General features: G+C 64.0%; 99 protein-coding genes and 2 pseudogenes (1 of these 101 running past the window's edge). 73 read left to right on the top strand and 28 right to left on the bottom strand.

Annotated features, from left to right (window positions below; genetic code table 11):
* The 3 genes from dprA to LDO29_RS12690 form a co-directional block, all read left to right on the top strand.
* On the top strand, nt 1-451 hold the end of the coding sequence (gene dprA, locus LDO29_RS12700) for a DNA-processing protein DprA (protein WP_224080141.1). 689 nt of this gene lie to the left of the window's left edge; only the last 451 of its 1,140 coding nucleotides appear in the window; its start codon lies beyond the left edge, outside the window; the stop codon is at nt 449-451.
* A 79-nt stretch (nt 452-530) separates the two neighbouring features.
* A complete protein-coding gene (locus LDO29_RS12695; RefSeq protein ID WP_224080140.1) occupies nt 531-935 on the top strand; it encodes a thioredoxin family protein in 405 nt (134 codons plus the stop codon).
* Between the two features lie 147 nt (nt 936-1,082).
* Entirely contained in the window at nt 1,083-3,770 is a 2,688-nt protein-coding gene (locus LDO29_RS12690) for a DNA topoisomerase III (protein ID WP_224080139.1), read from the top strand.
* 76 nt (nt 3,771-3,846) lie between these two features.
* On the opposite strand, the gene LDO29_RS12685 is transcribed toward LDO29_RS12690, so the two are convergent.
* Complete coding sequence (locus LDO29_RS12685; protein ID WP_224080138.1) at nt 3,847-4,749, bottom strand: LysR family transcriptional regulator; 903 nt, start codon at nt 4,747-4,749, stop codon at nt 3,847-3,849.
* A gap of 191 nt (nt 4,750-4,940) precedes the next feature.
* Between LDO29_RS12685 and LDO29_RS12680 the strand changes: the two genes are divergently transcribed.
* The gene (locus LDO29_RS12680; RefSeq protein ID WP_224080137.1) at nt 4,941-5,195 is read left to right on the top strand and encodes a hypothetical protein; all 255 of its coding nucleotides are present in this window, start codon (nt 4,941-4,943) and stop codon (nt 5,193-5,195) included.
* A 260-nt stretch (nt 5,196-5,455) separates the two neighbouring features.
* Here LDO29_RS12680 and LDO29_RS12675 read toward each other — a convergent pair whose 3' ends face one another.
* The 3 genes from LDO29_RS12675 to LDO29_RS12665 all read right to left on the bottom strand — a co-directional run bounded on the left by LDO29_RS12675 (nt 5,456) and on the right by LDO29_RS12665 (nt 8,546).
* Nucleotides 5,456-5,896, bottom strand: coding sequence for a hypothetical protein (locus LDO29_RS12675; protein WP_224080136.1), 441 nt, complete (start codon nt 5,894-5,896; stop codon nt 5,456-5,458).
* 356 nt (nt 5,897-6,252) lie between these two features.
* On the bottom strand, nt 6,253-6,447 hold the full coding sequence (locus LDO29_RS12670) for a YbdD/YjiX family protein (protein ID WP_008642754.1): 195 nt from the start codon (nt 6,445-6,447) through the stop codon (nt 6,253-6,255).
* A 26-nt stretch (nt 6,448-6,473) separates the two neighbouring features.
* A complete protein-coding gene (locus LDO29_RS12665) occupies nt 6,474-8,546 on the bottom strand; it encodes a carbon starvation CstA family protein (protein WP_224080135.1) in 2,073 nt (690 codons plus the stop codon).
* Nucleotides 8,547-8,939: 393 nt separating this feature from the next.
* Here LDO29_RS12665 and LDO29_RS12660 point away from each other — a divergent pair, with 393 nt between their 5' ends.
* Together LDO29_RS12660 and LDO29_RS12655 are read left to right on the top strand one after the other, a co-directional pair.
* Complete coding sequence (locus LDO29_RS12660; protein WP_224080134.1) at nt 8,940-10,346, top strand: cache domain-containing protein; 1,407 nt, start codon at nt 8,940-8,942, stop codon at nt 10,344-10,346.
* A complete protein-coding gene (locus LDO29_RS12655) occupies nt 10,343-11,047 on the top strand; it encodes a response regulator (RefSeq protein WP_224080133.1) in 705 nt (234 codons plus the stop codon). The genes LDO29_RS12660 and LDO29_RS12655 overlap by 4 nt, the downstream gene beginning before the upstream one ends.
* 113 nt (nt 11,048-11,160) lie before the next feature.
* On the opposite strand, the gene LDO29_RS12650 is transcribed toward LDO29_RS12655, so the two are convergent.
* A complete protein-coding gene (locus LDO29_RS12650; RefSeq protein WP_224080132.1) occupies nt 11,161-13,017 on the bottom strand; it encodes a phosphoenolpyruvate carboxykinase (GTP) in 1,857 nt (618 codons plus the stop codon).
* Between the two features lie 489 nt (nt 13,018-13,506).
* Between LDO29_RS12650 and LDO29_RS12645 the strand changes: the two genes are divergently transcribed.
* The 17 genes and pseudogenes from LDO29_RS12645 (at nt 13,507) to LDO29_RS12565 (ending at nt 36,582) form a co-directional block, all read left to right on the top strand.
* Entirely contained in the window at nt 13,507-14,532 is a 1,026-nt protein-coding gene (locus LDO29_RS12645; protein ID WP_224080131.1) for a D-2-hydroxyacid dehydrogenase family protein, read from the top strand.
* Nucleotides 14,533-14,760: 228 nt separating this feature from the next.
* Nucleotides 14,761-15,933: an MFS transporter gene (locus tag LDO29_RS12640; RefSeq protein ID WP_224080130.1), complete on the top strand. Its 1,173-nt coding sequence runs from the start codon at nt 14,761-14,763 to the stop codon at nt 15,931-15,933.
* Between the two features lie 140 nt (nt 15,934-16,073).
* The gene (locus LDO29_RS12635; protein WP_224080129.1) at nt 16,074-16,712 is read left to right on the top strand and encodes an MOSC domain-containing protein; all 639 of its coding nucleotides are present in this window, start codon (nt 16,074-16,076) and stop codon (nt 16,710-16,712) included.
* A 271-nt stretch (nt 16,713-16,983) separates the two neighbouring features.
* Complete coding sequence (locus LDO29_RS12630) at nt 16,984-18,225, top strand: efflux RND transporter periplasmic adaptor subunit (protein WP_224080128.1); 1,242 nt, start codon at nt 16,984-16,986, stop codon at nt 18,223-18,225.
* 3 nt (nt 18,226-18,228) lie between these two features.
* Complete coding sequence (locus LDO29_RS12625) at nt 18,229-21,426, top strand: efflux RND transporter permease subunit (protein ID WP_224080127.1); 3,198 nt, start codon at nt 18,229-18,231, stop codon at nt 21,424-21,426.
* Nucleotides 21,427-21,718: 292 nt separating this feature from the next.
* Nucleotides 21,719-23,986 (top strand): TonB-dependent hemoglobin/transferrin/lactoferrin family receptor, encoded by a 2,268-nt coding sequence (locus LDO29_RS12620; protein WP_224080126.1) that lies wholly within the window; start codon nt 21,719-21,721, stop codon nt 23,984-23,986.
* A gap of 34 nt (nt 23,987-24,020) precedes the next feature.
* Nucleotides 24,021-28,049 (top strand): cobaltochelatase subunit CobN, encoded by a 4,029-nt coding sequence (gene cobN / locus LDO29_RS12615; RefSeq protein ID WP_224080125.1) that lies wholly within the window; start codon nt 24,021-24,023, stop codon nt 28,047-28,049.
* A gap of 60 nt (nt 28,050-28,109) precedes the next feature.
* On the top strand, nt 28,110-28,619 hold the full coding sequence (locus LDO29_RS12610) for a MotA/TolQ/ExbB proton channel family protein (protein ID WP_224080124.1): 510 nt from the start codon (nt 28,110-28,112) through the stop codon (nt 28,617-28,619).
* Nucleotides 28,616-28,972 (top strand): DUF2149 domain-containing protein, encoded by a 357-nt coding sequence (locus LDO29_RS12605; protein ID WP_224080123.1) that lies wholly within the window; start codon nt 28,616-28,618, stop codon nt 28,970-28,972. Before LDO29_RS12610 ends, LDO29_RS12605 begins: the two co-directional genes overlap by 4 nt.
* Before the next feature lie 23 nt (nt 28,973-28,995).
* On the top strand, nt 28,996-29,877 hold the full coding sequence (locus LDO29_RS12600; protein WP_224080337.1) for a ChaN family lipoprotein: 882 nt from the start codon (nt 28,996-28,998) through the stop codon (nt 29,875-29,877).
* A gap of 267 nt (nt 29,878-30,144) precedes the next feature.
* Nucleotides 30,145-31,113, top strand: coding sequence for a tripartite tricarboxylate transporter substrate binding protein (locus tag LDO29_RS12595; protein WP_224080122.1), 969 nt, complete (start codon nt 30,145-30,147; stop codon nt 31,111-31,113).
* A 281-nt stretch (nt 31,114-31,394) separates the two neighbouring features.
* Nucleotides 31,395-31,868 (top strand): tripartite tricarboxylate transporter TctB family protein, encoded by a 474-nt coding sequence (locus tag LDO29_RS12590; protein ID WP_224080121.1) that lies wholly within the window; start codon nt 31,395-31,397, stop codon nt 31,866-31,868.
* A gap of 28 nt (nt 31,869-31,896) precedes the next feature.
* Nucleotides 31,897-33,411, top strand: a complete 1,515-nt coding sequence (locus tag LDO29_RS12585; protein ID WP_224080120.1) for a tripartite tricarboxylate transporter permease — start codon at nt 31,897-31,899, stop codon at nt 33,409-33,411.
* Nucleotides 33,412-33,501: 90 nt separating this feature from the next.
* A pseudogene (locus LDO29_RS28280) lies at nt 33,502-33,621 on the top strand (AbrB family transcriptional regulator); the annotation flags it as partial.
* A 66-nt stretch (nt 33,622-33,687) separates the two neighbouring features.
* A complete protein-coding gene (locus LDO29_RS12575) occupies nt 33,688-34,113 on the top strand; it encodes a PaaI family thioesterase (protein ID WP_224080119.1) in 426 nt (141 codons plus the stop codon).
* Nucleotides 34,114-34,151: 38 nt separating this feature from the next.
* A complete protein-coding gene (locus tag LDO29_RS12570) occupies nt 34,152-35,048 on the top strand; it encodes a patatin-like phospholipase family protein (RefSeq protein ID WP_224080118.1) in 897 nt (298 codons plus the stop codon).
* A 64-nt stretch (nt 35,049-35,112) separates the two neighbouring features.
* Nucleotides 35,113-36,582: a dihydrolipoyl dehydrogenase family protein gene (locus LDO29_RS12565; RefSeq protein ID WP_224080117.1), complete on the top strand. Its 1,470-nt coding sequence runs from the start codon at nt 35,113-35,115 to the stop codon at nt 36,580-36,582.
* 27 nt (nt 36,583-36,609) lie between these two features.
* Here LDO29_RS12565 and LDO29_RS12560 read toward each other — a convergent pair whose 3' ends face one another.
* Both LDO29_RS12560 and LDO29_RS12555 read right to left on the bottom strand, forming a co-directional pair.
* On the bottom strand, nt 36,610-38,103 hold the full coding sequence (locus LDO29_RS12560; RefSeq protein ID WP_224080116.1) for a sensor histidine kinase: 1,494 nt from the start codon (nt 38,101-38,103) through the stop codon (nt 36,610-36,612).
* 1 nt (nt 38,104) lies between these two features.
* The gene (locus LDO29_RS12555; protein ID WP_224080115.1) at nt 38,105-38,782 is read right to left on the bottom strand and encodes a response regulator; all 678 of its coding nucleotides are present in this window, start codon (nt 38,780-38,782) and stop codon (nt 38,105-38,107) included.
* A 223-nt stretch (nt 38,783-39,005) separates the two neighbouring features.
* On the opposite strand from LDO29_RS12555, the gene LDO29_RS12550 reads away from it, so the two are divergent.
* A complete protein-coding gene (locus tag LDO29_RS12550) occupies nt 39,006-40,103 on the top strand; it encodes an ABC transporter substrate-binding protein (protein WP_396022663.1) in 1,098 nt (365 codons plus the stop codon).
* A gap of 14 nt (nt 40,104-40,117) precedes the next feature.
* On the opposite strand, the gene LDO29_RS12545 is transcribed toward LDO29_RS12550, so the two are convergent.
* Nucleotides 40,118-40,837, bottom strand: a complete 720-nt coding sequence (locus tag LDO29_RS12545; RefSeq protein ID WP_224080114.1) for a TetR family transcriptional regulator — start codon at nt 40,835-40,837, stop codon at nt 40,118-40,120.
* 572 nt (nt 40,838-41,409) lie between these two features.
* Here LDO29_RS12545 and LDO29_RS12540 point away from each other — a divergent pair.
* From LDO29_RS12540 to LDO29_RS12530, 3 genes are read left to right on the top strand one after another with little or no spacing between them, the layout of a single operon-like run.
* A complete protein-coding gene (locus LDO29_RS12540) occupies nt 41,410-42,660 on the top strand; it encodes an efflux RND transporter periplasmic adaptor subunit (RefSeq protein ID WP_224080113.1) in 1,251 nt (416 codons plus the stop codon).
* A 32-nt stretch (nt 42,661-42,692) separates the two neighbouring features.
* Entirely contained in the window at nt 42,693-45,848 is a 3,156-nt protein-coding gene (locus LDO29_RS12535) for an efflux RND transporter permease subunit (RefSeq protein ID WP_224080112.1), read from the top strand.
* Nucleotide 45,849: 1 nt separating this feature from the next.
* Nucleotides 45,850-47,340: an efflux transporter outer membrane subunit gene (locus tag LDO29_RS12530; RefSeq protein ID WP_224080111.1), complete on the top strand. Its 1,491-nt coding sequence runs from the start codon at nt 45,850-45,852 to the stop codon at nt 47,338-47,340.
* A gap of 60 nt (nt 47,341-47,400) precedes the next feature.
* Here the strand turns inward: LDO29_RS12530 and LDO29_RS12525 are convergent, their stop codons facing one another.
* The 3 genes from LDO29_RS12525 to LDO29_RS12515 form a co-directional block, all read right to left on the bottom strand.
* On the bottom strand, nt 47,401-47,979 hold the full coding sequence (locus LDO29_RS12525; RefSeq protein WP_224080110.1) for an Sbal_3080 family lipoprotein: 579 nt from the start codon (nt 47,977-47,979) through the stop codon (nt 47,401-47,403).
* A gap of 157 nt (nt 47,980-48,136) precedes the next feature.
* Nucleotides 48,137-48,337 carry a hypothetical protein gene (locus tag LDO29_RS12520; protein ID WP_224080109.1) on the bottom strand — a complete coding sequence of 67 codons (201 nt, stop codon included), beginning with the start codon at nt 48,335-48,337 and terminating at the stop codon, nt 48,137-48,139.
* A gap of 9 nt (nt 48,338-48,346) precedes the next feature.
* A complete protein-coding gene (locus tag LDO29_RS12515) occupies nt 48,347-48,910 on the bottom strand; it encodes an OB-fold putative lipoprotein (RefSeq protein WP_224080108.1) in 564 nt (187 codons plus the stop codon).
* 155 nt (nt 48,911-49,065) lie between these two features.
* On the opposite strand from LDO29_RS12515, the gene LDO29_RS12510 reads away from it, so the two are divergent.
* The gene (locus LDO29_RS12510) at nt 49,066-49,680 is read left to right on the top strand and encodes an HAD family hydrolase (protein ID WP_224080107.1); all 615 of its coding nucleotides are present in this window, start codon (nt 49,066-49,068) and stop codon (nt 49,678-49,680) included.
* Nucleotides 49,681-49,859: 179 nt separating this feature from the next.
* Here the strand turns inward: LDO29_RS12510 and LDO29_RS12505 are convergent, their stop codons facing one another.
* The gene (locus LDO29_RS12505; protein WP_224080106.1) at nt 49,860-50,336 is read right to left on the bottom strand and encodes a hypothetical protein; all 477 of its coding nucleotides are present in this window, start codon (nt 50,334-50,336) and stop codon (nt 49,860-49,862) included.
* A gap of 5 nt (nt 50,337-50,341) precedes the next feature.
* The gene (locus LDO29_RS12500; RefSeq protein WP_224080105.1) at nt 50,342-50,812 is read right to left on the bottom strand and encodes an ImmA/IrrE family metallo-endopeptidase; all 471 of its coding nucleotides are present in this window, start codon (nt 50,810-50,812) and stop codon (nt 50,342-50,344) included.
* Between the two features lie 378 nt (nt 50,813-51,190).
* Between LDO29_RS12500 and LDO29_RS12495 the strand changes: the two genes are divergently transcribed.
* Nucleotides 51,191-51,898: a hypothetical protein gene (locus LDO29_RS12495; protein ID WP_224080104.1), complete on the top strand. Its 708-nt coding sequence runs from the start codon at nt 51,191-51,193 to the stop codon at nt 51,896-51,898.
* Between the two features lie 192 nt (nt 51,899-52,090).
* On the opposite strand, the gene mnmE is transcribed toward LDO29_RS12495, so the two are convergent.
* Nucleotides 52,091-53,518 (bottom strand): tRNA uridine-5-carboxymethylaminomethyl(34) synthesis GTPase MnmE, encoded by a 1,428-nt coding sequence (gene mnmE / locus LDO29_RS12490; protein ID WP_224080103.1) that lies wholly within the window; start codon nt 53,516-53,518, stop codon nt 52,091-52,093.
* An 88-nt stretch (nt 53,519-53,606) separates the two neighbouring features.
* Nucleotides 53,607-54,404, bottom strand: coding sequence for a CHAD domain-containing protein (locus LDO29_RS12485; RefSeq protein ID WP_224080102.1), 798 nt, complete (start codon nt 54,402-54,404; stop codon nt 53,607-53,609).
* A 168-nt stretch (nt 54,405-54,572) separates the two neighbouring features.
* Here LDO29_RS12485 and LDO29_RS12480 point away from each other — a divergent pair, with 168 nt between their 5' ends.
* The 8 genes from LDO29_RS12480 to LDO29_RS12445 all read left to right on the top strand — a co-directional run bounded on the left by LDO29_RS12480 (nt 54,573) and on the right by LDO29_RS12445 (nt 66,133).
* Nucleotides 54,573-55,010, top strand: a complete 438-nt coding sequence (locus LDO29_RS12480; protein WP_224080101.1) for a PaaI family thioesterase — start codon at nt 54,573-54,575, stop codon at nt 55,008-55,010.
* 36 nt (nt 55,011-55,046) lie between these two features.
* The gene (locus LDO29_RS12475; protein WP_224080100.1) at nt 55,047-55,433 is read left to right on the top strand and encodes a VOC family protein; all 387 of its coding nucleotides are present in this window, start codon (nt 55,047-55,049) and stop codon (nt 55,431-55,433) included.
* A gap of 261 nt (nt 55,434-55,694) precedes the next feature.
* Nucleotides 55,695-57,998 carry a type VI secretion system Vgr family protein gene (locus LDO29_RS12470; RefSeq protein WP_224080099.1) on the top strand — a complete coding sequence of 768 codons (2,304 nt, stop codon included), beginning with the start codon at nt 55,695-55,697 and terminating at the stop codon, nt 57,996-57,998.
* 3 nt (nt 57,999-58,001) lie between these two features.
* A complete protein-coding gene (locus tag LDO29_RS12465; RefSeq protein ID WP_224080098.1) occupies nt 58,002-60,359 on the top strand; it encodes a hypothetical protein in 2,358 nt (785 codons plus the stop codon).
* Between the two features lie 19 nt (nt 60,360-60,378).
* Nucleotides 60,379-61,056, top strand: a complete 678-nt coding sequence (locus LDO29_RS12460; RefSeq protein ID WP_224080097.1) for a hypothetical protein — start codon at nt 60,379-60,381, stop codon at nt 61,054-61,056.
* A gap of 12 nt (nt 61,057-61,068) precedes the next feature.
* Nucleotides 61,069-61,329 carry a PAAR domain-containing protein gene (locus LDO29_RS12455; protein ID WP_224080096.1) on the top strand — a complete coding sequence of 87 codons (261 nt, stop codon included), beginning with the start codon at nt 61,069-61,071 and terminating at the stop codon, nt 61,327-61,329.
* A gap of 2 nt (nt 61,330-61,331) precedes the next feature.
* Nucleotides 61,332-62,615: a hypothetical protein gene (locus LDO29_RS12450; protein ID WP_224080095.1), complete on the top strand. Its 1,284-nt coding sequence runs from the start codon at nt 61,332-61,334 to the stop codon at nt 62,613-62,615.
* A 71-nt stretch (nt 62,616-62,686) separates the two neighbouring features.
* Nucleotides 62,687-66,133, top strand: coding sequence for an ImcF-related family protein (locus tag LDO29_RS12445; protein WP_224080094.1), 3,447 nt, complete (start codon nt 62,687-62,689; stop codon nt 66,131-66,133).
* A gap of 30 nt (nt 66,134-66,163) precedes the next feature.
* Here LDO29_RS12445 and tam read toward each other — a convergent pair whose 3' ends face one another.
* From tam to rpmH, 5 genes are all read right to left on the bottom strand, one after another.
* Nucleotides 66,164-66,934, bottom strand: coding sequence for a trans-aconitate 2-methyltransferase (tam, locus tag LDO29_RS12440; protein WP_224080093.1), 771 nt, complete (start codon nt 66,932-66,934; stop codon nt 66,164-66,166).
* A gap of 97 nt (nt 66,935-67,031) precedes the next feature.
* Nucleotides 67,032-68,711, bottom strand: coding sequence for a membrane protein insertase YidC (yidC, locus tag LDO29_RS12435; RefSeq protein WP_224080092.1), 1,680 nt, complete (start codon nt 68,709-68,711; stop codon nt 67,032-67,034).
* A 21-nt stretch (nt 68,712-68,732) separates the two neighbouring features.
* Nucleotides 68,733-69,038, bottom strand: coding sequence for a membrane protein insertion efficiency factor YidD (yidD, locus tag LDO29_RS12430; RefSeq protein ID WP_224080091.1), 306 nt, complete (start codon nt 69,036-69,038; stop codon nt 68,733-68,735).
* Nucleotides 69,039-69,050: 12 nt separating this feature from the next.
* Nucleotides 69,051-69,479, bottom strand: a complete 429-nt coding sequence (gene rnpA / locus LDO29_RS12425) for a ribonuclease P protein component (RefSeq protein WP_224080335.1) — start codon at nt 69,477-69,479, stop codon at nt 69,051-69,053.
* Nucleotides 69,480-69,591: 112 nt separating this feature from the next.
* Complete coding sequence (gene rpmH / locus LDO29_RS12420) at nt 69,592-69,726, bottom strand: 50S ribosomal protein L34 (RefSeq protein ID WP_008650850.1); 135 nt, start codon at nt 69,724-69,726, stop codon at nt 69,592-69,594.
* Nucleotides 69,727-70,521: 795 nt separating this feature from the next.
* Between rpmH and dnaA the strand changes: the two genes are divergently transcribed.
* The 9 genes from dnaA to LDO29_RS12375 all read left to right on the top strand — a co-directional run bounded on the left by dnaA (nt 70,522) and on the right by LDO29_RS12375 (nt 81,970).
* A complete protein-coding gene (gene dnaA, locus LDO29_RS12415; protein WP_224080090.1) occupies nt 70,522-72,270 on the top strand; it encodes a chromosomal replication initiator protein DnaA in 1,749 nt (582 codons plus the stop codon).
* A 475-nt stretch (nt 72,271-72,745) separates the two neighbouring features.
* Nucleotides 72,746-73,861: a DNA polymerase III subunit beta gene (dnaN, locus tag LDO29_RS12410; RefSeq protein WP_224080089.1), complete on the top strand. Its 1,116-nt coding sequence runs from the start codon at nt 72,746-72,748 to the stop codon at nt 73,859-73,861.
* 215 nt (nt 73,862-74,076) lie between these two features.
* The gene (gene gyrB, locus LDO29_RS12405; RefSeq protein ID WP_224080088.1) at nt 74,077-76,602 is read left to right on the top strand and encodes a DNA topoisomerase (ATP-hydrolyzing) subunit B; all 2,526 of its coding nucleotides are present in this window, start codon (nt 74,077-74,079) and stop codon (nt 76,600-76,602) included.
* A gap of 586 nt (nt 76,603-77,188) precedes the next feature.
* The gene (locus LDO29_RS12400) at nt 77,189-78,394 is read left to right on the top strand and encodes an IS110 family RNA-guided transposase (protein WP_224080087.1); all 1,206 of its coding nucleotides are present in this window, start codon (nt 77,189-77,191) and stop codon (nt 78,392-78,394) included.
* Between the two features lie 54 nt (nt 78,395-78,448).
* On the top strand, nt 78,449-79,540 hold the full coding sequence (locus LDO29_RS12395) for a DNA cytosine methyltransferase (protein WP_224080086.1): 1,092 nt from the start codon (nt 78,449-78,451) through the stop codon (nt 79,538-79,540).
* Nucleotides 79,541-79,562: 22 nt separating this feature from the next.
* Complete coding sequence (locus tag LDO29_RS12390; protein ID WP_224080085.1) at nt 79,563-79,973, top strand: very short patch repair endonuclease; 411 nt, start codon at nt 79,563-79,565, stop codon at nt 79,971-79,973.
* Nucleotides 79,974-80,150: 177 nt separating this feature from the next.
* Nucleotides 80,151-80,228, top strand: coding sequence for a hypothetical protein (locus LDO29_RS28345; RefSeq protein WP_253074123.1), 78 nt, complete (start codon nt 80,151-80,153; stop codon nt 80,226-80,228).
* Between the two features lie 274 nt (nt 80,229-80,502).
* Nucleotides 80,503-81,213, top strand: coding sequence for an HNH endonuclease signature motif containing protein (locus LDO29_RS12380; RefSeq protein ID WP_224080084.1), 711 nt, complete (start codon nt 80,503-80,505; stop codon nt 81,211-81,213).
* 430 nt (nt 81,214-81,643) lie between these two features.
* On the top strand, nt 81,644-81,970 hold the full coding sequence (locus LDO29_RS12375) for a DUF1484 family protein (RefSeq protein WP_224080083.1): 327 nt from the start codon (nt 81,644-81,646) through the stop codon (nt 81,968-81,970).
* 393 nt (nt 81,971-82,363) lie between these two features.
* On the opposite strand, the gene LDO29_RS12370 is transcribed toward LDO29_RS12375, so the two are convergent.
* Nucleotides 82,364-82,987, bottom strand: a complete 624-nt coding sequence (locus LDO29_RS12370) for a hypothetical protein (protein ID WP_224080082.1) — start codon at nt 82,985-82,987, stop codon at nt 82,364-82,366.
* A gap of 344 nt (nt 82,988-83,331) precedes the next feature.
* On the opposite strand from LDO29_RS12370, the gene LDO29_RS12365 reads away from it, so the two are divergent.
* The gene (locus tag LDO29_RS12365; protein ID WP_224080081.1) at nt 83,332-83,451 is read left to right on the top strand and encodes a DUF1484 family protein; all 120 of its coding nucleotides are present in this window, start codon (nt 83,332-83,334) and stop codon (nt 83,449-83,451) included.
* Between the two features lie 149 nt (nt 83,452-83,600).
* Here the strand turns inward: LDO29_RS12365 and LDO29_RS12360 are convergent, their stop codons facing one another.
* The 3 genes from LDO29_RS12360 to LDO29_RS12350 form a co-directional block, all read right to left on the bottom strand.
* A complete protein-coding gene (locus tag LDO29_RS12360) occupies nt 83,601-84,503 on the bottom strand; it encodes an aldo/keto reductase family oxidoreductase (protein ID WP_224080080.1) in 903 nt (300 codons plus the stop codon).
* 200 nt (nt 84,504-84,703) lie between these two features.
* Nucleotides 84,704-85,081, bottom strand: a complete 378-nt coding sequence (locus LDO29_RS12355; RefSeq protein WP_224080079.1) for a type II toxin-antitoxin system VapC family toxin — start codon at nt 85,079-85,081, stop codon at nt 84,704-84,706.
* The gene (locus tag LDO29_RS12350) at nt 85,081-85,317 is read right to left on the bottom strand and encodes a type II toxin-antitoxin system Phd/YefM family antitoxin (protein WP_224080078.1); all 237 of its coding nucleotides are present in this window, start codon (nt 85,315-85,317) and stop codon (nt 85,081-85,083) included. Before LDO29_RS12350 ends, LDO29_RS12355 begins: the two co-directional genes overlap by 1 nt.
* Before the next feature lie 235 nt (nt 85,318-85,552).
* Here LDO29_RS12350 and LDO29_RS12345 point away from each other — a divergent pair, with 235 nt between their 5' ends.
* The 4 genes and pseudogenes from LDO29_RS12345 to LDO29_RS12330 all read left to right on the top strand — a co-directional run bounded on the left by LDO29_RS12345 (nt 85,553) and on the right by LDO29_RS12330 (nt 87,702).
* A complete protein-coding gene (locus LDO29_RS12345; protein ID WP_224080077.1) occupies nt 85,553-86,455 on the top strand; it encodes a LysR family transcriptional regulator in 903 nt (300 codons plus the stop codon).
* A gap of 287 nt (nt 86,456-86,742) precedes the next feature.
* Nucleotides 86,743-86,942: pseudogene (locus tag LDO29_RS12340) on the top strand (IS30 family transposase); the annotation flags it as partial.
* A gap of 38 nt (nt 86,943-86,980) precedes the next feature.
* A complete protein-coding gene (locus LDO29_RS12335; RefSeq protein ID WP_224080076.1) occupies nt 86,981-87,214 on the top strand; it encodes a hypothetical protein in 234 nt (77 codons plus the stop codon).
* Nucleotides 87,215-87,264: 50 nt separating this feature from the next.
* Nucleotides 87,265-87,702 carry a DUF29 domain-containing protein gene (locus LDO29_RS12330; protein ID WP_224080075.1) on the top strand — a complete coding sequence of 146 codons (438 nt, stop codon included), beginning with the start codon at nt 87,265-87,267 and terminating at the stop codon, nt 87,700-87,702.
* 57 nt (nt 87,703-87,759) lie between these two features.
* On the opposite strand, the gene LDO29_RS12325 is transcribed toward LDO29_RS12330, so the two are convergent.
* Nucleotides 87,760-89,535, bottom strand: a complete 1,776-nt coding sequence (locus LDO29_RS12325) for an SWIM zinc finger family protein (protein ID WP_224080074.1) — start codon at nt 89,533-89,535, stop codon at nt 87,760-87,762.
* Nucleotides 89,536-90,528: 993 nt separating this feature from the next.
* On the opposite strand from LDO29_RS12325, the gene LDO29_RS12320 reads away from it, so the two are divergent.
* The 5 genes from LDO29_RS12320 to LDO29_RS12300 are packed head-to-tail and all read left to right on the top strand — an operon-like array spanning nt 90,529 to nt 92,929.
* Nucleotides 90,529-90,759, top strand: coding sequence for a hypothetical protein (locus LDO29_RS12320; RefSeq protein ID WP_224080073.1), 231 nt, complete (start codon nt 90,529-90,531; stop codon nt 90,757-90,759).
* Nucleotides 90,759-91,310, top strand: a complete 552-nt coding sequence (locus LDO29_RS12315) for a PAAR domain-containing protein (RefSeq protein ID WP_224080072.1) — start codon at nt 90,759-90,761, stop codon at nt 91,308-91,310. Before LDO29_RS12320 ends, LDO29_RS12315 begins: the two co-directional genes overlap by 1 nt.
* A 3-nt stretch (nt 91,311-91,313) precedes the next feature.
* Complete coding sequence (locus LDO29_RS12310; protein ID WP_224080071.1) at nt 91,314-92,009, top strand: thioesterase domain-containing protein; 696 nt, start codon at nt 91,314-91,316, stop codon at nt 92,007-92,009.
* Nucleotides 92,006-92,329, top strand: coding sequence for a hypothetical protein (locus LDO29_RS12305; protein WP_224080070.1), 324 nt, complete (start codon nt 92,006-92,008; stop codon nt 92,327-92,329). The genes LDO29_RS12310 and LDO29_RS12305 overlap by 4 nt, the downstream gene beginning before the upstream one ends.
* Nucleotides 92,330-92,383: 54 nt before the next feature.
* The gene (locus tag LDO29_RS12300; protein ID WP_224080069.1) at nt 92,384-92,929 is read left to right on the top strand and encodes a hypothetical protein; all 546 of its coding nucleotides are present in this window, start codon (nt 92,384-92,386) and stop codon (nt 92,927-92,929) included.
* A gap of 22 nt (nt 92,930-92,951) precedes the next feature.
* On the opposite strand, the gene LDO29_RS12295 is transcribed toward LDO29_RS12300, so the two are convergent.
* From LDO29_RS12295 to LDO29_RS12285, 3 genes are all read right to left on the bottom strand, one after another.
* Nucleotides 92,952-95,447 carry an EAL domain-containing protein gene (locus LDO29_RS12295; protein WP_224080068.1) on the bottom strand — a complete coding sequence of 832 codons (2,496 nt, stop codon included), beginning with the start codon at nt 95,445-95,447 and terminating at the stop codon, nt 92,952-92,954.
* 233 nt (nt 95,448-95,680) lie between these two features.
* The gene (locus LDO29_RS12290; RefSeq protein WP_224080067.1) at nt 95,681-96,745 is read right to left on the bottom strand and encodes a BKACE family enzyme; all 1,065 of its coding nucleotides are present in this window, start codon (nt 96,743-96,745) and stop codon (nt 95,681-95,683) included.
* Between the two features lie 24 nt (nt 96,746-96,769).
* Complete coding sequence (locus LDO29_RS12285; protein ID WP_224080333.1) at nt 96,770-97,672, bottom strand: TauD/TfdA dioxygenase family protein; 903 nt, start codon at nt 97,670-97,672, stop codon at nt 96,770-96,772.
* 299 nt (nt 97,673-97,971) lie between these two features.
* Between LDO29_RS12285 and LDO29_RS12280 the strand changes: the two genes are divergently transcribed.
* The 17 genes from LDO29_RS12280 to LDO29_RS12200 all read left to right on the top strand — a co-directional run bounded on the left by LDO29_RS12280 (nt 97,972) and on the right by LDO29_RS12200 (nt 115,230).
* On the top strand, nt 97,972-99,021 hold the full coding sequence (locus tag LDO29_RS12280; RefSeq protein WP_224080066.1) for an AraC family transcriptional regulator: 1,050 nt from the start codon (nt 97,972-97,974) through the stop codon (nt 99,019-99,021).
* Nucleotides 99,022-99,160: 139 nt separating this feature from the next.
* Nucleotides 99,161-99,433, top strand: a complete 273-nt coding sequence (locus tag LDO29_RS12275) for a hypothetical protein (protein WP_224080065.1) — start codon at nt 99,161-99,163, stop codon at nt 99,431-99,433.
* Between the two features lie 1,475 nt (nt 99,434-100,908).
* The gene (locus LDO29_RS12270; protein ID WP_224080064.1) at nt 100,909-101,058 is read left to right on the top strand and encodes a hypothetical protein; all 150 of its coding nucleotides are present in this window, start codon (nt 100,909-100,911) and stop codon (nt 101,056-101,058) included.
* Nucleotides 101,059-101,066: 8 nt separating this feature from the next.
* Nucleotides 101,067-101,927 (top strand): ABC transporter permease, encoded by an 861-nt coding sequence (locus tag LDO29_RS12265; RefSeq protein ID WP_224080063.1) that lies wholly within the window; start codon nt 101,067-101,069, stop codon nt 101,925-101,927.
* Nucleotides 101,928-101,936: 9 nt separating this feature from the next.
* Nucleotides 101,937-102,974, top strand: a complete 1,038-nt coding sequence (locus LDO29_RS12260) for an LLM class flavin-dependent oxidoreductase (RefSeq protein WP_224080062.1) — start codon at nt 101,937-101,939, stop codon at nt 102,972-102,974.
* A 42-nt stretch (nt 102,975-103,016) separates the two neighbouring features.
* A complete protein-coding gene (locus LDO29_RS12255; protein ID WP_224080061.1) occupies nt 103,017-103,493 on the top strand; it encodes an ester cyclase in 477 nt (158 codons plus the stop codon).
* Between the two features lie 47 nt (nt 103,494-103,540).
* Entirely contained in the window at nt 103,541-104,581 is a 1,041-nt protein-coding gene (locus LDO29_RS12250; RefSeq protein WP_224080060.1) for an ABC transporter substrate-binding protein, read from the top strand.
* Between the two features lie 2 nt (nt 104,582-104,583).
* On the top strand, nt 104,584-105,372 hold the full coding sequence (locus LDO29_RS12245) for an alpha/beta fold hydrolase (protein ID WP_224080059.1): 789 nt from the start codon (nt 104,584-104,586) through the stop codon (nt 105,370-105,372).
* Between the two features lie 34 nt (nt 105,373-105,406).
* Nucleotides 105,407-107,833, top strand: coding sequence for a 5-amino-6-(D-ribitylamino)uracil--L-tyrosine 4-hydroxyphenyl transferase CofH (gene cofH, locus LDO29_RS12240; RefSeq protein ID WP_224080058.1), 2,427 nt, complete (start codon nt 105,407-105,409; stop codon nt 107,831-107,833).
* A gap of 158 nt (nt 107,834-107,991) precedes the next feature.
* Entirely contained in the window at nt 107,992-108,759 is a 768-nt protein-coding gene (gene cofE / locus LDO29_RS12235) for a coenzyme F420-0:L-glutamate ligase (protein WP_224080057.1), read from the top strand.
* Between the two features lie 54 nt (nt 108,760-108,813).
* Nucleotides 108,814-109,746, top strand: coding sequence for a 2-phospho-L-lactate transferase (cofD, locus tag LDO29_RS12230; protein ID WP_224080056.1), 933 nt, complete (start codon nt 108,814-108,816; stop codon nt 109,744-109,746).
* Entirely contained in the window at nt 109,743-110,432 is a 690-nt protein-coding gene (gene cofC, locus LDO29_RS12225) for a 2-phospho-L-lactate guanylyltransferase (protein WP_224080055.1), read from the top strand. The genes cofD and cofC overlap by 4 nt, the downstream gene beginning before the upstream one ends.
* 96 nt (nt 110,433-110,528) lie before the next feature.
* Entirely contained in the window at nt 110,529-111,329 is an 801-nt protein-coding gene (locus LDO29_RS12220) for an IclR family transcriptional regulator (protein ID WP_224080054.1), read from the top strand.
* Nucleotides 111,330-111,548: 219 nt separating this feature from the next.
* Nucleotides 111,549-112,715 (top strand): alpha/beta hydrolase family protein, encoded by a 1,167-nt coding sequence (locus LDO29_RS12215; protein WP_224080053.1) that lies wholly within the window; start codon nt 111,549-111,551, stop codon nt 112,713-112,715.
* Between the two features lie 45 nt (nt 112,716-112,760).
* Complete coding sequence (locus LDO29_RS12210; protein ID WP_224080052.1) at nt 112,761-113,567, top strand: ABC transporter ATP-binding protein; 807 nt, start codon at nt 112,761-112,763, stop codon at nt 113,565-113,567.
* 127 nt (nt 113,568-113,694) lie between these two features.
* A complete protein-coding gene (gene npdG, locus LDO29_RS12205) occupies nt 113,695-114,396 on the top strand; it encodes an NADPH-dependent F420 reductase (protein ID WP_224080051.1) in 702 nt (233 codons plus the stop codon).
* Between the two features lie 108 nt (nt 114,397-114,504).
* On the top strand, nt 114,505-115,230 hold the full coding sequence (locus LDO29_RS12200; RefSeq protein WP_224080050.1) for a transporter substrate-binding domain-containing protein: 726 nt from the start codon (nt 114,505-114,507) through the stop codon (nt 115,228-115,230).
* Nucleotides 115,231-115,343: the final 113 nt, after the last annotated feature.

Below are 115,343 nucleotides of genomic sequence, written 5' to 3'. Positions count from 1 at the left end.
CCCGCGGCGCAACCGTCTGATCGCGGCGCTGGCGCGCGGCGTGCTGGTGGTGGAGGCGGCAGCCAGGTCGGGCTCGCTGATTACCGCCCGGCTCGCCGCGGACCTCGGCCGGGAGGTATTTGCCATTCCGGGCTCCATCCACGCGCCGCTCTCGCGGGGCTGCCATCTGCTGATCCGCCAGGGTGCCAAGCTGGTCGAATCGCCAGAGGACGTGATGGAAGAGTTCGGCCTGCCGCTCCAGCCAGGAAAGGTGGCGAAGCCCGCACCGCCAGTGCCCAAGGCCTCGGATGATCCGCTGCTGGCCGTACTGACGCATGACCCTGTCACACTTGACGCGCTGTGCGAGCGCAGCGGCCTGGCTCCGGAAACGCTGGCCACGCGGCTGCTCGAACTGGAACTGGAGGGACGCGCGGAACGTCTACCGGGAAACCTCTTCCGCAGCCTGTCCTAGACTTCGCCAGTGGACCGGAGCCTATTGCCGATACAATCGGCGGTCCCTGGTGCCCGAAGAGGCTCATGTTTGAACCGCCATGACCGTTTACTTTCCCGAACGTGACCTTGCCGCCATCGGCGCAGCGCTGTCCGCCCGCCCGCAGGGCCGGCTGGTCGCCTGCCTGTGCGCGCAATGGTGCGGGACATGCCGGGACTACCTGCAGGCGTTCTCTGCGCTGGCCGCGCGCCATCCGGAGGACTGCTATGTGTGGATCGACATCGAGACGCACGCGGATCGGCTTGGTGACATCGATATCGAGAATTTTCCCACGCTGCTGGTCCAGCCGGTGGCGGGGGGGCCGACGCAGTTCTATGGCACCCTATTGCCGCATATCGAGGTATTGGAACGCATGCTCGCGCGGGGCATGGCCATGCCGGCTGCGCAGGAGGATGTTCCCGAAGTGCTGGAATGGTTGCTTTCCGGGGGGCGGCGCGCGGCGTAACGGCGGATTTGGCGCCGCTGCTGCCGGCTTGCACCGCCGTCGAAACCGCGCTTATGATTGGCGCCTCAAAGCCCCCCGGGGGCAATGTCTACTTATATTGCAGTGCAAATCGCGCGTTGCCGGAAGCAGCCCGCAAGGACCCATTCAATGTCAAAAGCCCTCATCATCGCGGAAAAGCCATCGGTCGCGGCCGATATCGCCCGTGCCCTCGGGGGCTTTACCAAGCACGACGAGTATTTTGAAAGTGACGACTTCGTGCTGTCGTCCGCCGTGGGTCACCTGGTGGAGATCGCCGCCCCTGACGAATACGAGGTCAAGCGCGGCAAGTGGAGCTTCGCCAACCTGCCGGTGATCCCGCCGCATTTCGACCTGCGCCCGATCGCCAAGACCGAGTCGCGGCTGAAGGTGCTCAACCGCCTGATCAAGCGCAAGGACGTCACCGGCCTGATCAATGCCTGTGACGCGGGGCGCGAGGGGGAGCTGATTTTCCGGCTGATCGCCCAGCAGGCCAAGGCGAAGCAGCCAATCCGCCGCCTGTGGCTGCAGTCGATGACGCCGCAGGCGATCCGCGATGGCTTCGCCAGCCTGCGCGCCGACGAAGACATGCTGCCGCTGGCCGATGCCGCGCGCTGCCGCTCCGAGGCCGACTGGCTGGTGGGCATCAACGGCACGCGCGCCATGACCGCCTTCAACAGCAAGGGCGGCGGCTTCTTCCTGACCACCGTAGGCCGCGTGCAGACGCCGACGCTGTCGATCGTGGTCGAGCGAGAAGAGAAGATCAAGCACTTCGTGCCGCGCGACTACTGGGAGGTGCACGCCGAGTTCATCGCCGCCGCCGGCCTGTACGAAGGCCGCTGGTTCGACCCGAAGTTCAAGAAGAGCGAGTTCGATCCCGAGGCGCGCGAGTCACGCCTGTGGAGCGAGGCCGAGGCCAAGAGTATCGTTGCCGCCTGCCGCGACAAGCCGGGCACCGTCACCGAGGAATCGAAGCCGTCGACGCAGCAGTCGCCGGCGCTGTTCGACCTGACCACGCTGCAGCGCGAGGCCAACTCGCGCTTCGGCTTCTCGGCCAAGAACACGCTGGGCCTGGCGCAGGCGCTGTATGAGAAGCACAAGGTCCTGACCTACCCGCGTACCGACGCACGCGCGCTGCCCGAGGACTACATGGAAACGGTCAAGCAGACCATGACCATGCTGGCCGACAGCTCGCCCAACTATCTGCTGCACGCCAAGAAGATCCTCTCGCAGGGCTGGGTCAAGCCGAACAAGAAGATCTTCGACAACAGCAAGATCAGCGACCACTTCGCCATCATCCCGACGCTGCAGGCGCCCAAGAACCTGTCGGAGCCGGAGCAGAAGCTGTATGACCTGGTGGTGCGCCGCTTCCTGGCGGTGTTCTTCCCGGCGGCGGAGTTCCAGGTCACGACGCGCATCACCGAAGTTGCCGGCCACCACTTCAAGACCGAAGGCAAGGTGCTGGTCAATCCCGGCTGGCTGGTGATCTACGGCCGCGAGGCACAGGGTGACAAGGACGCCGCCAACCTGGTGCCGGTGTCCAGGGACGAGAAGGTCAAGACCGACAAGGTCGAGAGCGTGGGCCTGACGACCAAGCCGCCCGCGCGCTACAACGAAGCCACGCTGCTGTCCGCCATGGAAGGCGCCGGCAAGCTCGTGGACGACGACGCGCTGCGCGAAGCCATGGCCGGCAAGGGCTTGGGCACGCCGGCCACGCGCGCGGCCATCATCGAAGGCCTGCTCACGGAAAAGTACCTGGTGCGCGAAGGCCGCGAGCTGATCCCGACCGCCAAGGCGTTCCAGCTGATGACGCTGCTGCGCGGACTGGGCGTGCAGGAACTGACGCAGGCCGAGCTGACCGGCGAGTGGGAACACAAGCTCTCGCAGATCGAGCGCGGGCGCCTGAAACGCGACGAGTTCATGCTCGAGATCGCGCAGATGACGCAGCAGATCGTCAAGCGTGCCAAGGAATACGACAGCGACACGATTCCCGGCGACTACGCCACGCTGGACACGCCCTGCCCGCAGTGCGGCGGCCAGGTGAAGGAGAACTACCGCCGCTTTGCCTGCACGGCATGCGAATTCTCCATCAGCAAGATCCCGGGCGGCCGCCAGTTCGAGATCGAAGAGGTCGAAGAACTGCTGCTGAAGAAGGAAATCGGCCCGCTGCAGGGCTTCCGCAGCAAGATGGGCAGGCCGTTTGCCGCCATCCTCAAGATCGCCAAGGACGACGAAGGCCATTACAAGATGGAATTCGACTTCGGCCAGAACGACGATGAAGGCGACGGCGAGCCGGTCGACTTCAGTGGCCAGGAGCCGGTCGGCATTTGCCCGAAGTGCGGTGGCGCGGTGTTCGAGCACGGCATGAAGTACGTGTGCGAGAACAGCGTGGCCAGCCCGAAGCGTTGCGACTTCACCACCGGCAAGATCATCCTGCAGCAGGAGATCAGCCGCGAGCAGGTGGGCAAGCTGCTGAACGAAGGCCGCACCGACCTGCTGACGGGATTCAAGTCGTCACGCACGGGCCGTAACTTCAAGGCCTTCCTGGTCAGGCAGGCGGACGGCAAGATCGGCTTCGAGTTCGAGGCGCGGGAACCCAAGGCTGGCGCCAAGGCACCTGCCAAGACCGCGTCGCGCGCGGCCGCCAAGGCTGACGAGACCGAGGTCGCTCCGGCCAAGGCCCCGGCGAAGAAGGCCGCGGCAACGAAAACCACCAAGACGGCAGCTGCCAAGACTGCGGCCAAGAAGGCGCCCGCCAAGACCGTCGCGGCCAAGAAGACCCGCGCCGCGGGCAAGGCGACGGTCGAAGCCGAGGAGTAAGCGGGCAGCAAGCGGGCAAACAGTAGGAGGCCGCGGTGCGTACCCCGTGGCCTCCTGGCTTATCTGTCTGCGAGATCTAATGATCCTTGCCGCGAACCTGGCCTTCTTCCAGCAGGAAATCAATAAACGCCCGGACCTTGGTCGGCAGGAACTTGCGGCTCGGGTAGACCACGCTGACATCGCGCCGCGGCAGCTGGTACTGCGGCAGGACGTGCACGAGATGGCCAGCCTCGATATTGGGCCTGGCCAGGTACGACGAAAGCATCGCCACGCCCATATTGGCCAGTGCCGCCTGGTGCGCGAGTTCGGCATTGCTGCACAGCAGCCCAGGGCGGATCGGCACCGTCACTTCGCCTTCGGGCCCCAGCAGCGTCCACTCGTGCTCCACGTTCGGCAGCCGCATCGCAATGCAGCGGTGATTGGTCAGCTCATGCGCATGGCGCAGCGGCGGGTGCATGCGGACATATTCGGGGGACGCGCACAGCACGATCTCGGCCGAGATCAGCGGACGGGCCACCAGGTGCGAGCCAAGGCCCAGGTCCGACAGCATCACCGCAACGTCGCGGCCCTCTTCCACGATGTCCACGTTGCGGTCGGACAGCAGCACATCGAACACCACATCGGGATATAGCTGCTGGAACCGGGCCATCAGGTTCGGGAGCAGGTGCAGTCCGAACATCACGGGTGTCACCAGGCGCAGCGTTCCTGACAGCGACTGGCTGCGCGCCGTCACCACGCCTTCGGCTTCCTCCACGTCCTCCAGGATCTGCTGGCAACGCTGCAGGTACGTTTCCCCCGCATCGGTCAGGGACAGGCTGCGGGTCGTCCGGTTCAGCAGCCGCGTCCCCAGGTGACTTTCCAGGTCTGCGACGTAACGCGTGACGACCGCATTGGACATCTCCAACTGCTGCGCTGCACGAGCAAAGCTTCCGAGCTCCACCACTTTGGCAAACACGCGCATCGATTGCAGGCGATCCATGACATAGTCTCCCGTCGTTTCCCTGAATTTTTCCTCGTTCAGGCGACTTTATTGTTGGAATCAGAACTAATCATTGTTGCAAGCAGTATTTATTGATATCAGGGAAACGCCTAATATCTAGCCATTGGATGCCGCAATGCAGCAAGTCAGACTGTCGAGAGAGGCATCCCAGCTTGAAGAAATACTGAGCCATGAAAACTACCCGCCACACCCTGATCGCTATCGCCACCCTCGCCGCTGCCCTGTCCGCCGCGCCGGCGTTTGCCAAGTCCGGCAAGTTCGACCCGTATGCAGACGGCGCCAAGGCCAGCAAGTACGACGTCTACACCGATGGTGCCAAGGCCAGTAAGTTCGACGTCTATAGCGATGGCGCCAAGGCCGGCAAGTACGACGTGTACAGCGACGGCGCCAAGTACGATCTGTCGTCCGACCGCGCGCCCCTGTAAGCAGGGTCTGCAAGCCGCGGTCCGGGGCCGTCTCTCCCCTATGCGGCCCCTCCGTTTCAACCTGGTCTCCACAGGTCGCTTGGAGAGTGTCTGACAGACCTCTCCGTATTTATTGGAGAAGAAGCCCGCACTGGTTGCGGGCTTCTTTGTTTCTGTACCCGATCACGATGGCACTTGCTGACTGGCATTATGCCAGACCACGCAAAGAAAAACGGGCCGAAGCGGCCCGTTCCTGCATCCCTGCCCGGCTGAGCGTCGGCTCAGTCGTCGTAGTGGTGATGGTGCTTGTGCTTCTTGCGCTTGTAGTAGCCGCGGCGATCGTTGTCATAAGAATTGCTGCGCGAGACATTGCCGCCCAGCGCCGCGCCCGCGCCGCCACCGACGGCTGCGCCAACCAGGCCGCCCGTGCGGCCGCCCATGGCGTTGCCCGCTGCCGTGCCTGCACCACCGCCAAGTGCGCCGCCGATGATGGCGCCCGTGCGCTCGCGGCGGTTGGAAGTCACCGCGCCACCCGCGCCGCCGCCGACGGCGCCGCCGATCACGGCACCGGTGCTGCCGCCGAGCGCGCCACCGACGGCCGCCCCTGCCACGCCGCCGAGTGCGCCGCCAAGGGCATTGTTCATGTCGCTCGCGAATGCCGGCAGCGCGGACGCCGCCAGGGCGATAGCCAGGGTCATATTGCGAACGGGATGGCGAGACATATCGTTTCCTTTCTTTGCCATGATGTGCCGCAAGTGTAGAGAACGAGTCCCCGCCTTGCTGTAACCACGTGTAAAGCCATGTAACCCCCTGCTGAAACGTCTGATTTGAGCGACAACCTGCTGCATGCCGTTCTGGTTAACCACCGTCTAAGCACCGTCGTCCCCGCGCAGGCGGGGACCCAGTGACTTTCGAAGACGCTGGATTCCCGCCTGCGCGGGAATGACGGGAGGGGTTGATATCTTAACGAAACGGCATTTGCGGCATGGGAGGTGAGGTTTTCGCCGCTTCCAATGAAAGGACGGGCAACCCGAAGGTTGCCCGTCCTTTCAGTTCCGGCCCGTATGGGTCAGCCGGCTCAGCAGCACTTGCCCTGCCCGCCCCCGTAGCGCGCTTCCTGGCGCTCGCGGAAGAATTCCTCGTAGGTCATTGGCTCGCGGTCCGGGTGGGTGCTTTCCATGTGGGCCACATAGGTCTGGTAGTCGGGCAGACCGACCATCAGCCGCAGCGACTGCCCGAGGTAGCGTCCCATCGTTCCCAGTTGTTCCAGCATGGCGGGCTCCTTCTGCTTCGGCGATATCAGGATTGTGCCGAGGTTGCCGCCGGCAGCGGTTCGAACGGCGTTTCCTTGTCGGTCGGTCGGTTCACCGCGCGGGCCTGCATCGCGGTCTTGAAGCCGTAGAACACGATCGACAGCACCACCACCATGAACAGCGCGCACAGGCCGGCGTCCAGGTAGTCGTTGAAGACGATACGGTGCATCTGCTCCATGCTCTTGGCCGGGGCCAGCACCTTGCCTTCGGCGATGGCGGCGCTGAACTTGCCGGCGTGGGTCAGGAAGCTGACCTTCGGATCTGCGTCGAACAGCTTCTGCCAGCCGGCGGCCAGCGTGCAGATCAGCAGCCAGACGGTCGGCAGCAGCGTCACCCAGGCGTACTGGCCGCGCTTCATCTTGACCAGCACGCACGTGCCGAGCACCAGCGCCACGGCGGCGAGCATCTGGTTGGAGATGCCGAACAGCGGCCACAGCGTGTTGATGCCGCCCAGCGGGTCGACCACGCCCTGGTACAGGAAGTAGCCCCAGGCCGCCACGGTCAGCGCGGTGGCGATCAGGTTGGCCGGCAGCGAGTCGGTGCGGCGCATGGTCGGCACGAAGCTGCCCAGTAGGTCCTGCAGCATGAAGCGGCCGGCGCGGGTGCCCGCGTCGACGGCGGTCAGGATGAACAGCGCCTCGAACAGGATGGCGAAGTGGTACCAGAACGCCATCATGGCCTGGCCGCCCACCACCTGGTGCAGGATGTGGGCGATGCCCACGGCCAGCGTCGGCGCGCCGCCGGCACGCGAGATGATGGTGTTCTCGCCGACGTCCTTGGCGGTCTGGATCAGCACGTCAGGCGTGATGACGAAGCCCCACGTCGACACGGCCTGCGCCACGGCATCCGGCGTGGTGCCGATCACGGCGGCCGGGCTGTTCATGGCGAAGTACACGCCTGGCTCGATTACCGAGGCGGCCACCAGCGCCATGATGGCGACGAAGGACTCGGCCAGCATCGCGCCGTAGCCGATGAAGCGCGCGTGCGATTCATTTTCCAGCAGCTTGGGCGTCGTGCCCGACGAGATCAGCGCGTGGAAGCCCGACACCGCGCCGCAGGCGATGGTGATGAAGAGGAACGGGAACAGGTTGCCCGACCACACCGGGCCGCCGCCCTGGGCGAACTGCGTGAAGGCCGGCATCTTCAGTTCCGGCGCGACGATCAGGATGCCGACCGCCAGCGCGATGATGGTGCCGATCTTCAGGAAGGTCGACAGGTAGTCGCGCGGCGCCAGCAGCAGCCATACGGGCAGCACGGCGGCGATGAAGCCGTAGATGATCAGCATCCAGGTCAGCGCCTTGCCGTCGTACGTGAACAGCGGCGCCAGCACGGCGCTGTCATGCACATACTGGCCGCCGATGATGGCGAACATCAGCAGCACGAAGCCGATCACCGACACCTCGCCGATGCGGCCCGGGCGGATGTAGCGCGTGTAGATACCCATGAACAGCGCGATGGGGATGGTCACCGCCACGGTGAACGTGCCCCACGGCGAGCCGGCCAACGCCTTCACCACGATCAGTGCCAGCACCGCCAGGATGATGATCATGATCATGAAGCAGCCGAACAGCGCGATCATGCCCGGCACCGTGCCCATCTCGGACTTGACCAGGTCGCCCAGCGAGCGGCCGTCGCGGCGCGTGGAGATGAACAGGATCATGAAGTCCTGCACCGCGCCGGCGAACACCACGCCCGCCAGGATCCACAGCATGCCCGGCATATAGCCCATCTGCGCGGCCAGCACGGGGCCGACCAGCGGGCCGGCGCCGGCAATGGCGGCAAAGTGGTGGCCGAACAGCACCGCCTTGTTGGTCGGCACGTAGTCCAGACCGTCGTTGTGGCGCCAGGCCGGGGTCATGCGTTTCGGGTCGAGCTGCATCACCTTGTCGGCGATGAAGCGGCTGTAGTAGCGGTAGGCGATCAGGTAGATGCAGAGCGCGGCAACCACGATCCACAGCGCGCTGACGGCCTCGCCGCGCGCGAGCGCGACCGTGCCGAAGGCAAACGCGCCAAGGATGGCGACGGCCAGCCACACCAGGTGTTCTCCGATGCGATTCATAGTGAAGGTCTCCTCAGACCGGGGTATGGAAAGCCTGCGGCGGCGAAGGACTGGTAACTGGCAGGGTCGGCGGCGCGGCCATGGGTGGGCGCCTCGGGCGGGCAGCGGCGGAAATCCGGCGGTGATCGGGTCTCCTGGATCTGGCTGCTGCGCGCCCGGTTCGTGTCGTTTCCGGATCTCGTCTTGCAGGCAGGCGATGCACCAACCGGGCCGGCAGTGCACCAACTGCGTGGACGCTTGCCGCATGTTGGGGCGGCTTGCGCGTCCGGCGTGTAGTATTGACACCCGCCATACCCCGCACAAGCGCGGAACTACGCAGCATGTCTGCGTAGTACTACGCAGATCGACGGTGACATGCCGCCTGCGCGGCATCGGTGTTTACCCCCGGTCCAGATGAAACTCCGCCAGAAGATCCTGTTGCTCGCCGTCGCGCCGCTCGCGGTGGCCATGCTCGGCATTGCCCTTGCCGTGCGTTTCCAGGCGACGCAACTGGCGCAGCACGAGCGCGCGCTGGTGGAAGCGGCCTATCTCCAGAGCAAGGAAGCCGAACTGCGCCACTACGTAGAACTGGCGCAAAGCGCCATCGCGCCGATGGTGCGTTCGGGCCGCACCGACGCCACTACCCGGCAGGCCGCCATGGAGGCCCTGGCGCAACTCGACTACGGGCCCGACGGCTACTTCTTCCTGTACGACATGCAGGGCCGCAACCTGATGCACCCGCGCCAGCCCGAGCTGGTGGGGCAGGACTTGTGGACGCTGCGCGACCCGCAGGGCGCTCTCACCATCCAGAAGCTGATCGCGGCGGCCCGGGCCGGCGGCGGTTCGGTCCGCTACCAGTGGAAAAAGCCTTCGTCCCAGCAACTGGCGCCAAAGCTTGGCTATGTGGTGGCCGTGCCCGAATGGGGCTGGATGCTCGGTACCGGCATCTACCTGGATGACGTGGAAAGCACATTGCGCCAGCTCGACGCGCGCGCGGAGACCGATATCCGCGAGACCATGGCGTGGATCGGCGTGATTGCCGCGGTCAGCATCCTGCTGGTGGCGGCCAGCGGCCTGGCCCTCAATATCAGCGAGCACCGCGAGGCCGATGCCAAGCTGCGGCAGCTCGCCCAACGCGTGGTGCAGTCCCAGGAAGAGGAGCGCGCACGGCTGTCGCGCGAGCTGCATGACGGCATCAGCCAGTTGCTGGTGTCGGTCAAGCTGGTGCTGGAAGCCGCCGCCAACCGGCTGCGCCTGGCGCCGGCCGAAGGCGCGGCCGTGGCGCCGGTGCTCGGCATGGCGCTGAACCGGCTCGACACGGTGTTCAACGAGGTACGGCGCGTGGCCCGCAACCTGCGCCCCGCCCTGCTCGACGACCTTGGCCTCTTTGCCGCCTTGCAGCACCTGGCGCGCGAGATGCAAGGCGGCAGCCAACTGCAGATCAGCGTGGCCCAGGCCGGCACGCCGCGCGAACTCCCCGACGAACAGGCCACCGCGCTGTACCGGATCGCGCAGGAAGCGCTGACCAATGTCGAGCGCCACGCCCGCGCGCGCAGGGTGACCGTGGCGCTGGCTTTCGATCCGGATGCGACGCGCCTGACGGTGCGCGACGATGGCAGCGGGTTTGACGTGGCCCGCATGCAGGTGGATCCCCGGCGCGGCATCGGGCTGCGCAACCTGCGCGAGCGTATCGCGGCGCTGGGCGGGCAGTTTGACATCGTTTCGGGCATCGGCGGCACCGAGCTGGTGGCGACCCTGCCGCTCGCGAACATGCCGGCCCGGCCCGCCGCTCTCCTACCCGCAGAACCTTCGCAGTCATGACCCAGATCCCTGACCCGGCCGAAACGGGGGGCCATCCCGGCCACCCTGTCGATGCGCCCGCGCGCGTGCTGCTCATCGACGACCATGCGCTGGTTCGCGACGGCATGCGCATGCACCTCGCGCTGCAGCCCGGCCTATGCGTGGTGGGCGAGGCCGATGACGGCGAGGCGGCACTGGCCTGGCTTGACCGTGCCGGCGTGCGGGAGCGCCCGGACCTCGTCATTACCGACATCGGCATGCGCGGCATGGGCGGCATTGCGCTGACCGCCGCGCTGCATGAGCAGTACCCCGAGATCGCCGTGCTGGTGGTCAGCATGCATGACAACCTGGAATACGCGCGCCAGGCGGTGCGTGCCGGTGCACGCGGCTATGTATTGAAGGATGCGCCCGCGGACGAACTGATGGCCGCCATCCAGGCGGTGCTGGCGGGGCGCGTGTTTTACAGCGCCCGCATTGCGCGCGGCATGGCCGAACAGACGCCCGCGGCCGGTCCGCTGGACGCGCTGACACGGCGCGAACGCGACATCCTCGGCTGTATCGGCCGGGGCATGGCGAACAAGGAAATTGCGGCGCAGTTGGGGGTATCCGTGCGCACGGTGGAGACGCACCGGCTCAACCTCAAGCGCAAGCTGGGGATCGAGGGCCGGGCGGGGTTCGTGAAGTTTGCGGTGGAGCAGTTGGGGGATGGCGAGGGAGGATAGAAGAACGCCCGTCTCTGAATGATACGGGCGTTGTCTTGCCGAAAGCTCTCCGTATCCCGACTGCCTTCTCCCCTCGCCCTTTGGGAGAGGGGAGCAAACCAGCCGCTGCGGCTTTACCCCTCCAGCCGCTTGCCCAGCGCCGAACGCGCTTCGGCCAGCGCCTGCGGCAGACCGTGCTTCAGTTGCGTGAACAGCTCGTCGTGCAGCGCCAGCTCCTGCTTCCAGGCGTCGATGTCGATCGACGTGACCTGGGCGAACTGCGCCGGCGAGAAGTCCACGCCATTCCAGTTCAGGTCTTCATAGCGCGGGCTGGTGCCGAACACGTGCTCGCCGCCCTGGCCCCTGCCTTCCACGCGGTCGATCATCCACGACAGCACGCGCATGTTATCGCCGAAGCCCGGCCACACGAAGTTGCCATCGGCGTCCTTGCGGAACCAGTTGACGCAGTAGATCTTCGGCAGCTTTGCCCCAGCGGCTTCCAGCTTGTTGCCCAGCTTCAGCCAGTGGCCGAAGTAGTCGCTCATGTTGTAGCCGCAGAACGGCAGCATCGCGAACGGGTCGCGGCGCACCACGCCTTGCCGGCCGGCGGCCGCGGCGGTGGTTTCCGAACCCATGGTCGCGGCCATGTAGACGCCTTCAGTCCAGTTGCGGGCCTCGGTCACCAGCGGCACGGTGGTCGAGCGGCGGCCGCCGAAGATGAACGCATCAATGGGTACGCCGGCCGGGTTGTCCCAGTTCTCGTCGATCGACGGGCACTGCGACGCCGGCGCGGTGAAGCGCGAGTTCGGGTGGGCGGCCTTGGCGCCGGTCGCCCTGGCGATTTCCGGGGTCCAGTCCTTGCCCTGCCAGTCGATCAGGTGCGCCGGCGCTTCCTTGGTCATGCCTTCCCACCACACGTCGCCGTCGTCGGTCAGCGCCACGTTGGTGAAGATGACGTTCTCCTTCAGCGTCGCCATCGCGTTGTAGTTGGTCTTCTCGCTGGTGCCCGGGGCCACGCCAAAGAAGCCCGCTTCCGGGTTGATCGCGTACAGGCGGCCGTCCTTGCCCGGCTTGATCCAGGCGATGTCGTCGCCGATGGTGGTGATCTTCCAGCCCTCGAAGCCCTTGGGCGGGATCAGCATGGCAAAGTTGGTCTTGCCGCAGGCCGACGGGAACGCGGCGGCCACGTGGTACCGCTTGCCTTCGGGCGAGGTCACGCCAAGGATCAGCATGTGCTCGGCGAGCCAGCCCTGGTCGCGGCCCATGCTCGAGGCGATGCGCAGGGCGAAGCACTTCTTGCCGAGCAGCGCGTTGCCGCCGTAGCCCGAGCCGAACGACCAGATCTCGCGCAATTCGGGGAAATGGACGATGTACTTGGTCGGGTTGCACGGCCACGGCACGTCCTTTTCGCCAGCGGCGAGCGGCTTGCCGACAGTGTGCACGCAGGGGACGAAGTCGCCGTCGGTGCCGAGCACGTCATATACGGCCTTGCCCATGCGGGTCATGATGCGCATGTTGGCCACCACGTACGGCGAGTCGGACAACTCCACGCCGATGTGGGCGATTGGCGAGCCCAGTGGGCCCATCGAGAACGGCACCACGTACAGCGTGCGGCCGCGCATGCAGCCGTCGAAGAGGCCGTTGAGCGTCTGGCGCATCTCGTCCGGGGCGACCCAGTTGTTGGTGGGGCCGGCCTGTTCCTTCTTCTCCGAGCAGATGAAGGTGCGGTCTTCGACACGCGCCACGTCGGACGGGTCGGACAGGGCTAGGAAGGAGTTCTTGCGCTTGGCCGGGTTCAGGCGTTTGAGCGTGCCGGCAGCGACCATCTGCTCGCACAGGCGGTCATATTCTTCCTGCGAACCGTCGCACCAGTGAACGCGCTCCGGCTTGGTCAGCGCAGCGATTTCGGCAACCCAGGCCACCAGCTTCTGGTTCCTGACCCAGGCCGGGACGTTCAACGCCGCCGTGCCTTGCATCGAGGGGTGGTTCATACAGCAACTCCAAAGTGTGTAAGGGAAGGAAGGGGGGAATTCTTTTCAAAGCCCAACCTGAGACCAGCCAGGCCGGTGCGTGCCGCGGCTCACATCAGTGGCTCGCATCAGCGACTCACACCGGTCGTCACATCCCGTTACAACTCCACTGCGGCCCAGGTAACGCAAAGGGTCGCAGCAGTCCCTGCGCCTGCGCTAAAGTTGCGCTTCGCCCGCGCGGGGGCTAGCTGCACAGGGCCAGGGCGGGCTTTGTCCGATGGCGCCTGGTGTCGGGAGCGAGGCTCGACCGACCATTCCTGGCGGCACCGGAGCGGGCAAGGATACCACTGCAGCACCCCGCTGTTTTTTGCTGTGCAGCATTGCCGGCCGTGGATTCACGCATGGATTGTGCCGGCTCGGGATACCCGACAATAGCGTCGGCGGTGCACGGTTTCCGTTGCCGCGCGCACTAACCCGGGTCACCAGGCCAGCCGACAAAAAGAGTTACCGATGAAGATTGCTGTACTCGACGATTATCAGGACGCCGTGCGCAAGCTGCCCTGCTTCAGCCTGCTGGAAGGGCACGACGTCAAGGTGTTCAACAACACCGTCAAGGGCGTGGGCCAGCTGGCCGCGCGCCTCTCGGATGTGGAGGCGGTCGTGCTGATCCGCGAACGCACGCGCATCACGCGGCAGCTGCTGGAAAAACTGCCCAAGCTGAAGATCATCAGCCAGACCGGCCGGGTCGGCACCGCGCCGAACACGCATATCGATGTCGAAGCGTGCACGGACCGGGGCGTGGCGGTGCTCGAAGGCGTGGGCTCGCCGGTCGCGCCCGCCGAGCTGACCTGGGCGCTGATCATGGCGGCCCAGCGCCGCATTCCGCAGTACGTGGCGAGCCTCAAGCACGGCGCCTGGCAGCAGTCGGGCCTGAAGTCGACCACCATGCCGCCCAACTTCGGCCTGGGGCAGGTGCTGCGCGGCCAGACCCTGGGCATCTGGGGCTACGGCAAGATCGGCCGGCTGCTGGCCGGCTATGGCCGGGCCTTCGGCATGAATGTGCTGGTGTGGGGGCGCGAGGCGTCGCAGGAAGCTGCGCGCGCCGACGGCATTGCGGTGGCGGAGTCCAAGGACCAGTTCTTCGCCGACAGCGACGTGCTGTCGCTGCACCTGCGCCTGAACGACGACACGCGCGGCATCGTCAAGCTGACCGACCTGACCCGCATGAAGCCGACGGCGCTGTTCGTCAACACCAGCCGCGCCGAACTGCTGGAAGAGAACGCGCTGGTCGCGGCGCTGAACCGCGGCCGCCCGGGCATGGCGGCGGTGGATGTGTTCGAGTCCGAGCCCATCCTGCAGGGGCATGCGCTGCTGCGGATGGAAAACTGCATCTGCACGCCGCATCTGGGCTATGTGGAGCGCGACAGCTATGAGCTGTACTTCCGGACCGCGTTCCAGAACATCCTGGATGTGCTGGCGGGCAAGCACGACAGCATCGTCAATCCCAAGGCCCTGACGCCGGCGCTGTCGCGCTGACGAATCCTCACACCCGCGGTTTACTCCCCTCTCCCACTCCCGGCGGGAGAGAGGAGCCAGGTTCATCCGGTGTCGGTAACACCCGGCACGCCACGACTTCGGCCTCCGCGGACGCGAATTTCGCGAAACCGCTACACTCGGGGCTTTCCTGACCGCTGGCCGCAACGGCCGGCGGCGCACCCCGACAACAACAAGGCGCCAGCGCGCCACCCTTCCACCAAGGCCGGCATGGACCCCAGGCTCGTGACGCTCTGCGTCGGCAATTTCATCATTGGCACCGGCGCGATGATCGTGACCGGCATGTTGAACGATATTGCCGGCGATTTCGGGCTGGGCGTGGCCAGTGCGGGCCAGCTGATCTCGGTGTTCGCGCTGGCCACCTGCGTGGGGGCGCCGGTCTTCGCCACGCTGGGTTCGCGCATCGACCGCCGCCTGCTGCTGGCGGGTTCGCTGCTGGTCTACGCGGTGATGCACCTGGCCGCGGCACTGGCGCCGAACTTCGCCGCGCTGATGGCGATCCGCTTCCTGACCGCGATCGGCGCGGCCATCTACACGCCGCAGACCGCCGCCACCCTGCCGCTGCTGGTCAACGCGCAGACGCGCGGACGGGCGATCAGCTTCGTGTTCCTGGGCTGGAGCATCGCCAGCGTGGTCGGCATGCCGCTGGGCACCTGGATTGCCAGCACGCTCGGCTGGCGCGTCAGCATGGCGGTGGTGGGCGTGCTGGCGCTGCTGGTGTCGGCGGCGGTCTGGCGCGCCTTGCCGCGCGGGCTCTACGTGCCGGCCGTGGGCCGCGAGGCTTGGGGCGCGGTGCTGCGCCACCGGCCGATCATGCTCGTAGTGGCCGCGACCATGATCCAGTCGGCCGGCATGTTCACGATGTTCACCTACATTGCGCCGCTGATGCGCGATGTCCACGGCATCACCGGCGCCGCGCTGAGCCTGATGTTCCTGGCCTATGGCGCCTGCGGGGTGCTCGGCAATGCGATGGCGGCCTCGCGCATGGACCGGATCACGCCGAGCCGGATTGTCCAGTTCACCTTGCTGACCTCGATTGCCGCCATGGTGCTGTGGCCGCTGGCCGGGCTGGGCGGCGTGGCGCTGGTGCTGCTGTTCATGCTGTGGGGCGTGGGCGGGTTTGCCACCAACAGCGCGCAACAGGCGCGGCTGGTGATGATCGCGCCGGACCGCGCCTCGGTGTCGATCTCGCTCAATTCGTCGTCGATCTACCTCGGCCAGGCGCTGGGCGCCATGGCCGGCGCGGCCATCTATACGGTGGCCGGCACCGGTTCGCTGCACTGGGGCGCCGCGGCGCTGATGCTGGCGGCGCTGGTTATCTCGCAACGCGCGCGCGCACTGGGCTGCCAGTGGCCGCGGCAGCAGGCTCCGCAACAGGCCTGAGCAGGTTCCGGCCGTTCCTGGAGCCCGCTTGAGCCGGGTTCCCCTCCACAGGTTTTCCACAGTGTTGTCCAACGCACTGTCCACCCTCTGTTCCACGCGTTATCCACGGAGTTATCCACAACTCCTGCAGCGGGGGCATCGTGAGCGAACCGAATGGAGCCCTGGCCGGTGCGCGCGTGCTGGCGGTCAGTATCGGCAAGGCCATTCCGCTGGTGGTGGCCCGTGCCGGCACCGAGGCGGTGGTGATGTCCGGCATCCGCAAGCACCCAGTCAGCACGCTGGTTCACCCGCTCCGGGTGCAGGTGCGCCCGCTGGGCGTGGCCGGCGACGAGCAGGCGGACCTGACGGTGCACGGCGGCCTGGACAAGGCCGTCTATGCCTATCCGGCCGAGCACTATGCCTGGTGGGACGCGCGCCGCCGCGCTGCCGCGCAGCCCGAGGCACACCGCGGCCTGGCGTTCGGCGCCATGGGGGAAAACCTGACCATCGAGGGCCTGGACGAGACCGACCTGTGGGTCGGCGACGTGCTGCGCATCGGTACGGCGGTGCTGCGGGTGGCGTCGCCGCGTCAGCCGTCGTGCAAGTTCAACGCCGTGCTGGGCTATCGCCACGCCGTACGCGACATGGTCGAAAGCGGCTACTCCGGCGTCTACCTGAGCGTGGTGCAGAGTGGCGAAGTTCGTGCCGGCGACGCCATTTGTGTGCAGCGTGGGCCACGCAAATTGTCGATCGACAGCATCAACCGCTGGCGCCGCGATGGCCGGCGGCATCTTTTCTGATAATGTTTGTCTATCGATACAAGCAATCGCGCCCACGTACGCCACGTTAGCCCGCTGCCCGCCAGGCCAGGTCCGGAGCGCGCCGTTACGGCTTCTGTAACGCGTTGTAATACTGCGCGCTGGCTCCGCGGGGCGAACCGCGGTACTAGTAGAGGTTTCGCGCGACACGTACCCGCCCGGCCCCCGGGCTGCCCGTACTGGGCAGCCACGGCAGGAACAGAGGCGGGGCGTCACCGGGGAGGCGCGCTGCAGCTAAGAGGGTCCACACAAAATGAAGACAGACAGGATCGACCAGCCCAAGGGGTTCGTCGACAGCAACTGGAGCGCGTCCGCGGGAACCGGCCGGGGCCGGGTATCGCCGTGGGCCGTGGTGGTCACGGTGGCGGTGCTCGCCGGAGCGGGATGGTTTGCATGGCATACCTGGCTGGCCCCCCGGCCCGTCGCCAAAGGGCCCGCGCCGGTGGTGGTCGCCACCGCGCTGGTGCAGCAGGGCGACGTGCCGCTGCAGTTCACGGCCAACGGCAACGTGACGGCGTTATCCACAGTCGAAGTGCGCCCGCAGGTCTCGAGCACCGTGCGTGCCGTCCATATCAAGGAAGGCCAGACCGTCAAGCCAGGTGACCTGCTGTTCTCGCTCGACACGCGCATGGACGAGGCCAACCTCGCCAAGGCCCAGGCGCAGCTGCTGCGCGACCAGGCCGACCTGGCCGACGCGCGCCGCAACCTGGCACGCAGCAAGGAACTGCTGGAGCGCAATTTCATCTCCAAGAGCGCGGTGGACACGGCCCAAGCCAAGGTGGACGGCTTCGAAGCCACCATCCGTGCCGACCAGGCCGCCATCGAGGCCAGCCGCGTCGCGGTCAGCTACGGCGCGATCCGCGCCAGCATCGGCGGGCGCACCGGCGTGATCAACGTCTTCCCCGGGTCGATGGTGCTGCCCAACAGCACGGGGCCGATGGTCATCATTGCCCAGGTCCAGCCGATCGCGGTGACCTTCAGCCTGCCGGAGCGCCAGCTCGCCGCGCTGCGCGAGGCGCTGCGTACGGGCCCCGTGCAGGTCACGGCCCAGCCCAACGACGGCAGCAAGACGCCAGTGACGGGCAAGATCACCTTCATCGACAACACGGTCGATCCGCAGTACGGCACCATCCGCGTCAAGGCGCAGTTCGACAATGACGAGCAGCGCCTGTGGCCGGGCACCTACGCCAACGTCAGCGCGGTGGTGCAGACCCTGAAGAATGCGCTGTCGGTGCCGCCCCAGGCCGTGGTGACCGGTCCGGAAGGGCGCTTCGTCTACGCCGTGCAGCCGGACAGCAAGGTCGCCCGCGTGCCCGTGAAGCTGGTGACCACCACCGCCACGTCGGCGGTGATCGAAGGCGTGCCGCCCGGCACGCGCGTGGTCGTGGAAGGCACGCAGAACCTGCGCCCGGGCACCGTGGTCCGCGAGGCCGCGCCGGCGCCCGCCGCTTCGGCCAGGCCGGCGAGCGCGCCTGCCATCGCTCAGGGGCACTGAGCCATGACGCTGTCCGAGCTCTGTATCCGCCGTCCGGTGATGACGGTGCTGCTGTGCATTGCCGTCATCGTCACTGGCATCGTGCTGTACCCGACTATTCCGATCGCCGCGCTGCCCAGCTTCAACTCGCCGGTGATCCAGGTCACGGCCACACTGCCCGGGGCGAGCCCCGAAACCATGGCCGCGTCGGTGGCCACCCAGCTCGAAAAGCAGTTCGCGACGATTCCGGGCGTGAAGGTGATCAGTTCATCGAACACGCTTGGCAACTCGAGCATCACCATCGAATTCGACAGCGACCGCGACATCGATGCTGCCGCCGTGGACGTGCAGGCAGCGCTGTTCCGCGCGCAGCGTTCGCTGCCGATCGAGATGACGGTGCCGCCGTCGTACCGCAAGGTCAACCCGGCCGATGCGCCGGTGCTGCTGCTGGCGATCAACTCGCCGGCCATGAGCCTGGCTGACCTCAATGCCTTCGGCGACAACCTGATCTCGCCGACTCTGGCCACGCTGCCCGGCGTGGCGCAGGTGCAGGTGTTCGGCCAGAAGCGCTTTGCCGTGCGCGTGCGCGCCCACCCGGACGCGCTTGCCGCGCGCGGCCTGACGCTCGACGAGCTGGCCACCGCGCTGAACCGCGCCAACGCCAACACACCGGTGGGCACGCTCGACAGCGCACGCCAGACGCTGACCATCCAGGCCAACCGGCAGCTGGCCAATGCCGACGCGTTCCGCAACATCATCGTCGCCAGCCAGCCCAACGGCGCGCTGGTGCGCCTGGCCGACGTGGCCGAGGTCGAGGACAGCGTCGAAACCATCAAGACCGGCAGCTGGCTCAATAACGAGCGCTCCATCGTGCTGGCCGTGCTGCGCCAGCCGGACGCCAACACCGTGGCGGTGGTGGATGCGATCCGCCAGGCGCTGCCGCGGCTGATCCAGCAGATGCCGGGCTCGGTCAGCGTCAGCGTGGTCAATGACCGCTCGCGCTCGATCCGCGAGTCCATCCACGACGTGCAGTTCACGCTGGCGCTGACCGTGGCGCTGGTGGTGATGGTGATCTTCCTGTTCCTGCGCCGCGCCGCCGCTACGCTGATCCCCACCGTGTCGCTGCCGATCTCGCTGATCGGCACGGTCGCGCTGATGAAGGCCTTCGGCTACAGCCTCGACAACGTGTCGCTGCTGGCCATCACGCTGGCGGTGGGCCTGGTGGTGGACGACGCCATCGTGATGCTCGAGAACATCGTGCGCCATATCGAGGAAGGCGTGCCGCCGCTCAAGGCCGCGCTGGTCGGCTCGCGCGAGATGGGCTTCACGATTCTGTCGATCTCCATTTCGCTGGTGGCGGTGTTCATCCCGATCTTCTTCATGCCGGGTGTGATCGGCCTGCTGTTCCATGAATTCGCCGCGGTGGTGTCGCTGTCGATCCTGGTGTCGGCGCTGGTGTCGCTCACGCTGATCCCGATGCTGTGCGCGCGCTTCCTGTCGGCCGAGAACGTGCCGGTGGACGAATCGCAGCACGCCTACGGCGACCATGCCGGCCAGTCGCCGGCCATCGTGCAGAAGCAGACCCTGGGCCTGCGCGCGACGCAGTGGTTCGAAGACCTGTTCGAATGGACGCTGCACAAGTACGCGCACGGGCTGGACTGGTGCATCGCGCACCGGCGCACGGTGCTCGTGATTGCGGGCCTGACCTTCGTGCTGACCGCGGTGCTGTTCATCAAGATTCCCAAGGGCTTCTTCCCCGAGGAGGATATCGGCCAGATCCAGGTCAACGCCGAAGGCCCGCAGGACATCTCGTTCGACGCCATGTCCGAGCGCCTGCGCGATGCGGCGGAACGCATCCGCGCCAATCCCGCGGTCAAGAGCGTGGTGGCGTCGATCGGCGGCGGCAGCTCGCCGGCCATCAACACCGGCCGCATGTTCGTCGAGCTCAAGCCGCTCGGCGAGCGGCCGAAGATGCAGCAGGTGGTGGAATCGCTGCGCCAGGACGTGTCGGCCGTGCCGGGCCTGGCCGTGTATTTCTCGCCGGTGCAGAACCTGCGCCTGGGCGGGCGCCAGAGCAAGAGCCGCTACCAGTACACGCTGCAGAGCGTGAAGGCGGGCCAGCTCCAGGAGTTCAGCGACAAGCTGATGGCGAAGATGCGCGCGGACACGCTGTTCCGCGACGTCACCAGCGACTCGCAGCAGTCGGGCCTGGAGGCACAGCTTTCCATCGACCGCGACAAGGCCAATGCGCTCGGCGTGCAGATGCAGGACGTGCGCACCGCGTTGTACTCGGCGTTCGGTGAGCGCCAGGTGTCGACCATCTACACGCCGATCGACAACTACTACGTGATCCTGCAGGCGGCCGACCTGGACCGCCAGGACGAAAGCGCCTTCTCCAAGCTCTACGTGCGCAGCAAGACCGGCCAGATGGTGCCGATCTCCGCGTTCGCCACCACCGAGCGCCGCGTCGGGCCGATTGCCGTCAACCACCAGGGCCAGCTGCCTTCGGTCACGGTGTCGTTCAATCTGGCGCCGGGCGCCGCGCTGGGCGAGGCTTCGGCAAAGATCGACCGCTACCGGCAGGAAATCGCCATGCCGACCGCCATCTTCACGAGCTGGGGCGGTGACGCGGCGGTGTTCCAGTCGTCGCAGGCCACGCAGATCGTGCTGCTGGTGGCGGCCATTGCGGTCATCTACACGCTGCTGGGCGTGCTGTACGAGAGCTACATCCACCCGCTGACGATCCTGGCGGGGCTGCCGTCGGCGGCCATCGGCGCACTGCTGACGCTGTTCCTGTTCAATGTGGAGCTGTCGCTGATCGCGACCATTGGCGTGCTGATGCTGATCGGCATCGTCAAGAAGAACGCCATCATGATGATCGACTTCGCGCTGGCCGCGCAGCGCGAACAGGGCATGACGCCGGCGCGGGCCATCCGCCAGGCGTGCCTGCTGCGCTTCCGGCCGATCATGATGACCACCTTTGCCGCCATCATGGGCGCGCTGCCGCTGGCGCTGGGTCTCGGCGCGGGCGCTGAACTGCGCCAGCCGCTCGGCCTGGCCGTCGTGGGCGGCCTGCTGTTCTCGCAGGTCATCACCCTGTTCATCACGCCGGTGATCTACCTGGCGCTCGACCGGTTCTCGGGCACCGGCCCGCTGCAGATCGATGCGGAGGGCAACCGCCTGCCACAGTCCGTTCCGGCTGAAGTGGCGCCGCAGCGCTGAAGCCCCGCCCGCGTCCTAGTGCGCGGGCGGCCCCGCTTTCTCCATCCCCTTCCCGACTTTCCTCCCAGACCACCAGCGGCCACGGGACGGCTCTATGCATTCTGTTGCATAGCGGCAACATGATGTGCACGCCACTTGATCTGATAGCTTTACTGAACGGCAGTAAATGATAATAATTCTCGTTAACAATTATTACTGACAGCGTGCCGCTACGGCGGCCGCGCCCGACACGCAAGCCAGCCTGCCCCCGGTTTCCGCCAGCCAGCGTCCGATTTCTTCTCAGGGAAAATCCATGAAACGCCGCTGCCTGGCGCGCCTGCGCGCCACCGTCCGAGTCACGCCCATTGCCGCCGCCTGCGTCACGCTGGGGGCCCCGGTCTTTGCCGCCGAAGGCGACAAGGCCGTCGCCTCGCTCAGCGAGGTCGTGGTCACAGCCACCCGCACCGAGGAGCGCGCCGACGCCGTTGCCTCCACCATCACCACGCACGACGCGCGCCAGATCGAACGCGCCCAGCCCGTGGACGAAGCGGGTCTCTTCGCCGACGAGCCCGATATCGACGTGCCGCGCGACCGCCGCCGTTTTGGCGCGGGCAGCATCAACATCCGCGGCATCGAGGACAACCGCGTCCTGCAGATGGTGGACGGGGTGCGCCTGCCGGACTTCTTCAACGGCGGCGGTCCCTCGAACATCTCCACCTCCACGCGCGATGCGCCGGAGTTCTCCTTCCTCAAGCGCGTGGAAGTGCTGCGCGGCCCGGCATCGAGCCTCTATGGCTCGGACGCGATCGGTGGCGTGGTGGCGTATGCGACCAAGGATCCTGTCGACCTGACGCAGGGCCGCGCCGTCGGCGGCGAGCTGGGCCTGAACTGGAACGGCATCGACAACGGTTTCGGCCAGACCGCCGGCGTGGCGGGCGGCAACGGCACCATCCAGGGCCTCTTCATGTACGCGAACCGCAACGCGCACGAGATGAAGAACATGGGCAGCGACGACTCCAACTCGGTCAGCCGCACCAAGCCGAACCCGCAGGACGTGCGCACGCAGGCGTGGCTTGGCAAGGTCCTGCTCAACGCCAGCCCCGAGCACAAGTTCAAGCTGGCCTACGAGCACCACGACGGCAATACCGACACCGACCTCCTGCGCCTGTCGGCCTCGCTGCCGCGCGTAACGTCGGCCAACGGCAACGAAGACCTGAACCGCGACCGCGTCAGCCTGGACTACGCCTGGACGCCGGCCAACGGCGTGCTCGACCAGCTCACCGCCCAGGTCTACTACCAGGAAGGCAAGACCGGCACCGTGACTAACCAGGTGCGCAGCAACACCAGCACGGGCTGCTCGGCCACCACGCGCGGCACCAGCCTGTGCAACGTCGAACTCGACTTCAATTTCCGCCAGCAGCAGACCGGCTTCAACGTGCAGGCCGACAAGTCGTTCAAGACCGGCAGCGTGGGCCATCGCCTGATCGGCGGCATCGACTTCATGCGCGTGCAGTCGGCCGAATCGCGCGACGGCGTGGTGCGCAACCTGACCACGGGCACGACATCGAAGTCGCTCGCCGGCGAGAACTTCCCGATGCACGACTTCCCGGACGGCGAAACGCGCCAGACCGGCCTGTTCGTGCAGGACGAGCTGCGCTTCTTCGACGGCCGCTTCACGCTCACGCCGGGCCTGCGCTATGACCACTACGCGCTGTCGCCGGACGACGACATGGTCTACAACAACGCCGCCGGCCGGCCCGCCGTCAGCAAGAGCGATTCCAACGTATCGCCCAAGCTGTCCGCGCTGTGGCTGGCGACAGACCGCGTCAACGTCTGGGCCCAGTACGTGTTCGGCTACCGCGCGCCCAACTACCAGGAAGTCAACGGCAGTTTCCGCAACCTGGTGCAGGGCTACGGCGCCGCGCCCAACCCGGACCTGAAGGCGGAGAAGAGCCGCTCGTTCGAGATCGGCGCGCGCTATACCGGCGACAACGTGCAGACCAGCGTGGCAGTGTTCGACAACCGCTATCACGACTTCATCGAGCAGGTGCAGCTCAGCTGCCCGTCCGACCCGTCCTGCCTGCCGGGCTTGCGCGCCACTTACCAGTACCGCAACCAGACCAGCGTGCGCATCTACGGTGCGGAGTGGCGCGGCGTATGGCGCTTCCCGCCGCAGTGGCGCCTTGACGGCGCGGTGGCCTACGCGCATGGCAACAACGAGCAGACCGGCCAGCCGCTCAACAGCGTTTCGCCGCTGCGTGCCAGCGCCGGCCTGAGCTGGGAACGCACGCCGGGCCAGGGCGCCGGCGTGCGCTGGCGCGGCGCGCGCCCGGTGACGCGCACGGATGACACCAGCTTCACGTACTTCAAGCCCGCCGGCTATGGCGTGGTGGACCTGCAGGCGTGGTGGCGCTTCAACAAGTACGCGAGCCTGGCGCTGTCGGTGAACAACCTGTTCGACAAGAAGTACTGGCTGTGGGGCGATGTGCGCCAGACCGGGGTGTCGGCCACCGAACCCGGTGTCGATTTCTACACGCAACCCGGACGCACCTTCGCCGCCAGCCTGAAGCTGTCGTTCTGAATGCGTGACGGATTGCAGTAACCGGAGTACCGCGATGTCCCCACATTTGACAACCACACGCCGGCGCCCGCAGGCGCTGGCACTGCAGTGGCTGCTGGCCGCGGCGCTGCTTGCCATGCTGTTCGCAACCCAGGCCCATGCCGCGGCGCCGCGCATTGCCGTCCTGACGAGTTCGCCCGTGCCGGCCGGCAAGTTCGGCCCGCTGCGCGAGATGGCCGAGGCACAGGGCATGGCGTTCGAGGCACGCTACCTCGAGCGCATGCCCGCGCAGGACGTGGCGCCGTTCATTGCCGGCGCGGACCTGCTGATCGTCGACGCACCACGCGACCACATCGTCACGGCCATGCTGCAGACGCTCGGGCCGCTGTGGACGCAGTCCGCCACGCCGCGCGTGTTGATTGCCACCGACCGCTACGAGTCCCACGGCGTCGATGACAAGCTCGCGGCGCGCCTGCATGCGTACTACGTCAACGGCGGCCGCGGCAACTTCGCGGCGATGATGCGTACGCTGGCGTCGCAGCAGTTCCGCCTGCGCGATGACAGCACCATTCCGGCGCCGGTGGAGTTTCCGAAGGCGGCCTACTACCATCCACGCCTCTCCGGCCTCATCACCACGTCGCCCGACGAAGCGCTGGTTGCTTCGGGCACTGAAGGCCCGGTGATCGGCATCGCGATCCACCAGGCCTATGTGTCCGGTCTCGACAGCGCCTTCATCGACGACCTGATCCGCCGCATCGAGGCACGCCATGCGCGCGCGCTGGTGTTCTACGGCCCGGTGATGGATGCCGACGGCATCTTGCGCATGGCCATGCCCGGCGGCAAGCGCATCGTCGATGTGCTGGTCAACGGCCAGATCATGCTCAACCCGCAGGGCCGCAAGGCCGAGTTCGAGACGCTCGACGTGCCGGTGATGCAGGTCATGCCCTACCGCAAGGGCGATGCGCAGGCATGGGCCAGCGACCCGCACGGCATCAGCCTGACCGACACCCCGTTCTACCTGGTGCAGCCCGAGCTGGCCGGCGTGATCGACCCGATGCTGGCGGCGGCCACGTCGAAGGCGGACGGCAGCATTGTGAGCCTGCCAGCGCAGCTCGACGCGGTGGCCGACAAGGCGCTGAATCTGGCACGCCTGCGCCACCTGCCGAATGCCGACAAGCGCGTGGCCATCCTCTACTACAACTACCCGGCCGGCGAGAAGAACCTGTCGGCGTCCTTCCTCAACCTGCCGAAGAGCCTGGCGAGCACGCTCGCCGCGCTGCGCGCCGCCGGCTACACCACCGAAGCCGCAGACGAGGCACGCCTGCAGCGCGACCTCGGCGCGCTGCAGGCGCCGTTCTATCGCAGCAGCAGGCTCGAGCCGCTGCTCGACGCCGGCATGGCGGTGTGGATGCCGATGCCCGCGTACCGGCGCTGGTATGACGCGCAGCCGGCCGACTTCCGCGCTGCAGTGGAAAAGCGCTGGGGCGCGCCGGAACAATCGACCATGGCCACCACGCGCAATGACGAAACCGGCTTCGTTATCCCGCGCCTGCAGCTCGGCAATATCGCGCTGATGCCGGTGCCGCCGCGCGGCGAGCGCAGCGAATCGGACGAGAAGGCGCTTTACCATTCGACCAGCACGCCGCTCAACCACTTCTACATGGCGGCTTACCTGTGGGCGCGCCAGGACCGCGAGGCGCTGGTGCACTACGGCACCCACGGCACGCAGGAATGGACGCCCGGCAAGGAGCGCGGCCTGTCCGTCACTGACCAGCCCTACCTGGTGCTGGGCAGCGTGCCGGTGGTCTATCCGTACATCGTCGACGACGTAGGCGAGGCCATCCAGGCCAAGCGCCGCGGCCGCGCGGTCATCGTCAGCCACCAGACGCCGCCGTTCCGCCCCGCCGGGCTGCACACCGAGCTGACTGCGCTGCACGACCAGCTGCACAAGTACCTGCAGCAGGACGAAGGCGCGGTGAAGGACACCCTGCGCAACGACATCCTCGCGCGCAGTGCCGCCCTGCATGTGTTCGAGGACATGGGCTGGACCGATGCGCGCGCCCGCACCGCCTTCACCGTCTATCTCGATGCCCTGCACACGCACCTGCATGAGCTCGGTGCCGCGCTGCAGCCCTATGGCCTGCATACCTTCGGGCAATCACAGGAGGACGGCCTGCGTCTGTACACGGTCATGGCGATGCTCGGCAAGGACTGGCTCAGGCGCGTGTTTCCCGACGAACCCGAGGAGCTGTTCGCGGTCGATTATGCGCAACTGGCGCACACCGCCCCGTATGCCATGCTGTGGCGCTACGTGATCGACGGCGCGCCGCTCGACGAACTGGCGGACAAGGCTCAGCGCGAGGACATGCAGCGGGCGCGCCAGCTCTACGCGAGCCTGGACGCCGCGCCGGAGAACGCCGGATTGCTGACTGCGCTTGCCGGGCGGCATCTTGTCTCCGGCACCGGCGGCGATCCGGTGCGCAATGTGGACACGCTGCCCACCGGCCGCAACCTGTATGGCTTCGACCCGTCCAAGGTGCCCAGCCGCGAAGCGTGGAAGGCCGGCCAGGCCGCCGCCGAGGCGATGATCGCCGACTGGCGCGCGCGCCACGGCAGGTATCCGGCCAAGCTCGCGTTCTCGCTGTGGAGCGTGGAGACCATGCGCCACCAGGGCATGCTGGAGGCGCAGGCCTTGGCCGCACTAGGCGTCCGTCCGAAATGGGATGAAGGTGGCCGCGTGGTCGGCGTGGAAGCGATTCCCGCGAGCGAACTGCGCCGTCCGCGCGTGGATGTGGTGCTGTCCGCCACCGGGCTCTATCGCGACCACTTCCCCAACCTGATGAAGTGGCTGGCCGAAGCGGTCAAGGTCGCCGCCGCGCAACCCGAGCCGGACAACGCCGTGGCGGCTGGCACGCGCGCCCTGCGCGAGCGCCTGGTCAAGCTCAATGTACCGGCCGATCGCATTGAGTCGCTGGCGGTGACGCGCATCTTCGCGAGCGAATCCGGCAATTACGGCACCGGCCTCAACGACGCCACGCTCGCCACGGACACCTTCGGCAGCGGCCGTGAAGCCGACGCCAAGCTCGCCAACCTGTACCTGTCGCGCATGCAGTACGCCTACGGTCCCGACGAGAAGCACTGGGGCGAGGCGCTGCCGCAGGCCAACCTGTATGCCGAGAACCTGAAAGGCGTGGAAGGCGCACTGCTGGCGCGCAGCTCCAACCTGTACGGCATGCTGACCACCGACGACCCGTTCCAGTACCTCGGCGGCATCGGCCTGGCGGTGCGGCACCTGACCGGCAAGTCGCCGGAGCTGCTGATCTCGAACCTGCGCGATGCGAACCATGCGCGCACCGAGACCGCTGCCGGCTTCCTGGCGAACGAGCTGCGCACGCGCTATTTCCACCCCGGCTGGATCGAGGGGATGAAGGCCGAGGGCTACAGCGGTGCGCTCAATATCCTCGACACCGTCAACAACTTCTGGGGCTGGACCGCGGTGTCGCCCGAGATCGTGCGCGACGACCAGTGGACCGAGTTCGCCGAGGTCTATGTCAACGACAAGCACAAGCTCGGCCTGAACGAGTGGTTCGAGCAGAACGCGCCGCAGGCCCAGGCGCAGGTCATCGAGCGCATGCTGGAAGCCGCGCGCAAGGGCTACTGGAAAGCGGACCCGAAGCTGCTGAAGACGCTGGCGCAGCGCTATGAAGACCTGGCCCGCCGCCACGACATCGCCAGCAACAACCGCAGCTTCAATGCCTACAGGAAGCAGCAGGCCCAGGCGGCGCCGGACGGCTTCGGCCTGCAGGCGCGCGCCGCAGCACCGCGCCCGCCTGCACCTGCCGCACCGGCTAAGTCCGCCGCGCCGGACGCACCGGCCGAGCCGCCGAAGCCGGCACCGCCGACGCAGCCGGTGCAGGGCATGCAGCTCGTCGAACGCAAGCCACCGGCTGCGGCCATCGTGCCGATCCTGTCGTGGCTGGCTGGCGGCATCGCACTCGCCGCGGCGGTGATTGGCGGCGCGCTCAGCGCCCGGCGCCGCTACGGCGTTGCGGGCGGCAACGGCTGGATACCGCCGCGCCGCTGACTGAGACACGCTGCGACACGAACACCCCTCTCCATGGATTTTGATTACTGCTGAAGCATCATGACACCCACACTGCTTGAAACCCTGATGTACGACGTCGGCCAGCTTTTCCTGTACCCGACGCTGGCGCTGATCACGCTGCTGTTCCTCTATGCGTTCTGGGCGCTTGGCGAGTTTGCGATGCAAGCCTGGCTGCGCGCGCGCCACCCCATCGGCAGCGGCCGCGGCTACGTGCTGGTGGCCTGGGCGCGGCGCCACAAGGTGACCGACGCCGATGCGCTCGACGTGACCGCGCACCGCCTGCTGGAGCGCCCGCGCATCGCCACGCGCGTGGCGCCGATGCTGGGGCTGGTGGCCACCATGATCCCCATGGGCCCGGCGCTCAAGGGCCTGTCCGGTGGCAACCTGGCCAATGTGGGCGAGAATCTCACCATCGCGTTCTCTGCGGTGATCCTGGCGCTGATCGCGGCCAGCATCACGTTCTGGGTGGTCAATGTGCGCCGCCGCTGGCTGGCCGAGGAACTGCTGTGGCTTGGCCAGGCGCGCCCGCAATGGGAGGTCGACGAATGAAATTTCTCGAAGAAAGCGAAGCCGACGACCCGATCCTGTCGGTCGTCAACCTGATCGACGTGTTCCTGGTGGTGATCGCCGCGCTGCTGGTGGCGATCGCGCAGAATCCGGCCAACCCTTTCACGCATGACGACGTGACGGTCATCACCAACCCGGGCAAGCCCAATATGGAAATCGTCTCGCGCCAGGGCGAAAAGGTCGTGCGCTACCAGGCCAGCGGCCAGGTCGGCAGTGGCGACGGCATCAAGGCCGGGGTCGCCTACCGGATGAAGGATGGCTCGATGGTCTACGTGCCCGAAACCGCCAATACTGCCAGTACTGCGGCAGCGACCCAGCCCGCCGCGCAGCCATGAACCTGAAAGGAAGCTTCAACGCCATGCCATTCCTCTCCTCCCGGCTCCGTTGCGCCGTCGCCATCGCTGCTGTCCTTGCCGCAGGGTGTGCCGCCACGCCGCCCTCGCCCGGACCCGATGCGGTCAGCGCCGCCTTTGCCGGCAAGTCCTACGTGCTGCTCGGCGAAGTTCATGACAACGCCGCCGGCCAGCAGCAGCGGCTGGCGGCCCTGACGCGTGCCGTCGAGCAGGGCTGGCGCCCTGCCATCGCCATGGAGCAGTTCGACCGCGAGCGCCAGGCCGATATCGACCGCGCCCGCCGCGAGCGCCCGGCCGATGCCGACTACCTGATCGCGCAGGCCGGCGGCAGCGGATGGCAATGGCCGCAGTACCGCCCGGTGGTGGCGCTGGCGCTGCGGTACGACCTGCCGCTGCTGGCCGCCAACCTGTCGCGTGCCGACGCGGCGAAGATCGTGCGTGGCGGGCTCGACGGCCTGTTCACGCCGCAGGAGCGCAGGCAGCTCGGCCTGGACGGCGCGCTGCCTCCCGACCTGGTGTCGGCCCAGACCGCGGTGCTCGATGAAGGCCATTGCGGCAACTTCCCGAAGGCCATGCTGCCGGGCATGCTGAACGCGCAGGCCGCGCGCGATGCCGTGATGGCCGCCACGCTGCGTCCTTACGCGGCGCGCGGCGCGGTGCTGATCGCCGGGAACGGCCACGTGCGCAACGATATCGGCGTGCCGCGCTGGCTCGGTACCGGCGAGAGCAAGGCCGTCAGCGTGGGCTACCTGGAACGCGGCCAGGGCAACCCGGCCGGCTTCGACCGCGTCGTGACCGTGGCGCCGGTCGAGCGCGGCGATCCGTGCCGAGGCGCCGTCGTGGGCAAGGCCATGCCGGCCGCCGCATCCGTCCCCGCCGCCCGCTGAACAGCCCGCCTATCCACGTAAACCCCGATGCCAAAGCTGTCAATCTGACAGCCTTTTGACAGTTTCCACCGCCTAGAATCCGGCACATGATCCGTCAACGGGTCACGCAGAAGTCCAACAACAATGCCGGCATGCAACGCGTGCAGCAGCCAGGAGACAGCAACCTGACGGTGCCTTCGGGACCGCAGGCACCCGCGTCTCCCGGGCGCCTGATGCAATGCGATGACGGCCAGCCGAAGATACGGCAACCCTATCAAGGAGACTGTTATGCGTCGCTCGATTCACCGTTTTGCCCACGTCGTCATGGCCTCGGCCGCCGTTGCGGCCACCGTCGCCGCTGCACCGGCCTTTGCGATGGATACCGTCAAGTTCATGATCGGCGCCAACCCGGGCGGCGGCTACGACCAGACCGGCCGCGGCTTGGGCGCGGCGATGATTGCCTCGGGCGTCAGCAAGACGGCCACCTATGACAACAAGGGCGGTGCCGGCGGCACCATCGGCCTGACCCAGTTCGTCAATACCGACAAGGGCAACCCCAACGCGCTGATGGTCGTCGGCGCGGTGATGGTGGGCGCCATCGAGACCAACCATCCGCCGGTCACGCTCAAGAACGCCACGCCGATCGCGCGCCTGTACGCCGACACCATGGTCATCACCGTGCCGGCCAGCTCGCCGCTGAAGTCGATCAGGGACCTGACCACGCAGCTCAAGGCCAACCCGGGCAGCGTGAGCTGGGGCGGCGGCTCGAAGGGTTCGATCGACCACATCCTGGCAGGCCTGATCGCCAAGGACATCGGCGTGGACCCGAAGAAGATCAACTACGTGCCGTTCCAGGGCGGCGGCGAGGCCTCGGCCTCGATCCTCGGCGGCCACGTGACCGTGGGCATTGCCGGCGTGTCGGAATTCCTGCCCTTCATCAAGAGCGGCAAGATGCGCGCGCTGGCGGTGACCTCCAAGGACCGCACCGCCGACATCCCGACGCTCAAGGAGCAGGGCGTGAACGTGGAGATCTACAACTGGCGCGGCGTCTACGGCGCACCGGGCACGACGCCCGAGCAGCGCAAGGCCATGATCGACGCCGTGGTGAAGGCCACCGAGAGCAAGGCCTGGAAGGAAACGCTGCAGAAGAATGACTGGACCCCGTTCCTGCTGACCGGCGACGAGTTCGGCAAGTTCGTCGACAGCGAATCGGCCCGCCTGGGCGGCACGCTGCGTGAACTGGGCGTGGCCAAGTAAATAGCAGAACGGCGCAGCGGAACAGCGCGCAAGCGCCTTGCAGTACGGGTCCGCGGCCTCGCGGATCCGAGCAGTGCCAGTGCTGAAGCGTTACCTGTCGTGCCTGCCGACGCCACTGCTGTAGACGGTGGCCGGGAAAACGGCGCGGGGCCCGGTGTCTGCCACCTGCGATACCCAAACCAAAACTACATGTCGCCGGGCCCTGCGACCGCGCAGGATGTATCAGCCAGCGTCGCGGACGCCAGCCACCCCCGGCTGGCGACAAAGGCCAAGGAGTCTCCATGAAACCCTCCCATCTCGCCATCGGCATTGCCGTGCTGGCGATCTCGCTGTTCTTCTTCCTCGGCCTGTCGGGCATCTCGGGCGAAGAAGGCTATGCCGGCCTGTCGCCGCGTTTCGCACCCACGCTGGTGGCGATCGGCCTGGCCGTGTGCGGCGCGCTGCTGACCTGGCAGGGCGTGCGCGGCGGCTTCCGCAACATGCCGGAAGAAGATGCCGAACTGCCCAGCGCCCCGCACAACTTCAAGGGCTTCCTGTGGGTGTCGGCGGGCCTGGTGCTGAACATGGCGCTGATCGGCACGCTCGGCTTCGTGCTGTCGTCCACGCTGCTGATGGTGTGCGTGGCGCGCGGCTACGGCAGCCGCCGCATCGTGCGCGACGCGATCATCGGCCTGTGCATCACGGTGCCGATGTGGGCGCTGTTCGAGTTCCTGCTCGGCATCAACCTGCCGCTGCTTCCTATCGCCGGCTTCTGAGCCCGCCCCGTCCAGCAAGGAGTCACGCATGGATACCCTGAACCAGCTGATGCACGGCTTTGCCGTGGCCATCACGCCAATCAACCTGATGTGGGCCCTGGTGGGCTGCTTCCTCGGCACCGCCATCGGCGTGCTGCCCGGCATCGGCCCCGCGCTGACGGTGGCCATGCTGCTGCCGCTGACTGCCAAGGTCGAACCCACTGCTGCGCTGATCATGTTCGCCGGCATCTACTACGGCGCGATGTACGGCGGCTCGACCACCTCGATCCTGATGAACACGCCGGGCGAGTCGTCCACCATGGTCACGGCCATGGAAGGCAACCTGATGGCCAAGAACGGCCGTGCGGGCCCGGCACTGGCAACGGCTGCGATCGGCTCCTTCGTGGCCGGCACCATTGCCACCGTGCTGCTGTCGATGTTCGCGCCGGTGGCGGCGGATGTCGCGCTGGAGTTCGGCCCCGGCGAGTACTTCACCATCATGCTGCTCGCCTTCACCACGGTGTCGGCGGTGCTGGGCTCGTCGCTGCTGCGCGGCATGACGGCGCTGTTCCTGGGCCTGGGCATCGGCCTGATCGGCATGGATTCGCTGTCGGGCCAGACCCGCTACTCGATGAACGTGCAGGAGCTGTATGACGGCGTGGACATCGTGGTGGTGGCCGTGGGCCTGTTTGCCGTGGGCGAGGCGCTGTTCAATGCATTCTTCCCGCAGCCGGAAGGCACGTTCAACAAGCTGAGCTCGGTCCACATGAACAAGTCGGACTGGAAGCGTTCGGTCCCGGCGTGGATCCGCGGCACGCTCATCGGCTTCCCGTTCGGCCTGATTCCGGCCGGCGGTGCCGAGATCCCAACGTTCCTGTCCTATGCGACCGAGAAGAAGCTGTCGAACCACAAGGACGAATTCGGCAAGGTTGGCGCCATCGAGGGTGTGGCGGGGCCGGAGGCGGCTAACAATGCTTCGGTCACGGCAACGCTCGCCCCGCTGCTGACGCTGGGCATCCCCACCTCGAACACCACCGCGATCCTGCTTGCGGCGTTCCAGAACTACAACCTGCAGCCGGGCCCGATGCTGTTCCAGACCTCGGGCGACCTGGTGTGGGGCCTGCTGGCTTCGCTGTATATCGGGAACGTGATGCTGCTGGTGCTGAACCTGCCGGCCATCGGCCTGTGGGTGCGCATGCTGCGCGTGCCGACGCCGCTGCTGTACGGCGGCATCCTGATTTTCGCGGGCCTGGGTGCTTACGGCATCCGCCAGTCGTGGTTCGACCTGCTGCTGCTGTTCGTGATCGGCCTGCTCGGCATGGTGATGCGCCGCTTCGACTTCCCGACAGCACCGGTGATCGTCGGTCTGATCCTCGGGCCGATGGCGGAGAAACAGCTGCGCAATGCGCTGTCGATCGGCCAGGGCGACTGGAGCATCTTCGTGAAGCAGCCGATCTCGGCGACCATCCTGGCTATGACCGTGGCCGTGGTGGTGATCCCGCGCCTGCTGCGCTGGCATGCCAACCGCCCGTCGGCGCATGAGCAGGCGGACAATGCGGCGTGAGGCGTTGTTCTGTGCCATGAGGTGATCCGAAGCCCGGCGCAGCGCGCCGGGCTTCGTGCTTTCTGCATCCACAACGACAGTGGGGTGCGGGGACCCGGCGTACCGCTGGTGACCGCCTTCCATGTGACCCGGATGGCCTTCGTGGTGCTGGCCACCGGCCCCCTGTATCATTGGCCCAAACATCGCGTCGCGCCGGAGGAGACGGAGTAGCGGCCAGCCCCCTTGCCGGGCGGCCACCGGGCGACATCCCCGCGGGACAACAAGACCAGGATCGCCATGTCCGAATCCGCCGAACGCCGCCTGACCCTTGCCGATATCGATGCCACGCTGGAACGCGTGCTTGCCCCCTGGGTGCGCCAGCTCGGGCTGCGCGCCGAAGCCGTCGATGACGCCGGCATCACGCTGCGGCTGCCGTTCCAGGAAATATTCCGCCATGCGGGCGGCGTCGTGTGCGGCCAGGTGCTGATGTCGGCCGCCGACACGGCGATGATCGTCGCCGTGGCCAGCGCGCTGGGCGGCTTCCGCCCGATGACCACGGTCACCCTGAACACCAACTTCATGCGTCCCGTGATCGACGGTGACGTACTGGTGCGCGCCAATGTGCTGCGCCTCGGCAAGACCGTGGTGTTCGGCGAGATCGAGCTGACCGGCACAGACGGCAAGCTGGCCGTGCAGGCCACCACGACCTACGCCCTGCTCTGATCTCCGCAGGACTCACGCGACGATTTCCAGAGTGCAGCATGGCCGCAGGCACCATCCATCCGTTCGACCAGATCGTATTCGCCGGCGGCGGCAACCGCTGCTGGTGGCAGGCGGGCTGGTGGGACACCGTGGCGCCGGCACTGCACTTGCGGCCGCGCGTGATCGCGGGGATCTCCGCGGGCGCGGCCACGGCCTGCATGATCTATGCGCACGACTCGCAACAGACCATGGCGTACTACCGCCAGGTGCTGTCGAACAACAAGCGCAACGCCTACTGGGGCAACCTGCTGCGCAACGAGCGCGTGTTCCCGCACTACGGCATCTACCGCACGGCGCTGCTGTCGATCTTCGGCGACGGGCGGCTGGCGCACCTGCAGCAGGCGCCGGAGATCCGCATCGGCGTCGCGCATATTCCGCGCTGGAGCAGCCCGCATCTGGCCGTGGCGGCCGGCCTGCTCGCGTACAACATCGACAAGCACGTGCTCAAGACGCTGCATCCGCGGCTCGGGCGCAAGCTTGGCTTCCGGCCGGAGTTCGTGCGCGCACAGGACTGCAGATCGCCGGAGCAACTGGCCGACCTGCTGCTGCAATCCGCCTCCACGCCCCCGTTCACGCCGGTGCTGCGCCGCGAGGGGCGCGCGGTGCTCGATGGCGGCCTGGTGGACAACGTACCGGTGGACGCGCTCGACGCCACGCCGGGGAATGTGCTGGTGCTGGTGACGCGGCTGTATCCGCGCCCGCGCCGTTTCGTGGTGCAAAGCGGCGGCCAGCGCCGCCTGTACCTGCAGCCTTCGCAACGCGTGCCGATCTCGAGCTGGGACTACACCCGGCCCGACGCCATGACGCACGCGTATGACCTGGGCCGCCGCGACGGGGAAACTTTCCTGCGCGAGTGGCCGTCGATCCTGAATACGGAACTGAAGCCCGGCGCCTAGCCTGAGGCATGGCGCTGGTCCGATCGTTTGTCGATGCGGCCGCGTGCCGCGACAGGAGGCATGGATGACCAAGCGCCAGACAACAACCGCCACGCCCGGCAACGAGCCAAGGCGGGCCCGTCAAGTCAGTGCCGAGCCGGCGATGGAGCGCGTGCCGCGTGCGCGCGGCAAGGGCGGCCGGCCCGGGCGTTCGCGCAAGGCGGACTTCGTCGTGATCGGCGGCGGCTCGGCCGGCGTGGCTTGCGCCCGGCGCGCGGCTTCGCACGGGGCCAGCGTCGTGCTGATCGAGCGCGACGAGATCGGCGGCACCTGCGTCAACCGCGGCTGCGTGCCCAAGAAGATGCTGTCGTACGGCGCGACCTGGGCTGCCATCCTGTCTGGCTGCCTGTCGCACACGGGCGGGCATGAGGACTGGCGTGACGCCATCGTGCGCGTCAACGCGGAAGTGGCGCGGCTGAATGTGGCCTACGCGCAGCGCCTGCTCGAAGCCGGTGTCGACATCATCCGCGGCGATGCCACCGTCACGGCGCCCGATGAAGTGCGCGTGGGCGACGAAGTCATCCGCGCCAAGCGCATCCTGATCGCCACGGGCGCGCGTCCGAAAACGCTCGACATTCCCGGCGGTGAACTCGCCAGCAATTCCGACGATGTGTTCACCTGGCAGACCGTGCCGGGATCGATCGCCGTGATCGGTGGCGGCTATATCGGCGTAGAGCAGGCATCGATCCTGTCGCGCTACGGGGTCAAGGTGGACCTGCTCGTCGCAGGCGACAGGCTGCTGCCGCATTTCGATGCGGAAATCGCCGAGGCGCTCGCGGGCGCGCTCGAAGCCAAGGGTGTGCGGCTGCACCTGAACGCCACCGTCAACCTGATCAGCCAGGCCAACGGTGCGCTGGAGGTCTGCTATCGCCCCGGTAACAAGCCGGAGCAGACCGAATCGCTGCGCGCGCAGGCAGCGCTGGTGGCGGTCGGGCGCGTTTCCAACGTGGACGGGCTTGGTCTGGATGCACTCGGCGTGAAGCTCGGCGACAAGGGCGGCATCAAGGTGGACCGCCAGTTCCGCAGCTCGGTGCGTTCGATCCACGCGATCGGCGACGCCATCGAAGGCCTGCACCTGACGCCGGTCGCGACGTCGCAGGGCCGCTGGCTGGCGGACCGGCTGTTCGGCCGCCGCGGCGAACGCGCGGATTTCGATTTCGTGCCGACCGCCGTATTCTGCGAACCGGCCATCGGCGCGGTCGGGCTGACCGAGGCCCAGGCTATCGAAGCGGCCGGCAAGCCCGAACGCATCCGCACCGTGGTCAAGCGTTTTGTCTCGCTCGAGAACCGCTTTGGCGGCAACGGGCTGCAGTCGGTGTTCAAGCTCGTGCTGAATGCCCGCACCGGACGCGTGCTCGGCGTGCACCTGATGGACAATGCGGCACCGGAGATCGTGCAGGCGATGGCCGTGGCGCTGCGGCTCGGGGTGCGGGAATCGCACCTGGAGACGACGGTGCAATTGCATCCCACCGTGGCGGAAGAGCTGTTTGGCTGAGGGGGAATGCGAGCGGACAGGGGCTCGTCACAAGCCCTGTTCACTGACCGGCAGCTTCAGCAGCGCCCTGACCCCCTGCCCTTGCGATCCCTCGGTCAGCTCCACGGTCCCGCCGAAACGCGCGGCCATCTCGCGCGAGATGGCCAGCCCCAGGCCAGAGCCAGGTTCCGTGTTGCCCACGCGCCGGTAGAACCGCGCGAACACCTTCTCGCGCTCGCTGGCGGGAATGCCCGGCCCGTCGTCCTCGACCATCAGGCAAGCGGTCTGGTCGATGCGCCGTGCCGACAGCGTGATGCGGCTGCCGCGCGGCGAATACTGGATCGCGTTGTGGACAAGATTGGCCAGTGCCTCGCGCAACAGCGCTGCGTCGGCCCGCACGGGCAGTTTCAGTCCCGGCGTCGGCTCCCAGCCGAAGTCCTGCTGCTTGCCGCGTGCCAGCGGCAGGTAGTCCAGCGCGACCTGCTCGGCCACGGTGACGGCATCGAAGATGTCGACGGAATCGGCTGCCTGCGCGGCCGCTTCGCCGTGGTGCTGGCGTACCCGCGCCAGCGCCAGCAATTGGTTGGTCAGCCGCGCGGCCTGCTCCAGTTGCGTGACGATGCCGCCGACCGCCTCGCCGGCGGCCTGGCGGGAGGCGGGATCATCGCCGCCCGCGCACAGCTGCCGCTGCGCGAATTCCGCCTGCGTCTTGAGGATGGCCAGCGGCGTGCGCAACTGGTGCGCCGCGTCGGCGATGAACTGCGCCTGCGCCTGCGCCATTGCCGCGGAACGCGCGACATGCAGGTTCACGGCATCGACCAGCGGGCTGACTTCGATCGGCACACGGTCGAACGCGAGCGGCGTGAGGTCTTCGGGCGAGCGGGCTTCCACGTCGTCGCGTACCCGTCCTAGCGGGCGCAGCACGTAGGTCACGCCGCCGACCAGGATGGCGGCGCTCAGCACGATCAGCAGCAGGTCGCGCGCGAGCGCGCTGCGCCAGACCTTGCCGATCAGCGCGGTGCGCGGCTCGGCGGTCTCGGCCACCTGGATGATGACGCGCATGCGCGCGTCGGGCCGGTACACGGGCCTGGCCATCGCGGCGATGCGCACGGCATCGCCGCGGTAGTCGTCATCGTCGTAGAAGCGCGGCTGGTTGTTGGCGAGCGTACCTTTCGGCAGCGGCAGGTCGTCGTAGCCGGTGACGGTTTCGATCGTCCCCGCGCGTTCGAGCGAGACCCGGTAGTACACATGGGTCTGCGCCGCGGATTCGAACATCTCCATGGCGGCGTCGGGGAGTGCGAGCTGGACGCTCTCGCCGGCCATGCCGATGGCGTTGTCGATGGTGCGGATCGAGCCATACAGCGTGCGGTCGTAAGCGGTGTTGGCGGCATCGCGCAGCGTGCCGTAGGTCAGCCATGTGTCGATCGCCATCATGGCCGCCAGCGCCGGCACCAGCAAGAGGAGCAGCTGGCGGCGCAGGCTGCCGCGCCGCCACAGCAGGATCGGGTGCCGCGCGCGCTGGCGCAGCTTGCGTGGCCACATGTCAGGCGGCGGGCGTCTCGGGCTCGAGCAGGTAGCCGAAGCCGCGCAGCGTGACGATGGTGACGCCGTGCCCGGTCAGCTTCTTGCGCAGGCGGTAGACCAGCACCTCGATGGCGTCGGGGCTGACATCGGCGTCGAGCGAGAACACCTTGTCGAGCAGCTGGGCCTTGGTGAGCGGCTGGCCGCTGCGCGCGAGCAGCGCGCCGAGCAGCGTGGATTCGCGCGGCGTCAGGGCGAGCGGCTGGCCGTCGAGCGTGAACCCGCGGGTCTCGCCGTCGAACACCAGCGTGCCGCACTGCAGGCGCGGGTGCGCCCGGCCGCGGCTGCGGCGGATCAGCGCCAGGATGCGCGCTTCCAGTTCGGCAATGGCGAAGGGCTTGGGCAGGTAGTCGTCGGCGCCCAGGTTCAGGCCGCGCACGCGTTCGTCCAGCGTGTCCTGGGCGGTGAGGATCACCACCGGGGTGCGGTCGTCGCGCGCGCGCATGGCCTTGAGCACGGACAGGCCGTCCTTGCCGGGCAGGCGCAGGTCGAGCACGACGACGTCGTACTCCTCGGCCACCAGCCGTGCCTCGGCCTGCAGGCCGTCGGCCACGTGCTCGATCACGAAGCCGCCCTGCTCCAGCGCGCGGGCCACCCAGCGCGCGAGCTCCACTTCATCTTCCACCAGCAGAATGCGCATGCTGGTCTCCTCCTGCCGGTTCGGCCCATGCGGTCCACAGCCCGCGGGCGCCTATAATAACCCCGCCCTGCCGTTACTGGCGCGCGCAGCGCCGCCAGTCCATCGTTGTCCCTTCTTGCCGCTCCGCACCATCGTGTCCCAGCGCCTGGCTCTACCCTCCGAACCTGACGTTCCGCAAGCCCCGGCCTCGGCCCTGCGCCGCCGGCTGCTGGCCGGTGCCGCGCTGGCACCGCTCGCGGGCCGGACGCTGGCGCAGGACGCCATACCCGCGCCGCCGGCCAGCTACCCATCCGAGTACGAGGTCACGGTTTCGCGCGCCATGCGCGAGGGCGCGGTTCACATCTATGCCTCGACCGACCTGGAAGTCGCACAGCCGCTGATCCGTGCGTTCGAGGCGCGCTATCCGGGCATCCGCGTGCGCTACGAGGACCTGAACACAATCGAACTGCACGAGCGCTTCCTGGCCGAAAGCGCGGCGCTCGGCAAGGCCGGGCCGGCACCCGACGCCCCCTATGCCGACGTGCTGTGGAGCACCGCCATGGACCTGCAGATCAAGCTGGTCAATGATGGCTACGCGCAGCGCTACCACTCGCCGGAGCGCAGCGGCCTGCCGGGCTGGGCAGTGTGGCGCGACGAAGCCTGGGGCACGACCTTCGAGCCCGCCGTGATCGTCTACAACCGCAGCCATTTTGCCGGCACGAAGCCGCCGCGCAGCCGCAGCGGCCTGGCGCGCCTGCTGCAGGAGCACGCGCCGCGCTGGCGCGGGAAGGTCGTTACCTACGATGTGGAGCGGTCCGGCGTCGGCTACCTGCTGGCCCAGCAGGATGCCCGGATGGGCAGCGAATTCTGGTACCTGGCCCAGGCGCTGGGGCGCGCGCATGCGCACCTGTCGGCGTCCACGGCCGACATGATCGAGCGTATCGCCAGCGGTGAATACGTGCTCGGCTACAACCTGCTCGGATCGTATGCGCTGTCGCTGATGGAGCGCGGCGCGGGCATCGACGTCATCGCGCCGCGCGACTACACGCTGGTGATGTCGCGCGTGGCATTCATTGCCCGGCGCGCGCCGCGGCCGAACGCGGCGCGGCTCTGGCTGGATTTCCTGCTCTCGCGTGAAGGGCAGGCGTTGCTCGGCAAGTCGACCTCGCAGCTGTACACCGTGCGCACCGATACCGACAGCCAGCACACGGCCGCGACGCTGTCGGAGCGGCTGGGCTATGCGTTGCGGCCGATCAGCGTGGGTCCGGGCCTGCTGGCGGCGCAGGACACGCTGCGCAAGCGTGCTTTCCTTGCGCGCTGGCGCGAGGCCATGCGCGGCTGATCAGCCGTGAAAGGTCAGGATGCACAGTTGCCGTCGTGCCCGGCGTTTTCGCACAGCGTGGACAGTTCCCGGTCCAGTTCGGCCACCGGGCGCGGCACATAGCCGTGGCGCAGCGCCGGGGAATACCTGAGGGTATCGACAAAGGCGTCCGACAGGCGCTCGGCATTGGCGTCCAGGTCGAAGTCCTGCGGCGAGAACAGCCAGTGCGCGAGCACGCCGCCGATCGCCGCATGGAAGGCGTTCACGGCCAGGTCCAGGTCCAGGTCGGCCGGTAACTGGCCGCGCTCCACAGCCAGGCGCAGGTGCTCGCGCATCTTGACCACGCCTTCCTGGTGCGACTGGCGCTGGCGTTCGAAGATGGCGCCGTTGTCCTGCACCATCTCGCACTTGTGGAAGATGATCTCGAACACGCGCCGCCAGCGCGGGTTGACCACGGTCTGGCGCATGACAAAGGCGCAGATGTCGCGGATACCGCCGAGCGGATCCTCCTGGCGCGCGATGCGCTCGGGGTCGCACAGCGCTTCCACCGGCAGGTGCACGCGGTCGCACATGGCGGCGAACACATCGCTCTTGTTCTTGAAGTGCCAGTAGATCGCGCCGCGCGTGACGCCTGCCGCTTCGGCGATATCCGCCAGCGACGGGCGCGCCACGCCGCGCGCATGGAACACGGCTTCGGCCGCGTCGAGAATCCGGTGGCGCGTTTCAAGCGCCTCTTCCTTGGTGCGTCTGACCATCTCTATCTCTGATGCCGGCGTTCAGCGCCGGTCCGTTTTTACTCTCCCTGGCGTCGCTGCGGCAGCAGCTGCGCGTGTTGGTGCCATGCACCGACGGGTCGTTATCGCCACTTCCGAAATCCTGCCGGCGCGAGTTCTCCGCAACGACCGGCGCGCATCCTAACGCGTCCCGACGAGCCGCGCATCGATTCAACGCCTGGATTTCGATTTTGTTGCACACAGTCAGCCAAAAAACGCAAGCAAAGCGCCGAAAACCCCGCTTTGCTGAATTGGATTAACATACATGCTTGAATGTATATATACTACGCCCTTGCCCGACATTCGGCCAGCACGCCGGAATGTGCGCGAAGCCGCACCAGTGTTTATTGCTGACCAGTCGGTCATTAGCGCTATTCGTCAAAGAAAAAGCCACGTTCGTCGCTTCGCCGTTGTCGTGACGACCCGTTTGGCTAGCATCACGCTTTCTCCGCTGCCGGGCACGCAGCGGACCGCATCGCGCCCCGATTGCCCCTGTCTCCTTCAGGCATGCCGGGCCGGCGCGGCAGATCTCAAATTTCATCATGGGGTTATCGATGAGGAAGTCCCAACGTATCCATTGCGTTGCCGTTGCCGCGTTGTCGGCGCTGGCGCTGACCGCTTGTGGCGAGAAGAAGCCCCAGGGCGGCGCCATGCCCCCGCCGGAAGTGGGCGTTGTCACCGTGACGCCGTCGTCCGTCGCCATCGTCAATGAATTGCCGGGCCGCCTGGAAGGCGTGCGTACCGCAGAAGTGCGTGCGCGCGTCGAAGGCATCGTGCTGTCGCGCAACTACACCGAAGGCGGCGAAGTGAAGGCCGGCCAGGTCATGTTCCGCATCGATCCCGCCCCGTACCAGGCGCAGCTCGCGTCGGCCAAGGCCCAGCTGCAACGTGCCGAGGCCAACGCCGTGTCGGCGCGCCAGAAGGCCGAGCGCTACAAGCCGCTGGTGGCCGTCAACGCCGTCAGCAAGCAGGAATATGACGAGGCCGTTGCCGCCGCCGGCCAGGCCAACGCCGACATCGCCGCGGCCAAGGCCGCCGTGACCACTGCGCAGATCAACCTCGGCTACACCACCGTGACCGCCCCGATCAGCGGCCGGGCCGGCCGTGCGCTGGTGACCGAGGGCGCGCTGGTCGGCAAGGGCGAAGCGACCAAGCTGGCGCTGGTCGAGCAGGTCGACCCGATCTGGGTGACCTTCACGCAGCCGGCCGCGGAAGTCACGCGCCTGCGCCGCGCTATCGAATCCGGCGCGGTCAAGGGCGTGAATGGCGGCGCCAAGGTGCACCTGTATGTCGAGGACGGCCGCGAGTACGAGCAGACCGGGAAGCTGCTGTTCTCGGACATGACCGTCGACCCGACCACCGGCGCCATCACATTGCGCGCACAGTTCCCCAACCCCAGGCGCGAGCTGCTGTCCGGCACCTTCGTGCGTGTGAAGATCGAGCAGGGCGTCGATGAAAACGCGCTGACCGTGCCGCAGCGCGCGCTGATCCGCAATGCCCAGGGCGCCAGCGTGCTGGTGGTGGGCAACGACGGCAACGTGGCCGCGGTGCCGGTCAAGGCGCCGCAGGCGATCGATGACCGCTGGGTCGTCACCGAAGGCCTCAAGGGCGGCGAGAAGGTGATCGTCGAAGGCCTGCAGAAGGTCAAGGTCGGCGCGCCGGCCAAGGCCGTGCCGTTCCAGCCGACCGGTGCAGCCAGGCCGGCCGCCACGCAGGCATCTGACCCGCAGCCGGCTTCCGACACCAAGGCCGGTGCCAAGGCGGAAGCCCAGGCTGACGCCAAGTCCGACGCCAAGCAAGGCTAAACCCAGCGCATCAGACAGAGGGAGCCAGTTTTATGGCCAAGTTTTTCATCGACCGGCCGGTGTTCGCGTGGGTGCTCGCGCTGATCATCGTGCTGGGCGGGCTGCTGTCGATCGCGCAGTTGCCGATCGCGCAGTACCCCAATATCGCCCCGCCGACGATTTCGGTCACCGCCACCTATCCGGGCGCGTCCGCCAGGACGCTCGAGGACTCGGTCACCTCGGTGATCGAGCAGGAGCTCAACGGTGCGCCCAACCTGCTGTACTACCAGTCGACCAGCGAATCGTCGGGCCTGGCTTCGATCACCATCGCTTTCGCGCCGGGATCGAACGTCGACCTGAACTCGGTCGAAGTGCAGAACCGCCTCAAGCGCGTCGAGGCGCGCCTGCCGGCGGAAGTGCGCCAGCAGGGCGTGCGCGTCGACAAGGCGGGCAACAACTACATGATGTTCCTGACGGTGTCGTCGAAGTCCGGCAGCGCCGATGCCATCCAGCTGGGCAACTACGTCTCGTCGCAGGTGATCGACTCGATCCGCCGCGTGCCGGGCGTGGGCCAGGCCGACCTGTTCGGCACGGAATACGCCATGCGCGTGTGGCTGGATCCGGCCAAGCTGACCGGCTACAACCTGACGCCGCTTGACGTCACCGCCGCGGTGCAGGAGCAGAACATCCAGGTCGCCGTGGGCGAACTCGGCGGTACGCCGTCGCCCAAGGGCACGGAGCTGAACGCCACCGTCACGACCGAAAGCCGCCTGACCACGCCCGAGCAGTTCGGCAACATCCTGCTGCGCACGAATCCGGATGGTTCCTCGGTCCGCATCAAGGACGTTGGCCGCGTGGAACTGGGTGGCGCCGACTACTCGACGCTCGCCCGCACCAACGGCAAGCCGTCGGCAGCCATCGCCATCAAGCTGGCCCCGACCGGCAACGCGCTGGCCACGGCCACCGCGGTGCGCGCCAAGATGGAAGAGCTGTCCAAGTACTTCCCGGCGGACTACCAGTACAGCGTGCCTTACGACACGTCGGCCTTCGTCAAGATCTCGATCGAGGAAGTGATCAAGACCCTGCTCGAAGCCGTGGTGCTGGTGTTCCTGGTGATGTACCTGTTCCTGCAGAACTTCCGCGCCACGCTGATCCCGACGCTGGTGGTGCCGATCGCGCTGCTGGGTACGTTCGGCGCGCTGCTGGCGTTCGGCTTCTCCATCAACGTGCTGACCATGTTCGGCATGGTGCTGGCGATCGGTATCCTGGTGGATGATGCGATCGTCGTGGTGGAAAACGTCGAGCGCATCATGAGCGAGGAAGGACTCTCGCCACGCCAGGCCACGCGCAAGGCCATGGGCCAGATCACGGGCGCCATCGTCGGCATCACGCTGGTGCTGACCGCCGTGTTTATCCCGATGGCGTTCTTCTCGGGCTCGGTGGGCAACATCTACCGGCAGTTCTCGCTGTCGCTGATCGCGTCGATGGCGTTCTCGGCGCTGCTGGCGCTGACGCTGACGCCGGCGCTGTGCGCGACGCTGCTCAAGCCCGTCGAAGCCGGCCACCATCACGAGAAGAAGGGTTTCTTCGGCTGGTTCAACCGCACCTTCGCGCGCGCCTCCACCAGCTACCAGGGCGTGGTGGGCCGCATCCTCGCGCGCAGCGGCCGCTACCTGATCATCTATGCCGTCATCATCGTCGGCGTGGTGGTGCTGTTCAAGCGCCTGCCGTCGTCGTTCCTGCCTGACGAAGACCAGGGCTACATGATCACCGTGGTGCAGCTGCCCAACGGCGCGACGCAGGACCGTACCATCGGCGTGCTCAAGCAGATCGAGGACTACTACCTGCAGAAGGAAAGCAAGGTGGTGGACCAGATGATCACGGTGGCGGGCTTCTCGTTCTTCGGCCGCGGCCAGAACGGCGGTATCGCGTTCGTGCGCCTGAAGGACTGGAAGGAGCGCACCGGTGCCAACGAAACCGCGCAGGCGCTGGTGGGCCGTGCGTTCGGCGCGCTGTCGTTCATCAAGGACGCCATCATCTTCCCGCTGAACCCGCCGGCGATTTCGGAGCTGGGCAACTCCTCGGGCTTCGACTTCCGCCTGCAGGACCGTTCGGGCCAGGGTCACGCGAAGCTGATGGAAGCGCGCAACATGATGCTCGGCATGGCGGCCAAGAACCCGGTGCTGGTGGGCGTGCGCCCCGAAGGCCAGGAAGACGCGCCGCAGCTGCAGATCGACATCGACCGCGAGAAGGCCAAGGCGCTCGGCGTGACGGTGGCGAACATCAACGCGACGCTGTCGATCGCGTTCGGCTCCAATTACGTCAACGACTTCATCTATGAAGGCCGCGTGCGCAAGGTGATCGTGCAGGCAGAGGGCGCCGACCGCCGCCTGCCGGACGACCTGACCAAGCTGCGCGTGCGCAACAGCAATGGCGACATGGTGGCGTTCGCCGCGTTCGCGACCTCCAAGTGGGTCATGGGCTCGCCGCGCCTGGAGCGCTACAACGGCATGCCGGCGGTGAAGATCGCGGGCCAGGCCGCGCCGGGCCACAGTACCGGTGAAGCCATGCGCGCGATGGAGGATGCCTTTGCCAAGCTGCCGCCGGGCTTTGGCTTCGAGTGGTCGGGCCAGTCGTACGAAGAGCGCCTGGCGGGCTCGCAGGAACCGATGCTCTACACGCTGTCGCTGATCATCGTGTTCCTGTGCCTGGCCGCGCTGTACGAGAGCTGGTCGATCCCGTTCTCGGTGCTGCTGGTGGTGCCGCTGGGCGTGCTCGGTGCGCTGCTGGGCGTGACGCTGCGCGGCATGCCTAATGACGTGTACTTCAAGGTGGGCCTGATCGCGACGATCGGCTTGTCGGCGAAGAACGCCATTCTGATCGTGGAATTCGCCAAGGACCTGCAGGCCCAGGGCAAGGGCCTGATCGAAGCCACGCTGGAAGCGGTGCACCTGCGTTTCCGCCCGATCCTGATGACGTCGATGGCGTTCATCCTGGGTGTGCTGCCGCTGGCGATCGCCACCGGCGCGGGCTCGGGCAGCCAGCGCGCCATCGGTACCGGCGTGATGGGCGGGATGATCACGGCCACCGCGCTGGCGATCTTCCTGGTGCCGGTCTTCTTCGTCGTGGTGCGCAAGCGCTTCAAGGGCAGCGAGCGCCAGCACGAGTTCGAACGTGCGCGCCTGACCGCAGCGCAGGAGGACAACTGATATGACCAAGACACTGACCACACTGCTGCTGGTGGCCGGCGTTCTGACGGGCTGCACGCTGGCGCCGAAGTACGAGCGCCCGGTGCCGCCGGTGGCTGCGGGCTTTCCGGCCGCGCCGGAAGGCTATGCCACGGCCGAAGTGAAGAGCGGCGAGACGCGCCGCGCCGCCGACATCGGCTGGCGCGAGTTCTTCCGTGACCCGCGCCTGCAGGCGCTGATCGCTACCTCGCTCGACAATAACCGCGATCTTCGCCAGGCGGCGTTGCGCATCGAGGAGGCGCGCGCGCTGTACCAGGTGCAGCGCGCCGACTTGCTGCCGACGGTGAATGCCAATGCGGGCTACACGCGCGGCAGCACGAACGCGCTCAGCTCGTCGACCGTGCTCGGCCAGCCCGGCGTGGCCGAGGTCTACCAGGCCAACGTGGGCATCTCGTCCTACGAGCTCGACTTCTTCGGCCGCGTACGCAGCCTGTCCAACGCGGCACTGGCGCAGTACTTCTCCACCGAGGAGGCGCATCGTTCGGCCTACATCTCGCTCGTGTCGGAAGTCGCCAAGGCCTACCTGTCCGAGCGTTCGTTCGCCGAGCAGTACGACATTGCGCGCGAGACGCTCAAGGCACGCGAGAGCACCTATGCACTGGCCAAGCAGCGCTTCGACGTCGGCGCGACGTCCGCGCTGGACCTGCGCGACAATGAATCGCTGGTGGCGCAGGCACGTGTTTCCGCCGCGCAGCTCGCGCGCCAGCGCGCGCAGGCGCAGAACGCGCTCGAAGTGCTGGTGGGCAAGCCCATCGGGGCCATCGAGAACCTGCCGGAGCCGATGCGCTTGTCGGACGAGCGCATCATCAGCGACATTCCTGAAGGCCTGCCTTCAGACCTGCTGGAGCAGCGTCCGGACATCCGCCAGGCCGAGCAGCAGCTGCTGTCGGCCAATGCGAACATCGGCGCGGCACGTGCGGCGTTTTTCCCGCGCATCACGCTGACCACCAGCATCGGCACCATCAGCCCGACGTTTTCGAACCTGTTCGATGCCGGCACCAAGGCGTGGTCGTTCGCGCCGCAGCTGACGCTGCCGATCTTCGACTACGGCCGCAACAAGTCGAACCTGGACCTGGCCAATGTGCGCAAGAACATCCAGGTGGCCAACTATGAGAAGACCATCCAGACGGCCTTCGCGGAAGTGGCCGATGCGCTGGTGGCACGAGGCACCCTGGAAGACCAGGTGGCCGGCCAGGAGCAGGTCCGCGATGCCGAAGCGGCACGCTATGAGCTGGCTCGCGTGCGCTTCCGCAGCGGGGTGGCCAGCTATCTGGATGAGCTCGATGCACAGCGGCAGCTGTTCACTGCGGAGCAGGCGCTGGTGCAGGCGCGGCAACTGCGGTTGAACAACTCGATCGACCTGTATCGCTCGCTCGGTGGCGGGTTGAAGGAGAACGGCGAGGTGGCGCAGGCGCCGGTTCCGGCCGCCCCAGCGGGAACGGTCACGCAGTAGGGCTGGCCCTCTCTGGCTGACGAACGGCGCACTTCGGTGCGCCGTTCTTTATTTGCGCGTTCAGGACGCGCCTGCGGTGCTCGCCGCCGGCGCCGCCACGGGCGTGCCTGCGGGCGGAGGTGGCGGTGGCAGCATGCCCGGGAACAGCTGTTCCACGAGGTCATCGAGCTTTGCCGCCGGCATGACGAAGTTGCTCAGGTTGATCCCGCCCGCGCTGCGGTTGGCGTTGTAGACCGCCTTGCCCACGCGCGCGCCGTTCTGGAACACCGTGATGTCCACGCTGTTCAGGTACGACATCCAGAACCACGCACTCCTGGCCGAGTACGTGGCTACCAGCGGGCACGACACCACGGGTGCGTCCGGCGGCAGCAGCTTCACTTCGAAATTGCGTGCCTGCAGCGACGCGCGGAACGCATCGAGATATTCATTGCCGGTCACCGGGTTCGCCACCACGCACAGCAGCGCGCCATTGGCGCCGTAGTCGCCCCGCTGCCCCGCCGCGCCAGGACTGCCGGCGGGAACCTGGAAGGCGGCCAGCGGGTCGCCCTGCCCGGGCCGGTCCACCGGCGTCACGGCCTGGTAGGTGGAGCAGCCGGTAATCATCAGGCCCAGCGCGGCGGCCAGCAATGTGTTGTTCATGGAGTGTCCTGGATGGCGTCGGCGCCCGCTTGCCGCTGGCGGCAGACGGAACATCGGGAGCTTGTCCACTCACTGTATGCGCTGGTTCCTCGCGCCAATACCCGGAACAGAGGCGCAAAACGGGTGCTGCTGCCCGGTGTCCGCGCCGCGTGGCGTTTCAGGCGCCTGCGGCGGGTTGCGCCAGGCGCCCAACCAGGATCAGCAACAACGCCGCCAGGGACAGGCCAATCACGGCAATCTGCAGCCGCCCCACGGGCTTGCCTTGCAGGAAGGTCTGGCTGATGAACGTGGGCGAGACCAGCCCGACCGCGGTGACGATCAGGATGGTGATGGCAAGGACGGAGAGGATGGTTTGCATGTTGCTGGCTCAGTTGGCGCCGCCGCGCAGCAGGCAGTCGGTGAGCATCGGCATGCCGTCGGACTGGCCCGCGCCGTTGCATTCCACGGCCACCTTCTGGCCGCGCCGGACCATGGTGGCGCGGGCTTCCACCTCGCACACGCGGCCGGCCGGCCCGCAGATCTGACGGCGCAGCAGCTGGGCACGCACGACCGCGTTCGGGTCGCTGGTGCGGATATCGACAAACACATTGTCCGCCTCGCCGCGCCGTATGCCGCTGGCCACGCCTTCGACGATGATGTACTTGCCGCGGTAGCGGTCGTCGGCCGCACCGGGGTTGTCGCGGTAGTCATTCAGGAGGGCATCGGCCTGGTACTGGGGCAGCCGGTCGGCCGGACGGTCCGGGTCAATGCTCACGGGATCGAGCGTGCCGTTGCGCGGCACGCCGCGCACATCGCTGGCGGCTTGCGCGGTGGTGGCGGGCGTGTCGGCCGTCGCAGGCTCGTGGCCCTTGTCATTGCCGGCAAACCAGAGCATGCCAAGGACAGCCACGGCGACGATGGCGATGAGGATCTGCTGGGTACGGTTCAACATCTGGAATTCCTGCCTGAATGGACTCGCCAGCGCGTTGTGGCGGCCGCTAGTGTACCCGCATGCCATTGGCAGGCCGGGCTGCGCGGAACTTCTGCGCAAGGGTTTGCCGGCCCATGCACAATGGGGGCTTCTGGTCATCCACCGGGACCGACGCCATGACAGCTCCGATCACGCTCGTCCTGTTCGACATGGAAGGGGTACTGACCCACTATGACCGTGCTGCGCGGGCGGACCACCTGGCCGAGACTACCGGCCGGTCAGCCGAACAGGTCCGGCATGCCATCTGGGGATCGGGGCTCGAAGCGCGCGCCGATGCGGGCGAGATCGGCGATGACGAGTACCTGCAGGAACTCGGGCATCTACTGGGCTGCCACGTCGACCGTGCCGACTGGCTGGCGTCCCGCCGCGCATCGATCACGCCCAATACAGAAACGTTGGCGCTTGCGGCCAAGCTGGCCGGGCGGCACAGTATCGCGATACTGACCAACAACTGCCGGCTGGTGACGGACCATATTGCGTACCTGAATCCGCCAGTCGCACAGTTGTTCGGACAGCACATTTATCCATCGGCAGCGTTTGGGGCGACAAAGCCGAATGCGCAGGCCTATCTGGGTTGTATCGGCCAGCTTGGCTGCCGTGCCGCGCACACATTGTTCATCGATGATACTGAGGCCAATGTGCAAGGGGCGGTTGATGCCGGGCTGCTTGGGTATAGGTTTGTGTGTGCTGACGCGCTGGCGGAGGAGTTGGCGCGAAGGCGGATGATCTAGGGTTTCGCCGTGGTTCTGGCAAGTGGTCACTGCCCCCTGACAACGCTCAATGTGCTCGTGGCCGTAATTGAATGCTTTCATCATGTTTAGATGACTGCATTGAAAGCAAAATTGAGTAGTGACTGCAATGGCGACTCTGCCGACGTCAGCAAAATGGTCTGGCCCCCGGCTGGGTGCCCCTAGCCGGCCTTCTTGCTGAGATAGTCCTTGAGGACCGTGAGCGCCTCCCAGCCAAGCCCGTGAACGACTGACAGGGCATCAGGGGCATCGTCCTTGTCTTTTCCGTCCATTGGACGGAAAGCGAAGCGCAATAGTGCGAGCACCAGCAATGCGGCCATTGACGCCAGCACTATCAACGGCGTGACAAACAGCGCTACCTGGTAGGTCATCGAATTGAAAGGATCTGCTACACGACGGCCAACACACCAAATCCATGCCAAAAGAGCAGCAAAGACCAGACCGACTAGCAGGCAAACCCCATAGAAAGCAATCTTACGGAAATGCCGGAATTGTTTGCGGTCTTCGATCTGCTCTGTCAGCAGGCCTCCAACATCCTCATTGACCTTCCCAAGCGACAGATCCGTCCAAGACAGGCCCGTTGAAGAATTCGACAAACTCTGCCCGCTGCCCGGCAGTTCCTCATTGCCGCTGGCCATTTGATCTATAGCCAGCCCAGGTTCTTAAGGCGATATTTCATCGCAACGGACGACACGTTGAACAATTGGGCTAGCGTATTGAAGTCGGTGATATTGCGCTTGTTGATTAGCCCATTGACTACCGCGGCCGGCATCAGCAGCTCAGCTGCAAACTTATTAGCGGCAGCTTCCACGGGATCGTAATTGGCTAGCGAGAAGCTTTGGGTCGAATCCCTAAAGCGGGCCCCGTGCTGCAAAGCGTAGTGGCCCAGCTCGTGAGCAATGGTGAATCGCTGACGCAGGGTAGGGTCGAGCACGTTGTAGGAGATGACCGGGCCACCGGAGATACCCTCAACTATCTCAAACTTCCCAGCTAAGGTGCCGAGCGCTTCGCCAATGACCTTTACCCCAGCAGCGTGAGCGATGGCCACCGGATCCACAGGAAGTTTCCTGTCCCAGTAGCGATCAAGGAACGCTTGTGCTGTTCTGATAGGCATTGTGAGGCCTTGGCGGGGTGTAATGCTTGGTTGCAGGCGCAGTATAAGCGAAGTGGCGAAAAGTGCCGGAAATCCAAGCAAAAACAAGGAAACGGCCACTCATATGGAACCCGCGCTGTCTTGCTGGATGCCAGTGGTCTTTTTCCACCCAGTAGGATTCTTGCTAGCTCGTTTATGTGCCGACAGGGGCACTCGGAGGGCGGTTCAAGGCTACAAGGATCTGTAGGGGCGGTGCTGTCCATCGCGATTCCTTGGCAGGTTCGCAGTCAAACCCAAGCCTGGGGCCAATTTCCCAATACCTCTATTTCCGTCTATTCTCCTGAGTGCACTTTCTGGATGCCGTAGAGTGCCGGCACCGTCCTCTAGCGCTGCCTTGTCATGTCGCTTCGCTCCGCTGGTGCATTCTTCGCCAGGCTGATCCCTGCCATCCTTTCGGACCTGCGTCGCATCGCCAGTCGATCGCGGGGCGAGGCCACCGTGGAGGACCTACAGGCCGAGGCCTGGCTGGTAGCCGAGGAACTCAGCCGGGACCGCGACCCGCCGCCGGACGTCGGCGACAAGGGATTCCATCAGCAGATCCTGGGTCGGCTGTACAACCGCTTCGTGAACTTCGCGGATAAGCGGCTGCGCTTTGCCGTGCGCCTGGACGAGCAGCGGGAGGACGAGGACGGCGGGATGCGCGAGAACCCGGTCGCGGCAGCCCTGGCGGCGCCAGAGGGCTCTGACCCGTCCCTGGCACTGGTAACGCGCGAGGAAGAGCACACGCAGAAGGAGCAGCTAATGGGACGCTTCGCCGAAGCCGTGGCTTACCTGCGCGTCTTCTCCAACATAGGGAATGACCGGGCTGCCGTCGCAGACCACTTTGCAATCGCTGCCTGCACACTGCGTCGGCGGTTGCGGCGGGCTGAGCGGACGGTGGCGCGGCAACCTTCGCTGTTCGACGGCATCACTGTGATTCCCGACGACTTCATGCCGCCGCGGTTGGCGCGGAAACATTTTGAGGGAGATGGCGTAAAGGGCGGGACGATCGGCTCACCGCAAGGCCGTTTGTTCGTCCGGGCCTATGTTCCCTTGCGGCGTCTCTGAAAAGTATCGAACCCGTCGTTGGAAGGGCAACAAGTAGCAGGCGTAGCGCGATAGATGAACATCTGCGACGGGGCGCTTGATGGTTGAACCGATCTGGACCATTTTGGTGACGTCACCAAAATGGTCAGGGACAGCATGCCCCCGACTGCTGGCAAGCCAATTTCGCTTTTTCAATTCAGCCGTTCTGGGTCTCTACTTCCCAATACAAAACCGAGTAAAAATCGTCCCCAACAGATCATCACTGGTGAACTCCCCGGTGATGCTGTTCAAATGCTCCTGCGCCAGCCGCAACTCCTCGGCAAACAGGTCCAATGCCTGCGCCTGTTGCTCGCTCTGCTCGGCCGCCACGTCCAGGTGCGACTGCGCCTGCCGCAGCGCCGTCAGGTGCCGCTCGCGTGCCAGGAACGTACCCTCGTTGCCCGACTGCCAGCCGACCAGCCGCAGCAGTTCCTTGCGCAGCAGTTCGATGCCCGCGCCGGTGCGCGCGGAGATCCAGATCTCGGTAGGGTTCGGCCCGTTGGCGGCGACCACGTGCGGGCGGTTGCCGCTGAACATCATGCCGCCGACCGTCGGCGCAACGTCGATCTTGTTGACCACGCGCACGATCGGCGCACCCGGTGGCAGCTGGCCGCTCAGGCGGTCGTCGATGGCGTCGTCGATCTCGGACAGGCCGTGGCGCAGGTAGTCGGTGGCATCGACCAGATGCAGCACGACGTCTGCCCGGCGGATGGCGTCCCACGTGCGTTCGATGCCGATGCGCTCGACTTCGTCCGTGGCTTCCTCGCGCAGCCCCGCAGTATCGATGATATGCAGCGGGATGCCTTCGATCTGGATGGTTTCCTTGACGCGGTCGCGCGTGGTGCCGGCAATCGGCGTGACGATGGCCAGCTCGGCGCCGGCCAGCGCGTTCAGCAGCGATGACTTGCCCACATTGGGCTGGCCCGCCAGCACCACCGACAGGCCTTCGCGCAGCAGCGCGCCCTGCCGCGCCTGCGCGAGCACATTGCCCAGATTACTGCGGATGGTGGCGAGCTGGCCGCGCGCGTCGGAGGCTTCGAGGAAATCGATTTCCTCTTCGGGGAAATCCAGCGTGGCTTCCACCAGCATGCGCAGGTGAATCACCTTCTCGACCAGCGTGTGGATGGCGCTGGAGAATTCGCCTTCCATCGACCGGGCTGCGGAGCGAGCGGCGGCTTCGGTACTGGCCTCGATCAGGTCGGCGACGGCCTCGGCCTGGGCCAGGTCGAGCTTGTCGTTGAGGAAGGCGCGGCGCGTGAACTCGCCGGGCTCGGCCAGCCGCAGGCCGATCTCGTGGCCGGCCTGCAGGCAGCGCGTCAGGAGCATCTGCATGACCACCGGCCCGCCGTGGCCCTGCAGTTCCAGCACCTCTTCGCCGGTGTACGAGTTCGGCGCCGGGAAGTACAGCGCCAGGCCATGGTCGATGACCTTGCCCTGGCCGTCCTGGAACGGCAGGTAGGTGGCGTGGCGAGGCTTGAGCGCCTGGCCGCAAATGGCGTGCACGACCGGGCGGACATCCGGGCCCGACACGCGCACCACGCCAATACCGCCGCGTCCGGGCGCGGTGGCAATGGCGGCAATGGGAGGCAGGGGAGCAGTCATGGCGCTATTGTCTCAGATCGATGTGATCGGGATCGGCAGCGTGCCTTGCGCGGCGCATGGCACGGACAAATGGTGGAGCGGGCGCTTTTCAGCCCGCATCGGGCACGGCGCCTTGTTCCTGCTGCGGCACATCCAGGCACTCGGACATCAGCCGGCGTGCGACGCTGTCGTCGACTACACTGCCCAGCTTGCCCTGGCGCCTGACCAGTTTCTGGTGCAGGCGTTTGGTCTTGTGCGCCGGCAATACCGGTGCAAGCGCTTCGATGGCGTAACGCAGTCGTTTGCTGGCGATGCGCTGGCGGTGCAAGGCCCGCAGGCCGTCATGGCGCGCCGTGCGGTTTCGCCGGCGCACTGTCTGCCGCGCCTTGCGTACCCGGTTGCGGGCGAACGGCCCGAGTTGGCCGCTGCCATCGTCGGCATGCACCGGCAGGTGCGCCAGGTCGCGGTGCAAGGCCGGCAGTGCATCGTTACAGTACTGGCCCAGGCGCTCCAGCATGGTCTCGCGCGCAAGCTGGCGGCGCGCACGCGCCGTGTCGATCACGGCATGCAGCACCGCGTCGCCGGGCTGGCGTTCCAGCGCGGGCTGCATGGTCTCGGCAAGAAATACGTCCCAGTCGCGTACCTCGCCCGCCGTGTCGGCCATTGAGCGCAAATCATCATTCCAGCGTTCGGTGATGCCCGGCGGCAACAGCGGGCCAAATATCCACAGCACCGCGCGCAGGTGACGCACCGCCACGCGCAAGGCATGCACGTCTTCCGCTTCGTCGCGCTGCAGCAGCACGGCCAGGCAGTCTTCGATGCTGCGCAGTCCGGTCTCGCCCAGCGCGGCGAATGCCGCGGCCGGACGCGTCTTGCGGCGCAGCCTGGCGGGGGAGTCAGCGTTCATGGCGAGGTCTCTTGCAGTTCGGCAGACGGGCGGGACGCAGGTTCCAGTGTAGGCGACACGGCACGTCAGGCATGCTGTGGCGCGCCGCATTCGACGCATGGCGGATTGACAGCATCGACCCTTCGCGCTGCAATGCGCGCACAGGCCACCCACAGCGCGAGGGACATCATGTCGACCGAACAGGAACGTCTGTTATTGCGTGAAACCATCGAGGCCGGTTTCCGCCAGGCCGCCTTTGTCAGCGACGTGGGCATCACGCTGGTGGATTGCGGCCCCGGCTGGTGCGAATCCGAACTGGCCGTCACGCCGCGCCACCTGCAGCACGGCGGCGTGGTGCACGCGGGCGTGCAGGCCACCATGGCGGACCACACCGCCGGCGCGGCGGCCACGACCATCCTTGAAGCGGGCCGCCACGTGGTCACCGCTGAATTCAAGATCAACCTGCTGCGCGCCGTGCGCAGCGACCACCTGCGCTGCCGTGCCGACGTGCTCAAGTCGGGCCGATCCATCTTCGTGGTCGAGGCCGATGTCTTTGCCGACGTGCACGGCGAACCCGTTCTGGTCAGCCGCCTCAATGCCACCATGAGCGTGCTCGACCTTGCCTGAATTTCCACTGTCCTCATCGTCCCAAAGGAAGCGAACATGATCGACCACACCGGTGTGAGCGTCAGCGACTACGGCCGCAGCAAGGCCTTCTACACGACTGCGTTAGGCGCCATCGGCATCATCCTGACCAAGGAATTCCCGGCCAGCGTGACGGGTTCGGTCAACGTGGCCGGGTTTGGCCCGCCGGGCAAGCCGGAGTTCTGGATCAGCAACGGCACGCCCAACCAGCCGCCGCTGCATGTGGCCTTCCGCGTGGATACGCGGGCGGCGGTGGATGCGTTTTACCAGGCGGCAATGGCGGCAGGCGGACGCGACAACGGTGCACCCGGTATTCGTGCGCACTACCACCCGGATTATTACGGCGCTTTTGTGCTGGATCCGGATGGGCACAATATTGAGGCGGTTTGTCATCTGCCGGGGTGAAGGCGCAGCGGATATTCCTATCCTGCACGGGGAAGGGGGATAAGCCGTTCGCCAATCGCACGTCTCTTTTGCCATACATCATCAGCTGATCAAAAGGACGAAAATTACCGGACAAGTTTCGGACTAGCCCTATATCGGCCCTAAGTCGATTGCCTTAGTTTGCGCTGAGGTTGGGCGCAGTAGGTCCGCGATCCTCGCGCCCAAGATTGCCTGATATCCGCGTGCTCCCATCTGGGGCGTGCCTGACAAAAGGAATCGACGATGGCCGAGGGATGGGGTGACCCCGCAGCGCTGGTCACGGGAAGACAGGCGTATTTTCTCGACGTCACTGGCGCGCCGAGTGCCAGTGGGCTTTCGGTGGTGTCGTTCAGGGCCGTGGAGCGCCTGGGCGAGCCTTACGAGGTGACGGTCCAGTTGACTCACCCGCTGGAGCTGGATCGTGCCGAATACCTCACCAGGCCGGCGGCCTTCGTCATTCAGACCGCGGACGGCAGCGAGCCGCGCCGCTTCGCCGGACGCATCACCGGCTTTGCCAAAACCCGGCAGACGCGCGACTTCTGCGCGTACGAAATCGTGGTGCAGCCGGAGGTTGGGCTACTCGGGCTGACCCGGCGAAGCCGCATCTACCAGCAGAAAGCCGCCCCGCAGATCATCGAGGCGATCCTGCGCAGCCACGACCTCAGGGGTCACCAGTTCGCGTTCAAGACGCGGCGACAGTACCGGGTTCACCCGTTCAGACTTCAGTACCAGATGTCCGATTGGGACTACATCCGGCTGCTCATGGAGCAGGAGGGGCTGTACAGCTATTCTGTGCCCGGCAAATTTGGCGAGATGATTGTCTTTGGCGACGATATCGACCACTACATCTATCAGCCGGAACTGAGGGTGCCCTACCGGGAGACGGCGGGGCTGGAGGCCGGCATCGAAGCGGTGTTCGCCCTCCAGACCCGCTCGAAAACGGTGCCGGAGTCGTTTCTCGCCGCCGACTACAACCCTGACAACGCCTACGAGCGCTTCAAGGCCGAGGCCAACATCGCGCGCAAGGACCGCACGACTTACGGCCAGCCCTACGTCTACGGCACGCACCACCTTGATCAGGACAGCGCCAAATGGGAGGCGCAACTGCGCCACGAAGCCGCGATTGCCGGGCAGGTGGTTTATGAGGGCGAGAGCAATGTGCTGGAACTGCGCCCGGCGCGCATCCTGCGCATGGATGTCACGCTGTCTGATGCGCCGAACGGACAGGTCATCACCGAGGTTATCCACAGCGGCGCACGGGACCAGGCGTACCGCAACACGTACAAGGCGATTCCATCGGACCGGCGTTTTCGGCTGCCGATGGACGAGGCAAAGTGGCCCCGTATCGCCGGAACGCTCAGTGGTCGGATTACCTCGCCGGGCCAGTACAAATACGCCTATCTCACGCAGGACGGACACTACATCGTCCGTTTCGATCTGGACTTCGACGCGTGGCCCAAGGGTGGCGAAAGCGTGCCGCTGCGCCTGGCCAAGCCCTTCGCGGGCGGCCTGCAGACGGGTTTCCACTTCCCGCTGATCGATGGTACGGAGGTGGCGATTGCCTTCCATGACGGCAATCCGAACCGGCCGTACATCGCGCACGCGATGCACAACAGCTGGCAGGACGATCTCATCACCAATCAGGACCGGTGGCTGTCGCGCAATGTCATTCGTACGCAGAGCAACAACAAGCTGCGCATGGAGGATTGGGAGGGACAGGAGAGCATCAAGCTGTCTACGGAGTATGGGGGTAGGACCCAGCTCAACCTGGGCTATCTGGTTGATGGTAAGAAGAAGCGGCGTGGGGATGGGTTTGAGCTGCGGACGGGCGGGCACGGCGCGCTGAGGTCGGGGCGTGGTCTGTTGTTCACCGCATGGGCACAGCCGGCCAATGCGCCTCAGCTCGACATGGTCGCGGCCATGAATACGGTCCGCGCGGTGCTATCCCAGGCACAGGCGCTCGCGAACGCGGCCAGCCAGTCCAAGGCCGAGATGGCGGATCTGAAAGCCGAGAACGAATGGCTACGAAGCAGCGTGAATGAGCTGAAGCAGGCCGTCGTGCTGCTGACGGCGCCTAACGGCATCGCCATGGCAACACCGGATCGCGTCTCGGTGGCCGCAGGCCGCGACGTCAACGTCGCCACCAAGTCCGCCTTCCATGTCAGCGCCATGGCTAACGTCGCCATTGCTGCGGGCAAGGCCCTGTCGCTCTTCGCCTCCCAGTTCGGGATCAAGCTGTTTGCCGCAAAGGGAAAGGTCGAGATTCAGGCCCAGAGCGATGCGCTGGAGCTGTTCGCCGACAAGCAGCTGCATATCGCCAGCGCCAATGCCGATGTGCTGATCGATGGCCGCAAAAAGGTGGTGATCGGCAGCAGCGGCGCCCATCTGATCTTCGACAACCACGGTGCCACATTCCATTGCTCCGGCGGCTTCAAGATCAAGGCCGCGTCGTTCTCGTTCGAAGGCCCGGACGGCCAAAGCTTTCCGTTGCCAGCGCTGCCCAAGAGCCAGCTGCAAGTCAGCGATCAGTATCCGTCTTCCCACTGAGCCATGATCATCAGCCCACCCTTCCTGCCTGCCTTGACCGTCGAGGCACTGAACAGCAACGATCCCTCCAGGATCGATCCAATGATGGATGCCGTGGACGGCTTCGAACTACCGCACCACGGCATCTATCCCATCGCCTTTGATCGCCGCTGGCATTGCGGTGCGCATCTGATGCCGAGATTCCAGAATGAGCCCGTGCGGGCCATCGCGGACGGTGAGGTGGTTGCCTATCGGGTCTGCCAGAAGGCCATCACGGATGGCAGTAAAGACGAGAGCGGGGCGGAAGCGTTGAATTCCAATCTCGGCTTTGTGTTGCTCAAGCACTCGACCGAAACGGGCGATGGCAGGGCCATCACGTTCTATTCGCTGTACATGCACTTGCTGGACCTCGACGGCATTCGACGGCTACAGCCACAACCGAACAACCCTCCCGAGGTCGGGACCTCCATGACGCTGCCGCTATGGTTGTTGAGGCCCACGAATGGCGTGCAAGTTCCAGCGAGGCAGAAGGTCTATCGGAAGGACATGCTCGGGTATCCCGGCGCATGTCATGGGCAATTGCATCTGCACTTCGAAATCTTCATGACCGAAGGTGACTTCACGGCGTGGTTCAGTCAGCCGGGTCACGCGGTGCAGCTCGACAACAATGCACCCACCACCCCAGCCTCCAAGGACTACTGGGGTCATAGCTACTTTGTCATTCCACAAGGTCAGTCCTTCGTCAGTGTGCCGCCCGAAGCTATCGGAGCGGCAGCGAAATATTTCCCGCCGCTACAGGCCGGCACCCTGCCCGTAGGCAGCAAGCTGTATGTCGAAGCGTTTTTCCACAAGGGGCAACGCTACACCCGTTCATGGCTTGATCGGGCGGGCACCATCACATCGCTGACGCCAGTGCCCGTACCAGCTGACAAGGACTACGAATACGAGATGTATGCGCGCGCCACAGCGCTATATCCGCAATGCCCGAGCGATGGCTATGAAATGCTCCGGTTCGGCCGCATCCTGACCGAGCATGCCAATCAGGTGGCAGCACCGCCAAAGACCTGGATTCCCGTGACATTCGAGGCGGGCAAGCAGGGCTATGTCGACATCAGCCAAAGCACAATCCAGAAGCTTTCGGACGCGGATTTTCCGTTCTTCATGGGATGGCAGAAGATTCAGGAGAGCAACACGCCATTCAGCCAGGATGGTCTGTGTGACTACGATGAGCTGCGGAGGATTGTCGGCGTCGCAGAAGACCTTGAGACGCCCGCGGAACGGTTGCGCCCAGAATGGGAGCAGGAAGACAAGCTGGCGGCCTACATCCAGACGCATCCCGCGGTGCGTGAAAAGCTCAGGGGGTTCATTTGCCATGCACCCAGCGAGTGGGATGCGAGTGGTAATGACGCGCGGTACGGGCGGCTAAATGATCCGGACGGATTCTTTGGGAAGCGCAAGGTAACCGATCCTGACGGATATGCCAATTTTTTGAGGTTCCATACCCAGCTTCAGTTTATGGAGCAGACGCCGCTGGCTGGCGGGAGGAAGTTCTGGTTTTTTCATCCGTTGGCGTTTGTTCGGTATTTCAGAAGATGTGGATGGTTGAGCAATCCAGAATTCAAGAAAATGTTTCCGATCACAGCACTCCGTAAAAAATCCACGTTCCAATGGGTATCGGAGCCGGTGCAGCCACAACTAAATTTGGTTGAAAATTTAGGCGTGAAACTGAACAAGGCAATGCGCAAGTTCGGTATTACGACGCCATTGCGTCAAGCGGCATTTTTGGGGAATGCAATGCAAGAAACACAGTGGTTTCGCTCGCTCGCTGAGGGAGCGCCTGAGTATCAGCGATACTACCCGTGGTTTGGTCGGGGATTCTTGCAACTGACGTGGCCCGATAACTACGTTAAATATTGGAAATTCGACGGCCGACAGGTTGCTTCAACATTATCTGGTCGACTTCATGAGGCCGCGATAGTATCAAATAGGATGCGAAGCAATGCGGCACTGATGGCGTTAGAAGCTCATGTGCCTGTGGGCATGAAGAAATGGCGTGACGACTTGACCGAGCCATCCATCGACGCGTCGGATAGTGCTGGCGCCTATTGGGCATGGTCGGGTGCTGCCCGGTCAGCCGATCAGTCTCCGGTTTTTCGTCGTGAATCAGTTCAGGTGGGTAACGCATCCAAGCCTTACTACAGCAGTGAATCGTTTGGAAAGGTTGCTGCTACCGTGAATGTTGGCCAGCCATCACGCAATTTTGAAGCAATTAACGGCCTCCAAGCACGATATCAAGCGTATGTTGCTGCACTTCTTTTGTTGACTGAAGGGGTCCAGTTTCCCATCGCGGACGGCACTCTGAAAGATTTCCCTGATCATTAACCTGAAACGGATTCTTTGAATGAGGAATTTGATTTTTACGATTGGTATTGCCGGGTTGATAGGGGTCGCAGCATCAACGGGCATTACTCGAGCGCAGACATCAGGCCAAGATGTGACCACTCAGAGAACATCGCAGGAATACGCTGTTGGCCCTTGTCGCTTCAGAATAGCGAACATGTTTGGCGGAGAATTTCGCGAGCCTTACCCTGCCGAGGCGAGCCCGCCACAGGGGACCTACTACCTTCCTGTGACTGGGCCATCATCGTTCCGGGCGGGCGGCTTCAGCCTCTTTTGTGTGAGTGCCAAAGAGGAGCGAATTACATCCGCATTGAATGGGAAGTACGTGGATGGTCGTTGGTGGACGTACGGACCGATCAATGGCCCTGAATTTGTTCCATATGAACGGCAGGCGAAGGCTCAAACAATTCTTTTGAAGGAAAGAAACTGGACCGCGATTGCCTACACGGAGGACGCCACCACTGGTGAAGAACGAAAGCGGGCTCGCGTTTTTCACTTTTGCCTCGTTCATGAACTATACGCCTTGTGTGGATACAAAACAGTTAAATGGTTGTCGGAGCGGAAAGGACGTAATGACCTTGATCGGGTCAAGGCGATTCTCGAAACTGTTGAGTTCGTTGACGGGCCAGAGCCCACTGACGTCAGTCCCGCTTCTGCCGTGGCTCCCGTCAACAAGTAAGGCGGATTCGAAATGCATAGTCCAACTCGACTTGGGGATCTATTGGAAAACGGCGGCGAAGTAACAAGCGCGTCGCCTACCTTGAACTTCATGGGTCGCCCCCTCGCTCGCAAGGGCGACTCCGCGCTCTGTGCGTTGCACGGTCCCACCACCATCGCCGAGGGCGCCGAAGGCTTTCGCGATCAGGACGGCCGCCCCATTGCGATGCATCACCACCGCTGTGCGTGCGGTTGCCGATTGATGGCATCACTGCAGAATGTCTGGATTGGCTGAGCATGCCGATTGATCTGTCGCTAGCCGGCTACGCGCGTCCGTATCCACCGCGTGGCTTGCGATTCTTGCCATGGTTTTGCGCGTGGCTGGTGGTCTGCGTGGCCGGCGCGGCAATCTCGATTTACTTATGGCCGAAGGGAACGCCCGCAATAGGTTTTTCGTTCTGGTTGCGCACCGTCGGCATTCCCAACGTTGCCTTCCTGGCTGTGCTCAGCATGGCTCGGGTGGTGCGCGAACTCCAGTGGTGGTGGGTCCATCACTGGAACAACATCCGCGGAAAGCGGGTTGACGCGTGGATGCGCGAGGCGCAGCGACCTTTGCAGGTACTGGGCGCGGGTTACAGCTTGCCGCTGCAAGAGCACGCGACCCTGGTCGAAGCGCTTGAGGCAGGAAAGCCTCTGGTGGATGAGCGAGCTCCGAGGGAGGGCGCAGGTCTCGTTTGCCATAACCGCTTTGATGACGACAACCTGTCGGTCATTCCCGCCGCATACAACCCGAACCCTGCGCCTAACGCCGACGATGCCATTGCGGATGAATCGGAGACTGTTCACACCGTCATCCTCAAACTGATGGACGCGATCACGCCGCTTGTTCCGAGCCTGGAAGCCCTGTCGCAATATGGGCCGCACTTTGCCCCAGCAGTTAGGGTGCTCGCACCGGCCGACCCGGCAACGACACGATTGGCCCAGGTCAAAGACGCCGTGCAGCGCCTGGGTTTGCCAACACTGGATTGCCAGATTGCAACAGCAGGCGGCGCCCTTACGGAAGCCGACGTGTGGCTCGATCAACGCGAATGGCGTGCGCTGCTTTTGGTGGCAGCCGAATGGCACGATGCCGCGACGCCATTCAACAGTACTGAAGGCTGCGCGGCCGTGTTGCTCAATCCAGGTTGTTTCGAGTTGCCAGAGCCGGTGAAGGTCGCAGGGATCTTGCATCGACCAGTGTCCGGTACCGTCAACACGCTGGACGCCGTATTCGGCAATGCCGTGGTTTGGGGCGATGCCGCCAATGCATCGATGGTCCGTGCGTGGATCACGGGCCTGCCAAGTCGGGACGAGACCGTGCTGCTCCCGGCATTCAAACAGCCACCTCTTGTAAATCTTGGCGAGGCAGACGCACAGCGCCGCGTGGATGCCGTCGTCGGCAATGCTGGCTCTTTGAATGCCTTGCTTTCCATCGCCGCTGCGATCGAATCATGCCAGACCGGCGCCCATTTCATTGTGGACCGTGCCCAGGCCGCGGTCCTTCATGTCACGACTATCCCGCATGACGAATCCGAGCAATAACCTTAAGGCGCTAGAGAAGGAATCCAGCACAGCGCGAGCCCCGGGCTCCATGACTCTTTTGGGGCGGGCCGATGGCGATTGCCATTGTTGCGGTCATCCTTGACCTCGTCATCTGGCTGAATGATGGTGTTTTCGGTCTGACATCTCAGGGCGAAAAGATTACGTTCATGCTGTGGACTGTGCTGGCAGTGTTCGTGCTCAGCTTTGTCTATGTGATTGTCGTATTTCTCGGCGGTCACAAGGCTATCCGGCGCTCGTTCTCCCGCGTGACAGGGGAAGTTTCGGCGGAACAGAAGACCTCAGCGCGAGGATGTGATGCTCGGATCGGGGAACTGCGCATGGAACTGCGCCGCCAATCTGGCTGGCGTTGGCGCTATCGCGCGCCATGGCTCATGATCTGCGGCGACGACTCCACCATTGAGCAGGTCGCACCGGGACTCAAGCAGGCAGGCGTGCGGTGCACCGACGAGGTAGTTCTGGTCCACGCGGCACCTCAAGGAATCGACGCCAGTTTGTGGCAGCAGCAAATCCGCAGCCTGCGCCGGCGCCGCCCCACCGACGCCGTGGTGCAAGTCGTAGGAAGCGATTCGGCGGTCGCGTCGGATGTCGAGTCATTGCGCCTGCTGAGCGACTGCCAGCGGGTGCTGGGCTGGGCCGCACCGATCATGTTTCTGTACCCGGTGCCGGTGCGCGGCTCTCAGCCTGACCATGACCAGCCGGTCGGTGTTTTCGTGAATGCGTGCCGTCGCTTGCCAGACCAGATTCCTCTGCACGACCAACTGGCTGAGCTTGAAACTCGTACAGCCAATGCAATCTTGTTTGGCATCAAAAACGAGAAGCCACCTTTCATCGCGGTGATCTCGGCCTACATTGGTGACCAGCGCGCCAGCATTGCCAGTCGCTGGGCGGCCTGGCAAGCGTCCGTATGGCGACAGGCGCCGTTGGCCGGCGTCATGTTCGTGCCCGAGGTTGCAGCGCCCGTGATGGTTGGACGGGTACCGGTGGCAGACGCGTCTGGAGACGTGGCCCGTATTGCCGCAGAGGGAATCCGTTCGCTACCCGTACGCATCGATCTGTCGGCGCTGAGACTGACGTGGCGTGAAATTGCCCGGCAGGCGCTGCACCACCGTGGCCGCCGCATCGGCTTTTACCCGTGGACGGCAGTTGCGGGGGGAGCGCTCGCTTGCACGATCCTCTGGACCGCCGGAATGGCAGTATCCGGCTTGCGCAATTTGCAGGACATTGGCATCGCCCGGGACGCCATGCAAGGCGTTCGCACGACCACCGATCCAGCGAAGCGCCTGCACGCACTATTGGCCCTCCAGCAGCAAATCGACCACTACGAATACCGCACGCAACACCACGCGCCATGGCTTACCCGCTTCGGCCTGAACCGTGACCCGGAAGTGCTGGCCGCGCTGTGGAAGCCATACACCCAGGCAGCCCGGCAGTTCCTGATTACACCCGCGCAACAGAATCTGGAGGCCTCGCTTGTCGACCTCGGCCAACTGCAGACCACTTCGCTCACTGACCAGACCAGCAAATGGGCCATGGGCGGACGCGATGGGCTCAAGGCCTACCTGATGCTGGCCCATCCCGAGCGCACGGAACCCGCCTTCCTCGCCTCGCAACTGGCAAAGGCATGGACCACCGAGGCCCGCATCACACCTGGAGAAAAACAGGACCTCGCCGAGCGCCTCTCCCAGTTCTACGGGCAACACCTGAAATCGAACCCCGACCGGAAGATCGATGCCCGTCCCGAACTCGTCGCCGGCGCACGCCAGACGCTGCTGGCGGTGATCGGCGCACGGAATGCGCAGGACACGGTGTACCAGCAGATCCTCGACGGCGCAGGCAGCAAGTACCCGGACCAGACCCTGGCGTCGCTGACCGTGGGCACGGACACGCGTGGTCTTCTGCATGCGTCGGCCGTAGTGCCCGGAGTGTTCACCCGCCAGGCTTACGAGGGTTACATCGCAGATGCCATCGAGGAGGCCGTGAAGCGCCGCGACGTGAGTACGGACTGGGTACTCGCCGGTGACCAGGCCCGCGACAACGCGCCGAGCCTGTCCGCGTACGAACTGCGCAAGGCGCTCACGCTGCAGTACTTTGCCGACTACGCCGAACACTGGCAGGGCTTCATGAACGCGCTGCAGTGGGAGCCCTCGCCGACCTTGCCCGCGGCAATCGGCCAGCTCAAGCTGTTGGCCGATGCGCGCCAGTCGCCGGTGATCGCGCTGATGAAGTCACTGGAATACCAGGGTGGCGCGGGCGTGCAGAAGGCATCGCTGTCGGACGCGCTGGTGAACAAGGCGAAGGACATGTTCACCAGCAAAGGCGACGCACCGCAAACCGCCCGGTCAGAGCCTGCCGGTCCACTTGATGCGGCCTTCGGGCCGGTGCTGCGCCTTGTAGGGCAGTCCAGGCAGGGTATCGCCAACAGCGACCTGAGCCTGCAGCGCTTCCTCGACCGGGCCACCGCGCTGCGGCTGCGCCTGCAGCAGGTCAATGGCAGCCCCGACGCTGACGAACAGGCGCGCCAGATGGCCCAGACGCTGTTCCAGGGCAAGGGCTCGGAACTGGCCGACACGCAGGCCTATGCGCAGTTGATGGCGGCGAGCGTTGGCACGGAATGGGCGGGTATGGGGGAGGCGCTGTTCGTGCGGCCCATTGCCCAGGCCACGCAGACTATCGTGCTGCCCGCGCAGGCGAGCCTGAACGACCTGTGGTATCGCGCTGTGGTCAGCGACTGGAACCATGCTTTTGCGGGACGCTACCCGTTTGCCGACACGGGCAACGATGCCTCGTTGCCCGAGTTTGCCCAGTTTGTGCGCCCGCAAGGCGGTCGTATCCAGACGTTCCTGGCCACCCAACTGGCCGGCGTCCTGGAACTCCAGGGCAATCAGTGGGTGCCGGCCACCGGGGCGCGGGGCATCACCTTTGACCCGGAATTTCTGAAATTCATCAATCTGTTGCAGCGCATCGGTGCTCACCTGCTGGTGCAGGGCGAGCCGCAGTACCGGTTCGAACTCAAGCCGGTTCCTACCCCTGGCCTGACCGATACCGTGCTGACCATCGACGGCCAGAAACTGCACTATTACAACCAGCGCGAAACCTGGCAGCGGATGGCGTGGCCTTCGAACAGCCTGGCGGACCTCGGCACCCGACTGCAGTGGCAAACCGAAACGGCAGGTACGAACAAACGCTACGAGTTTGGCGGGCGCTTCGGTCTGCTGCGCATGCTCGCGCGCGGACACATCCAGCAGATCGATGGCGCCACGTACCAGATTGGCTGGCCTGCGGAACCCGATACTGGTGTCGCCACAGCGGGGGGATCGGATACGGCGAAGGTACCGGAAATTCAGTTCCAGATGCGCAGTGAGTCCGGTGCTGGCGTGCTCGATCTGCTGTCGCTGCTGGGTCTCAAGATATCGCCGCGCGTATTCCTGATCCCGCGCGCGGGGACGGTGGCCGATGCTGGAGCATCTCCGGCCGAGCGTGTCCCCGGAACCCAATAAGGGTTCCGGCGGAGCAGCCGAAACGATCCCTCAGCGCGTCGCCACCACGAACAACCGCGGAAACGGCAACAACACCGACCCATCCTCCAATGCCGGATACGCCTTGGCAATCTTCGCCTCATACTGCGCCAGATAAGCCGCGCGCTCGGCGTCATCCAACGGCTGGATGAACGGCCGCAGGCCACTGCCCTTGAACCATTCCACCACCGCATTCGCGCCACCGGCGAGCGGATGATGGTAGACCGTCAGCCACACATCCACGCGCGCGCAATGCGGGCGCAGCAGCTCGTAGTACCAGCGCGCCGAAGCCCGCGCCGCCCGGGCGTTGCTCGCAGCGGCCAGCTTGGCCGCCCACGGACCCTTCGCGGCAGTCTCGCGCATCAGCCGATGCGCGGGTTCCTCGATGTTGTCCGGCATCTGCACGGCCAGCGTGCCGCCCTGCGACAGCTTCTGCACCAGCGCCGGAAACAGCGTGGCGTGGTCCGGCACCCACTGCAGCACCGCATTGGCCAGGATCACGTCGTAGGGACCGGTGTCGTTCCATGCCGTGATGTCCGCGACATCGAACTGCACATCGGGCAACCGCTTGCGCGCGGCGTCGATCATGTCCTCGGAGCTGTCCAGTCCGGTGACCGACGCACCCGGGAACCGCGACATCAGCACCTCGGTGGAATTGCCCGGCCCGCAACCGATATCCACCGCCGTGCGCACGATCTCATTGGGAATCGCGGCAACCAGATCGCGGACCGGGCGCGTGCGTTCGTCTTCAAAGGCCACGTATTGGCGGGCGGACCAGCTCATGGGTATCTCCTCGGAAACTGCGTACCGGCATGCGCCGACGCAAAAAAAGCCCGGTGTCTCCACCGGGCTTGCATCAAACCTTCAGCATCTCTCTCGCTCAGCTCTTGGCGACCGCGGCGGTCTTGCCCTTGCCGAGCATCCGGTTGATCTGCCATTGCTGGGCGATCGACAGGATGTTGTTCACGACCCAGTACAGCACCAGGCCGGCCGGGAAGAAGAAGAACATGAACGAGAACACCAGCGGCATGATCATCATGACCTTGGCCTGGACCGGGTCCGGCGGGGTCGGGTTCAGCTTGGTCTGCAGGAACATCGATGCAGCCATCACGATCGGCAGGATGTAGAACGGATCCGGCACCGACAGGTCATGGATCCAGCCCAGCCACGGCGCGCCACGCATTTCCACCGACGACAGCAGCACCCAGTACAGCGCGATGAAGACCGGGATCTGGATCACGATGGGCAGGCAGCCGCCGAGCGGGTTGACCTTCTCGGTCTTGTACAGCGCCATCATCTCCTGGTTCATCTTCTGCGGATCGCCCTTGTGGCGCTCGCGCATGGCCGTCATGCGCGGCTGCAGCTCCTTCATCTTGCCCATCGACTTGTAGCTGGCGGCCGACAGCGGGAAGAACACCAGCTTGATCAGCACCGTCAGCAGGATGATCGACCAGCCCCAGTTGCCCAGGAAGCCGTGCAGCTTTTCCAGCAGCCAGAACAGCGGCTTGGCCAGGATGGTCAGCCAGCCATAGTCCTTCACCAGTTCCAGGCCGGGGGTGATCTTCTCGAGCATGCGCTCTTCCTGCGGGCCGGCGAACAGGCGCGCGTCGGTCGTCACCGTGGCACCCGGGGCGATCTGGCCAAGCGGCTGCTGGATGCCCACGCGGTACAGGTTCGGGTCGATCTGCTGGACGTAGAAGCTGTGCTCCTTGCCCGCCTGCGGAATCCAGGCCGAGGCAAAGTAGTGCTGCACCATCGCCACCCAGCCATTGGTGGTAGCGCCAGGCGTGCTGGCCTTGCCCTTGGCGATGTCTTCGAAGGTGATCTTGTGGTACTTGTCCGCGTCCGTGTAGATGGCCGGGCCGGTGAAGGTGCTGTAGAACTGCGACTGCTCCACCTTGCTGCCGTCACGCGCCAGTTCCAGGTACAGCGTCGGCGAAACCGGCGCGGTGCCTGCGTTGGTCACGGCAAAGCGCGTGTCCACCACGTAGCTGCCCTTGTGGAAGACGTAAGTCTTCGCAAACTTCACGCCGTTCTTGTCGGCGGTCAGCGTGACTTCCAGCTTGTCGGCACCGTCCAGCGTGCGCGGGCCGGGGGCGGCCGTGAACACGGTGGTGTGGTTCGGCAGGTCGCCGCCGATCAGGCCGGAGCGGGCCAGGTAGGTGCGCGTGGTGTCGCGCTCGAACAGCACCACCGGCTTGCCGTCCTTCTCGTGCTCGTTGAGCAGCTCCAGGCGCGACAGGATGCCGCCAGCGGTGTCGATCTCGGCGCGCACCTCGTCGGTGGTCACGATGATCTTCTCGCCCGTGGGCTGGGCGGCTGCCTGCGGGGCGGCACCCGGAGCACCCGGGGCTGCCGGAGCAGCGGCGCCTGCAGTTGCGTTGGCCTTGGGCACATCGCCCTGGGCTGCGCCGGCGGCGGCGGGCGCCGAGGCGGCCTGCTGCTGCGTCGCGCTCGGGAAGAACATCGACGCGTGGCCGTTGGCGCGCTGCCAGTTGTCATAGAGCAGCACGAGGGACATCGAGAAGATGACCCAGAGGATGGTGCGTTTGATATCCATGTCTCGCTGTGGTCGGGGGAATCAGGGTCTGGGCAGACGGATATTGCGGACGGTGACAGGCCCATGGCCCGTCGCGGGTTGGGCAAACTTGCCCGTTTGTGCAGTTTCCGTTTCCGCGCCCGGCACGGGATCATACCCGCCTTGCGCGAAAGGATGGCAACGACATAGCCGGCACACGGCCATCCAGCTGCCGCGCGCGGCGCCATGACGCACGACGGCGTCGCGGGCGTAGTCGGAACAGGTAGGCCAGAAGCGGCACCGCGAGCCCAGGTACGGGCTCAGAGCGATCTTGTAGATGCGCAGCAGGGCTAGCAGGATTCGCTTCATGGCTGGGAGCGGTCAGGCCGGAAGGCCCTTTGGCTGTTCAGGCGCGGCCGAGGGTGACGGCGGTGGCGGAGGCAGGGGCCTGGCGGCCACTTCCAGCAAGCTGGAAATCTCCGTCAGGCATGCACGTCGGACCGCGGAGCGGCTGGTAAATTCCGCACGCGGAAACTTTGCCTGCAGCCGCAGCAGCACGTCGCGTCCGCCCAACTGGCCTTGGCGCAGGCGGAACAACTCGCGCGCCATGCGCTTGACCAGGTTGCGCTCGGCCGCGCGCGGCGCGAACTTCTTGCCTACCACCACGCCCAGCCGGGCTTCGGCCCGGCCGTTGGCGCGCACGTAGAGCACAAAGTGCGTACTGCGCTTGCGGGGCCGCAAAGCAAAAACGGATGAAAACTCATCCGTCTTTGTCAGCCTCGCGGCTTTGGGAAAGGCAAAGGTAGACACGCTTGGCAAAGCTAGCGGGAACACTGCAGCCTGCGGCAAGCTACCGGCCATCCAGAAGGCGAGGCGGTTGGCATGGACGGCGTTGCCACCGTCCAGACCGGTCGCCCGGCCCTTAGATTGCCAGGCGCTTGCGACCCTTGGCGCGACGAGCGTTGATGACGGCACGGCCGCCACGGGTCTTCATGCGCACGCGGAAACCGTGGGTACGCTTGCGGCGGGTAACGGAAGGTTGGTAGGTACGTTTCATGTTGCACTCTCTGGTTGATCTGGGCTAGCCCGCCTCCGGCCGGTGCCGGGGTGCCGTGGCCGCCGCGTATGGTTCGCATGGGGTTGCCGTGCGCCGGAAACGCCTGGGGCGTATACCGACAAGGTCACGACGATTCTGGTTCTGTCTTGGTGCCGGCCCTGAAGCCGGCCAGCGCTGGATTGCAGGTATACACCTGCAGGCGCGGGCGGCACGGACAGGCCAGACCCGGCGATGCGCATACGTGATCCCCTGCCGCATCGCAGAACCCGCCATTTAAACGATTTTCGTCGCGAGTGTCAAGGCTTCGTCATGTGTGCAGGGGCACAATCGCGACAGCACTACGTAAACGTTACGTAAACAGCCGTGCGCCATTGTCCACAACAGCCTGTTAACAAGTTTGCGTGCTGATTCGTGCACTGCGGCAGGCCGCCAGATTGGCCGAAGTCCCTGTTTCCTCTGTGTTTTCCGGCGCTGCAGCATGCCGGAAACCCGCGCCGCTGCTCGGGTTGTGCACACCAATCCACTGAATTTGCACAAGTTGTCCACAGACTTATCCTTTGTGGATAACTTGAGGCCGGGGGTACAATCCCGGTCCAATCACTACACGGGCTGCGTGGCGCAGGCGCATCCCGGGCTTCCCCCCAAGTTTTTGCAGGCCGACGCGGCGGACCGTATACAGGACGTATACGTAAGTCGCTGCCGGCGCCGCAGGCATGGGTACGGAGAAGGCCGGGCTGGCGAGGCGCGACAGTAGCCGTGGCGCACCCTGGGGATGCGCTAACTTAACAAAAAACAATGCAAGACTTCTGGCAGGCGGCAGCCGCGCAACTCGAGCGCGAGCTGACGCCGCAACAGTTCAAAACCTGGATCAAGCCGTTGGCGCCCGTCGGTTTCGACGAGGAGGCGCACACGCTGCGCATTGCCGCGCCGAACCGGTTCAAGCTGGATTGGGTCAAGAGCCAGTTTTCGGGGCGTATTACCGCCCTTGCCTGCGAATATTGGGAAGCGCAGGTCAGTGTTCACTTTGTCCTGGATCCTGTTGCGTCGGGCCGCGCTGCGGCCTACGCGCAACCACCGGCGGCCGGCATGGGTGGCCAGCCGGGCATGATGCCGGGCGCCGCACCCGATGGTCACGCAGCGGCAGGTACGGGCATGCAGGGCTATCCCGGCGGCCAGCCGATGGGGCAACCCATGGGCCAGCAGTTCGCCCAACCCGGCATGCAGCAGGGCTACGGCGAGTACCAGTCCGCCCGCGGCCAGGCAGGCTTCGGCCCGGGCCAGGCGCCCTACCCGGGCCATCCGCTGCAGGGTGGCTCCCGCCCGCAGCAGGCGCAGGCCGCGCAGCACGGTGTCGACATGGGCGAGATCGACGTCGTCCAGATGGACCCGGCCGAAGCCGCCGCCCGCTCCTACCGTGTGCAGCAGCAACAACCGCCCATGCAGTCGGGCCCGATGGTGCAGCACCCCGGGGCGCCTGGTGCGCAGCCCGGCCAGCCGAGCCAGGCCAGCGACACGGTGCACGAGCGCTCGCGCCTGAACCCGATCCTGACGTTCGACAACTTCGTCACCGGTAAAGCCAACCAGCTGGCGCGCGCTGCCGCCATCCAGGTGGCGAACAACCCAGGCAAGTCCTACAACCCGCTGTATCTATACGGAGGCGTAGGCCTGGGCAAGACGCACTTGATCCATGCCATCGGCAATTTCATGCTGCTGGAGAACCCGCGCGCGCGTATCCGCTACATCCACGCCGAACAGTACGTTTCGGACGTGGTGAAGGCCTACCAGCGCAAGGCGTTCGACGAGTTCAAGCGCTATTACCACTCGCTCGACCTGCTGCTGATCGACGATATCCAGTTCTTCTCCGGCAAGAACCGCACGCAGGAAGAGTTCTTCTACGCGTTCGAAGCGCTGATCGCCAACCGGGCGCAGGTGATCATCACCAGCGATACGTACCCGAAGGAGATCACCGGCATCGACGATCGCCTGATCTCGCGTTTCGACTCCGGCCTGACCGTGGCCATCGAGCCGCCCGAGCTGGAAATGCGCGTGGCGATCCTGATGAAGAAGGCCGCCGCCGAGAACGTGAGCGTGCCCGAGGAAGTCGCGTTCTTCGTCGCCAAGCACCTGCGTTCCAACGTGCGTGAGCTGGAAGGCGCACTGCGCAAGATCCTGGCGTTCTCGAACTTCCACGGCCGCGACATCACCATCGAGGTGACGCGCGAGGCGCTGAAGGACCTGCTGACGGTGCAGAACCGACAGATCTCGGTCGAGAACATCCAGAAGACCTGCGCGGACTTCTACAACATCAAGGTCGCTGACATGTACTCGAAAAAGCGGCCTGCGAACATTGCAAGGCCGCGCCAGATCGCGATGTACCTGGCGAAGGAGCTCACGCAGAAGAGCCTGCCCGAGATCGGCGAGCTCTTCGGCGGGCGCGATCACACCACCGTGCTGCACGCGGTGCGCAAGATTGCCGATGAGCGCAGCAAGGACGCGCAGCTCAACCACGAGTTGCACGTGCTGGAACAGACGCTCAAGGGTTGAGTTAGTTGAGTGCCTGGTGTTTGCCTGTCGTCCCCGCGAAGGCGGGAACCCGGTGACTTTTCGTCTCCCGCGGGCGGACTTCAAAGACGCTGGATTCCCGCCTGCGCGGGAATGACAGGGCAGAGAAGCAGTTTTGAAGGGCCGGCCGATTAGGCTGGCATACTGTAGGTTCGGCGTCACAAGGGAGTCCTTGGGGCGCCTGTTAAACAACATCGGTCCAGCCGCAGCCGAGTGCAGTGTCAGCCACAGAATAAGGCTTTGCGGTGAGTCGGGACGGAATGCCGAAAGTGCAGTGGAAAGTGCGCGGCCAGCATCGTGGCTTTTTGTGCACAGACCCCACTTCCGGCGGTTTCGCCCCGCTTCACCGCAGCGGCTTATCCTTGGTACAATGGCATATTAACTCCTTGATTTCTAAGTGAATTGGAGTTGCCTAGAGTTTGCGGTCGCCGACGACAAACGACGAAGGATAAATTCAATGCAATTGGTCAAAACCTCGCGAGACAATCTGCTGCGTCCGCTGCAAATCGTGAGCGGCATCGTGGAGCGCCGCCACACCCTCCCGATCCTGGCCAACCTGCTGATTCGCAAGTCCGGCTCGAACGTATCCTTCCTCTCGACCGACATCGAGATCCAGATCACCACGCACGCCGAATGCGGCGTGGGCAATGACAGCGTGGCCACCACTGTGGCCGCACGCAAGCTGCTCGACATCCTGCGCGCCATGCCTGACGGCGACGTCGCCCTGTCGCTCAACGACAAGCGCATGACCGTGCAGTCCGGCAAGAGCCGCTTCGCACTGCAGACGCTGGCCGCGGAAGAATTCCCGACCGTTGCCGAAGCCACCGAATTCAACGCCAGCGTCTCGCTCCCGCAGAAGACCTTCAAGCACCTGCTGGCGATGGTCCACTTCGCCATGGCGCAGCAAGACATCCGTTACTACCTGAACGGCATGCTGCTCGTCGTCGACGGCAAGAAGGTCATGGCAGTCGCCACCGACGGCCACCGCCTAGCCTACTGCGGCGTGGAGCTGGACACCGAAGCCGCCGGTGTGGGCGCGCGCCAGGAAGTCATCATCCCGCGCAAGACCATTCTGGAACTGCAACGCCTGCTCGAAGACAACGACGATCCCGTGCAGGTGCAGCTCGCCGCCAACCAGGTCAAGTTCAGCTTCGCCAATATCGAACTGATCTCCAAACTGGTGGAAGGCAAGTTCCCCGACTTCCAGCGCGTCATTCCCAAGGGCTACAAGAACGCTTTTGCGATTGACCGCGTGAAGCTGCAGCAGGCGCTGCAACGTACCGCCATCCTGACGACCGACAAGTTCAAGGGCGTGCGCTGCATCCTGGACACCCACATGCTGAAGATCAGCTCCACCAACGCCGATCAGGAAGAGGCGCAGGAAGAGCTGGAACTCGATTACTCGGGCGACGCGCTCGACATCGGCTTCAACGTGACCTACCTGCTCGACGTCCTCGCCAACCTGAAGAGCGAGCAAGTGCAGGTCAGCCTCGGCGACTCGAATTCGAGCGCGCTGATCACCGTGCCGGAAGACGACAACTTCAAGTACGTCGTCATGCCGATGCGCATCTGATGATCCGGTAACAGGACACGCAGACAACGACATACCGGAGCAGCAAACGGCACGCAACGACACCCGAATCATTACGGGCAGTCTTCTCGCAGCAGGGGCAGGACCGAAACCGGTCCGCCCCTTTTGCCGTTTTTAGTAACCGCCTTGCGGAGCCTCCCGGGCCTGGCCAATGTGCCGCCGTGGCCGGATTCCGCATTTGCCGTGAGTAGGAAAACATGACCGAACAGCAGAACCCGCAACAGGAAAACTCCTACGGAGCCTCTTCGATCCAGATCCTGGAAGGCCTGGAGGCGGTACGCAAGCGTCCGGGCATGTACATCGGTGATACCTCGGACGGCACCGGCCTGCATCACCTCGTCTTCGAGGTGCTGGACAACTCCATCGACGAAGCGCTGGCCGGCTACTGCACCGAGATCACGGTCACCATCCACAGCGACAACTCGATCTCCATCGTCGACAACGGCCGCGGCATCCCGCCCCTGGTCAAGTTCGACGACAAGCACGAACCCAAGCGCAGCGCGGCGGAAATCGCCATGACCGAGCTGCACGCCGGCGGCAAGTTCAACCAGAACAGCTACAAGGTGTCCGGCGGCCTGCACGGCGTGGGTGTGTCGTGCGTGAACGCGCTGTCCAAGTGGCTGCGCCTGACCGTGCGCCGTGACGGCAAGGTCCACCTGATCGAATTCGCCAAGGGGGACGTGCAGAACCGCATCGTCGAAACCGTCAACGGCCCGGACGGCCAGCCGGTCGAAGTGTCCCCGATGAAGATCACCGGCGATACCGACAAGCGCGGCACCGAAGTGCACTTCCTGGCGGATGAGGAAATCTTCACCAACGTCGAGTTCCACTACGAAATCCTGTCGAAGCGGATTCGTGAACTCTCGTTCCTGAACAACGGCGTTCACATCAAGCTGGTCGACCAGCGCACCGGCAAGGAAGAAGACTTTGCCTTCTCCGGCGGCGTGAAGGGTTTCGTCGAGTACATCAACCGCGCCAAGACTGTTCTGCACCCCACCATCTTCTACGCGAATGCCGAGAAAGACGGCATCGCCGTGGAAGTGTCGATGCAGTGGAACGACGGCTACAACGAGCAGGTGCTCTGCTTCACCAACAACATCCCCCAGCGGGATGGCGGCACCCACCTGACCGGCCTGCGCGCCGCGATGACCCGCGTCATCAACAAGTACATCGAAGAAAACGAGATCGCCAAGAAGGCCAAGGTGGAAACCAGCGGCGACGACATGCGCGAAGGCCTGGCCTGCGTGCTGTCCGTCAAGGTGCCCGAGCCCAAGTTCAGCTCGCAGACCAAGGACAAGCTCGTCTCGTCTGAAGTGCGCCTGCCCGTGGAAGAGCTGGTCAGCAAGGCGCTGACCGACTTCCTGCTGGAAACGCCCAACGACGCCAAGATCATCTGCAGCAAGATCGTCGACGCCGCCCGCGCGCGCGAAGCCGCCCGCAAGGCCCGCGAAATGACTCGCCGCAAGGGTGTCATGGACGGCATGGGCCTGCCCGGCAAGCTGGCCGACTGCCAGGAAAAAGACCCGGCCCAGTCCGAACTCTTCCTGGTGGAGGGTGACTCCGCAGGCGGCTCCGCCAAGCAGGGGCGCGACCGAAAGTTCCAGGCCATCCTGCCGCTCAAGGGCAAGATCCTGAACGTCGAGCGCGCGCGCTTCGACAAGATGCTCTCCAGCCAGGAAGTGCTCACGCTCATCACCGCGCTGGGCACCGGCATCGGCAAGGACGACTACAACCTGGAAAAGCTGCGCTACCACCGCATCATCATCATGACCGACGCGGACGTGGACGGCTCGCACATCCGCACGCTGCTGCTGACGTTCTTCTACCGCCAGATGCCCGACATCATCGAGCGCGGCTACGTGTACATCGCCCAGCCGCCGCTCTACAAGATCAAGCACGGCAAGGAAGAGCGCTACATCAAGGACGACGTCGAGCTCAACGCCTACCTGCTCAAGCTGGCCATGGAAAAGGCCGTGCTGGTGCGCCCGGATGGCACGGAGATCAATGGCGATGCGCTGACCGAGCTGGCGCGGCAGTACCAGCTGACGGAAGGCGTGATCGGCCGCCTGTCACGCATCGTGGATACGGATGCGCTGCGCGCGATTGCCGATGGCGTGACGCTGGACCTGGACAGCGCGCCGGCGGCCGAGGCATCGGCCGTGGCGCTGAAGGCCAAGCTGGCGGAGATGCATGCCAAGACGCTGATCGGCGCTGCCGTCAACGACGATGGCACGGCGGATGTGTATGCCCAGTTCGACGAAAAGACGGACAAGCATCGCCTGATGATTGCGCGTCGTCATCATGGCAACGTGCGGCTGTCGCACATGGACGCGGACTTTGTCCACGGGGCGGATTACGCGGCGCTGTCCAATGCGGCCAAGACGTTCCAGGGGCTGACGCCTGAGGGGACCAAGGTGCAGCGCGGGGAAGGGGACAAGATGAGGGATCAGACTGTCAATGACTTCCATGGGGCGATGCAGTGGTTGCTGTCCGAAGCCGAACGTGGGGTGTCGCGTCAGCGGTATAAGGGTCTTGGGGAGATGAACCCGGAGCAGTTGTTTGAGACGACGCTGGACGTGACCCAACGGCGACTGCTGAAGGTGCAGATTGAGGATGCTATTGCGGCGGATCAGATCTTTACTACGCTGATGGGGGATGAGGTGGAGCCGCGGAGGAACTTTATTGAGAGTAATGCGTTGGTGGCGAGGAATATTGATGTTTGAGAGCGTTGTATGCGCTAAAAATAATCAAATGAACTTATTTGAAGCTACCGCGTTTGAGTAACAGGCTCCATTATTCCATCTTGTCATAATCTGCAAGTCCGGAGGACGTAATTCGCCGCCTAAACCCTTGGGTCTCGTGAGAGTCCAAGGGTTTCTTCATTTGGGAGATCTCTCTGTGACTCGGTTCGACCTGCCAGTCACGACGGGACGCTTTCAAAGCAACTTTCTAAAAGTTGGGGATAACTTTGATCTCGCTGAATGTCCAGTGAGGCGAACCCGAGGTATCCAACATTCGACGCATTGTGAAGGGCGTATGGGCACGGCATTTCGACCCCCGAGGCCAGCGCTTGTCCTCGCCCCGTTACTATCTTCATGCCCCGATAATTGGGGCTTTGGCCAGCCAGGCCCGGCATGATTCTCGCCCCCAGTCGTCCATGATCCGGGGGGTGTTGTCACCGGGCCTGGTGGGTGGCTGGTGATCGCTAATAGGGGCTCGGCCAAGGTGTTCTTGAGGCCGTCCGTAACGTGGATGCCGAGACTTGCCACCGCTGTTGCAGGCCAACCCGCTCAATGCGCATAACCTTCGATGCAAGAAAACCAACAACATGACTCCGTCGATGTGTTTGTCGGCGTTGATGTAGGCAAAGGCCATCATCACGCTGTCGCACTCGATCGGACCGGCAAGCGCCTGTACAACAAAGCGCTGCCCAACGATGAGACCAAACTGCGCGCACTCATCACCGACCTCAAAGTACACGGCCAACTCCTGTTCGTCGTTGATCAACCCGCTACCATTGGGGCGCTGCCGGTGGCAGTCGCCCGCGACGAAGGCGTCATGGTCGCCTATCTGCCGGGTCTGGCCATGCGCCGCATCGCCGATCTGCACGCGGGCGAAGCCAAAACCGATGCCCGAGATGCCGCGATCATCGCCGAGGCCGCGCGATCGATGCCGCATACGCTGCGCTCGCTGCGACTCGCTGACGAGCCGCTCGCTGAGCTCACCATGCTGTGCGGCTTCGACGACGATCTGGCAGCCCAAATCACCCAAACCAGCAACCGCATTCGCGGCCTGCTCACTCAGATCCATCCCGCGCTGGAACGGGTTCTGGGACCTCGTCTGGACCATCCGGCCGTGCTCGATCTGCTCGAGCGCTACCCCTCACCCGCCGAGCTTGCTGCAACCAGCGAGAAGACACTCGCCAACCGCCTGACCAAGCTCGCGCCGCGTATGGGCAAGAGCCTCGCTGCCGAAATCGTTCAGGCGCTCAGTGAACAGGCTGTCGTCGTGCCCGGCACGCAGGCAGCCACTATCGTCATGCCGCGCCTAGCCCAGCAGCTCGCCGCCTTACGCAAACAACGCGACGAGGTCGCCAGCGAAGTAGAACGGTTGGTACATGAACACCCTCTTTGGCCGGTCCTGACCAGCATGCCGGGAGTCGGCGTCAGGACCGCCGCCAGGCTCCTCACTGAGGTCGCGCACAAAGCCTTCGCTTCGGCCGCACATCTCGCAGCCTACGCCGGCCTTGCGCCGGTCACCCGGCGCTCAGGCTCGTCCATTCGCGGCGAACACCCGTCCAGACGAGGCAACAAGGTGCTCAAGAGAGCGCTGTTCCTCTCAGCCTTTGCCGCCTTGCGAGACCCGATCTCGAGGGGCTACTACGCTCGCAAGATTCAGCAAGGAAAGCGCCACAATCAGGCGCTCATCGCCCTGGCCAGAAGACGCTGTGATGTGCTGTTCGCCATGTTGCGCGACGGCACCTTCTATCAGCCGAAATCCGGCTCAAATGCTTGACGAAACACATAGGGGCACGTTACTACACTTTATACTTTGCCGATCGTGCTCGAAATGTCCCCTCCCATCGCTGCCCAATCAACAACCAAAGCGAAGCTCACTGCTGTTGATTTATTCAGCGGGTGCGGCGGACTCAGTCGCGGTCTGAAGGATGCTGGCTTCACAGTAAAGGCGGCCGTCGAAATCAACGATAAGGCACAGACGACTTATAAGTTGAATCACAAGGATGTTCGTTTGTACTCAGAGGACATCCGCAAACTCGACCCCGCAGAAATTCTTGAGGAGATTGGGTTGGAACCCGGAGACTTGGACCTGCTTGCAGGCTGTCCTCCTTGCCAGGGCTTTTCTAGGCTGCGCACCCGTAACCAGCGTACATACGTGAAGGACGAACGGAACAACCTGGTCGCTGACTTTCTCAGGTTTGTCCGAGTGATGAACCCAAAGACCGTGATGTTGGAGAATGTACCGGCTCTGGGGCGAGACCAGCGCTTTACGAAGATGCGCAATCAGCTTGCCAAACTAGGCTATAAGGCGGTGGTTCAGGTACTCGATACGGCGGACTATGAAGTACCCCAACGCCGTAAGCGGCTCATTATGCTGGCCTCCCGAGTGCATGAGCCGGAATTTGCATCTCCTTCGACGGAGCGGGTTACAGTACGGAAGGCGTTCAAAGGCATCGGCGCTCCATCAACGTCGCGAGACAAACTTCACTCGCTTCCGGAAAACCGATCCCAAGCCGTGAGAGAACTCATTGCGCTAATTCCGAAAGATGGCGGAAGTCGTTCAGACTTGGGCGAGGAGCACCAACTGGAGTGTCACAAGCGAATTAAAGGCTTCCATGATGTTTACGGACGCATGGCCTGGAACGAAGTGTCTCCGACCATCACGAGTGGTTGCCACAACCCGTCTAAGGGCCGATTCCTACATCCGTCACTCAATCGCACCATTACGCTACGCGAAGCGGCGGTACTCCAAGGCTTCCCGAGAAGCTATAAGTTTGACGTGAACCACGGGAAGGAGGCAATTGCGCTAATGATTGGCAATGCGCTTCCGCCGCCATTCATCGCTGCGCACGCGGGCGCTTTGAAGAAGGGTTTGCTCGAATACAAGCGCAATCCAACGAAGGGGCTGGCACGGGCCGATTGAGAGGCACCGGCTTTGAGACGATTTGGATAAGGTCTCTGCTCATCAGCGAAGCAGCAACATGGCGGCAGTCCGCAGCCGCGACACCGCTCCCGAGCTTGCCGTGCGAAAGCTGCTCCATTCAATGGGCCTTCGCTTCAGGCTCCACCGTAGCGAGCTTCCTGGGACACCGGACATCGTCCTGCCCCGTCATCGGGCCGTTGTTTTGGTGCACGGCTGTTTTTGGCATGGACATAGCTGTCCAAGAGGACGGGCGCCCACATCGAATACCGATTTTTGGCTACCCAAACTTGATCGGAACAAGGCCCGGGACGCCGAGCAAGTCAACGCATTACGCGCTCTCGGCTGGCGAGTGCTCATTGTCTGGGAGTGTGAGGTGAGAGATACCCGGACGCTTCGCAGACGCCTCGGACGCTGGTTCGGCCTGAGAGCGTGACCACGACGAGCCGGGACGTCTATCGCCTCGCCGGAACTACAACGCCCCCACCCAGTACCCCGGCCACCGTCGAAGACCACATCCTCGAAACCGGCGACGACCTCTTGAGCATCAGCGCTCATCCTCCGTTCGATCCTGACCGTGCTGGAGCGGCGGAGCGACGACATTCCCGATTGCATGGGCCTCCACACACTGCACTTGCCGTTCAAGCAGCAGATCGACCAGAACGCCGACTCGCAGCAGGCGTCGGTCTAAGGGGGGACAGGCCCGCTCACGGCGGACTGAAGTCAAACCGGCGCTAGCCAACTGGCCTCGCGCCGTCCTCGTTTTGGCACCGAGAGGCTCTGCTGCCAGAGGCCGTGATCCTCCAACAAAGTTGTCCGCTGTTCCACATCGACGTCGTTAGACCTCACAGTCTGGCTCGGCGGAACAGAGCACAATTTCGGCTGAGAGGTCGTCTAGCACACCAATCTTCCGGCGAGTGTGCGAATATTCCGAGAACAACTAAAGAACATTCTCGGGTAGACGCATGAAGAACTGGAGCGACGCAGAGTTGGCGGCGGCCGTTGACGCGTACAAGGAAATGATGGCCTGTCACGACGAAGGACGGTCGTACAACAAGCGTGAGATTTACCGCGCCCTCAGCAAGACATTCGAGCGCACCGAAAAGGCATTTGAATATCGGATGCAGAATGTCTCGGCAGTGCTCGCCGAGATGGGGAAGGAGTGGCTTCCCGGATTGAAACCCGCAGCAAACGTTGGTGCCAACGTCGGCGACCGCATTCGCAATTTGCTGGAGCATCGCGAGTCCGTGGCCAGGCAAATGCCACAAGCTACGACCCAAGCTGCAACAGCGCCGAGCTGGAAGACCTCGCAGACCAAGGTTTTCGACCGTGATCCAGAGGTTGTACGCGACGCGAAGCGCAGGGCTGGTGACGGCCGTTGTGAAGCCTGCGGCGAGCTAGGCTTCGTAACAGATGCCGGCTATTACCTAGAGGTGCATCACGTTGTGCCGCTGAATTGCGGTGGCCCGGATGCTATTTGGAATGTGGTCGCGATTTGCTCGAACGATCACCGACGGGCTCACTTTGCAAAGGACAGGGCTTCAGTTCGTGATCACCTGATTGGCATGCTAGGCCGGCTCTATCCTGATCGCCTGCACGAATTGCATGTATTCGCTCATCGCATGGATACGCTGCCGAACGTCGCTGAACAGTTGGAGTCAGATCCAAATTCCTGAGTTGGGCCATTCCCGCTATGCCCGGCGATCCGCATGGTGCCGTAGGCCATGCGGTTCACGTCGGGCTCCCTCTCCTCCTCCCCGGTGGATTAGCGGCAAGATCATTGACGCTGGCGACGTCGATAGCCACGATGCTCACGCCCAAAACTTGAGACTTCGCCCATTCCCAGCCGACAGGTGAGCATGGAGACTTACAGCGTCGCCAAAACAATGGTCGACCAGGTTTGACAGCCTATTCAATGCCATCTGACGAGCAGCGAAGCGCTATTCTCTCGTCATTCGCCTATGCACGCCTCTACGGGCGAGCCGTGGCGGGGGAGCCTTCGGGCTCGCCGGTTCGTGCATTGCCGGTCTGTCAACCCTGCCACGTGCTCGCCCACCCGGTTGACAGCGGACGGCGAGCCTCCATTACTTGTGAACGGAGGTTTCAATGCCCATCATCCCAACTCCCCAAGATCCCACCCTCGCCCAAAAACAAGCCCAACTAGCCCAAAACCTAGCCAAAGCCGACCGCGCCCTGGCCCGCCGCCTCGCCAAAACCACCCTGCCCCCACCCAGCACTCCCGTCACCCTCGAAGACCACATCCTCGAAACCAGCGACGACCTCCTGCGCGTCAGCGCCGGCCTCCGTTCCGTCCTGACTCTGCTGGACCTGCAGAGCGACGACATCCCCGATTGCACGGGCCTCCACGCCCTGCTCCTGCCGCTCAAGCAGCAGATCGACCAGAACGCCGACCGCCTGCAGACGCTTGTCTGACGGGGGGCAGGCCCGCTCACAGCGGGCCTGAAAGTAAAACGGCGCGAGCCTGCTGGCCCTGCGTCGCTCTCGTTGTGGCATCTTGAAGTGCTGCAATCCGAAGCCCTATTACTCCAGCAAGACACAGCCACTGATTGCCGCAAAGTAGGTCATCACGACAATGTGATATCAGCCTCCCGGCATAGTAGGCCCAAGTCCTGGCAGCTACTCGACCTCGGCCGACAAGCACTATCTGGAATTGGAACAGCCCATCGGCACCGGGGCGAGGGCGTCTCCGGCCAGCAATGCCCCCCGCTTCTAGCCCAATGTGATGCTATGGCCTACATACCCCCCTTCTTGCCTTGCGCACGGTCGTCAGGGCCTTCCGACCAGCGTAATGCACCTCGCCCCTATTTACAGATGGTGTTTCATTGCCGAAGAAATGGCCCGCTTTAAGTTCTCGTCAAAGCGCTCGCAGTCAAGCCTCTTTTTTACTGCCACGCCAATTACTTCGGCCCGAGTCAGAGGTAGCGCAGGGTTCGAGTATGACTTGGGGTGAATCACTAGTTGCCCATATTGTTCGGCTTCTATAAGAAATAAATCGCCCACAATTCTGCCAAATTCATGGGCGCACGTAACAACGTTGCCTGCAGCTTCGCTGATACGAGGCTCGTACAGATCCCTCACCTCTACAATCTTGGAAACCCGTTCCGAAAACCTCAGTCTTGCAGCATCGTACCGATTGGCTGCAAGACTGAAGTTCTGCGGAGTCATAGGTCCAAAAGCAGCCATATGGAAATCTGTCGCAAATTCCGGAAGGGAAACTGCACTGTGATATGCATCTTCCAGCTTGACGCGAATCACTTTGTCCGCCTCCGTGGATGCATTCACCAATTGGCCCAGTACACTTCCAAGAAGGCTTCCGACCAAGGCAAGTGTCGCTGAAATAATAGGCCACTGCAGTACTACAGCCCATTTTTTATGAGGCATTTTTGAAGATTTGTACAGAATTTTTTTTTTATCGGTTGTGATATCCATTTTCAATTTTTTGCTTATAAAGAGATGTCCTACTATATCGGCACCCCGCAGGACAATGTTTACTGGGGGAGACACATCACCTCGGCAAGATGTTCGAACCGGGCTTTCAACCAGACGCATTGCTCTGTGTTGCCTCATCTACTGGCAGCCTGAGCCACGAACGCCGGACGAGCAGCGAAGCGGTAAGTTCTCGTCTTTCGCCTACGTATGCCTCTATGCGCGAGCCGCGGAGGGAGAGCCTTCAGGCTCGCCGGCGGTACGTGCCGGTCTGTCTTCCTGCCTCGTGCTCGCCCACTCGATGACAGCGGACGGCGAGCCTCTATTGCTTACACACAGAGGTCGCTATGCAGAGCACCACCCTGCAGAGCGACGACATCCCCGATTGCACGGGCCTCCACGCCCTGCTCTTGCCGCTCAAGCAGCAGATCGACCAGAACGCCGACCGCCTGCAGTCGCTAGTCTGACGAGGGACAGGCCCGCTCACAGCGGGCCTGAAAGCAAACCGGCGCGAGACAATTGATCTCGCGCCGTTCTGGTTCTGGCACCGGTGTCGTGCTGCAAGCTGAAGCCTCAGTCTTCCCTCAAGTCCCAGCCGCTGATCGCTGCGACGGACTCACGCAACCGCATGCCCGCGCGTTGCGCCTCCAATCGCATCCAGCTCCGCCAGCACATCATCCGTCAACACAATCTCCCCCGCCCTCAAGTTCTCCCTCAAATGCCCCACCGACGAAGTCCCCGGGATCAACAACACATTCGGCGCCCGATGCAGCAACCAGGCCAGCGCCACCTGCATCGCCGTCGCTCCGATCCTTTCCGCCACCTTTGACAACCCCGCCGACTGAATCGGCGTGAACCCGCCAAGCGGAAAGAACGGCACGTACGCAATCCCCTTCTCCGCCAGTTCATCCACCAGCGCATCATCGCCACGCTGCACCAGGTTGTACTGGTTCTGCACACAGACAACTGGCGCAATCTTCTGCGCCTGCGCCACCTGCGCCGACGTCACGTTGCTCAGCCCGATGTGGCGAACCAGCCCCTGCCTTTGCAGCTCGGCCAGCGCAGTGACCTCCCTTTCGATCGAGCCTTCCGTCGGCGCATGGATATCCCCCATGAGCCGCAGGTTGACGACATCCAGCACCTCCACCCCCAGATTGCGCAGGTTGTCATGGACCGCTTGCCGGATGGCCTCCGGCTCAAGCGCCGGCAGCCACGAGGCGTCTTCGCCGCGGCGGGCGCCTACCTTGGTGACGATCACCAGGTCATCGGGGTACGGATGGAGGGCTTCGCGGATGAGCTGGTTGGTGATGTGCGGGCCGTAGAAATCACTCGTATCGATGTGGTTGACGCCGGACGCGACGGCTTCGCGTAGCACGGCGATCGCTGCGTCACGATCCTTCGGCGGGCCGAACACGCCGGGCCCGGCGAGCTGCATGGCGCCGTAGCCCATGCGGTTCACGGTGCGGCCGGCAAGGGTGTAGGTGGTGGCGGGGCGGCGAGGTTGGGATGTGGGGGACATGGCGCTCTCCTTGAGGAAGGTTGGCGCCAGTATGGTCAGGCTTGCACTGTTTGATAATCCGATCTGGATTGAATGGGCTGTTTCAAAAATTGAACAGCGCCAGCATACAACGGCTTTGTTGTGTTCGTGTGGTGGGCCGCGATGTGTCCGAAGAGGTGCTCAGCGGTTGGCCGGCAAGGGCACCTGCGGCATACGTACCTCTACACCGTTTCAACGAGATTGGTATAAGCCGCCAGATGGCCATCCGCAGTGAGCAGTCGAAGCGGCTCATGCATGGCCTGAGCGATCAGCAATCGATCAAACGGGTCGCGATGAATATCCGGCAGGTTGCGGACCAGGGCCGCATGTGCCGCGCGGACAGGGAGTTCTGTGAATCCACTGGTTTCGATTGCGGAAACAAGCTCGGTCACATTGGCGTCCAGCTTACCCAGACCTGCCTTGATCGACGCTTCCCAAATGCTTGCGCTGCTGACGAAGACCTCATCGGCGTCGGAAATAATCTTGCGCGCGGCTTTTGACAACTTGCGATCGTCAGCCACGGCCCACAGGTAGATATGCGTATCGAGAAGCAAGCGCATCAACGACCTTCAAATTCTGCAATCACATCATCTGGCAGCGGGGCGTCGAAATCGTCCGCAACGCGGATCTTTCCCTTCAAGACACCGAACCGGCGGGCCACCTTGACTCGCTCCATTGGCACCAGCCGGGCGGCTGGCTTACCGGCCTTCGCGATGATGATTTCTTCTCCTCCTGACGCGGCATCAACCAAACGGGAAAAGTTCGTCTTGGCGTCGTGGATATTGACAGTATGCATGATCGCTCCTGATGGACTTAGTCCATCTTAGTCCGATTGTCAGCGGCTGGTCAAGGCAGATGGCAGCCGAACGGGGGAAACAGCGCCGGTGTTCGTGCCGAGGTGCCGGGCGGTGAATCGCGTCCTGAGGCCACGCCCATCCTTGATGAAGGTTGGCGCCAGTATCGTGCAGCGTTTGCACTGTTTCATTTTCCTGGCTAGGCTGAGTAAGTTGTTTCAAATTTTGAACACTGGCATGGAATTCAACGATCTGGCCGCGTTCGTGTCGGTGGCCCGCGCCGGGGGCTTTCGGGATGCGGCGCGGATCAGCGGTGTCTCGGCGTCGAGCCTCAGCATCGCCGTGCGCCGCCTGGAGGCGAAGCTGGGCCTGCGCCTGCTCAACCGCACCACGCGCAGCGTCGCCCCGACCGAAGCGGGGCTGCGCCTGCTCGAGCGGCTCACGCCGCTGTTCAGCGAGATGGAGTCCGCGCTGGACGTCCTGAACGCCTTCCGCGACAAGCCATCCGGCACGCTCAAGCTGAACGTGCCGTCGAGCGCCGCGTGGACGGTGTTGCCAGCCATCCTCCCGCCGTTCCTGGAGGCCTACCCCGACATCCGCGTAGAGGTCGTGGTCGAGGATGGGTTCGTCGACGTGCTGGCCATCGGCTGCGACGCAGGCATCCGCTACGAGGAGCGGCTTGAGCAGGACATGGTCGCCATCCCGATCGGGCCACGCGTGCAATGCTTCGCGACGGCGGCAACGCCTGGCTATCTCGACAAGCACGGCAGGCTGGAGCATCCGCGCGATCTGCTCTCGCACGTCTGCCTGCGCGGACAGTTCGCCAGCGGCGCGACGCCGCCGTGGGTGTTCGAGCGCGATGGGGAGGCGTTGCGGCTGGATCCGCCGCACCGGTTGCTGATCCGGCCTGCTGCGTCGATTGACCTGGCGATCAGTGCGGCGCTGGCTGGGGTTGGGGTGATCCACATCTTCGAGGGGAAGCTGCGGCCATATCTCGAAAACGGGGCGCTGGAGCCGATTCTTGAGCCTTGGTGGCAGCGGTTCGCAGGGCCGTTTCTTTACTATCCGGGGCGAAGGCATTTGCCGGCGCCGTTGCGGGCGTTTGTGGATTTTTTGAAGGCAAAGGGAGAGCAGGGTTGAGCGCCTTGGCTGGCAGCCAGGGCGTCTGGCAATCTCTGCCACCTCCATTCTCGCGCGCTGTAGCTACAGGCCGCACTATTGAGCTTTCCATAATTCACGACAACGCCCAAATATTCGTCGTCCCCGCGCAGGCGGGGACCCAGTGACTTTTTGTCCCCCTTTCGGGGGACTTCAAAGACGCTGGATTCCCGCCTGCGCGGGAATGACAGTGGTCATTTTGATTTGTCGCGAAATAGGAAAAGCTCAATAGCAGAAAACCTTGCAGCCAGTCGCATCCGATTTCACGCAGATCAGCCGTGGGCGCGCTGGTCGAGCGCATTAGCCGCGCCGTGTTGCTGATCAGGATGCCCGACGCGATTGCGGATTCGGCCTTGGCCGGTTGCACGGCCAGGCTGCAATCGCTCAGACGCTGACCTGCGACCAGGATCGCGAGATGGCCCGGCTCGCCGATTTCGGCGCAGCTACCGGCGTGCGCGTGTACGCTTGTGCTACTCTAGGTGCACAAGTGCACCTGGACGCGGCGTTATGAGCGAAGTCAAAGAGGATAACGGCGCGGTGCTACGCGCCCTGATCGAGCAAGCCGGAATTACCCAGGCCGAAGCGCTGGCGTTGGTCAACAAGGGCCAAGCCTTTCCGATTTCCCTGTCCACCTGGAAGTCGTATCTGGCAGCACCGGACAGCGCGCGGCGACGCAATTGCCCGGATGCGGTGATCAACCATGCCAGGAAGACCATCGGGAAGCCAGCAAAACGAGTTTGAGTAGGTGCACATGTGCATCTACTATTCAGTCACTTTTGATGGAGTCAGTCATGGGTACTACCTACGAGACGGACGTGGTGGCATGGGCGAGCGAGCAGGCCGCGCTGCTGCGTGCTGGCAAGCTGTCGGCCATCGACGTTCAACATATTGCCGAAGAGATCGAGGACGTGGGCAAGGGCGAGCAACGCGAATTGGCAAGTCGGATGTCCGTGCTGCTTGCACATCTGTTGAAGTGGCAGTTTCAGCCGTCCCGCCGCAGCAAGAACTGGCAGTTCACCATTCGCACTCAGCGCAAGGAAGTTGCCTACTTTCTCAATGAAGCGCCAAGCTTGCGCGGCAAATTTGGTGATGCTGCGTGGCTCGACATCGTATGGTCGAAGGCCAGGAGCGTTGCGAGCAATGAGACCGGCCTGGACCTCGATGTATTCCCGGAAGTGTTGCCGTGGGCCATGGATGACGTTCTCTCGCAGGAATTCCTTCCTGAATGACGGAGGGGCCGACAGCGACAAGCTGTGGCGGCGGTCTTGCGCTGGCTACGGGACAGCTCAAGACAATGTGGCCAGCAACTTGATGAAGTTGCGCTTCGCGCGATAGGTCGTGCGAATCTCATCCAGTTCCCTGGTGAACTCCGTGCGCTCCCCCATCTTTGCCCTCAGGCTGCCGATGGCGCGCACGATTTCAAATGCCTCGTCATAGCGCGCATTGCGGGTGCCGCTATCTGCAGCGACCGGAAGCAGCTGTCGATAAAGCGCAATCGCGTCATGGGGATGCGTCTTGCCGCGAACAGCTGCCATCCTCGGCCAGAGCTGCGTCGAGGTCGGGCCACCCATGAAGGCGTCCCAGGCCACGTCGTTCTTGTTCTCCGAGAGGAAAATTTTGACCAGTTCGGTGCGCGTCGGCGTTTGCCAGCCATGGCGCTTCGATCGTGCCGTTGACTCCTCCTTCGTGATCAGCGCCCTGAGGTGTTCCAGTGCATGCTCGCGAACTTCATCAAGCTTGCCGGTAGCCGTAGCGACCTTCATCAATGCCGGGAACGCATCTGCCATCGGTCGCATTTCGAACCGACGCCATGCAAGCGCGTTGGCCCGGTCGAACTCCTTTCGACGCAGATAGGCATCGACACAGAAGTCGAGCAGGCGCGGGTCCACATTCGTGCCCGATTCCTTGAGGCCGCGCTCTGCCCACTCGAGCCCATCGTCCGGTCGTCCGTGCTTCACGCAAAGCTCTGCTATCTGCAGAAAGCGGTATGGACTCGACAGGTCCTTGGCGCAAATTCCAATGAGTGCATCGACGTCGCCGTCAAGCTCCGCCAGCGCTAGCATGGCTTGCTCGAGCCTCATTCGTCGCGAGTCGAATGACTGTCGAAACTCGTTGGCAGGACCAAGCACCGGCAAAGTCTCCCACGCCTCGCTGACCAGTTGCCGGTAGCGACGCAACCCGCTCTTGCCCAGAGGTTCCTCATACGCTGGCAAGACGTTGTAGAAGGTGTCCCATTCCCCCTCTGTCTGCAGGCGGAAGAGTCGCTCCGCGAGCTTTACAGGGTCAGGGCCGGTCTGTTTGCATGCGTCGAGATGGACAGATGCCAGTTCGAGGATGCCGGGCATCACCCCGCCGTTGGAATCGTCGATCTGCCCGAGACTGTTTTCCGCACCGGCAATCGCCAGTTCCGACAGTTCCACCACTTGCACCGCGTGCGGTCCTGCAAGCCTTTCACGCAACATGTCTGCCAGCGACATCAGGCCTTCTCCGTATGCGTCAGCTTCCCGCCAGTCCAGCGCTCGGGATATCCGGGTTGCCTGCCGCACAGCAGCTTTCATGCTGGGCAGATCGGTTGCCTGTGCCGTACGCGCGGCGAGCAGCAGCTTGTCGCGCAACGTGAGGTCGAGATCTGCAGCTTCCAGTAGCAGCTCCTGAAGCTCGCTCTTGTCCAGCGTCTCCACGTATTCGCGTATCAGTTCCGCATAGGTCTTACGCTTCTTGCGCGGCTTCTGCTGGGTATCCTTTTCGGCATGGAACACCTCTTCGCCAGAGTTCTCGAGCCAGGAGAGTGCAACGGATACCGCGTGCTTGCAGAAGATGCCGTCATCGCCAACGGGGCAGTTGCATACATAGGCGAGTTCACCATCATCAGCGACGGCGAGCTCGACCCGGTACGGTCGCGTGCCGCGTACGCTGGCGCGAACAGTGCCTTCGCCTTCCTCAAGACGGGATACGGCGCCGTCATGGAAATAGGCCAGGCCGCGCGCGAACGTCTTTGCGTCGGCCAGCGACTGGATTTCGTCTAGCGTGAGAATTTCAGCAAGCTTTGGTGTTTCGGACATGAAAAGGGGGGGCGTCCCATTGAAGTCACTCCGCAACGGACGGCGGACCGTCACGATGATACCTATCCGAACGCGCGAGCACCCGTGACTTGCCATTCGACTTGCACAGTGGCCTTCTGATTGAACAAGGTTTCACCAAGTTGCCGCTGTTGCGTACGGCGTCGGCACGAAGGCCGACATCGACTCACAGGCGCTGGAAGCGCAGATGGCGCCAAGGTGAGCTCCCCGCCCTAAGTATGGCCAGCGGCAGCACGATCCCGAAATTGAACAGCCCCATCGCATCAGCGCGACGGCATCGCCGGCCAGTAAGGCACCAGTTAGTGCCAGACCCCTGCGGCGCCATTTCGGACCAAAAAACGCGGATGACTTTAAGGGTATCCCTATTGATGCACGGCGTGTATTCCGTATCTTGGGAAATGGCAAAAGCGATCCTGGTGGGCACCGGCGGACTGCAAACCAGTACAAAGCGAGTCAGCGCGCCCACGATACTTCTGACGACAACACATCCGCACCGTGCGCCAGGGTCGAATCGGACTCCATTTCCCTTTATTTGAGGTGAAACCGTTGAACAACTTTTCTCCAACCAGTCGCCCTTGCGGTCACGTTCTTCATACATCACCAGACCTATATATCCTCGTCCACTATCAGCCCAGGAAAGATTCGCCAAACTACTGCCGTGTGTCGTGCGAATACCTTGACCACGAAAACTGAGGCATGCCTGCATTGATGGTGCGTTTCTCTCCAGACCAGGCGAGCAGTACCACGCCATTCCAGCCTACGAGTTTGATCCGCGTGAGCTGATATCAGATCACGGCGGCAACCTTCACTACTTCCTGCATTGCGGCTGGGGTGCCAGTGATGGCCGTCTGGTCACCCGGCGCAAGGGAAACTTGGTCGGGCTATGTTGCATGGATACGGTGGAGGTTTCGCCCGACGGCATGATCGCTATCGATTTGCGCATCGACGGCAAGGATCTCGCACGCATACGACCGCATGCGCGAGAGTGCCGGCTTGTTTGCGCACGAAGAATGCCACAGTAGGGTATTGGCCCTTGATGAGCGGCAGCGGATGCAGCATGTTGCTTGGGCCGTCGATTCGATGCCCGGCACGGTCCCGGTGGGCTGCGACATTAACCAGATGGCGATGTACGACTTTGAGGCGGCGCAGTGGCATTTCGTCCCCATCGAAGTATTCACTTCCAACACTGACGACGTGGAGCCGTAATGCCAGATATTCGCTATGCACTTCGTAACGGAGACGCAACCAGTACAGGAGGCATCCTCATCGCCACCGGCGATAGCATGTTCCATCATGGCGTGAAGGTAGGTGTTGAGGGCGATTACGCAACCTGTCCGGCTTGCAAGGCTGGCGGCCCGGTGATGAATGACTGCTATCCCGCCTTCGGTCTACATGGGAAGCAAATTCTGGTGAGCGGTGCGCGCGTCTATTGCAAGTGCGCCAAAAGGCCGGTTGTCCAGCCCTCGCAGAGCGACTTCACCATTGAGGTGAATAGATCCGGTGCTGCCGGCGAAGCGAATTCGGAATCGGAGGTTGCAACGGCTGGGCAGCTAGTTCGCAGCAATAGCCATCAATACGATCAACGGGTCCAGTTGCTCGACGAGGGTACCGGTGCGCCATTGGTCAGCCGGAAATACCGTCTGATTGGGCCAGCCGGAAGCTACGAAGGTCGTACGGATGGCAGCGGCTTTACAAACCGGGTCATGGGCGATGGTGCGGACCTGGTTACGTTTGAAATCTTCGGTGAGGATGCTTAGGCTATGCGACCTGTGAAGACGGTAAATGTCCGGTTGACGTCGATCGAGGATAGGGAGCCGGTTAAGGTCTATCTGCTGCGTCCACGTGGAACGCTCTATTGGGGCGGCGCTGGTCTTGATGGTGCCTATGTACAGCCACAGCTGGCAGCGTTTCGCGAGGCCGGCATGGCGTACTGTTTTGCCGGCCTGACGAACTCGGCGACCGCGGGTTTGCCGGATGCGCTCAAGCCAGCTGGAACCATACTGGATGCGATTCGATCGGGCTTTAGCGTGCGGTATCGTGACGATAGCGAGTGGACAATCACGAGCGGCATGGCTGCAGAGGCGCCACAATTCAACCTCATCGGATATAGCTATGGTTCTCTGCTGGCGGCACAGACGGCATGGTCCTACGCACGCGCCGGACACGTTGTTGACCATCTCGTGCTTGTAGGTTCACCGATAGACAAGGATTTTCTTTCCGGTCTTCGACAACACAAGAGCATACGAAAGCTGGTGGTGATTAATTTGACCCAATTTGGCGATCCGATCCACGCGGGCATGTCGTGGGCTGAGCTCCTCGCGTCTGCGCCACTGCTGGGAGCGCAAATGGCTGCAGGAAAGGGCGAGGGCCATTTCTATTATGCGCACGTCGTCAAAGACAGTCCGCAACGCTGGGCGAACCTCGCTCAGCGCCTGGCATCCGAGGGTTTGAGATGAGCGTCAAACCGCGGCTCGTCCGATACGTCGATCTTGTGGCTTGCCTGCTGGCGTTGGATGGAGTTGGTTACGCAATCGCCATTCTTCTGACGCCGTTCCAGCGGGGCGATCTGTATACCGGCGCGCCTGTTGTCTATCTGGGTGCCACCCTGGCTATCGCCACGCCATTGCTCTTGTTGGGGATGCTCATGCTCCTTATAGCATTCACCCACCGACATCCCTGTCGGCGCCGTTTGGTCGCCTCGTATATCGGCGGGCTCCTGTTGCTTGCGCTGGGCCTTTCGTTTGCACACGGCTGGATCGCGCACAGATTGGCGTGATCGAAATGTCCGTGACGCGGCACAGGCGCCAGCGCGGAGATGCAAGGAATATAAATGATACGAATCGTTATCCTTCCGATCCTTTTTGCACTTTCAGCATTGGCTCATGCCGACCAGAAGGTCCCCGAAGCGGTTATCGATAGCTGCCTGCTATTTGACAAGCCGTTTGATGCCTCGATTTCCATCACACCGATCGAAGGGCGCGCGCAACTGATAGACGATGTCACTGTGCCGGGCTATCAATTATTTATCCCTGCAAGTGACAGCAACAAGCTTCCCGTTGGCTATGCAACCAGTAAGCACGGAAGCAACGACTATATCTTCGTCGGCCAGCATCGCGGCTACGTCATGCGGGCGGCTGCTGTGGGAAAGTACCGACCAGCAAGAATTGAGGAACCGAGCCGTGCCGCCTTCGCGGTGCTGCGTCAGCACGGGCATCAATATGTGTGCGTGATGGAAAGCGACGGAAACGGCAGTGCTGCCTTTGTGAGGTCGGCTTTTGTAGGCCGAATCCCATCATCAAAAGGCTCCGCGCTAAAGTTGTTCTACAAGGTGGCAGACGTGAAGAGGTTCAAAGCATTCAATGACGCTCAACATTGAAAGAGCCGGTCAGTCCTCGATGTTAGCCGCCAATTCCCGCACACCCCAACCCCTCAGCCCCCACCGGCCTCCCCAACAAAAACCCCTGCCCCCGATCACACCCAATCTCCCTCAAAAACCCCAACTGCTCCTCGTTCTCCACCCCTTCCGCCACCACCGTCAACCCAAGCGACCGTGCCATAGCCACAATCGCCCGCAGAATCGCACTATCCCGCCGCTCCGCATCGATCCCAGCAAGAAACGACCGATCCACCTTCAACGTATCCACCGGCAACGTCTGCAAATACGTAAACGACGAGTATCCCGTCCCAAAATCATCAATAGCCAGACTCACCCCCCGCCGCGCAAGCTCCCCCAGCAGCGCCTCCGTCACCCCATTCCCAGTCATCGCCATGCTCTCCACCAGTTCCAGCTGGAGCCTGCCCGGCGGCAACCCGGTATCGCTCAGGATGGTGGTCAGGTCATGCAGGAACTGCTCATGCCGGCATTGCCGCGCGGAGAGGTTGACGGATATCCGGCCGAACGCGAAACCCTCTTCGATCCACAGGCGCGCCTGCCTGCAGGCTTCGCGCAGTACCCAGGCGCCGATCGGCATGATCAAGGCTGAATCCTCGGCGGTGGTGATGAACGCGCCGGGTCCCAGCAGGTCCCGTGTCGGATGCTGCCAGCGCAGCAGCGCTTCCACGCAGGCGATCTCGCCGCTGCGCAGGTCATAGACCGGCTGGTAGTGCAGGCGGAATTCGCCGGCCGCCAGGGCGTTGCGCAACTCGGTTTCGAGCGTGATGCGCTCCATGGAGGCCGCGGTCATCTGCCTGGCGAAGAAGCGGAAGTTGTTCTTGCCTTCGTCCTTGGCCTCGTACATGGCCAGGTCGGCCTGCATCAGCAGCTGCTGCGGGTCGGTGCCGTCGTCGGGGTAGATGCTGATGCCAATGCTCGGTGTCACGAACACGGTTTGTCCGTGTGTGTCGATCGGGTGCCCGACCACGCTCAGCAAGCTCTGGGCAATCTGCGCGACGTGGCGGATGTCTTCGATGTCCTCGATTACCACGGTGAATTCGTCACCGCCCAGGCGCGCGACGGTATCCGTCTCGCGAATAGCTTGCTTGAGCCGCTGCGCGATGATCTTGAGCGCGTGATCGCCCACGCCGTGCCCCATGGTGTCGTTGATCAGCTTGAAGCGGTCGAGGTCGAGGAACATCACGGCCACCCGCCTGCCGGCACGCTCGGCGTGGGCGATGGCATGCTTCAGGCGCTCGCTGAACAGGGTACGGTTCGGCAGGGCCGTGAGGGCGTCGTGCATCGCCAGGTGGTTCAGGCGCTCTTCGTCCTGCCGGCGCTGGGTGATGTCCGAAAAGATGGCGGCGTAGTGCGTGCAGTGGCCATCGGGGTTGTGGATGCCGGAGATCGACAGGTACTCCAGGTAGAGCTCGCCGTTCTTGCGCCGGTTCCAGATCTCGCCCTGCCAGCTGCCATGCTCGTGCAGCTGGCGCCACAGCGATTGATAGAAGTCGGGACCCTGCTTTCCCGAGCTCAGCAGGCGCGGGGTCTGGCCGATGGCCTCGGCCTGGGAATAGCCGGTCAGTTCCGTGAAGGCCGGGTTCACGCGCTCGATCACGCCGTTCAGGTCCGTCACCATGACGCCGTCGAGCGTGGCTTCGAACACGCGGTCGGCCAGCTTCAGGTGGTAGGCGGATTGCAGCAGCGCTTCATCGCGCTCGCGCAGCGCCTGCTGAAGCTCGTGCACGTACTCGTACTCGATATTGCTCAGGATGTCGGCCAGGCTCAGTACACCCGCCAGTTCGCCGTGGTCGTCGAGGATGCCGACATGGCGGATGCGGTGTTCGACCAGGGTCTGGCGGGCCGTGTAAAGGCTTTGCGATCGCCGCAGCGCGCGCAAGGGGCGCGTCGCGTGTTCGGCCACGGTGTCGCCCAGCGCTTTGGCGGCTGCCAGCCGGACGATATCGCGCTCGGTCAGGATGCCGTACTCGGCCGCTGGGTAGCGCACGACGATGGCGCTCAGGCCGCCGGTGCGCATGGTGTGCATGGCGTCGAGCAGGCTGGTGTCGGGTGTCACCACAACAGGCCGGGACAACTTGATCGAGTCGATTGCCCGGGTGCGCAGGAAGAATTCCGCGCCGTGACCCAGGACCAGATCGGTCTGCGAGAGCATGCCGAGCGGGCGCTCGTCGTCATCGACCACCAGGCAATGACGGATGCCCCGGTTCTTGAAATGGACGACCGCGTCGCCAAGGCGCGTGCGGCCGGGCAGGGACTGCACCGGATGGCTCATCAGCGCGCTGATCGGCCTGGACAGCGCGTCGGCCGCGTCGCCGAGCGCCAGGGCATCGCGTTCTGTCCAGATGCCGACTGCATGTCCCTGGTCCATCACGACAATCGAACTGCAGCGGCGCTTTGCCATGCTGGCGAGCACTTCACTGACGGGGGTCAGCGGCTCGCACTCCAGTGTTGATTTCGATACGAGACGTTGGATTTCGATATCCAAGGTTTGATGCGGCATGTTGCGCTCTTGTTCTCTGTGTCTTGTTGTTGTTCAGCCTACCCGTCGGCGCTCGCCAGCATAGAGGCGGGATGGGTGACAACTGTTGATGCAGATCAAGGTGGCATTTGCATGGTGTCAAATGGATACAGTGATGAGGAAGCGGAAATAACAATGCCCGCCGCACCGCCCCGGCAGTGTCTGCGGGGCGGTGCGGCGGGCATGCCGATCAACGCTAGGTGTAGTACTGCCGGTTATGCGCGGCTGCCGTGCCTCGTGAACCCAACCTGCCCGGGCTTTCGATTCGGCGCGAACCCATTCTCAGCCAGCGTCTCCGCAGCACCGTCATAGAACGTGCCGATCTTATAGATCTCCCGCGCTTCCTCCGCATTGGCGACATCGCGCCCGAACTCGCGCGACATGCGCACCAGTTGCTCGATCTGCTCCACGGTGCCCATCTTGCGGTCGCGGCGCTGGGTCCAGATGTTGTCCTCGATGCCGCACCGCACGTGCAGGCCCAGGGCGATGGCCATCATGTTCAGCGGCAGCACGTTGAGCATGGAGGTTTCCAGCGTCAGCACCGAACCATTGGGGCAGGCACGCACGAAGTTCGCCAGGTTGTAGAGGTTGGGCGCTTCAAAGCCGCCGCCGATCGCCACCCAGGTCAGGATCAGGGGCACGTTGCAGGTGCCTCTGCGCATCATCCGCTCCACCGTTTCCAGCTGCGCGATGTTGGCAAGCTGGAAGTGGGTCTGGATGCCGTTGCTGCTGAGGCGGCGGATGTGTTCCTCCACCCATTCCGGCCCGGCTGGAATGGTCATCTCGCGATAGGCGCGATAGTTCGCCGGCTCGGCCAGCGAGGTGCCGGCCACGTCGGCCGCGCACATCTGCTCGACCACGTTCATCTGGTTGGTGTTGATGGCGATCGTCACCTGGTCCGGCGTGGGCTTCAGCTCCGCCAGCATGTGGCGGGTATCGTCCGACAGCCATTTGGCGACATCACCGTCGCTCTCCGGCGCGAAGGAAATCGAGCCCCCCACCTGCAGGATCATGTCCGGTACGCGGGCGCGGATGCCGGCCAGCAGTTCGTTGAACTTGGACAAGCGCTTGGAGCCCTTGCCGTCCGCTTCACGCACATGCACGTGCAGCACGGTGGCGCCGGCGTTGTAGCAGTCCACGGCTTTCTGAATCTGTTGTTCCATGCTCACCGGAATATCTTCCGGGAAATCGGAAGGCATCCATTCCGGGCCATAAGGGGCCGCGGTAATCACCAGCTTCTGCTGGTTCTCGGGGAACAGCGAACCGTCGATGAAATCCATGTCTCTCTCCTGGGGGTAGTCGGCTCAGGCGGCCAGTGCGGGTTCGGGGGTACGGGTGTGGATGTCGCGCTCGCCAATGCCAAAGGGCTTGTCGCCGATGATGCCGGCGCGCTCCATCTTGCGGTGGCAGGGCGCGTAGTCCATCACCGCGTAATGCTGGGTGCTGCGGTTGTCCCAGATGGCCATGCTGTTGGCCTTCCAGCGCCAGCGAACCTGGTACTCGGGAATGAACGCCTGCGACACGAGGTAACGCAGCAGCTCGAACGCGCCCGGGTTGTAGTCCTGGCCGAAACGCACGTTCTCCGCCGTGTGGAAATTGGTGATGTGGGTGGTGAAAGCGTTGACGAAGAGGACCTTTTCACCGGTCTCGGGGTGGATGCGCACCACGGGGTGCTCGGGATCGGGGTACTGCTCCTTCAGTGCCAGGCGCTTTTCGATCGGCATGGCGGCACCAAAGCTGGCCTCGATGCTGTGCCGGGCGCGCAGGCCGGCTATCTGGGTCTTCACGTGCTCGGGCAGGTTCTCGTAGGCGAGAACCATGTTGGCCCACATCGTGTCGCCCCCGACGGCAGGGCTTTCCACGCAGCGCAGCACGCACCCCATGGGCGGGGCTTCACGCCAGGTCGCGTCGGTGTGCCAGGCGTTCTCGTAGCGGTCCATCGGCTGGTCCGGCCGCTTGTAGATCTGGACCAGCCCCGGGTACTGCGGGTGGCTGCCGGCTACCGGGTGATTTTCCAGGCTGCCGAATCGCTCCGCAAAAGCGACGTGCTCGGCGCGGGAAATGTTCTGGTCACGCAGGAACAGCACCTTGTGCCGCAGCAGGGCGGCCCGGATCTCGTCGAACAGCCCGTCGTCATGGATGGCATCGGCCAGGTTCAAGCCGACCAGTTCGGCGCCGATGGTGGCGGTCAGTTGTTCTACGCGCATCATGCAGCCTCCGTGCGGGCAATGACGGAAGCCGGGCATGCGGTGCGGCGCCCTGCCGGGCGATGGGAAATGCTGGTTGGGGTCACTCTTTGTCTCCTGCCGTATGGTTCGGGGTCAATCAACGCGTCTGGCGTCAGGTGAAAGTTACTGTTCGGACCAGGGCGGGACTTTTCATTGCGCGACAAGCGCATTGCGTTTGATGCCAGGGTCGGGCTCCTGGCCGCTACGATTTGATCCCCGTCAAATTTTTCGGGTCCGGCCGACACCATCCTTTCAGGCAGAGCGAGAGGGAGGGAGCAATGGAGACAAGGGTTCGCGCGGCGGCGTTGACGGGTTACTTCGACGTGGCGTCGCAATTGGGGCTGGATACGGAACCGATCTTGCGGGCAGCAGGCGTCTCACGCGCCTTGCTCGATAACCCGGACCAGCGCATTCCGGTGACCACGGTCATGATCTTGCTGGACGAGGCGGCGCGCGCAAGCGGCTGCCAGTCATTCGGCCTGCGCATGGCCGCGACGCGCCAGCTCGCGGACCTGGGCGCCATCAGCCTGTTGCTGATGCACCAGGCTACCCTGCGTGATGCGTTACGTACGCTGATCCGCTATCGCTGCCTGATGAATGAATCGCTGGCGATGCTGGTGGAGGATGCCGGCACGACAGTGATCGTGCGAGAGGAAATCGTGCTGGAGGATGCGCCGGTATCTCGTCAGGCCATCGAGCTTGCCACCGGTACGCTGCATCGCGCGTGCAGTGTCCTGTTCGGTCCGCAGTGGAACCCGTTCAGCGTCCATTTCACGCATGACGCGCCGGCCGATCTGCAGCTGCATCGGCGCATGTTTGGTTGCAAGCTGAAGTTTCACAGTGACTTCAACGGGATCGCCTGTGCCGCCGCGGATTTCGATCATCCCAACCCGGTCGCGGACCCGATGATGGCGGAGTATGCACGCCGCTGTCTGGAAGCGCAGTCAGAGGCCTGCGCGACATCCTGTGTCCTGGAGGTCCGCAAGGCCATCTATCTGCTGCTGCCCATGGGCCAGGCTTCGATTGAACAGGTGGCCCGGGGGCTGGAGATGGATGTGCGCACGCTGCAGCGCAGGCTCAAATCGGCAGGCACCGTGTTCTCCCATCAGGTCAATGACGTGCGGCGCGAGCTGGTGGTCCGGTACCTTGTCAGCGGCGGCCATTTGCTGGCCCAGGTTGCCGAGCTGTTGGGCTTTTCGATGCCGAGTTCTTTTACGCGCTGGTTCTCGGGCGAGTTCGGAGTCTCGCCATCGCAGTGGCGCCAGCGGCTGGTACATGACGGCCCACCGGCAGAAGGTCGGCGGCCGGTGTGCCTGCGGCATGGCTAGGTGATACGGGAGGCTTGCATCGGCTGCATTGACTTGACGAACTCGACGGACAGCTTCATTGGGGAGTTCATCTACTATGCAAAGGACATGGACCTTGTGGTCATGTATTAGGTGGGTCGCGTCTGCTGCGCTTCTCGCGATGATCGTACTCTTCGCGATTGACGCCCGGGAGGCGTGGCATTCACCGCAACGCTATCCGTTCGGCGCAGAGGGGCCCGTGGCCAGTCTCTGGGCGTACGCGTCGCAGCGGCACTACCTGATTGCGTCAGGACTCGCGCTCGCGGCATGCGGTCTGGCGATGATCGGAATCTGGTGGCGCCATGCGCCAAGGCTCGTACGCTGGTTATGTGTGGCGCCACTCCTTGCTGTGGTGGTGCATACGTTCCTCGAGTGGATCGTGGCGTTCGAATGAGCCGGTACGAGTGGGGCGGGCTGTCCAGGATTGCTTGCGGCGGATGCCTCTTGAGAAACCCAAGCTGAGGGCGGTGGCGCGGCGATGCTGCGCTGCGGGCAACTTCAGCATGCCGGCCAGTGCAAAGACTCTGAATCAGTCCTACAAGATCGACGTCAGGGAGGCCTTGCCAAAAGGCGGCAGGCAGGCGCTTGTGCTGATGACCCTAGTCGCCGTGGCAGTCGACGGAGTATTGGTCGTTCTCAGCATTCCTTTGATACCCATAGTAATTGCAATGTTCCGGCGCTGACATCGGTAGCCCCACCATCCCTTCGGAGGTATCGCCGTGCATGGCTGGCGGGGCCGCCTTCCAGGGATGCAAGACTGCGGCATTCAGGCTGCTTCAGCATCAGGAGCAATTGGCTTGTCCACAAGCGTCCCGACGGATGTCTCAACTCCAACATATGTCGGAGTCCTGTTCCAGACCATGTGGGCACTGTTCAAGTCCCGCTTCACTCTCGCCAACCGCCGACCTTACGCGGCCTTTGAAACCCGAGCCCTCATAGAGACATGGGAGTATCGGCCAGCCAACGTGCTGTGACCGGAGCGAAAGCGCAAGCAGCACCTCTCCGGCGTGCTGGCAAGAAACGAAGTGGAGCGAGACTATGCGTACAGGGCCGCTCCTTCCTCCCGGATCCACATCGAGCAGCGCCTGTGCGTCTGACAGACAGGACGGCGCGGTGCTGGGAGCACTCCCCGCCAACGTTGCGAAGTCATCCGGGCTTCTCTGTGTACCTACTGCTGCGCGCATGGCAGTGCAGCCCACCACTCCACGTGGGGCGTGGCTGGCGGAATAGCAGGTTCACTGTCATTTCCGTTGCTGTGCGGCTTTCATCGCCGCTTGCGTTTCATCAGTCAGATTAGATGACCGCATGCTGATGCCCTACATCACGGATCTGCGTGAATGCAACTGTGACCGGCATGGTGTTCGTCGCCCACCGTCGATCACTTGGGATTGACGTTCAGGACGCTTCCCGAGGCCATGTCTTCACTTTCCAGTGCTGAGCATCAACCGGGGCTATTACGCGTTGACAAGGTTCAGGGCGGTAGCTAGAGTCTTCGAAAACTAAATGATATATTCATTCAGTAAAAATATACATTTTGCTGGGCCGAGAACTCGTTGCACGATGACGTCCCGAGGTTTCCGACTATTGCGTTTGCGGCGCGGAAGCCCCATGAGACCCTGGAACTTACATGCAAGCCACCAAGCGGCAGGGCACCTGGGAAGGTGATGCGCGGTGAATGGGGACCGTGAGAGTTCGACGCCCGTAAGAGCAATTCTGATGTTCATCCAATGAACAAGCAGGTTCTCGAGAGCGTAGGCCGAGTGACACTGATTTGGCGCGAATCGTGATGCTACCCGTTGGTGAATCGCGGTTCGCGCATGCTTCAAGACCAATCAGTTCTTGCCGACGATCATAGGAAAACCGACGGTCTTGTACTGCCTTGCCAAGAGCGACCTGGCCATCGTGCTGCTGCGCTCCCGCGAGGTCTACGAGATCAAGAGCAGACCTGGGTATGGCGAACTGAGCAACCCCATCGGGAGCGAACTTCGCGACGAAGTTCTGACCGCCAAGAAGGGATAGGAGACGACGTGAACACTCTAGCTTCACCCCAAGTCGATGCCAAGCCTCCCCTGCGCCGCGTCGTTCAACGATCGGACCCGCCGCGCCGGAACTCGACACGCAAGCGCAACAGCGAACGCCTTATCGCGTTCTTTACGCCCATGGCGCTGCTGTTGGTATGGGAGGCCTTGGGCCATCTGCGACTGATCGACGTGCGCTTTTTCCCACCGCCGTCGAACATCGTTGGCACCTTCTACGACCTCACGGTGCAAACAGCATGGAACAAGTCGCTTCCCTATCACGTGGTAACCAGCCTGACCCGCGCTTGCATCGGCTTTGTGCTGGGGGCCTTGCCAGGACTCGCCCTGGGCGTAGTCATGGGTCTGGTGCCTATGGTGAGAGCGGCGGTACAGCCCATTGTGGGTGCCATCTTCCCCATCCCCAAGGTGGCCATCCTTCCGCTGATCATGTTGATCTTCGGGATTGGCGAAGGGTCGAAGTGGGCCATCATCGCCATTGGTGTCTTTTTCCAGGTTCTGATTGCCACCTCTACTGGCGTGGCAAACATCGAGAAGATCTACCTGGACGTCGGCCGTAACTTCCGCGCCAGCAAGTCTGCCGTGTGCTTCACCATCGCGCTGCCTGGCGCACTGCCCACCATCTTTGCAGGCCTGCGGCTCGGCTGGGGTATTGCGCTGCTGCTCCTGATCACCGCTGAAATGGTGTCGAGCGAGTCCGGTATCGGCTACCTGATCTGGCGCGCGTGGCAGACCCTGGCGATCGAAGACATGTACGTTGGTTTGGTCACGATCGCAGCGCTCGGCACGGTCTCCTTCTGGATGTTCGACGCCATGGAGCGCAGCATGCTTCCCTGGAAACAACGCTCGTAGGACATAGCCATGCCTAAATTGAACTTCGGTCTGTCATTCGACTTCAGCCCGCGTGCAGGAACAACCGTCGCCGGTGTCTTGGATGCTATCGTGCCCATCATCAACCAGGCCGAGCGCCACGGCTTCACGTCCTGCTTCACCGGGGAGAACTTCCCCGTCCGCAACTCGTACTTCTCGCTGCCGTCGCCCATATTGGTCCTTGCCGCCCTGGCGCCGCGCACCTCGCTGCGCCTGGGCACCGGAGTGACCATGGCTCCGCTGTGGCATCCGCTGCGGCTGGCCTACGATACCGCGGTGCTCGACCAGATCACGAACGGACGATTCACACTCGGGGTGGCACTGGGCCATGCCCCGGACATGGCGCGCTTCGGCATCGACGAAAAGTCGGCCGGCGACCGCATGGACGACATCGTCGGCGCAGTGCGTGCGCTGTGGTCGGGCAAGGGTGAGTTCACCGGCAAGACGCTCAGCGTCAGCCAGCCGATCGCGCCGCTACCGGTGCAGGCTGGCGGCCCGCCCATGTGGTTCGGCGGCATGGGGCCTCGCACGGCCCGCCGAGTGGCCCAGCATGGCGAAGCGTGGTTCGCGGCGACGATGTACCACCTGGGGGATATCGCCAGGCAGGTAGCGGCCAACCGCGAGCAAATGACTGCAACCGGGCGCGATCCGAGCACCGTGCGAGTGGCTGTGAACCGGTTGACGGTCGTTTCCAACTCCACCCAGCGCGCGTTGGAAGAAAGCGGCAAGTATGTCGAGAAGGTGATCCGCACCTATGCGAGCTTCGGCGCGATGACGGGGCATGCCAATCCCGATGACCCGGCGTCGGAGATCGTGCCGCTGACGCCGGACTCCGACCGCATCCTTGAGCGGGTTGGCGAGATGTGCCTGATCGGGTCACCCGATTCGATCATCCCAACGCTGTCCCGCTACGCCGATGCCGGGGTCACCGACATCCAACTGCGGCTCAATCCGGGCGAGATCCCGTTCGAGCAGGTCAGCAGAACGGTGGAGTTGGTCGGCCGCGAGATTATTCCCCACTTCCAGTAAGTAAAGGGCGGTCTATTGCCGATTCCCGTGGAGAGCAGAAACATGTCCAGCACTGAGCAAAATATCGCGATTACCCGGCGGCTGAGTGCGGCCGTTGGAAACCAGGACTTCGAGGCTGCCCGTCAGCTGATTTCACCCGACTATGTCCACGCCCGTCCCGGGCTGGCGGACACGTTGCCTTCGCTGCTGACCAAGGGGCCGCAACTGGAAGACCCGGTCCAGCGTTTCTGCGCGGCCATCGAGGCCGTGCACCGGAACTTTGAAGAGTGGCGCGTCATCGTGGACGAGGAAGTCGCCAGTGGTGACATGGTCGTCTCGCGCCAGCGCATCGTAGGCCGCTACCGCTACCGCGTCGAAGGCAGCTCCATCGACCGCCCGACGTTCGAGTTCCCGATGGTGGTGATGTTCAAGATCAAGGATTCCCGTGTTGCGCAGGTCTGGGCACTGGGAGACGAACTCGGCTTCCTGAAAGCCCTTGGGGTGTCCGTACCCGCGCTGACGAAGGCAGTCCAGGCCTAGTGCCCTGCCTGCGGCGATTTCAACCTATTCGATTGAGAGGTTCTCAAATGACAAGTTCGCGCTCCAGTTCCCGTGTGACAACGAGGCGCGGTGCCATCGCAACGTTGGGTGCCGGCTTGGGCTGGTTGGCCACAGGTGCATGGGCGCAGGGTGGTGCAAAGGCTGATCGGATGAAAGTGCGACTCGGCATCATCTCAGCGCTATTCGATGCGCCGTCGCTGATTGCGCTGGAGAAGGGCTATTTCCTTGATGAAGGCCTCGACGTCGAGCTGAAGAGTTTCGCCTCCGGTCCGGATGAATACCAGGCGCAGGCGACTGGCGTCATCGACGTGGCTGCTAGCAGCGTGAACGTTGCGCTGTTCAACGCCAGGGTCCGCGGCGTCGAACTTAGCGTCGTGGCCGGCGCCGGTGTCAACGCGCCGGGCCGCAGCTTCAGCAGCCTGGTGCTGCGCAAGGACCTGGTCACCAGCGGCCGCTACAAGACGCCAAGCGATCTGAAGGGCATGAAGATTGCGACTGGCATCACTTCGGCGCCGCACTGGTTGACGGCGGAACTGGCCCGCAGGGCGGGACTGCAAATGGATGATGTCCAATACGTCGGGCTAGGGATCGCGAACATCGTCGCCGGGATGACCAACGGTGCCGTCGACGGCGCCTCGGTGGTGGAGCCCTTTGGCACACTGTTACTGGAGCGTGCCGGCGGCGTGCGCGTCGCCTCTGCGGACCAGGTGTTCCCGAACTCTCCGGCCGGCTATCTGGTGTACGGCCCAGCGCTGACCGTGCGCAACGTCGAGGCAGGGAACCGGTTCATGCAGGCCTATCTCAAGGGCGTACGCGACTATGGCCAGGCATTCGGTCCGGCCCAGAAGGACAAGGACGCGATTCTGGCCATCCTGCGCAAGTACAACATCGACATCCGCCCTGACACGCCGATGATGAGCATTCCCGAGGATGGGGTGCCGTCCATGGAGAGCGTGGAAGCCTTTCTCGACTGGCAGGTCAAACTCGGCACTATCCGCACACGTATCGATCCCAAAAGTCTTCGCGACGACCGGTTCCGGCAGGCCGCACTGGCCAGGAGGCGCTAGCCATGCCTTACGCCAATGTGAACGGCCAGACCATCTTTTTCGAAGACACCGGAGGCAGCGCGCCAGCGGTCATCTTCAGCCATGGATTCCTCCTGGACCATGAAATGTTTGCCGCGCAGGTCGAGGCGCTCGGCTCGCAGTTTCGCTGCGTCGCCTTTGACCAGCGGGGCTTTGGCCGGACCATGGCCAATGGAGCTCCATTCACCTACTGGGATTCGGCGCAAGATCTGCTTGGTCTGATGAGGCACCTGGAGATAGAGCGGGCCACGCTGGTCGGGCTGTCCCAGGGGGGATTCCTCTCGATGCGTGCGGCTCTCATGGCGCCTGGACACGTCAACGGCCTGGTGCTGATCTCGACGCGCGCCGGCCTGGACACCGAGGAGCAAAACAACAACTTCAGACTGCTGGACAAGGAGTGGTCGCAGAACGGAAGCGCCAACGCGCAGCAGATGCTGTCGAAGCTGCTGATCGCCGATGACAGGTATGCGCCGGCATGGGTCGACAAGTGGAGGTCGATGGGCAAGGACAGGCTGACGCTCCCCATCAATGCACTCATCTCACGCGACGACCTGACCCCTCGCCTGGGCGAGATCTCGGTGCCGACGCTCGTGATCCACGGCACCGATGACATTGCCATCGACGTGTCGCATGGCAGACAGCTGGCCGCCGGCATCGCGAACGCTGAGTTGGTGGAAATCCAGGGGGCGGGCCATGCACCGCCCATGACTCACGCCGCCGAAAGCAATCATGCGCTGCTGCGCTTCCTGCGCGGCCTTGCGAACGCGGCATAAGCACCATCCCAGGAACATGTCCAGGAGCCAGACGATGAGCGATGCCGCACTCCGGCAATTCCTGCTTTCCGCAGACTTGCCCTTGCTCATGCAGCAGGCCCGCGACCAGCGCGATCTGGGCCATGGCGGGACGCAGACCTATTCCCGCAAGGTTTTTATCCCGCTGACCAAGCTTTGTCGCGACGTTTGCGCCTATTGCACCTTTGCCCAGACGCCCCGGTCTGGCCAGCCGTGCTACCTGGACAGGGAAGCTGTGCTGGCGATTGCCCGTGCAGGGGCGAAGGCCGGGTGCCACGAGGCACTATTCACGCTGGGGGACAAGCCTGAGCTTCGCTACGCCGCGGCCCGGGACGAACTCGCCAAGTTGGGTCACGAATCCACGTTGAGCTACCTGGCCGAGGTCTGTGAGCTGGTAGCGACCGAGACTGGGCTTCTGCCGCATGTGAACGCCGGCGTCATGGGGGCGGCGGACATTGCCCGGTTGCGCAAAGTGTCGGTGAGCCAGGGACTGATGCTGGAAAGCGTGTCGGATCGGCTGTGCGAACGCGGCGGACCTCATTTCGGTTCTCCGGACAAGGTGCCGGCGGCCCGGCTGGAGACCATCCGTCTGGCTGGAGAGCTTGCGGTCCCCTTCACCACCGGTATCCTGGTCGGTATCGGCGAGACGCGCGAGGAGCGCATCGATTCGCTGATCGCGATCCGCGACTTGCACCAAAGGTACGGCCACATTCAGGAAGTCATCATCCAGAATTTCCGTGCCAAGGCCGACACCCGGATGGCCAGGCATGCTGAACCGGATTTCGATGATTTCTTGTGGTCCGTTGCCGCCGCGCGGCTGCTGCTCGGCCCTTCGATGAGCATCCAGGCGCCGCCGAACCTGAGCCCCCATGGCCTGGACCGCCTGCTCGACGCGGGAATCAACGATTGGGGCGGCATTTCCCCCGTCACCATCGACCATGTCAACCCCGAGGCGGCTTGGCCTCAGGTCAGCTCGCTTGCCGAGCACGCAGCGGCCCGGGGCAGGGTACTCGTGCCGCGCATGGCCGTCTACCCGGACTACATCCGCAAAGCCAGCCAGTGGATCGATTCAGCCCTGGTGGGCCCCGTCCTGCGCGCCAGCGATGCTGAGCAGTTCGCCCGAGACGATGCCTGGGCACCAGGTACTGACGCCGCGCCACCACCCCCGCGCCGGGCGCTGGGCGCAGTTGGGCCGGTACTGGCTGCCGTGGTGGCCAAGGCCCTGGAAGGCAAGGACCTGGACGAGTCCGAGGTGGTGAGCTTGTTGCACGCGCGGGATGCGGATTTCCACCACGTCTGTTCCGCCGCCAACGAGTTGCGCAAGAAGACCAATGGGGACACGGTCACTTATGTGGTCAATCGCAATATCAACTACACCAACATTTGCAGTTTTCGGTGCAAGTTCTGCGCCTTTGCAAAAGGCAAGATATCCGAGGGCTTGAGGGGCAAGCCCTACCAGATCGACGTGGACGAGGTTGTCCGGCGTGCGCAGGAGGCCTGGGATCGCGGCGCGACCGAGATCTGTCTTCAGGGCGGCATCCATCCCTCTTATACGGGCGACACCTACCTGGCATTTTGCCGGGGAGTGAGGCAAGCGATCCCGGGAATGCATATCCATGCCTTCTCCCCGCTGGAAATCGTCCAGGGCGCGCGAACATTGGGCATTCCCGTCAAGGACTTCCTCACGACGCTGAAAGCCAGCGGGCTGCGCTCGCTTCCCGGCACGGCCGCGGAGATCCTCGACGATTCGGTACGCTCGGTTATCTGCCCGGACAAGCTGAACACCCAGGAATGGCTCGACGTAGTCGCCACAGCGCATGAGGTTGGCCTTCGCACCACTGCAACCATCATGTTTGGCCACATCGAGCATTCGCGCCATTCCGCGCGGCATCTGCTTCGCATCCGCCGCCTGCAACAGGACACGGGCGGCATTACGGAGTTTGTGCCACTGCCCTTTGTGCCGATGGAGGCGCCGCTCTTTGCCAAGGGAGGGGCGCGCCGAGGCCCCACTTTCCGCGAGGCAGTGCTGATGCATGCTGTGGCTCGACTGGTGCTCAACCCGGTGATACCCAACATCCAGGTGTCTTGGGTGAAGATGGGGCCGCAGGGCGTGCGTGCGTGCCTGGACGCCGGGGTCAACGACCTGGGCGGAACACTCATGGACGAGAGCATTTCGCGCGCTGCCGGTTCAAAAAATGGACAGGAACTTACCCCTGCCGCCATGGAGCGGTTGATCCAGGAAGCCGGCAGGAGCCCGAGGCAGCGCACCACGCTGTATGGAGAGCCAGACATGCAGCGGCAGCAGCTTGCGCGTAAGGCAGCCCCGCTGCACGTGCCAATCCAGGTGCAAGCCCACTACGCTTCCCCTTCGAGCGGCCTCGTCAAGGCCGGCGAAGCCTCCCAAGGTTGTTCGCAAAGGATGGAACATGTCGATCACGGCTGAGCAACTTGTTATCGGAATTTTGGGCGGCTTGGGCCAGGACGGTTCGGAGTTCACGCTGCGGTGGGCCAGGGCCGGTTGCGAAGGTTTGTCTGGCGGCCGCCAAGCCCAACGCCTATCGCAGCGAACCGATGATCGTTGCGCACTGAACGGTTAGAACGATGCGTCCATCCTGTCTCACGCTCACGCCGCTGACGGCCGTGCCCATGGTCCAGGCCGGCTACAACCTGGCGGACATTGTCCTGCAGGCGCTGAATGCATCGGAGCAAGTGCTCAGGGCGGGCGACGTGCTCGTCTTCGCGCAGAAGATCGTGTCCAAGGCGCAGGGGCGGGTTGTGCAACTGGACACCGTAGTGCCCAGTGTGCAGGCTGAGGCCCTCGCAGCCGAGGTTGGGAAAGACCCGCGACTCGTTCAGCTCATCCTGTCCGAGTCGTCGGCCGTGGTACGACACCGCCCCGGCGTCCTGATCGTGGCGCACCGGCTTGGCTACGTCATGGCCAACGCGGGCATCGACATGTCCAACGTCGGATCGACCGGAGATGACCTGGCGCTGCTACTGCCGCAGGATCCGGATGCCTGGTGCGCGCAGATGCGTTGCGAACTGCTGGAGCGCACGGGAGTGGATGTGGCCGTCCTGGTGATAGACAGCTTCGGCAGGGCTTGGCGAAACGGAACTGTGGGCACCGCGATCGGCGTGAGCGGCATGCCAGGTCTGGTAGACCTGCGCGGTCAGCCTGACCTGTTCGGCCGCGTGTTGCGGGAGTCCGAAGTGGGCCTGGCGGACGAGCTGGCCGCGGCCGCTTCGCTGGTAATGGGACAAGCGGATGAAGCCGTACCAATCGTCCTGGCGCGCGGCGTGCCGTATGAGCGAAGAAACGGCAGCGCGCGCGAACTTGTCCGACCCGAATCGTCTGACATGTTCCGCTGATCGCAGACCCGGCGCGGCATCGATGCTCCGGCTTGCAGCCTTAAGTAACTTGCCATGATCATAGCTTTCTCTGGTGGTGTTGGTGGTGCGAAGCTCGCGGACGGACTGGCTGCGGTGCTGGCGCCCGAGTTGCTGACAGTGGTGGTCAATGTCGGCGACGACTTCGAACACCTGGGCTTGCGCATCTGCCCCGATCTGGACACGGTGATGTACACGCTTGCCGGTCTGGCCAATCCCAGCACGGGTTGGGGCCTGGCGGGCGACACTGCGTCGTTCATGGCAGCCCTGGAGCGGATCGGCGGCGAAACCTGGTTCCATTTGGGCGATCGGGACATGGCAACCCATGTGGAGCGCACCAGGCTGCTTGCCGGCATGAGCCTGTCCGAGGTGACCGAAACGTTCTGCCGGCGTCTGGGTGTGCGCCATGCCGTGGTTCCGGTGAGCGATGACCGGGTTCGCACTACGGTGCGCACCGATGAGGGGCTGTTGAGTTTCCAGGACTACTTTGTGCGCCGCCGCTGTGCGCCCAGAGTGCTCGGTCTGACGTTGGAGGGTGCGGATAGCGCGCGTGCCAGCGAGCGCTTTCTCCACGCCATGAATCATCCGCAGTTGAAGGCCATCGTTTTCTGCCCATCGAACCCGCATCTGAGCATCGCGCCGATGTTGGCCATCCCGCAGGTTCGCGCTTGTCTGCAGGCGCGCCGTGTGCCGCTTGTTGCTGTTTCGCCCATCATCGACGGCAATGCCGTCAAGGGCCCTGCGGCGAAGATCCAGAAGGAGTTGGGTTTTCCAGTCTCGGCCCTGGGTGTGGCTGATCTGTACAAGGACCTGATCGACGGCTTCGTCCTGGATGTGTGCGATGCCGAACTGGCGCCGATAGCGCCCATGCCGACTTTGGTTGCGCAAACGCTGATGCGCAATCCATCGGACCGCAGGAACCTGGCGGAGGCCGTCCTTGAATTCGCCAGCCGGCTTCGCAAACCATGAACAGTGAACGCCCACAGGATCGTGACATCTGGGCTGTGGTGCCAGCACGCTCGGTCGTGACCGGCAAGTCACGGCTTGCGCCGGTGGTAAGCGACGCGGCCCGGCGCTATCTCAATGCAACCCTGCTGCGGCACACGGTGGAAACCGTAAAGTCGGCGTTCGATGCCGACCGGGTGTTGGTTGTGAGCGCTTGCGATGAGGTTCGCCAGCTTGCTCTGCAACTGGGCGTCGAGACGTTGCGCGACCACCAGCCGCATGGCCTGAACGCTGCGCTCGAACAGGCCGCTGCCGAAGTGGCTCGCCGCGGTGCGAAGGGCGTGCTCGTCCTGCCCAGTGATCTGCCTCTTCTCTCTGCCTCGGACCTGGAGTTGCTTCTTTGCGCATATCAGCAGAAGAGGCAGATGGTGATCTCCCCGAACCATGAGAACTCCGGTACCAATGCACTGTTGCTCGCGCCGGTCGCTGCCATACCTTACGCATTCGGTGTGGGCAGCTTCCTGAAGCACGTGATCCACGCACGCGAGTTGCATCTGCCGACCAAGGTGGTCCGAAGCCAGGGGCTCGCACTGGACCTGGACCTGCCAGAGGACCTGGCGTATTGGGCGGAGCTGATTCACGGTGCTGCCAGGTACGATTTCTCCAGGCGTGTCCTGAGTGATTTGCGAGCGCGCAATGTATGTGTTTGACGTTCTCGCCGGTGCCCCCGCAGCCTGCCGGCATCTGCGCTCACCATCGATATGAGGGGCGCCATGCGCTTCCGGGAAGCATGAAGGAGGAAGAGCTTGCCACAACACGATGGTACGCCCGGGACGATCACCCGTTCACTGAACATAGTGCGCCTGCTCGCGTCGATGGGTCGCCGCGGGTTGGCGCTAACGGACCTTTCGCGCATGAGCGGGCTGCCGCATCCCACCGTGCACCGCTTGCTCCAACAGTTGATTTCGGAACGCATGGTGCGGCAGATCGAGGACAACCGGCGCTACGCGCTCGGTGCACTCGCCTTTGAAATCGGGTTGGCGGCTGCTGACCAGTTCGACATCCGCAGCCACTGCGTGCCGATCATGCGCGGGATCGCCGAAGAGGTCGGCGACACTGTCTACCTGATATTGCGAAGCGGCTCCGAGGCCGTGTGTCTGGACCGCTGCGAAGGCCCATCGCCCATCCGCGTGCTGTCCCTCAATATCGGCAGCAGAAGGCCACTTGGCCTGGGTGCCGGCGGATTGGCCCTGCTGTCGGCCTTGCCCGACGAAGAGCGCTTGCCGATGGTGCAGACCGTAGCGCCGCAGACGCTGGAACTGACAGGTCTGGGTGAAGCCGAATTGCTCGAGGCCGTAGCAGCTACCCGCAAGGCGGGCTTCGCCTACGTCACCAGCCGCGTAACCCTGGGCGTCTCTGCGGTTGGGGTTCCCATCCGCGATGGGTTTGGCTGGCCCTTTGCAGCGTTGAGCATCGCTGCCGTCAATGCGCGCATGCCTCGCGACCGCGCTGCGTCACTGGCGGTGCTCTTGCAAGACAAGTCACGCTCCATCAATTCGGCGGTGAAAGCGGCTATCTCCACGGGCGGACCCTGGCTGGTGCCCTGACGGCTTGCTGCCCCGATCCGAATACCCATTTCCGATGCTGTCCAGCCAACCCATACCTCTTGTCCACAGCTGATGTTCATCTAATGAACAAGCGGGTTCCTGAGGGCGCAGACAGCGAGACACTATTCTTGCGCGAATCGTGATGCTGCACGTTGGTGAATCGCGGCTCGCGCATGCTTCAAGCCCACCCAGTTCTTGCGGACGATCAAAGGAAAGCCGATGTTCTTGTACTTCCCAACTAACTACACCTGGTCCCTCGCCGCCCTGCGCTGTTTGATGTCGGGAGGCTCATTTGGAGATGTCGACTGGGCGTGCGCTGGCCTGCATGAAGCCGCCCGCAAGGGGCCTCGGGGCGATTCGCCGGCCTGGATCGCCGCGTGGACGCGCCTGGCCAATCAGGTAGAGGAGACGGCCGAGGCCGCATTCGATGCTGGCCGTCGTGTCACTGCTCGTGGCGCCTACTACCGTGCTGCGCAGTACTACCAGTGGGCGGAAGCCTTCGTCGGTCCGGCAGATCCGCTGGCCAAGTCCCTGTACCAGCGGCACTTGTCGACCTTCGCCAGGTTCGCGGAACTCTCGCAGCCGCAAGTCGAGATCATTGACATTCCATTCGACGGTGCCAGCCTGAAGGCCTACTTCATTCCGGCCGTGGGCGTGACCGGACCAGCTCCCACGGTCATCCTGTCCGACGGGCTCGACGGCACCAAGGAAGAGATGTTCCCGATCGCCAATGCGCTCGCCATGCGCGGCATTTCCTGCCTCGCGGTGGACGGGCCGGGGCAGGGTGCGACACTCAGGCTGAGCCGCCTGGTGGCACGTCACGATTCGGAGGTGGCGGTCGGCCGCATGGTTGACTATCTGGAGACGCGGCCCGATGTCGATCACAACCGCATCGGCATCATTGCGGCCAGCCTGGGCGGCTACTACGCCCCGCGTGCCGTGGCTTTCGAGAAGCGCATCAAAGCCTGTGTGGCCTGGTCTGTGATCTACGACTACCACGGCGTGTGGAAACGGCGCCTGAACTTCGAGGCTGGCCGCCCCTTGAAGGTGGCCGACAACGCGGCACTCGGCACGACGGAACACCACCTGCTGCACATCCTGGGCGTCAAGGATTTCGACGCTGCCATGGCCAAGCTGGAGAACTTCCGCCTGGAGCCGATTGCACACAAGATCGACTGCGATTTCCTGATCGTGCATGGGGCTGAAGACCGACAGGCGCCGCTTGCCGAAGCGCAACGCCTGTTCGACGGCATCAGTTCCAGGAACAAGGACATGTGGGTCTATACGGCAGAGGATGGCGGCTCCGGCCACGTGCAGGTCGATCGTCCGGAGCCGGCGATCAACAGAGTCGCGGATTGGATGGCCGACCACCTGAGCGCACGCTAAGGACACTCGGACCTGTTTCAGCCACACGATCAACAAGGACGCATCGTGTCATCTTCAACACCGTACCCCAACCCTCCGCAAATCGTCGCGCGCCAGCTCGGAAAAGAGTACGCCGCCCGGCATGGGACGACTTCGGCGTTGACCGAGGTCGATCTCACCATCCAGAAAGGGCAGTTCTGCTGCATCGTCGGGCCGTCCGGCTGCGGCAAGACGACGCTGCTGCGCATCATCGCAGGCCTGGAAACCTACACGTCCGGGCAGCTCGAGATCACGCATTTCGACCAGTCAAAGCCGCTCAATTCGATGATCTTCCAAGAGCAGTCAATTTTCCCATGGATGACGGTCAAGGATAACGTTGCCTATGGCCTGCGCCGCCGGGGGGCCAAGGAGATCGACGATACCGTCGACTACTACATCGACAAGGTCGGCCTCAACGCCTTCAGGAATGCCTATCCCCACCAGCTGTCAGGCGGCATGAAGCAGCGGGTGTCCATTGCCCGCGGCTTTGCCAACGACCCCGAGATCCTGCTGATGGACGAGCCCTTCGCGGCACTGGACGAGCAGAACAAGTCGTTGCTGCAGGAAGAACTCCTGCGCATTTGGGAAGAGACCCGCAAGACGGTGCTCTTCATCACGCACTCGATCGACGAGGCCATTGTTCTCAGTGACCGCACACTGGTCATGACGGCAAGCCCCGGAACGCTCAAGAGCGACTTGAGCATCGAGCTGCCGCGCCCCCGCAAGGTCTACGAGATCAAGAGCAGGCCCGAGTATGGCGATCTGAGCAACCGCATCTGGAGCGAACTTCGCGACGAAGTTCTGACCGCAAAGAAGGGGTTGGAGACGATGTGAGCGCCCTGGCTGGCGTTGCCCGAGCCGGACGTCCGGAATCCGGCCGCATCCTTGACCGGGTCGGCCAGAGGTGCCTGACCGGGTCACCCGACTCGCTTATTTCCCACTTCCAGTAGAGAACGCACACATGTCGATCACAACTGAGAAACCTGTCATCGGAATTTTGGGCGGCGCGGGCCACGAAGGTTCAGGGCTTGCGCTGCGGTGGGCCAAGGCCGGTTACGAAGTCTTGCTGGGTAGCCGGAGCGCCGAAAGGGCAGCCGAGGCGGCTGCCAAACTCAATGCTCATGCCGGCGGGGCGACGATCCTTGGCATGACCAATGATGCGGCCGCCGCGCGGGCTGGCATCGTGGTGATGACAGTACCGTTTTCGGCCCAGGTCTCTACGGCGGAGAGTGTCAAGGCCCTCCTGGAGGGCAAGATCTTCGTTGACGTCACGGTGCCGCTTGTGCCGCCCAAGGTCGCGCGCGTGCAGTTGCCCGCTTCCGGCTCGGCCGTGGAGGCGCTGCAACAAATGCTTGGTGGGAAGGTGAAGGTTGTCTCGGCTTTCCAGAACATCTCAGCCCACCTGCTGGCCGACGCCGACAAGCCCATTGATTGCGACGTGCTGGTTTGCGGCGACGACAAGGATGCCCGCGACGTAGTGATCGGACTGGCTGCCGCCGCCGGTATGCGTGCGTTCCATGGCGGCCCCCTCGCCAACTCGGCGGCTGCCGAAGCGTTGACATCCGTGTTGATTTCGCTCAACCAGCAGTACAAGGTGAACGTCGCTGGCATCCGAATCACGGGCGTGCCGTATCTGGCGGTGTCCGATTCTGTTGCGCGCTGAACGGCTGGAGCGATGCGCCCATCCCGGTGGTAGTTCGATAGGCATCGAGGCGGGACTGCGCCACGTGTTCTGACTGATCCCACCCACGAAACTCTTTCACCTATCACCATGCAAACTATTGCGCGTGACGAACTCGCTCCCACCGGAGCGCTTCGGGTTGGCCTGAACCTGGCCAACCCACTGCTTATCAAACGTGGCGCTGACCTGTCCGAGCCGTCGGGCATCGCGCCCGACCTGGCCCGTGAACTCGCGAGGCGACTCGGGGTGCCGGTGAGCTTCGTGCTCTACGAAACCCCGGGCGAGCTTGCCGCCGCCGCGAACGCCAACGAGTGGGATGTGGGGCTGATCGGAGCCGATCCGCTTCGCGCGGCCGAGATCTCATTCACGAGCCCCTACCTTCTTATCGACGCCACCTACCTCGTTCCTCCGGACTCCCCTATCCGCGCCGTGAATGACGTGGACTGCGAAGGAGTTCGCATTTCGCTGTTCGACGGCAGTGCATATGACTTGTACTTGCGGCGGACGCTCAGACACGCCACGCTCCACGGCGCCGACTCAATCGAGGCATCGTTCCGCATCTTCGAGTCGCAGAGACTGGAGGCTCTGGCGGGGCTGCGTCCCTACCTGCTGGCCGAGCAAGGAAGAATGCCCGGATCTCGTGTGCTGGATGGTCGCTTCACCGCCATTCAGCAAGCGATCGGCACGCCCAAGAGGCGTACCGAGGGGGCGCGGTATTTGCAGCACTTCGTCGAGGACGTGGTCAGCGAGGGCCTGGTCGGGCTGATGATCGGACGCAATGATGTGCGGGGCGTTACCGTCGCTGCCCTGGCTTAGCCCTCAGGATTACCCACAAAGTGAAGACGAATGCTATTCGTTTTGGCGGAATAGCCGATACATCTTTGAGACCTCGTGCAGCACGAGAAAGCCGCGCCACAACACGGTTGGGC

The organism is Cupriavidus laharis, from assembly GCF_914271435.1.
Taxonomy (GTDB): Bacteria; Pseudomonadota; Gammaproteobacteria; order Burkholderiales; family Burkholderiaceae; genus Cupriavidus; species Cupriavidus laharis.
This window is presented reverse-complemented; position numbering and strand designations above follow the sequence as displayed.

Excerpts from the sequence above, each read along its gene's own strand:
- LDO29_RS12695 (WP_224080140.1), top strand. The coding sequence starts at position 531 with ATGACCGTTTACTTTCCCGAACGTGACCTTGCCGCCATCGGCGCAGCG.
- LDO29_RS12690 (WP_224080139.1), top strand. The coding sequence starts at position 1,083 with ATGTCAAAAGCCCTCATCATCGCGGAAAAGCCATCGGTCGCGGCCGAT.
- LDO29_RS12685 (WP_224080138.1), bottom strand. The coding sequence starts at position 4,749 with ATGGATCGCCTGCAATCGATGCGCGTGTTTGCCAAAGTGGTGGAGCTC.
- LDO29_RS12680 (WP_224080137.1), top strand. The coding sequence starts at position 4,941 with ATGAAAACTACCCGCCACACCCTGATCGCTATCGCCACCCTCGCCGCT.
- LDO29_RS12675 (WP_224080136.1), bottom strand. The coding sequence starts at position 5,896 with ATGTCTCGCCATCCCGTTCGCAATATGACCCTGGCTATCGCCCTGGCG.
- LDO29_RS12670 (WP_008642754.1), bottom strand. The coding sequence starts at position 6,447 with ATGCTGGAACAACTGGGAACGATGGGACGCTACCTCGGGCAGTCGCTG.
- LDO29_RS12665 (WP_224080135.1), bottom strand. The coding sequence starts at position 8,546 with ATGAATCGCATCGGAGAACACCTGGTGTGGCTGGCCGTCGCCATCCTT.
- LDO29_RS12660 (WP_224080134.1), top strand. The coding sequence starts at position 8,940 with ATGAAACTCCGCCAGAAGATCCTGTTGCTCGCCGTCGCGCCGCTCGCG.
- LDO29_RS12655 (WP_224080133.1), top strand. The coding sequence starts at position 10,343 with ATGACCCAGATCCCTGACCCGGCCGAAACGGGGGGCCATCCCGGCCAC.
- LDO29_RS12650 (WP_224080132.1), bottom strand. The coding sequence starts at position 13,017 with ATGAACCACCCCTCGATGCAAGGCACGGCGGCGTTGAACGTCCCGGCC.
- LDO29_RS12645 (WP_224080131.1), top strand. The coding sequence starts at position 13,507 with ATGAAGATTGCTGTACTCGACGATTATCAGGACGCCGTGCGCAAGCTG.
- LDO29_RS12640 (WP_224080130.1), top strand. The coding sequence starts at position 14,761 with ATGGACCCCAGGCTCGTGACGCTCTGCGTCGGCAATTTCATCATTGGC.
- LDO29_RS12630 (WP_224080128.1), top strand. The coding sequence starts at position 16,984 with ATGAAGACAGACAGGATCGACCAGCCCAAGGGGTTCGTCGACAGCAAC.
- LDO29_RS12625 (WP_224080127.1), top strand. The coding sequence starts at position 18,229 with ATGACGCTGTCCGAGCTCTGTATCCGCCGTCCGGTGATGACGGTGCTG.
- LDO29_RS12620 (WP_224080126.1), top strand. The coding sequence starts at position 21,719 with ATGAAACGCCGCTGCCTGGCGCGCCTGCGCGCCACCGTCCGAGTCACG.
- cobN (WP_224080125.1), top strand. The coding sequence starts at position 24,021 with ATGTCCCCACATTTGACAACCACACGCCGGCGCCCGCAGGCGCTGGCA.
- LDO29_RS12610 (WP_224080124.1), top strand. The coding sequence starts at position 28,110 with ATGACACCCACACTGCTTGAAACCCTGATGTACGACGTCGGCCAGCTT.
- LDO29_RS12605 (WP_224080123.1), top strand. The coding sequence starts at position 28,616 with ATGAAATTTCTCGAAGAAAGCGAAGCCGACGACCCGATCCTGTCGGTC.
- LDO29_RS12600 (WP_224080337.1), top strand. The coding sequence starts at position 28,996 with ATGCCATTCCTCTCCTCCCGGCTCCGTTGCGCCGTCGCCATCGCTGCT.
- LDO29_RS12595 (WP_224080122.1), top strand. The coding sequence starts at position 30,145 with ATGCGTCGCTCGATTCACCGTTTTGCCCACGTCGTCATGGCCTCGGCC.
- LDO29_RS12590 (WP_224080121.1), top strand. The coding sequence starts at position 31,395 with ATGAAACCCTCCCATCTCGCCATCGGCATTGCCGTGCTGGCGATCTCG.
- LDO29_RS12585 (WP_224080120.1), top strand. The coding sequence starts at position 31,897 with ATGGATACCCTGAACCAGCTGATGCACGGCTTTGCCGTGGCCATCACG.
- LDO29_RS12575 (WP_224080119.1), top strand. The coding sequence starts at position 33,688 with ATGTCCGAATCCGCCGAACGCCGCCTGACCCTTGCCGATATCGATGCC.
- LDO29_RS12570 (WP_224080118.1), top strand. The coding sequence starts at position 34,152 with ATGGCCGCAGGCACCATCCATCCGTTCGACCAGATCGTATTCGCCGGC.
- LDO29_RS12565 (WP_224080117.1), top strand. The coding sequence starts at position 35,113 with ATGACCAAGCGCCAGACAACAACCGCCACGCCCGGCAACGAGCCAAGG.
- LDO29_RS12560 (WP_224080116.1), bottom strand. The coding sequence starts at position 38,103 with ATGTGGCCACGCAAGCTGCGCCAGCGCGCGCGGCACCCGATCCTGCTG.
- LDO29_RS12555 (WP_224080115.1), bottom strand. The coding sequence starts at position 38,782 with ATGCGCATTCTGCTGGTGGAAGATGAAGTGGAGCTCGCGCGCTGGGTG.
- LDO29_RS12545 (WP_224080114.1), bottom strand. The coding sequence starts at position 40,837 with ATGGTCAGACGCACCAAGGAAGAGGCGCTTGAAACGCGCCACCGGATT.
- LDO29_RS12540 (WP_224080113.1), top strand. The coding sequence starts at position 41,410 with ATGAGGAAGTCCCAACGTATCCATTGCGTTGCCGTTGCCGCGTTGTCG.
- LDO29_RS12535 (WP_224080112.1), top strand. The coding sequence starts at position 42,693 with ATGGCCAAGTTTTTCATCGACCGGCCGGTGTTCGCGTGGGTGCTCGCG.
- LDO29_RS12530 (WP_224080111.1), top strand. The coding sequence starts at position 45,850 with ATGACCAAGACACTGACCACACTGCTGCTGGTGGCCGGCGTTCTGACG.
- LDO29_RS12525 (WP_224080110.1), bottom strand. The coding sequence starts at position 47,979 with ATGAACAACACATTGCTGGCCGCCGCGCTGGGCCTGATGATTACCGGC.
- LDO29_RS12520 (WP_224080109.1), bottom strand. The coding sequence starts at position 48,337 with ATGCAAACCATCCTCTCCGTCCTTGCCATCACCATCCTGATCGTCACC.
- LDO29_RS12515 (WP_224080108.1), bottom strand. The coding sequence starts at position 48,910 with ATGTTGAACCGTACCCAGCAGATCCTCATCGCCATCGTCGCCGTGGCT.
- LDO29_RS12510 (WP_224080107.1), top strand. The coding sequence starts at position 49,066 with ATGACAGCTCCGATCACGCTCGTCCTGTTCGACATGGAAGGGGTACTG.
- LDO29_RS12505 (WP_224080106.1), bottom strand. The coding sequence starts at position 50,336 with ATGGCCAGCGGCAATGAGGAACTGCCGGGCAGCGGGCAGAGTTTGTCG.
- LDO29_RS12500 (WP_224080105.1), bottom strand. The coding sequence starts at position 50,812 with ATGCCTATCAGAACAGCACAAGCGTTCCTTGATCGCTACTGGGACAGG.
- LDO29_RS12495 (WP_224080104.1), top strand. The coding sequence starts at position 51,191 with ATGTCGCTTCGCTCCGCTGGTGCATTCTTCGCCAGGCTGATCCCTGCC.
- mnmE (WP_224080103.1), bottom strand. The coding sequence starts at position 53,518 with ATGACTGCTCCCCTGCCTCCCATTGCCGCCATTGCCACCGCGCCCGGA.
- LDO29_RS12485 (WP_224080102.1), bottom strand. The coding sequence starts at position 54,404 with ATGAACGCTGACTCCCCCGCCAGGCTGCGCCGCAAGACGCGTCCGGCC.
- LDO29_RS12480 (WP_224080101.1), top strand. The coding sequence starts at position 54,573 with ATGTCGACCGAACAGGAACGTCTGTTATTGCGTGAAACCATCGAGGCC.
- LDO29_RS12475 (WP_224080100.1), top strand. The coding sequence starts at position 55,047 with ATGATCGACCACACCGGTGTGAGCGTCAGCGACTACGGCCGCAGCAAG.
- LDO29_RS12470 (WP_224080099.1), top strand. The coding sequence starts at position 55,695 with ATGGCCGAGGGATGGGGTGACCCCGCAGCGCTGGTCACGGGAAGACAG.
- LDO29_RS12465 (WP_224080098.1), top strand. The coding sequence starts at position 58,002 with ATGATCATCAGCCCACCCTTCCTGCCTGCCTTGACCGTCGAGGCACTG.
- LDO29_RS12460 (WP_224080097.1), top strand. The coding sequence starts at position 60,379 with ATGAGGAATTTGATTTTTACGATTGGTATTGCCGGGTTGATAGGGGTC.
- LDO29_RS12455 (WP_224080096.1), top strand. The coding sequence starts at position 61,069 with ATGCATAGTCCAACTCGACTTGGGGATCTATTGGAAAACGGCGGCGAA.
- LDO29_RS12450 (WP_224080095.1), top strand. The coding sequence starts at position 61,332 with ATGCCGATTGATCTGTCGCTAGCCGGCTACGCGCGTCCGTATCCACCG.
- LDO29_RS12445 (WP_224080094.1), top strand. The coding sequence starts at position 62,687 with ATGGCGATTGCCATTGTTGCGGTCATCCTTGACCTCGTCATCTGGCTG.
- tam (WP_224080093.1), bottom strand. The coding sequence starts at position 66,934 with ATGAGCTGGTCCGCCCGCCAATACGTGGCCTTTGAAGACGAACGCACG.
- yidC (WP_224080092.1), bottom strand. The coding sequence starts at position 68,711 with ATGGATATCAAACGCACCATCCTCTGGGTCATCTTCTCGATGTCCCTC.
- yidD (WP_224080091.1), bottom strand. The coding sequence starts at position 69,038 with ATGAAGCGAATCCTGCTAGCCCTGCTGCGCATCTACAAGATCGCTCTG.
- rpmH (WP_008650850.1), bottom strand. The coding sequence starts at position 69,726 with ATGAAACGTACCTACCAACCTTCCGTTACCCGCCGCAAGCGTACCCAC.
- dnaA (WP_224080090.1), top strand. The coding sequence starts at position 70,522 with ATGCAAGACTTCTGGCAGGCGGCAGCCGCGCAACTCGAGCGCGAGCTG.
- dnaN (WP_224080089.1), top strand. The coding sequence starts at position 72,746 with ATGCAATTGGTCAAAACCTCGCGAGACAATCTGCTGCGTCCGCTGCAA.
- gyrB (WP_224080088.1), top strand. The coding sequence starts at position 74,077 with ATGACCGAACAGCAGAACCCGCAACAGGAAAACTCCTACGGAGCCTCT.
- LDO29_RS12400 (WP_224080087.1), top strand. The coding sequence starts at position 77,189 with ATGCAAGAAAACCAACAACATGACTCCGTCGATGTGTTTGTCGGCGTT.
- LDO29_RS12395 (WP_224080086.1), top strand. The coding sequence starts at position 78,449 with ATGTCCCCTCCCATCGCTGCCCAATCAACAACCAAAGCGAAGCTCACT.
- LDO29_RS28345 (WP_253074123.1), top strand. The coding sequence starts at position 80,151 with ATGGGCCTCCACACACTGCACTTGCCGTTCAAGCAGCAGATCGACCAG.
- LDO29_RS12380 (WP_224080084.1), top strand. The coding sequence starts at position 80,503 with ATGAAGAACTGGAGCGACGCAGAGTTGGCGGCGGCCGTTGACGCGTAC.
- LDO29_RS12375 (WP_224080083.1), top strand. The coding sequence starts at position 81,644 with ATGCCCATCATCCCAACTCCCCAAGATCCCACCCTCGCCCAAAAACAA.
- LDO29_RS12370 (WP_224080082.1), bottom strand. The coding sequence starts at position 82,987 with ATGGATATCACAACCGATAAAAAAAAAATTCTGTACAAATCTTCAAAA.
- LDO29_RS12365 (WP_224080081.1), top strand. The coding sequence starts at position 83,332 with ATGCAGAGCACCACCCTGCAGAGCGACGACATCCCCGATTGCACGGGC.
- LDO29_RS12360 (WP_224080080.1), bottom strand. The coding sequence starts at position 84,503 with ATGTCCCCCACATCCCAACCTCGCCGCCCCGCCACCACCTACACCCTT.
- LDO29_RS12355 (WP_224080079.1), bottom strand. The coding sequence starts at position 85,081 with ATGCGCTTGCTTCTCGATACGCATATCTACCTGTGGGCCGTGGCTGAC.
- LDO29_RS12350 (WP_224080078.1), bottom strand. The coding sequence starts at position 85,317 with ATGCATACTGTCAATATCCACGACGCCAAGACGAACTTTTCCCGTTTG.
- LDO29_RS12345 (WP_224080077.1), top strand. The coding sequence starts at position 85,553 with ATGGAATTCAACGATCTGGCCGCGTTCGTGTCGGTGGCCCGCGCCGGG.
- LDO29_RS12335 (WP_224080076.1), top strand. The coding sequence starts at position 86,981 with ATGAGCGAAGTCAAAGAGGATAACGGCGCGGTGCTACGCGCCCTGATC.
- LDO29_RS12330 (WP_224080075.1), top strand. The coding sequence starts at position 87,265 with ATGGGTACTACCTACGAGACGGACGTGGTGGCATGGGCGAGCGAGCAG.
- LDO29_RS12325 (WP_224080074.1), bottom strand. The coding sequence starts at position 89,535 with ATGTCCGAAACACCAAAGCTTGCTGAAATTCTCACGCTAGACGAAATC.
- LDO29_RS12320 (WP_224080073.1), top strand. The coding sequence starts at position 90,529 with ATGCGCGAGAGTGCCGGCTTGTTTGCGCACGAAGAATGCCACAGTAGG.
- LDO29_RS12315 (WP_224080072.1), top strand. The coding sequence starts at position 90,759 with ATGCCAGATATTCGCTATGCACTTCGTAACGGAGACGCAACCAGTACA.
- LDO29_RS12310 (WP_224080071.1), top strand. The coding sequence starts at position 91,314 with ATGCGACCTGTGAAGACGGTAAATGTCCGGTTGACGTCGATCGAGGAT.
- LDO29_RS12305 (WP_224080070.1), top strand. The coding sequence starts at position 92,006 with ATGAGCGTCAAACCGCGGCTCGTCCGATACGTCGATCTTGTGGCTTGC.
- LDO29_RS12300 (WP_224080069.1), top strand. The coding sequence starts at position 92,384 with ATGATACGAATCGTTATCCTTCCGATCCTTTTTGCACTTTCAGCATTG.
- LDO29_RS12295 (WP_224080068.1), bottom strand. The coding sequence starts at position 95,447 with ATGCCGCATCAAACCTTGGATATCGAAATCCAACGTCTCGTATCGAAA.
- LDO29_RS12290 (WP_224080067.1), bottom strand. The coding sequence starts at position 96,745 with ATGGATTTCATCGACGGTTCGCTGTTCCCCGAGAACCAGCAGAAGCTG.
- LDO29_RS12285 (WP_224080333.1), bottom strand. The coding sequence starts at position 97,672 with ATGCGCGTAGAACAACTGACCGCCACCATCGGCGCCGAACTGGTCGGC.
- LDO29_RS12280 (WP_224080066.1), top strand. The coding sequence starts at position 97,972 with ATGGAGACAAGGGTTCGCGCGGCGGCGTTGACGGGTTACTTCGACGTG.
- LDO29_RS12275 (WP_224080065.1), top strand. The coding sequence starts at position 99,161 with ATGATCGTACTCTTCGCGATTGACGCCCGGGAGGCGTGGCATTCACCG.
- LDO29_RS12260 (WP_224080062.1), top strand. The coding sequence starts at position 101,937 with ATGCCTAAATTGAACTTCGGTCTGTCATTCGACTTCAGCCCGCGTGCA.
- LDO29_RS12255 (WP_224080061.1), top strand. The coding sequence starts at position 103,017 with ATGTCCAGCACTGAGCAAAATATCGCGATTACCCGGCGGCTGAGTGCG.
- LDO29_RS12250 (WP_224080060.1), top strand. The coding sequence starts at position 103,541 with ATGACAAGTTCGCGCTCCAGTTCCCGTGTGACAACGAGGCGCGGTGCC.
- LDO29_RS12245 (WP_224080059.1), top strand. The coding sequence starts at position 104,584 with ATGCCTTACGCCAATGTGAACGGCCAGACCATCTTTTTCGAAGACACC.
- cofH (WP_224080058.1), top strand. The coding sequence starts at position 105,407 with ATGAGCGATGCCGCACTCCGGCAATTCCTGCTTTCCGCAGACTTGCCC.
- cofE (WP_224080057.1), top strand. The coding sequence starts at position 107,992 with ATGCGTCCATCCTGTCTCACGCTCACGCCGCTGACGGCCGTGCCCATG.
- cofD (WP_224080056.1), top strand. The coding sequence starts at position 108,814 with ATGATCATAGCTTTCTCTGGTGGTGTTGGTGGTGCGAAGCTCGCGGAC.
- cofC (WP_224080055.1), top strand. The coding sequence starts at position 109,743 with ATGAACAGTGAACGCCCACAGGATCGTGACATCTGGGCTGTGGTGCCA.
- LDO29_RS12215 (WP_224080053.1), top strand. The coding sequence starts at position 111,549 with ATGTTCTTGTACTTCCCAACTAACTACACCTGGTCCCTCGCCGCCCTG.
- npdG (WP_224080051.1), top strand. The coding sequence starts at position 113,695 with ATGTCGATCACAACTGAGAAACCTGTCATCGGAATTTTGGGCGGCGCG.
- LDO29_RS12200 (WP_224080050.1), top strand. The coding sequence starts at position 114,505 with ATGCAAACTATTGCGCGTGACGAACTCGCTCCCACCGGAGCGCTTCGG.